Origin of the sequence: Halopseudomonas sp. (genome assembly GCF_036960865.1) — a bacterium.
Classification (GTDB): Bacteria; Pseudomonadota; Gammaproteobacteria; order Pseudomonadales; family Pseudomonadaceae; genus Halopseudomonas.
Window position 1 is genome coordinate 171,947 of sequence record NZ_JBALWE010000003.1, and the last position, 115,343, is coordinate 287,289.

Consider the following 115,343-nt stretch of genomic DNA (forward strand, 5'->3'; position numbering starts at 1 on the left):
CAAGGAAGGTAGCGACGAGCCGGAAGACCCGCAGCTCGCAGCCGACAACCAGCCCGACCAACCGCCTGTTCCGACCACAGCCCAGGCAATCACCACGACCGACTACGCTACTCGCTGCATGCAACTGATCCAGGCGGCCTGGCAGGTACTGGCCGCCGAAAAAAACGAGCACATCACGCTGATTACCCGCGCGGAAGCCGGTTACTGGGCGCTGCGTGCCGCCAGCCCGCCCGCGAGCCAGCAACCGCCCCACGCCATTGTCCTGTTCAAACCTCGGGATGCGGCCATCGAAGGGCAGCCCAGTCTTAACCTGTTACTGGAGAAGTGGGACAAACCGCTGCTTGAACTGCTGGCCGCCAGCAGCCCGCAGGGCGCCATTCAGGCTCGTGAACACCAGCGTATTGCGCGCCGCATGGGGCATAGCCTGTATCAACAGTGGGATATTGATTACCTGCCGGATTCGGTGCTGGCAGACGACATGCTGCAAAAACGCCTGCAAGGATGGCTGGAGCGCCGCCTGCTGAACCAGGCCAGTGAAGTAGGCGCCTCAGCGGAACCCGCGGTGGCGCCGTAGGGTTTCGTAGGCGTCTTGAATACGACGAATCTGCTCGCCGGCACCTGACACGCCAGGCTCACCCACACCCCGCGCGATCATCTTGTCCGGGTGGTGCTTGCTCAGCAGGCGCCGATAGGCGCGTTTGATCTGTTCCGGCGACGCATCCAACTCTACCTTGAGCAGGGCCGCGGCCTGATGCAGGCGATCCTGACTGGCTACCGGGGAGCGCGCCGCAGTACGCTCGCTGCGCTGATGTTTCTGGTGCATGCGCTGCTGCTCGGCGCGCCCCACGCCCGCCTTGTTTGACCAGGCATCCAGCAAGCTACGTGCGTCAGCGCTCAACTGACCGGTCAACAACGCCATGCGCCAGCAGCAGTCCAGCAGTTCCGCGGCGCGTCCGGGGTCGCGGCGGCAGAAGCGCTGCACCAGCCGCGTCAGCTCCGTGCCCGAATTCTTGCCCGCATTGAAATCATGCATGGCCGCCAAACGCGCGGATTCATCCAGCCGGTATTGCTGCATCAGGTCGCGCGCCAGCTGCAAATGCCCTTGGGTGACCCGCCCATTGGCCCGCGCCAGACGGCCCATACACAGAAACAATACCCGCTCAAAGCGCGAGCTCTGCCCACGCAGCTCGACCAGTTTGTTCGCTAGATCGCGCCAGCGACGCAATCGCCAATGCCGATCCAGAGCGTGCCCCAGCACGGCGCCCACCAGGGCGCCAGGCATACCACCCCCCAAGCCACCCACCACTGCACCCAGCACGGTTACCGGCCACAGCATGGGTTAACGCTCCGCCAGCCGCTCGGCCTCGGCCAAGCGCTCGGGCGTGCCAACATCAATCCAGACACCAGCAAAGTACTCGCCACTGACCAGCCCCTGCTCTGCCGCCGCGCGCAGCAGCGGCGCCAGCTTGAAAGCGCCTGCTGGCTGCTCTGCCAGTAGCTGCGGATGCAGCACGGCAATGCCGCTGTAGGTCAAACCAGGGGCATCAGCTGCGGGATTGCCAACCAACCCGCCGTCCAAACTAAAATCACCCCGTGGGTTGTGTGGCGGGTTGTCAATCAGCACCAGATGCGCCAACTTGCCCACTGGCAAGGCCAAACCGGCGAAGTCAAATGTCGTCCAGATATCGCCGTTGACCAAAATGAAGGGCGCCTCGCCGAGCAGTGGCAGCGCCTGACGGATACCGCCGCCGGTTTCCAGCGGAGTACCCTCAGGCGACCATTGAATGCTTACACCAAATTCGCTGCCATCGGCAAAATAACGCTCCAGCTGCTCACCCAGCCAGGCATGATTAATCACCAGCTCACGCACACCGGCGTCAGCCAGGGCATCAATATGCCATTGGATAAGCGGCTTACCGGCGACCGGCAGCAATGGCTTGGGGGTGCGCAGCGTCAACGGCCGCATACGCTCACCCTTGCCCGCAGCCAGAATCATGGCTTTCATGCCATCATCCCTAAACTGTCGAGCAGTCTTTGCAGTGGCTGCAGGCGATCGTCCTGCTCACAGGCGTCACGCAGATAGCGGATAAACCGCGGCGCATCCTGCAGATAGTGCGGCTTGCCATCGCGGTGGCAGATGCGCGCGAAGATACCCAGCACCTTCAGGTGGCGCTGCACGCCCATCAACCGAGCCTGTGCCATAAAGATGTCGCAGTCGGCGGGCACCGGTACACCCGCCGCAAGCGCGCGCTGCCAGTATCGCTCCACCCAAGCGTTGCGCTGCGCAACGGGCCAGCTGAAGAAGGCGTCGGCAAACAGCGAGGTGACGTCGTAACTGACCGGACCGTAAAGCGCGTCCTGAAAGTCCAGCACGCCGGGTTCGCCCGCGGCGGTCATCAGATTGCGCGGCATGTAGTCTCGATGCACATAGACCAGCGCCTCGCCCAGATTGCTGTCGAGTAGCAGCGTCTGCAACGCTTGCCAGTCGGCTTGCTCCGCCTGATTAAATGCACGGCCGCGTTCGTGCGCGACGTACCAATCCGGGAACAAGGCGAGCTCACGGCGCAACACCGCTTCGTCGTAGGCCGGCAGTACGCCCGGCTGGCTGGACAGTTGCCAGCGAATCAGGCTTTCGATTGCCGCGCTGAACATCTGGTCCAACTGAACGGCAGATACCTCCCCCGCCTGGATGCTTTGCAGGTAGGTCTGGCTGCCCATGTCTTCGAGCAGCAGAAAGCCTTGTTCCAGATCGGTGGCCAGAATGCGCGGCACCCGCACCCCAGCGCGCTGCATGAGCTCGGCGATGCGTACAAAAGGCTCACTGTTTTCATGTGCTGGCGGCGCATCCATAATAATTAGGCTGCGCGGCCCAGCCTGCCAGCGGAAATAGCGGCGAAAGCTGGCATCGGCACTGGCCGGCGCCAATTTGCCCTCTACCACTGGGCCCCAGCCCATTTGCGCGAACCCTTGCTGCAAGGCAGCGGGTAGCCAGTTATGCAATTGCGTCGTTCTAGAATCCATTTAGGCTCTTTCTCATTGTCGCCGGTCAGCCACTCGGCGCTCGGGTCACTTAATCGGTCACTGTTTTCCTATCGAGTCCCCATGGCCGCCTGCCGTTCCACAGGCCGGGGACTTTTTCCGCGCATTCCTAGCTCTGGCAGCGCCCTATGCTTTATTATCCGGTATCTTGCTGGTTAGACACAGCATGCAGATTGCTATCTCCTCGCACAAGGCGTCGCGAGCACGCACCGACTGGAAGCCCGGATAATTACATAATGGCCTACCGAACTCCTCCGTTTCGTTCTTCGTTCCCCATGTTGCTGGCCAGCTCTTTGCTGCTGGCACAGCCGATCAGCGCGTTCGCTGCCAACCAGGTGCAGTGTCGCGCCAGCGGCTCCAGCTGGAGCTGCGAACCCGTGCAGGCCCGTGGCGAGTTACCGCCCAGGCCGCCACAACCCAGGCCGCTACCGGCTCCTGTCAACAGCGCTCCGGCCAACGTCGCAGCGCCCGCAGCGACAGTCGGCGCAGCCACAGCCGCTGCCCAGGCGATACCGCGCAACGATTTCAGTAAACTCGACTGGGTGCCGCGCGAACAGTTGAGCGCCGAGCAGCAGGCGGCTATCGCGCCCTACTGCGGCGGCACTTACGTAGAACCCGAGCGCAGCGGCCGCGACGATGAAACCCCGTTTGACGAGTTGCCGGTATACGCCTCCGCCGACTCCAGCCGCTTTGAGCAAGGCAGCCAAACCGGCGTACTCGAAGGCGACGTACTGCTGCGGCAGGGCCGGTTGCAGGCCCGCGCCGACCAGGCCAGCTTCGACCAGGCCAACAGCAGCGCACGCTTGGAAGGCAACGTGCAACTGCGTGACCAAGGCGTTCTGGTATTGGGCGACGCGGCAAGCATGCGTATCGACAACGGCGAAACGCGCATCGACAACGTCGAGTATGTCGTGCACGGCGCCCACGCCCGCGGTACCGCAGACAAGTTGATGCGCCGCGATGACGCCGTCATCGTCATGACCGACGGTAGCTATACCACCTGCGAGCCCGGCGAGAACACCTGGTCTCTGCACAGCAAAGACATCGAGCTGGACCGTGAAAAAGGCTGGGGTGAGGCCAAGCACGTGACCCTTAAGGTCAAGGACGTGCCGGTCTTCTACTCGCCCTACCTGTACTTTCCGCTGGATGACCGCCGCCAGACCGGTCTGCTGGCTCCCTCGTTCAGCCATTCGAGCGACAATGGCACCGAGATCGAGACGCCCTACTACATCAATATCGCGCCTGATTACGACGCCACACTGTATCCACGCTACCTGTCCGAGCGCGGCATGCAACTTGAAGGCGAATTCCGCTACCTCAAGCCTGACAACGAAGGCAGCCTCGCGGCCGCCTACCTGAACGACACCAAGTACGACGAGAATCGCTGGCTCTATGGCTGGAAACACAAGGGAGGCCTGAGCAGCCGCTGGAGCACTGAGGTTGATTACACCGATATCAGTGACCCTTTCTACTTCCAAGACTTGAACTCCGCCCTTGATGTGCGCAGCGATACCTATGTGGATCAACGCGCCGCAGTGACCTATCGCGGTGATGGCTGGCGCTTCCAGGCTGCCGTGCACGACTACGAACTTGCCACCATTACGTCCCTGACGCCGTACGAACGCTTGCCGCAACTGCGCCTCGACGGTGCTGACTGGCTGGGCGATAGCGGCCTGCGCCTTGGTTACAAGGCTGAGTACACCTATTTCGACCGCGACCTGAGCCGCGGCTTCATTACTGGCCAAGACGGCATCCAGTTTGACGATCTGGGCACCCCGATCCTGACACCGGACGAAAATCTGGTCGGCCTGCAGCGCGCCACCGGGCACCGCGTCAGCGTTAGCCCAAGCCTGAGTTACCCATGGCGCAACAACTGGGCATTTGTTACCCCAAGCGTACGCACTCAGACGACCTACTACGATCTGGACTTCGATGCCCGCGCCGACGGTTTTGACTACGGCGACGCCAATACCACACCGTCCAGCACCATCCCGGTGGCCAGCCTCGATAGCGGCCTGTACTTCGACCGCCAGACCAGTTGGTTCGGCAACAGCCTGCGTCAGACTCTGGAGCCACGGGCGTTCTATCTGTATGCGCCCTACGAAAACCAGGATGACCAGCCGCTGTTCGACACCAACGAGAACACCTTCAGCTACAACTCGCTGTTCCGGGACGACCGGTTCAGCGGCAATGACCGTGTGGGCGATGCCAACCAGCTATCATTGGGCGTGACCAGTCGCGCACTGGAGAACGATGGCACCGAGCGCGCTCGCGGCAGCTTCGGTCAGGTGTTCTACTTCCGCGACCGTGAGGTACAGCTGCTCGAAGCTGACGGCAGCGCACCCGAAGCCGACACATCCTCATCGTCGGCCTATGCCGCCGAGGTCATGTATCAGGTCAGTGATGCCTGGCGTCTGAACGCCGACGTGCTCTGGGATCCGGATGACAGCGGTAGCGACGCTGGCAGCGTTATGGCCAACTACCAGCCCGAGCCGCGCAAGATACTCAACATGGGCTACCGCTATCGCAACAACATCAATACCTTCAATGCCCTGACCGGCACCTTTGACCGCGATGCTGATCAGCGCATCGACCAGTCAGACCTGTCATTCATGTGGCCGCTCAACCCGCAGTGGAGCCTGATCGGTCGCTGGCAGCACGACTTCGCCGAGGATCGAACCCTCGAAGCTTTCGGTGGTCTTGAGTACGACAGCTGCTGCTGGAAGTTGCGCGTCGTCAACCGCTATTGGGTTGACTACAACGAGTTTGAATCGGTCGCCCAGGACGAGACCAATCGCGGGATTTTCCTGCAGATTGTGCTCAAGGGCCTTGGCAGCGTGACCGGCAATGACGTCGAAAGCCTCCTCGACGATGGAATCCCAGGTTATAGAGAGCGTGAAGATAATGCATTGTAAGTTTATACCGGCCATTTTCAGCCTGTGCGCAGCCATGCTGCTGGGTTCCGTCGCACAGGCCGCCGTTGTGCCTCTGGACCGGGTAGCGGCCATCGTCGACAACGACGTGGTCATGGTCAGCCAGGTGAACGAGCGCATGCAGGCCGTGCGTCAACAGTTGCGCCAGAACGGCACCGAGCTGCCGCCGGAAGACCAGCTGCAATCCCAGGTACTTGATCGCCTGGTGCTGGAGAGCATCCAGCTGCAGATGGGTGAGCGGGCGGGCATTCGCATCGACGACGCCGCACTGAACCAGGCCATGCAACAAATCGCCGCTCGCAACAACGTGACCCTGGAGCAGTTTCGCGCCGCACTGGAACGCGACGGCATCAGCTACAACCAGGCACGCGAGCAGATTCGCCGCGAAATGATCATCAACCGGGTGCGTCAGCGCCGCGTGCGCGACACCATTCAGGTTACTGATCAGGAAGTGCGCAACTTCCTCAACTCCGAGGTAGGCAAGTATCAGACCTCCGCGGATTTCCGCCTGGCCATGATAGTGCTGCCGCTGGCTGAAAATGCGCCTCAAGCTGAGGTCGAAAAGGTCGCCAAAGCCGCCGGTGATATTTATCAGCAGCTGCAAAAGGGCGCTGACTTCAACGCCCTCGCCGCCAGCCGTTCCGCCGGCGATACCGCACTGGAAGGTGGCGAACTGGGCTGGCGCAAGGCCGCTCAGCTGCCCGGCCCCTTTGCCAATGCAGTGGCTCAACTGGAGATCGGCGGCGTGACCCAGCCCATGCGGTCACCGGCTGGCTTTCACATCCTCAAGCTGCTTGAAAAGCGCGGCGGCGAAGGCCAATTGGTAACCGAATACCAGGTGCGCCACATCCTCATCAAGCCCAGCGAAATTCGCTCCGAGGGCGAGGCAGCACAACTCAGCCAGCGCCTGTATGACCGCATTACCAAGGGCGAATCCTTTGCCGAATTGGCCAAGGCCTACTCGGAAGATCCGGGCAGCGCACTCAATGGTGGCAGCCTCAACTGGGTAACCGCAGACAGCCTCGCACCCGAGTTTGGCGAGGTAATGACCAGCATTCCGGAAAATCAGGTCTCTGTGCCGTTCCAGAGCCAATATGGCTGGCACATTCTGCAGGTAACCGGCGAGCGTGAGGTCGACATGACCGACGAAATGCGCGAACAGCAGGCCATCAACCTGATCCAGAGCCGCAAGTACGAAGACGAGCTGCAAAGCTGGCTGCTTAAGATTCGCGACGAAGCTTACGTCGAGACCAAGATCTAGTGAGCGTATCCTGCCTTGCGATAACCGCCGGTGAGCCGGCGGGTATCGGTCCTGATCTGTGCATCCAGATTGCTCAACAACCCAGCGCCGCGCAACGTGTGGTGATTGCCGACCCCGAGCTGATGCGCAGCCGGGCGCAGCAACTGGGCCTGCCATTGGAATTGCTGCCCTACGACCCTGACGCCCTTGCTGCGCCCCAGGCCGCGGGGCAGTTGAGCATCTTGCCCGTGCCGCTCGCCGCGCCTTGCGAAGCTGGCCGCCTGGATGCGCGCAACGCCCTCTATGTGCTGGAAACTCTGCGTTTGGCCGGCGAAGGCTGCCTGAACGGCCGTTTCGCCGCCGTAGTTACTGCGCCTGTCCACAAAGGCATCATCAACGAGGCCGGCGTTCCGTTCTCGGGTCATACCGAGTTTTTTGCCGAGCAGACCGCCACCGAGCAGGTGGTCATGATGCTTGCCTGCCCTGGGCTGCGAGTTGCTCTGGCCACTACGCACCTGCCGCTGCGTGCCGTCGCCGACAGCATCACCGGCCCTCTGCTGGAACGGGTAATCCGCATCCTGCAGGCAGACCTGATCAACAAGTTCGGCATCGCCCGGCCGCGCATCCTGGTTTGCGGCTTGAACCCGCATGCCGGCGAGGATGGGCACCTTGGCCGTGAAGAGCTGGATATCGTCATTCCCGCACTGAACGCGCTGCGCGCCGAGGGTATTGAGCTGATCGGCCCCCTGCCGGCAGACACACTGTTCACCGCCAAGCACCTCGATAAAGCTGATGCGGTACTCGCCATGTACCACGATCAGGGCTTGCCCGTGCTCAAGCACAAGGGTTTCGGCCAGGCCGTGAATATCACCCTGGGCATGCCGATCATTCGTACCTCGGTAGATCATGGCACCGCGCTCGACCTGGCGGGTACCGGCCTGGCCGATGCCGGCAGCCTGAGGGTGGCAATAGATACCGCAGAGCAGATGATAGCGGCTCGGAGTAACGCATGAACCAGTTTCCGCAACACAAGGCACGCAAGCGCTTCGGCCAGAACTTTCTGCACGACGCCGGAGTAATCGACCGCATCATTCGCGCCGTTGCACCGCGTGAAGGCGATCATATGGTTGAGATTGGACCGGGCCAGGGTGCGATTACCTCGGGCCTGTTGGCCAGCGGCGCACAGCTCGACGTGGTCGAACTCGACCACGACCTGCATCCGATTCTGATGGGTCAGTTCGGTTTCAATGAACGCTTCCGCCTGCACAAGGGCGATGCTCTCAAGTTCGACTTTAGCCAACTGGCCGAAGACGGCCGCAAGTTGCGCGTCGTCGGCAACCTGCCCTACAACATCTCCACGCCGCTGATGTTTCACTTGCTGGCGCAATCGCATTGCATTGCCGACATGCACTTCATGCTGCAGAAAGAGGTGGTTCAGCGCCTGGCTGCCACCGCCGGCATGAACCACTACGGCCGCCTGGGCATCATGGTGCAGTATCACTGCGCCGTGGAGCATCTATTTGACGTTGGTTCCGGCGCTTTCAAACCGGCACCTAAGGTTGACTCGGCCATTGTCCGCCTGACCCCGCACAGCACCCTGCCGCACCCGGCCGATGATGTAAAAATCCTCGAAAATATCGTGCGCGAAGCGTTCAATCAGCGGCGCAAAACCCTGCGCAATACGCTCAAGCCGCTACTCACCGCCGAGCAGATCGAAGCTGAAGGCCTGGATCCGAGTATTCGCCCCGAACAGGTGGACCTGGCCGGCTTCGTACGGCTGGCCAATCATCTCGCGCGACAGGAGCCGGCCGCCCCATGAGTAGCGCAGAAACCTATGCCATTGAGGTCAGCGTGCAGACCCGCTACCTGCGCGAGCAGTCCGATCCGGGCGCCCAGCGCTTCGCTTTCGCCTATACCATTACCATCGCCAACCAGGGCAGCCTACCCGCACAGTTGCTGAGCCGGCACTGGCTGATCACCGATGGCAACAACAAGGTTCAGGAGGTTCAGGGGCCGGGGGTAGTAGGCGAGCAACCGGTAATAGCCCCTGGCACCAGCCATACCTATACCAGTGGCTGCCTGCTGGAAACCCCGGTTGGCACCATGCAAGGCAGCTACGCGATGCGTGCCAGTAACGGTCACGCCTTCAGCGCCGATATCGCGCGTTTTCGCCTGGCCAAACCCAACGCCCTGAACTGAATAGATACCGGTATGACGACCTACGCTGTTGGCGACATTCAAGGCTGTCTCAAGCCACTCAAATGCCTGCTAGCGGAGGTCGACTTCAATCCCTCGCGGGATGTGCTCTGGTCAGTCGGTGACATGGTCAACCGCGGGCCGGATTCACTCGACACCCTGCGTTATCTGAATAGCCTCGACAACGCCTGCATCGCCGTACTCGGCAACCACGATCTGCACCTGCTCGCCTCTGCCCATGACAGCCGGCGACTGCGCAAGTCTGACACGATCAAAAGCCTGCTCAAGGCCAATGACCGTAAACAGTTGCTGCAAAGCCTGCGCCAGCGTCCGCTGGCGCACCATGATGAGAAACTCGGCTATGTCATGAGCCATGCTGGCATACCGCCGATCTGGAGCGTCAAGCAGACGCTCGCACTGGCCGGCGAAGTCGAGGCGGTACTGCGCTCGGACAAACGTCTGCCGGGCTTTCTTGACGAGATGTATGGCAACGAACCGGCCCGCTGGAAAGATAGCCTCAAGGGCATGGCGCGATTGCGGGCCATTACCAACTATCTGACGCGCATGCGCTTTTGCAAGCCCGATGGTACTCTCGACCTCAAGTCCAAGGAGGGCCTGGAAACCACACCCAAGGGCTATGCTCCCTGGTTTCGCTACCCCCGCCAGGATGCCAAGATTCAAGTAGTGTTCGGGCATTGGGCGGCACTTGAGGGCCGCACCGGCACCCAGGGGGTACACGCGCTGGACACCGGATGCGTCTGGGGTGGCCGCATGACATTGATGAACCTCGACAGCCAGGAACTGCATTACTGCGACTGTTCCCATTAAGCCATCCGCGGAGCCCACAGGCATGAGCGACTTTCAACGCATTGATCCCATTCAGGCCAGCGAACTACTACAGGACGGCGCCCAACTGGCCGATATCCGTGACCCGCAGAGCTACCAGCAGGGCCATATTCCCGGCGCCGTGCGACTGGATAACGACAACCTGGCGCAGTTTGTTGCCGCCGCAGACAAGCAGACACCGCTGCTGGTGTGCTGCTATCACGGCAACTCCAGCCAACCCGCAGCGGCTTACCTCGCCAGCCTTGGCTTTAACGCCGTATACAGTCTGGATGGCGGCTTCGAGCTGTGGCGCCAGCAGTTTCCCGATCAGATCAGCCACGACTAAATCCGCAACAAAAAAAACTCCGTTTTATCTTTCCCTGCCCGGCGGTATGCATCTATCCTGAAATCAGGAGTTTCACAAAGAGCAAGTCGGTCTGCCGGCTTCCGATAACGACGGGAGCCTGCCGGATCCGTCGTCCGGCCAGCCAAACTGGTCGCCCGGTGCCTCCGACAGACTCCCCGACCATGCCCGTCTTTGCGTTTTGGGGGAATCACGCATCAGGATATGCCGTCGCCCGGTAAAGCGCGTCAGGCGGGCTGTTGCCCGGAAGTCCCAGACCTCATCCCTGGTAACAGCGAGGTCGCGTCATGAGCATATTCAGTCATTTCCAGAACCGCTTCGAAGCCACCCGACAAGAAGAATACAGCCTTCAGGAATACCTGGAGCTCTGCAAGACAGACCCCACTGCCTACGCCTCTGCCGCCGAACGCCTGTTGATGGCCATCGGCAAGCCCGAGCTGATCGACACCTCACTTGACCCGCGCTACTCGCGCATCTTTTCCAACAAGATCATCAAGCGTTACCCGGCCTTTGCCGATTTCCACGGTATGGAAGACGCCATTGAGCACATCGTCTCCTTCTTCCGCCACGCCGCGCAGGGCCTGGAAGAACGCAAGCAGATTCTCTATCTGCTCGGCCCGGTGGGCGGCGGCAAGTCCTCGCTGGCGGAGAAACTCAAGTCGCTGATGCAGCAAGTGCCCTTCTACGCGATCAAGGGCTCGCCGGTATTCGAGTCTCCACTGGGGCTGTTCAACGCCGAGGAAGACGGCGACATTCTGGAGGAAGACTTCGGGATTCCCCGGCGCTATATCAACAGCATCATTTCCCCCTGGGCGGTCAAACGGCTGCACGAGTTCAATGGCGACATTTCCCAGTTTCGGGTGGTCAAGCTCTATCCCTCGATACTGCAGCAAGTGGCCGTGGCCAAGACCGAACCGGGCGATGAGAACAACCAGGACATCTCATCACTGGTCGGCAAGGTGGATATTCGCAAGCTGGAAGAATTCCCGCAAAACGACCCCGACGCCTACAGCTACTCGGGCGGACTGTGCCGTGCCAACCAGGGTCTGCTTGAGTTCGTCGAGATGTTCAAGGCGCCAATCAAGGTCCTGCACCCGCTGCTGACCGCTACCCAGGAGGGCAACTACAACAGCACTGAGGGCATGGGCGCCATCCCCTTCAACGGCGTGATTCTGGCTCACTCCAACGAGTCTGAATGGCACAGTTTCCGCAACAACAAGAACAACGAAGCCTTCATCGACCGCATCTACATCGTCAAGGTGCCCTACTGCCTGCGTGTCAGCGACGAGATTCAGATCTATCAAAAGCTGCTCAGCAACAGCTCGCTGGCTGCAGCGCACTGCGCGCCGGACACCCTGAAGATGCTGGCCCAGTTCACCACACTGTCGCGCCTCAAGGAGCCGGAAAACTCCAACCTCTACTCCAAGATGCGCATCTACGATGGCGAGAACCTCAAAGATACCGACCCCAAGGCCAAGTCGATTCAGGAGTACCGCGACTCGGCCGGCGTGGACGAGGGTATGAACGGCCTGTCTACCCGCTTCGCCTTCAAGATTCTCTCCAAAGTGTTCAACTTTGATACCACCGAGGTCGCCGCCAACCCCGTACACCTGCTGTATGTGTTGGAGCAACAGATCGAGCAGGAACAGTTCCCCAGCGAGGTAAGCGATCGTTATCTGCGGTTTCTCAAGGAGTATCTGGCCCCGCGCTACGTGGAGTTCATCGGCAAGGAAATCCAGACCGCCTATCTGGAGTCCTACAGCGAGTATGGGCAGAACATCTTCGATCGCTACGTGCTCTACGCCGACTTCTGGATTCAGGACCAGGAATACCGCGACCCGGAAACCGGCGAAATTCTCAACCGGGCCTCGCTCAACGAGGAGCTGGAAAAAATCGAGAAGCCGGCCGGCATCAGCAATCCCAAGGATTTCCGCAACGAGATCGTCAACTTCGTGCTGCGCGCCCGCGCGCAGAACAACGGCAAGAACCCGAGCTGGCTGTCCTACGAGAAGCTGCGCGTGGTGATCGAGAAGAAGATGTTCTCCAACACCGAAGACCTTTTACCGGTCATCAGCTTCAACGCCAAGGCATCCAACGAAGACCAGAAGAAACATAACGATTTCGTCACCCGCATGGTCGAGCGCGGCTACACCGAGAAGCAGGTGCGCCTGCTCTCGGAGTGGTGCCTGCGCGTACGCAAGGCGCAGTAACGGCCACGCCATCACGCTACCGGCCCGCAATAAGCGAGGCCGGCAGCAGGGTAAAAGCGGCATGACCAGCCCACACTTGCGGCTGGTCCCGGAGGGGCCCGAATGAGCTATGTGATTGACCGACGTTTGAATGGCAAGAACAAGAGCACCGTAAACCGGCAGCGGTTTCTGCGGCGCTACAAATCACACATCAAAAAGGCCGTTGAAGAAGCCGTGGGCCGGCGCTCGATCACCGACATCGAGCATGGCGAAAATATCAGCATTCCCGGCCGCGACATCGACGAGCCCATTTTTCATCACGGCCAAGGTGGCCGCCAGACGCAGGTGCATCCCGGCAACCGGGAGTTCTCCACTGGCGACCGCTTTGCCCGCCCGCAGGGTGGAGGTGGTGGTGCTGGCGGCAGTCAGGCCGGCGATAGTGGCGAGGGCATGGACGAGTTCGTGTTCCAGATTACCCAGGACGAGTTCCTCGACTTCATGTTCGAAGATCTCGCCCTGCCCAACCTAATCAAACGCCAACTCACCGGCACGGATACCTTCAAGCCCGTGCGCGCCGGGGTCAGCCAGCAGGGTAACCCCTCACGTATCAACATAGTCCGCTCGATGCGCGCCGCCCACGCGCGGCGCATCGCCCTGAGCGGCAGCAGTCGCAAGCGGCTGCGCGCTGCGCGTGAAGAACTGGAAGTGCTGCGCCGCGATCAGCCCGATGACCTGATCGCCATCCAGCGTCTGCAGGAAGAAATCTCGGTACTACGCGCCAAGGTGGAGCGCATCCCTTTTCTCGACACCTTTGATCTGCGCTACAACCTGATCGTCAAACAGCCCAACCCCTCCTCCAAGGCGGTGATGTTCTGCCTGATGGACGTTTCTGGCTCCATGACCCAGGCCACCAAGGATCTGGCCAAACGCTTTTACATCCTGCTTTACCTGTTCCTGCGCCGGAACTACGAGCGCATCGAGGTGGTATTTATCCGCCATCACACCAGCGCCAAGGAGGTCGAGGAGGAGGAGTTCTTCTACTCGCGCGAAACCGGCGGCACCATAGTCTCCAGTGCACTGCGTCTGATGCAGCAGATCATCGAAGACCGCTACCCGGTCAACGAGTGGAATCTGTACTGCGCCCAAGCCTCCGACGGCGACAACTGGAACGACGATTCGCCGATCTGTCGCGACCTGCTGGTCAACAAGATCATGCCGGCCATGCAGTACTACTGCTACGTAGAGATCACCCCGCGCGAGCACCAGACCCTGTGGCAGGAGTATGAAGCGGTCGCAGAGCGGTTTGCCGAGAGCTTCGCCCAGCAACAGATCGTCGATGCCGGCGACATCTACCCGGTATTTCGCCAGCTGTTCCAGAAGAGGATGGCCACATGACCCGGAAGCCTATTTCTACCGGTTCGGAATGGACCTTCGAGCTGATTCGCGAGTATGACCAGGAGATCGGCCGTATCGCCCACGAGGTGTATGGGCTGGATACCTATCCCAACCAGATCGAGGTCATTACCGCTGAGCAAATGATGGATGCCTACGCCTCGGTCGGTATGCCTCTGGGCTACCACCACTGGTCTTACGGCAAGCACTTTCTGGCCACAGAGAAAGGCTACAGGCGCGGGCAGATGGGGCTGGCCTACGAGATCGTGATCAATTCTGACCCGTGCATCGCCTACCTGATGGAGGAAAACACCATGACCATGCAGGCGCTGGTAATCGCGCATGCCTGCTATGGTCATAACTCCTTCTTCAAGGGCAATTACCTGTTCCGCAGCTGGACCGACGCCGGCGCCATCATCGATTACCTGGTGTTCGCCAAGCAGTACATCAACGAATGCGAAGAGCGCTATGGCATCGACGCGGTGGAAGACCTGCTCGACTCCTGTCACGCGCTGATGAATTACGGCGTAGACCGCTACAAGCGCCCCTACCCGATCTCTGCCGCCGAAGAGCGCCAGCGGCAGCAGGAGCGCGAAGAGCATCTACAGCGCCAGGTGAACGAGCTGTGGAAGACCATCCCGGTCAACCACGACCATCACGACACCGACGAACCAAGCCACCGCTACCCAAGTGAGCCGCAGGAGAATCTGCTCTACTTTATCGAGAAGAACGCGCCCCTGCTGGAGCCCTGGCAGCGTGAAGTGGTGCGCATCGTGCGTAAGATTGCGCAATACTTCTATCCGCAGCGCCAGACTCAAGTGATGAACGAGGGCTGGGCCACCTTCTGGCACTACACCCTGCTCAATCATCTGTACGACGAAGGCCGGGTAACCGATGGCTTCATCATGGAGTTTCTGCAGTCGCACACCAGCGTGGTCTATCAGCCGCCGTTCGACAGCAACTGGTACAGCGGCATCAACCCCTACGCACTGGGCTTTGCCATGATGCAGGACATCCGCCGCATCTGTGAGCACCCAACCGAGGAAGATCGCCGCTGGTTCCCCGACATTGCCGGCAGCGACTGGCTGGAAACCATCAAGTTCGCCATGCGCACCTTCAAGGACGAAAGCTTTATCCTGCAATATCTGTCGCCGAAGGTGATCCGCGACTTCAAACTCTTTGCCATCGTCGATGACGAAACCGACGACCATCTAGAGGTCTCCGCCATTCACGACGACAGTGGCTACCGCGCGGTACGCGAGCTGCTGGCCGCACAATACAACCTGGGCAACCGCGAGCCGAATATCCAGGTCTGGTCGGTTGATCGCCGCGGCGACCGCTCCATCACCCTCAGGCACCAGCGCCACCAGGGTAAACCGCTGGGCAATTCGACCGATGAAATGCTCAAGCACCTGCACCGGTTGTGGGGTTTCGATGTACATCTGGAAAGCCGCGACGGCGAACGCCTGATCAGCGAAGCGCACATACCACCCCGGCCGCAACCAGAAGAGGAACGTTTACCACGCTTTGACCTCAACATACCGCCTATCTAGCCGCTGACAGACGGCCTGCTAACGGCTGAAGGCGCTGGTCTTTTGCTTGAAGCTTGCGGCTAACAGCGGCAAGCTTGCAGCACACAAAATCACAGCCGGATAGCCGAGGTTTCATGCCCCCAACATACTCCACCTACCTGGTCGGCGGCGCAGTACGCGATCAGTTGCTCGGCCGAAAGGTAATAGAGCGCGACTGGGTGGTGGTAGGCGCTACCCCGGAGATCCTGCTGCAGGAAGGCTTTCAACCTGTGGGGCAGGACTTCCCCGTCTTCATCAAGAATGGCGAGGAGTATGCTCTTGCTCGCACCGAACGCAAGAGCGGTCAGGGCTATGGCGGTTTCACTTTTCATGCCAGCCCGGAGGTGACGCTGGAAGAGGACCTGATTCGCCGCGACCTGACGATCAACGCCATGGCGCTCGACTCAGACGGCAGTGTGATTGACCCCTACGGCGGCCAGCAGGATCTGCAGCAACGACTGTTGCGCCATGTATCGCCGGCCTTTGCCGAAGACCCTCTGCGTGTGCTGCGCGTTGCCCGCTTTGCCGCCCGTTACGCCGAGCTGGGGTTTCAGGTGGCGCCGGAAACGCTCGCGCTGATGCGTCAACTCTCCAGCTCCGGCGAGTTGCAAGCCCTGACGCCCGAGCGCAGCTGGAAGGAAATCAGCCGTGCCTTGATGGAGCCCAACCCCGAGGTATTCATTCAGGTCTTGCGTGACTGCGGGGCGCTGGCTGAACTGCTGCCAGAAGTAGACGCCCTGTTCGGCGTGCCGCAGCCGCCAGCGCACCATCCGGAAATCGACACCGGTGTGCACGTGCTGCAGGTGCTGCAGATAGCGGCACGTGAGCAGTTACCGCTGCCCGCACGCTGGGCCTGTCTGCTGCATGATTTGGGTAAGGGACTAACGCCTGAGCAGGACTGGCCGAAACACCACGGCCATGAACAAAAAGGGATCAAAGCGGTGAAGGCGGTCAATCAACGCTGCAAGGCCCCCAGGGACTGTCAGGACTTGGCGCTGCTGTGCTGTGAGTATCACACCCACTGCCACCGCGCATTGGAGCTGCGACCGCAGACCCTGATCAAGCTGTTCAAGGCGCTGGATATTTATCGTCGTGCCGAACGCTTCGAGCTCTTCCTCTCAGTCTGCCAGGCGGATGCACAAGGCCGTACCGGGCGCGAGCACAGTGATTACCCACAGGCAAATTACCTGCGCGGTGCCGCCCAAGCCGCACGGGAAGTAGCCATTCAGCCGCTCCTGGAACGCGGGCTCACCGGAGCAGAATTGGGCAAGGCGCTGGAACAACAGCGCCAGCAGGCGCTGGCTGATTACAAGGCGGCGCGCAACTGAGCGGCCAGCAGCAATGCTTGCGGGGTCAGAGCGCGATCATGCCAGACAAAAGCTACCGGCCAGAGTTGCTGCGTACCCTGCCAGGCAGCCCAGTGCTGCGCGTAGGTCAGCTCGGTCCCGGGCAGAATCACCTGCGGCGCCAGCAGGGCGAGCGGCCAGAGCACAAAGGCATTGCGTAGCACCTCCGGCCGCGGCAACTGCAATCCGGCGTGCACGCCGGTCAGCTCACCGTAGGTGAGTATGTCGATATCCAGCGTAATGCGTCCTGGCGCTTTCGCCTCCCGTCGCCCGCACGCCGCCTCAATGGCTTTTAAGGCGGCGTTGAGATCTGCCAGCGAGAGCCGGGTATCCAGCACGGCCACTAGATTGTAAAAGCGCTTGCCGAGCATGCCGACCGCATCACTCTCGAATACCGGAGAGACCTGCAAATCAGTGCCCAGCTCGCTCAGGGCATCCAGACCACGCTGCAGGTGATAGTCCCGCGCTGCGTTGCTGCCAAGGCCCAGATAGACGCGATTCACGACGGCAACACCCCGCGCTCGATAACCACACCAACGCCGCCGGTTGCCTGCTTGACCGCCGCCGGCTTGGTTACCCGCAGGCGCATCCAGGGAATATGAAATTCCTTGCGCAACTTCGCAACCAATTGCTCGGCCAGGGTTTCGACCAGCAAAAAGCTGCTAGCCTCGACAAAGTTGATGATGTACTCACTGATGGCGGCATAGTTCAGGGTCGCTGCAAGATCCTCGTCCGCAGCCGCAGGGCGTATATCCCAGGCCATGTCGAGATCAAAAATCAACGGCTGACGGATGGTGCGTTCCCAGTCGTAAACACCGATCACCGCATCCGTGGTTAACCCTTTGATAAAAACCTGATCCACTCCAAGCTCCAGTGTCGACTACAATCGTCATTTTCGTTTAGGTCAGCGCCATGTCCGCCAACCTGCTGCTCTGGTCCTGCATCGCCTATCTGCTGGGATCGGTATCCTTTGCCGTGCTGATCAGTCGCTTGCGGCACCTGCCCGACCCTCGCCAGCTGGGCTCGCGCAACCCTGGCGCCAGCAACATGTTACGCCTGGGCCACCGCTCCATGGCCCTTGCGACCCTGATGGGCGACATGGGCAAAGGCGCCCTGGCTGTCGCCCTGGCATGGCGCGCCGGTTTACCACTGGCAGAGCAAGGCTGGGTCGGTCTAGCTGCCGTCTGCGGCCATGTGCTGCCTATCTTTCATCGTCTGCAGGGCGGCAAGGGTGTCGCCGCCGCCGCCGGTGTCATGCTGGTACTGGTCTGGCCTGCTGCCCTGCTGGCTGCCGCCGTCTGGCTGACCGCCTTTTACTGGCAGCGCATGGCCTCACTGGCATCGCTGCTGGCGAGCCTGTCATTGCTGCCGTGGTTGGCCTGGCAAGCACCCACGTTGTTATTACCGGTGAGTCTGATGGTGGGCCTGATACTGCTGCGTCATCGCGTCAATATCGGCCGCCTGCTCAATGGTCAGGAAACCCGCTTCAAGCCTTGAGCGACAGCGGCGGCAACTGATCCATCGGCCAGCGCGCACGCGCCTCGATACCCGCCAAATCCTGCTGGCCAGCTGCGAGCCGTTGACAGCCAGCGTAGGCAATCATGGCGCCATTGTCCGTACAGAACGCGGGCCGCGCGTAAAACACCTCGCCTTTCAGACCAGCGGTCATCTTCTCCAGATTCAATCGTAAACGCTGATTGGCGCTCACACCGCCAGCAATCACCAAGCGCTTGAGGCCGGTCTGTTTGAGCGCCCGCCGGCACTTGATTGTCAGCGTCTCGACCACCGCCGTTTCAAAGCCCAGCGCCAGATCGGCCTGTACCTGCTCGCTGACCTCACCCGCGCCGCTGCACTTCTGCCAGGCATTGAGCACCGAGGTTTTCAACCCACTGAAACTGAAATCCAAGCCAGGCCGATCCGTCATAGGCCGTGGAAACACGAAGGCGCCAGGCGTGCCGCGCTCCGCCAGCCGGGCAATCTCCGGACCACCAGGATATGGCAGCCCCATGAGTTTGGCCGTCTTGTCGAAGGCCTCACCCGCCGCGTCATCCAGCGACTCGCCCAGCAGTTGATACTCGCCAATGCCATCGACGCGAACCAGTTGGGTATGACCACCGGAAACCAGCAAGGCAACAAAGGGGAATTCCGGCGGCGCTTCTTCCAGCATCGGTGCAAGCAGATGTCCTTCCATATGATGCACGCCCAGCGCCGGCACGCCCCAGGCGAAGGCCAGCGCCCGCGCACAGGCGCCACCAACCAGCAGCGCACCCACCAGCCCAGGCCCTGCGGTGTAGGCCACGCCATCCACCGCGCCCGGCTGCAGACCAGCGCGCTCAAACACTTCACGCATCAGTGGCACCAGGCGCTTGACGTGGTCGCGCGAGGCCAGTTCCGGCACCACGCCACCGTAGACTCGATGCAGATCAATCTGGCTGAACAGCGCGTCCGCCAACAATCCCCGCTCGCTGTCGTACAACGCGACGCCGGTTTCATCACAGGAGGTCTCAATACCCAGAACGCGCATGCTTTACCTTGAGTCGTCGGTGCCTAAAGAAAGTCGCATTACTGCAACAAGTCGCGCATCATAATCAGCCGCGCGCCCACAGGCCAGTTTTTTACCTTTATGGGTTTCATAGGCTTTGCTTTTTGCCGAGGGAGGCGGTAACATCCGCGTCCCTTGAAATGCAATCGCCGCAGGCAATATCGCCTCCGGCTACGACTACAACGTTTGAGAAAGGTACGAAATGCCTAACGTCAAAGTTAAAGAGAACGAACCCTTCGACGTGGCCCTGCGTCGTTTCAAACGCTCCTGCGAAAAAGCAGGCGTTCTGGCTGAAGTGCGCCGTCGTGAGTTTTATGAAAAGCCCACCACCGAGCGCAAGCGCAAGGCTGCTGCCGCTGTTAAGCGTCACGCCAAGAAAATCCAACGCGAACAGCGTCGTCGCGAACGTCTGTACTGAGTTCCGACCCTCAGCTCTGTAGGGCCTGATCACAGGCCCAACCAGCATCGCCTTTTCTGGCGTCCTGTGGGGCTGAAGAACATAAGAAGCACGCACTTTTCCGGCCTTCCACTTACGGAACGGGCTGGATTTTTGCGTCTCCGCTTCTTTCGGATACTATAGCGCGCTCAACCGACTTGCGTTCGGCCACATGGCCAGCGCAACGGCTTCCTTTCGCTGGTGCAAGGCAGAGACATGGCCGGTCTGATTCCTCAGGGCTTCATAGACGACCTACTGGGACGAACCGATATCGTCGAGGTCGTTGGTGCGCGCCTGAAATTGAAGAAGACGGGCAAGAATTATTCTGCTCTCTGCCCCTTTCACAATGAAAAGTCGCCCTCCTTCAGCGTCAGCCCGGACAAACAGTTTTACTACTGCTTCGGTTGCGGTGCCGGCGGCAATGCGCTCAGCTTCGTCATGGACTTCGAACGCCTCGACTTTCCCGAAGCAGTCGAGGATCTGGCCAAGCAGGCCGGCGTTGCCGTCCCCCGCGAGGAGCGTAGCGACCGACGCCAGAGCAGCGCCCCGCGCAAGGATAGCCCACTCTACGCCCTGCTTGAGCAGGCCGCTGCCTATTATCGTCAGCAACTGCGCCAGCACCCGAAGAAGCAGCGCGCCGTCAGCTACCTGAAACAACGCGGCCTGACGGGCCACATTGCCAAGACCTACGATCTAGGCCTGGCGCCGCCAGGCTGGGACAACCTCATGGCGCATCTGGCCCGCGACAGCACCGAGGTAAAGGCACTGATCGACGCCGGCCTGGTGGTGGAAAACGAAGACAGTGGCAAACGCTACGACCGCTTTCGCGACCGCATCATGTTCCCCATTCGCGACAGCCGCGGCCGAGTCATCGGCTTTGGTGGACGCGTGCTCGGCGACGACAAGCCAAAATACCTGAACTCGCCGGAAACACCGGTTTTCCACAAAGGCCAGGAGCTGTACGGCCTCTACGAAGCCAAACAGCAGAACCGGCAACTTCAGGACATCCTGGTAGTCGAAGGCTATATGGACGTCATCGCACTGGCCCAGCATGGGGTTACCAATGCAGTAGCCACGCTGGGCACCGCCACCAGCGAAGACCACCTAAAACGACTGTTTCGCCTGGTGCACAGCGTGACTTTTTGCTTCGACGGCGACAAAGCCGGCAGGCAAGCCGCCTGGCGCGCCCTGAACTCGGCACTGCCAGCTCTGGAAGACGGGCGCCATGTGCGCTTTCTGTTCCTGCCGGACGGGCAAGACCCTGACAGCATGGTGCGCGAAGAGGGCCAGCAAGCCTTCGAGCAGCGCATTAACGCGCAAGCTCAACCGCTTACCGAGTATCTGTTTCGGCACTTGAGCGAAGAAGCCAGACCTGACAGTTTGGAGGGCAAAGCACACTTGGCAGCACTGGCGCTGCCGCTGATTGAGCGAGTACCCGGCAGCCTGTTGCGCCGCCTGCTCCGCCAATCATTGGCGCAGATCACCGGTATGGACCTCAACCAGGTCGCCAGTGATGCAACCGCAGCCCCGGCGACACCACAACAAGTGCCGGCAGCACAACCTGCGTCAGGGCAACCACCCTCGGAGCTTGGCGCACCCTGGGACGACGACTGGCAGCCGCCGATGGACGACTACCAGCCAGTCTACGAGTTTGCCGAACCGGTCGATACCGCAGGCACTCCCCGCCAGAGTCGCAATGGCAATGCCCGCCACAGCCGCAATGCCGCACGAAAGGGGGTCGACAGTCCCTTGCTGCAGGCAGCACGAACCCTGCTACACCATCCGCACTTGGCGGGACTGGCTCTGCAGGCCAATGAATTGGCCGACGAGGACGAAGACGAGGCGCGACTATTGGTCGCACTACTGGATGCAGCCCAAAAAAATCCCGGGCTGAACACCATAGAAATGCTGGCCAGATGGCATGGAACAGCACTTGGTGAGCAACTCAGCGCCCTCGCAGAACAGGAATGGCTACTGAATAATCCCAGCGCCAACCTTGAACAACAGTTTTTCGACACTATAAATAGGTTATCCGCCGAACAAACCGAACGGCGCATCGACAAACTCCTCGCAAAATCGGCCAATCAGCCGCTCAGCGCCGAGGAAAAGCAACAACTGCGTGACCTGTACCAGCGCCAACGAGCGCCAAAAGCCGACAGGTAGCGCGGCCTCAACTGGCACGGAGCCCTGAAATAAGGGTATAATCCGCAGCTTACTTTTTTGCACACCAATGCATCCACAAGGGTTGTTATGTCCGGAAAAGCGCAACAGCAATCCCGTCTCAAAGAGCTCATTGCCCGCGGTCGCGAGCAAGGCTTTCTGACCTATGCGGAAGTCAACGACCACCTGCCCGAGGATATATCCGATCCGGAGCAGGTGGAAGACATCATCCGCATGATCAACGACATGGGTATCACCGTGTTCGAAGCTGCACCGGATGCTGACGCTCTGCTGCTGGCCGATAATGACGCTGATGAAGCCGCCGCAGAAGAGGCCGCCGCGGCCTTGGCTGCGGTGGAGACCGACATCGGTCGCACCACTGACCCGGTGCGCATGTACATGCGCGAAATGGGTACGGTCGAGCTGCTGACCCGCGAAGGTGAAATCGAAATTGCCAAACGCATCGAAGAAGGCATCCGCGAAGTCATGGCGGCCATCTCGATGTTCCCTGGTACCGTCGATGACATCCTCGCCGATTACGCACGGGTTACCGAAGAAGGTGGACGGCTGTCCGACATCTTCAGTGGGTATATCGATCCTGACGACGACGGCCTGTCCGGCACGGATAACGCCGAAATCCCCACCGCTGCCGCCAAGGGCGAGAAAAAGTCCGATGACGACAACGAGGATGACGACGACAGCGATGACGACGACAGCTCTGATGACGAAGGCGATGGCGGCCCTGATCCGGAAGTCGCACGCATGCGTTTCACCGCGATCGGCGACCAGCTGGAGAAGGTCAAGAAGGTCCTGAAGAAGAACCCGCGCAGCAGCAGCAAGGTCATTGCCGAGCTGGATGCACTGGCGCTGCTGTTCATGCCGATCAAGCTGGTACCCAAGCAATACGAAGCGCTGGTGGTCCGAGTGCGTAGCGCGCAGGATCAGATCCGCAAGCAGGAACGCGCCATCATGCAGCTGTGCGTGCGTGACGCCCGCATGCCTCGTGCAGACTTCCTGCGCGGCTTCCCCGGCAATGAAGTCAACGAAGGCTGGGTAGACAGTCTGCTGGCTGAAAAACCGCGTTATGCCGAAGCACTTGAAGCGGCCAAGCCCGATATCATTCGGGCGCAGAAGAAGTTGTCGGGCCTGGAGCAGGAAGCCCAACTGACAATCTCCGAGGTCAAGGATATCAACCGTCGCATGTCGATCGGTGAAGCCCGTGCCCGCCGCGCCAAAAAGGAAATGGTCGAAGCCAACCTGCGTCTGGTTATCTCCATTGCCAAGAAGTACACCAACCGCGGTCTGCAATTCCTTGATCTGATTCAGGAAGGCAACATCGGCCTGATGAAGGCGGTGGATAAATTCGAATACCGCCGCGGTTACAAGTTCTCGACCTACGCCACCTGGTGGATTCGTCAGGCCATCACGCGCTCGATTGCCGACCAGGCCCGCACCATCCGTATTCCGGTGCACATGATCGAAACGATCAACAAGCTGAATCGGATTTCGCGCCAGATGCTGCAGGAGATGGGTCGCGAACCCACGCCTGAAGAACTGGGCGAGCGCATGGAAATGCCAGAAGACAAGATTCGCAAGGTGCTGAAAATCGCCAAGGAGCCCATTTCGATGGAAACTCCGATTGGCGACGACGAAGACTCTCATCTGGGTGACTTCATCGAAGACGGCACTATGGAATCGCCGATCGACTCCGCCACTGTGGAGAACCTGAAAGAGGCGACCCGCGAAGTGTTGTCCGGCCTGACTGCACGCGAAGCCAAAGTGCTGCGCATGCGTTTTGGTATCGATATGAACACCGATCACACCTTGGAAGAAGTCGGCAAGCAGTTCGACGTCACCCGTGAGCGGATTCGTCAGATCGAAGCCAAGGCACTGCGCAAACTGCGTCACCCCACGCGCAGCGATCATCTGCGCAGCTTCCTCGACGAATAGTCCGCGCAGCGTCCCGCAAGACCAATGCCCAGCCACGCTGGGCATTTTTATGTCCGAAGCGCTACACTAGCAAAATAATATCGCGTAGCCATGGATGAAGGTTTTAGCTGAATGAATGCAGCCGTGAGAGCAGGTTTGCTCAGTGCCCTGACGTTGCTCGGCAGCGGTTGCGGCAGTGTTAGCAACACACGGATCGGTGACCTGCAATTTACCCAGGTAGGGGTACTCTTACTCTCCTGCGGGTTACTGCTGGCCGCTCATGGACTCAATCAACTGCGGCGGCGTGCCAATTCCGAACGTCAGCAGGCGCTTATCCTGTTGAACCAGCAGGAACACCGTTACCGAACTCTGGTTGAAAATCTGCATGTCGTGACGTGGGAAATGTCGCTCCCCTCCATGCGGTTTATCTACGTCTCTCCCCACGCGCGCGACCTGCTTGGCTTCAATGCCCCTGACTGGCTGGCACCCGACTTTCTGGAAAGCCGCCTGCACCCGGACGATCGCGAGCGTGTCACCGAGTTGCTGCATCAGCAGGCCAGCAGCCGTGGCAGTCAGAGCTTCGACTTTCGCCTGTTGAACCAAAACGGACGCGCCTGCTGGGTGCGCGCCATCATCAACAGTGTAAGCAATGAAGAGTATGAAGCCGTTGCGCTGAACGGTCTGCTGGTCGATATTCAGGAGCAGAAAACCAACGAGCAAGCACTGCGCACATCAGAACAAAAATTCTCCTCCGTTTTTCATAATTGTCCCGACAGCATTGTGCTAGCCAACGCTCAAAATGGCGTGCTGCTGTCGGTCAATCGCACCTTTGAAGAGCAGTTGGGCTTCAGCGCCGCAGAAGCCATCGGCAAAACCTCAACTCAACTCGGCACCTGGGCGCGGGAGGACGCAGGCCCTGGCTTGCTGGAGCAACTCAACCGCGAAACACAGAGCAACGTCGAGGTGCGCTTCAAGCGGCGCGATGGCAGCGAGTTTACCGGACTGATCTCATCACGCAGCGTGGCGCTGAACCAACAGCAGATACTCGTGGTGGTTATCCGCGATATTTCCGCGCTCAAGGTAACCCAGCAACAACTTGAACTATCAGAGCAGAAGTTTTCCAGCGCCTTTCATGCGTCACCAGACGGGCTGCTGATTACCCGCGGCAGCGACGGCAAGTTGCTGGACGTAAATGAGGGATTCACCCGTATCACCGGTTACAGCCGCCACGCCGCCCTTGGTAAGACAACACTCGATCTGGGCTTGTGGAGCGATCCCGCTGACCGCGAGCGCATGATGCACCTGCTGCGCGCCCAGGGCACGGTGCGCGACATGCTGTCCGCTATAACCGATATTGACGGCCATAGCCGGCAAGTGGAAATCAGTACCGAGGCAATCGTCGTCAACGGCGAGGACTGCATGCTCAGCATCGCCCGCGACGTCACCGAGCGCCTGAAGATGGAAAGCTCATTGCGTCAGGCCGCTACGGTCTTTGAGAACACCAACGAAGGCGTCATCATTACCGACAGCGAGGGCATGATACTGGCGATCAACAAGGCCTTCGCGCGGATCACCGGTCACCCCGAAAATCAGCTATCCGGCCAACCCTTAAGCATTCTCGGCAACTATACCGAAGACAAGCACCTGATCCGCGAGGTGGCTCGCAGCCTGCGCGATCAGGGCCAATGGCAGGGCGAAGCCTGGAACCGGCGTAAGAACGGGGAGCTGTACGCCGCCTGGATCAACATCAGCCAGGTATTGAATGTGGATGGCAGCCTCAACCATCTGGTTGCCGTTTTCAGCGACATCACGCCACTCAAACACACGCAGGCCCGTCTGGATCATCAGGCACACCATGACCCGCTGACCGACCTGCCCAACCGCACCCTGTTCGAGGCACGACTGCGTGAAGCGCTTAACGCGCAGCAACAGGGTAAATACCAGGGTATTGGTGCCCTGCTGTTTATCGACCTGGATCGCTTCAAGCAAATCAACGACAGCCTTGGCCACCCGGTTGGTGACATGTTATTGAAATCGGCCAGCCAGCGGTTGTGTGGCGTCCTGCGCGACATCGATACCGTTGCCCGCCACGGCGGAGATGAGTTCATCGTGCTACTGCCCAACCTGCACAGCGATGAGGATGCAGCCAGTGTGGCGGACAAACTGCTGGCGGTGTTCCGCAAGCCCTTCCTCGCTGCCGGTCATGAGTTTTTTGTCAGCGCCAGCATCGGTATCAGTTTGTTTCCCACCGATGCCAGCGACGTCAACAGCCTGATCAAACACGCCGATGCCGCCATGTACCGGGCCAAAAACCAGGGTCGCAACCGCTACGCCTTCTATACCCGAGAGCTCACCGCCAACGCCCATCAGCGCATGGAAATGGAGAACGACATGCGTCGCGGTCTGGAACGCGGCGAATTCGCCCTTTACTACCAACCCAAGTTCGACCTGCACGCGCAGCAACTCAATGGCATGGAAGCCCTGGTACGCTGGCAGCACCCTCAGCGCGGAATGGTCGAGCCGGATCAGTTCATCCCACTGGCCGAAGAAACCGGCCTGATCGTTGAACTGGGCAAACACATTCTCGATCAGGCCTGCCAGCAACTGGCCGAATGGCGAGCACGGCAACTGGACCCACCACGCATGGCGATCAATGTGTCGGGGATGCAGCTGATTGGCAACAAGTTGGTTAGTGATATTCGCCGCGCACTCGAGACATACGACATTCCCGCCTCGCTGCTCGAGCTGGAGATCACTGAAGACTTTGTGATGAACCAGAACCGTGAGGCCATCCATCTGCTGGACATCTTCAGCAAGATGGGTATTCATCTGTCGATCGATGACTTTGGCACCGGTTACTCATCGCTGGCTTATCTGAAGGAAATGCCGCTTGATACGCTGAAGATCGATCGCAGCTTTGTATCGGGATTGCCCGACAACCACCATGACGCAGCCATCAGCCAGACCATCATAGTACTGGCCCACAATCTGGGTATGACCGTGGTGGCCGAAGGTGTGGAAAACGCCGCACAGCAGGCGCTGCTGTCTGAGCAGGGCTGCGATACCATCCAGGGCTATCACATCAGCCCGCCGCTGCCCGCCGAGGTGTTTTCCAAACGCTTCCTGCAAAGAGCGCCTAGTCAGCGACCGTCACAGCCCGTATAATTCCGCCCTGCTATAAAAACGTGGGCCTATAGCTCAGTTGGTCAGAGCAGGCGACTCATAATCGCTTGGTCGTAGGTTCAAGTCCTACTGGGCCCACCATTTTTTCCGCACTATTTTCTTCCGCCAGACCTGGCAAATTCAGCGCCTAGCGCAGCAGCTCCGCTAACGCCACTATGCCCGCCTGCGCACTCTCGCTTGCACCTGCCCAGCTACAAGCCAGCATCAGGTTTTTTGGCAAGGCAAAGTCTTCTACTTGGTAGCCTTGCGCGCAATAGCCACGGTCATCGGTATCCAGTTGCTCGATGAGTGGTCGCTGGTCGCTGAAATAGGCCCACACCGGTTTGCCCAGCGCGGCGGCGTAGCCAATTTCAAATACGGTGCCTGAATCGGGCTCGCTGCCGCGAAAGCTGTTGAGGTTGGCCAGCACGGCATCGGCGTCACGGATCTTTTGCAGATTGCTCTGGCAGATCCAGCTGGCGAGGTCACTGACCTCGCCAGCTGGTGCGTCGTCAAGGGGATAAACTCCGCGCAAGCCCTGTTCGGCACAAAGGGCTTTCAAACGTTCGCCTTGGGCGACGGCGTCGCGACGGAACACATCAAATCCGGCCAGATAAACTGACTGCACATTGCTCTCCCGGTCTGCTCTGGTGGTTCGACGCTGTTAGTCTGCCGGCAGCGCGGCAAGCATCTTCGCGTCGTCGATATCCAGCAGTATACCGGGGTCTGTCACGGGCACTTCAAGTAGGCTTTTTGCATGTTGCCGCAGCAGTTCGCGCGCGCCCCGATCACCCTGCAATAGCAGCAGTTCCGGCCAGAACGCGCGACCAAACAGCACCGGGTGGCCACGCTGGCCGGCGTGGGTGGGCACCACAATGCGCCTTGCTGTCGCCTGCGCCTGCAGAGCAATCAGGGTCTGCGGACGAATGCGCGGCATGTCGCCCAGGAGCACTGCGACCGCCTCTGCGTCAATTGCCTGCAGCGCTGCAACACCTGCCACCAGGCTCTGGGCCATGCCCTCATGGCAGCGCTCGCTTCGAATTATCGGGCATTGCGCAGGCACGCCCAGCGCAGCGGCATCATCCTGTGGACGCAACACCACCCGCACATCCAAATAGGCGTTGCGGGCATTGTCCAGACTGGCGCTCAACAGCGAACGACCATCAGCCAAGCGTGCCAGGCGCTTGTCGCTACCGAAACGTCGCGCACTGCCCGCCGCCAGCATCAGCGCAACCAGCGGCACCGCGGGCGCCGTCACCGCTTAGGCCTGCGCATCCAGCAGCATGACCTCACGTTCGACAATCAAGCCTGCGAGCGCCTGCCCCATGGCCTTGTAATGCGGCGCGTCACGATGCGCTTCAATGGCAGCCATGTCGGCCCACTGCTCAACAAACACGAATCTGTGCGTATCACTGCGGTCATGATGTAGCACATAGCCGCGGCACCCGGCTTCTGCGCGGGAGGGCACCACAGCGCTTTGCAGAATTTCAGCCACCTGGGCAGCACTGCCCTCGGCAGCGCGCAATACAGCTACGACGGTAATTTCATTCGACATTCATTCATTCTCATAGGTGGGTAGAGGATCGGCCGAAACGGCAGAGCTGGCTTCGGCATGATGATAAACGGGAGAAGCATCGTGAATGGCTGCGGCGCGCGCCTTCAACATCCCGCCCCGGCGGCCGTTCAGCACCGCGGTCATTTCGGACAATATTGCCATGGCCACGGCCTCAGGTGTGTCGCCACCCAGATCCAGACCAATGGGGTAATGCAGGCGCTCCAGCCCCTGCGGTGGTAAATCAGTCATATCGTTTAGTAAGCGTTGGGTGCGCTCCCGCGGCCCCAGCTGGCCAACATAGAGCGCACCGGAACGCAAAGCGCAAGCTAACCAGTACGCGTCCTGCTGCAGGCTGTGCGTCATGATGGCGACCGCTGCATCCTGCATCAGCGGAAGCGGGTCGAAACTGCCATCCAGCGACCCCAGCAGCACGCTGTCTGCGTCTGGGAAACGGCTGGCACGAGCGAAATGCGCACGACTATCGATCACTGTGACCTGCCACCCCAACAGCCGCGCCATGCGCACCAGCGGCTGCGCATCATGCCCGCCACCGCACACCACCAACCGCCGCGCGGGGGGCAGGTACTCAACCAGCACTTGCAGCGCCTGCTCGCCCTGCTGCAGATAGTGCAAGCTGGTACAGCGCTGCGCTATGGCTTGCTGCAGCGCAGGAGCCAGTTTCCTCTGCAGCGGCGGCGGCAGCTCACCGGTTGCTTCTGCCGCGGCCGGCCAGAGTAACCGCTCTCCCAGCCAGGGTGAGGCGGTAATCACGGTGGCGACCGCACGCGCCTGACCATCGCGCTGCTGCGCTCTCAAGGCTTGCAGCAGCAAACGGGCCGATGGGTTACTCACCCGCTCGAACAGAATGTGTACCTTGCCGTTGCAACCCAGGCCGAAGCTCACGGCAACCTCGCCGTCCTCTGCCTCATCGCTGGTGCTGTAACTGCGCAGTGCCGGGCCCTGCTCGGTCAACCAGAACGCCGTACGGGCGACTTCGCTTTCCAGGCAACCGCCGCTCAGCGTGCCTTCAGTCTGCCCCAACGCGGTGATCAGCATGCGCGCGCCCGGGCGGCGGTAGGCCGAACCCTCGACCCGCACCACCGTTGCCAGTACCGCAGCGTCACCGGCCTGCACCGCGCTGTCCAGCGCGCCCAGCAGTTGTTCAACGCCGCTCATATCACCCCCGTGCGCGGCTTGCCGTCGTTCATACACACATTCAATGCCCGGTGTTGCCGCGCTTGGCGGCCACATCCTCGGCACTCACGCTGGCGCCGCTCTGGCCAAAGTGCTGCAGCACGAAACTGCTGACTGCGGCCAATTCAGGATCGCTATAGCCTTCGGCAAAGCGCGGCATGTGCTGATCGACAGGTTGCCCCGATTCACTGTGCCCAGTCAGCAGTATGCCCAGCAGGTTGGTCGCCTCGGGATCATTAACCGTTTTCAGGCCCATCAGCGTGGCGATCGGGGTCTGATTACCGGTACCGTCCCAGCTGTGACAGCTGGCACAAGCGTCGGCAAATACCTTGACGCCCAGGTTGCGTTCCGCGGGCATGCCGTCAGGCTGCTTGTCGGGTCGCGCAATGCCTTGGGCCTGTGGTTCAGTGCTGAGCAGATAGGTCGCGATAGCAGCGAGATCGCTCTGCTGCAGGTGCTGCAGGCTCATCTCTACCACCTCAGCCATTGGTCCGGCCGCAACGCCCTTGCCCGCGGCATGCCCCTGACTCATGTAGCTGATCAGTTCTGCCTCGCTCCAGGCGCCAATGCCGTAGGTTTCATCGGCACTGATGTTGTAAGCCTGCCAGCCCTGCACCAGATTGCCCGCCAGTGGCTGACCGCTGTCGAGCGCCTGGAACATATTGCGCGGCGTATGGCATTCGGCGCAGTGGCCCGGCCCCTTCACCAGGTAGGCACCACGGTTCCACTCCGCGCTCTGCTGCGGATCGGGCTCATAGCGCCCCTCATCCAGAAACAGCAGATTCCAGAAGAACATGCCCCAGCGCTGGTTGAACGGAAAACTCAGGGTATTCTCTGGCGGCGCCTGCTTCACTGGTTCCAGACTGGACAGATAGGCTTTGATCGCCAGCACCTCGTCTTCCGGCATCAGCGTGTAAGAGGTATAGGGGAAGGCCGGATAGTAATGCTTGCCATCCTTGCCGACGCCACTGTGCAGGGCGCTGACAAAGTCGTCATCGCTCCAGCTGCCAATGCCGGTCTCGTCATCCGGGGTGATATTGGGGGAAAACAGCGAGCCGAAAGGCAACTTGAACTCCACGCCCCCGGCAAACGGCTTGCCGCCGGGCGTGGTGTGGCACGCCACACAATCTGCGGCGGTGGCCAGATACTTGCCGCGCTCGATCAGCTCGGCATCTGCGGCCAGAACCGTGCTCGACAGCCCGGACAACCCCAGGCACAGCATGACTAAATGATTGAAACGCATGGTCAGTCTCCTTAAGCCGGGTAGTAGCCGGCACGGCTCAGTGGCAGACGACGCAAACGCGTCCCGGATGCAGCATGCAGCGCATTGACCAAGGCCGGGCCGATCAACGCCGTACCCGTCTCACCCACCCCGCCCGGCGCCTTCAGACTAGGCACTATGTGCACCTCCACGCCTGGCGCATCGCTGATGCGTAGCTGACGGTAATTGTGGAAATTGGTCTGTTGTACCACGCCCTGTTCGACCAGAATCTCGTTGAACAGCGAGGCCGAAAGGCCGAACAGTGTGCCCCCTTCGATCTGTGCCTGCACCGAGGTAGGGTTGGTTACCAGGCCACAATCAATAGCACTGACCAGTCGCTTGATGCGGATCGCCTTGTCACCCAGCATCTCCATTTCAACCACAGTCGCGACATAGCTGCCGAATACCGCGCTTACCGCGACCCCACGCCCCTGCCCATCCGGCAAGCTGTTACCCCAACCGGCCTTCTCTGCCGCCAGCCGTAACACCGCCTGCGCGCGCGGATGCTCTGCCATGAGGCCGAGCCGGTACTCCACCGGATCAGCGCCAGCATTCAGCGCCAGCTCGTCAATAAAGCACTCCAGCGCATAGGTGCTGCGCAGCGGCCCTACCCCACGCCACCAGGAAACCGGAATCACCTTGGGCTCCTCACGCACATAATTGACCAGCAGATTCGGCAATGCATAGATCGGATCGATAGCCACCTCGACCGCGTCGCCATCAACGCCGTTCTCCGGCAGGCTACCCATGTAACGGCCCAGTACCGAAGCACCAGCGATACGATGCTGCCAGCCGGTCGGCTTGCCGTCGGCATCCAGCGCCGCGGTCAGGCGATCGGCGTACTGCGGACGGTACATATCGTGGGTCATGTCTTCTTCACGGCTCCAGATCAGCTTGATCGGGTAACTGACATGCCGCGCAACATCCACCGCCTGAGTAATAAAGTCGTAATCCAGCCGTCGGCCGAAGGCGCCGCCGATCAACTGGTTGTGAATGATGATCTTGTCCGGCGGCAAACCACTGAGCTTGGCGGCGGTTTGCTGGGCAAACACCGGCACCTGGGTGCCGACCCACAGCTCGCAAGCATCCGGACGAACATGCGCCACACAGGTCATCGGCTCCAACGGCGAATGCGACAAGAAAGCCTGCTCGTACACGGCTTCGAAGCGGCTGGCGGCCCCCTCCAGCGCCTTGCCGAAATCGCCCGCATTGTGCGCCACTACGCCATCGCGTGAGCTGGCCTGCTGCAGCGCCTCATCCAGTTGCGCCGAGTTGATACTGGCGTTCTCGCCCAGGTCCCACTCGATTGTCAGCGCCTTGAGACCCTGCTGGCAGGCCCAGTAATTGCTGGCGGTTACCGCGACGGCGTTAGCGAGCTTGATCACATCGCGCACGCCCGGCACCACTTTGGCTGCCGAAGCATCCACGCTGCGCAATGTGCCGCCGTAGACCGGGCAGGTCAGGGTTGAGGCAATCAGCATATCCGGCACGCTCAGATCGATGGTGAACTGCGCCTTGCCGTTGACCTTGTTCGGCGTATCGATACGCTGTGCCGGAGTACCCAGCAAGGTGAACTGCTCCGGCGTTTTCAGCACCACCTCGGTTGGCAGCGGCAATTCGCTGGCGGCATCAACCAGCTCGCCATAACCCAGCTTCTGTTCAGCCGGGCCAAACACCTCGCCGTTTTTCGCATGGCATTGCGCGGCATCCACACCCCAGCGCGCCGCCGCAGCCTGAATCAGCAACAGACGCGCCGTGGCGCCAGCTTCGCGCAATGGCTGCCAGGAATGGCGCGTCGAGGTAGAGCCACCTGTGGCCTGAAACTGCATCAGCGAATCGGCATACAGCTCGCTGTCCGGTGGCGCGTCTTCGATGGTCACGGCAGACAGCGGTACTTCCAGCTCCTCTGCCACCATCATCGCAATACCGGTATGCGCGCCCTGGCCCATCTCGATTTTGGGCGAAATGACCGTGACCAGACCATCATGGCCGACCCGCACATAGGCGCCGTAGGCGCGTGGCGACTGATCGCCGAGACGACCAGCAGCCGTAGCTTCGGCCGCCACGCTGCGCGGCGCAAAACCCGGCAACCAGGTACTCAACACCAGGCCACCCAGCGCAGCACTGGAGCCTTTCAGAAAACCACGGCGCGACAGCGCCAGGCTAGACTTGTCCATTGCTGTTCCCCTCAGGCCTGACTGACGTCTTTGATTGCCGCGCGAATGCGCGTGTAGGTCCCACAGCGGCAGATGTTACCGGCCATGCCGCTATCAATGGCGGCGTCGTCAGGCGTCGGATTCTGCTGCAACAGCGCCGTGGCCGACATGATCTGCCCAGACTGGCAATAACCGCATTGCACCACTTCATGTTCAAGCCAGGCTTGCTGCACCTTGGCGCCCACAGCGCTCTGGCCCACCGCTTCGATCGTGGTAATCGCTTTGCCGGCCACCGCACCAACCGGCAGCACACAGGACCGCACCGCCTGTCCATCCAGATGCACAGTACAGGCACCGCATTGCGCGATGCCGCAGCCAAATTTGGTTCCCGTCAGCCCCAGCACATCACGCAGCACCCACAACAGCGGCATATCGTCCGGAACATCGAGTTGGTGTTGTTCACCATTAACAGACAGCAGGTTCATAGCGACCTCATCACGGCACGGATTTCGTTATTTTTTATACACTCTAGCAGTTGGTTTCACCGCGAGACGCAGGTGAGCCAACACAAGGCGAATCCCAATCACCTCAATGTCGAGACATTCAGCAGCTGGAAGACAGCAGCAATTATTCGAATAAAGGCGAAGGATAGAAGATGAGAGTAGCGCTATTGGCGTGCGGGGCGATAGAACAATACCCCTGAATACAGCTGTATGTAGTTTGAAACATCACCACAGGGCGTAGCAGATTCGACGATCCACTACGCCCTTTTTTGGCTTAGCGAGCAATCAGCGCGTAGGCTCCGTCCCGGTCCAGACGGGCCCAGGCATAATCGCTGCCCACAGTGACCACCCCTGCTGCCGTGGCGCACTCGCCCGGCACATCGGCCGGCAAGCTGACCAGGTAGCTACTGTCGTAGCCAGCAGAGCTGATGCACTCATCGGCGACCACCCGCTGCCAGCCCTGCGCCTCAACATCCCAGCGTGCCAGAGCCAGCTCTTCAGCATTGGCATCATCCGGCAGACTTAACTGCAGAACATAATCGTCACCACGCTCGTCGTCATCCAGTACCCAGTTACTGTTAACACGACCAGCTGGCAAAGCGACTGGCTGCTTGGCCTGTTCGCTGCCATCGCCGAAGCTACCGGGGAGGCCAACATCGGTCCGGATATTCTTCATGACGCCGCGGGCACTGCTAAAGGTGCCGTCTTGACCCTGAATGCCACTGACAATAAGCACATCCGACACAGCGCCATCGCGCGGCGCAGTCCAGCTCAGCGAGACCTGCTTTTTCAGATCGATGGTGGTTTCGCGGATTTCCACCTCCTCGTCAGCCGTACCCGCGTTGATCAGACGTACCCGCTGACTGTTGTTGAGATTGGGCGAATAGCTGGCGTGCGGAATATGCAGGTAACGGTAGTAGCGTGCTGCCAACTCGTTGTTGCTTTTTGCGCTAGAAACACCTGGCTCGAAGTTGGTAGTGCGAGTCCGGGTTTCGTAGCGGTTGAAAATGCGGTTTTCACCGTCAAGGATGCGCGCCGAGTAGCCGTTGCCCGACACGCAAGCACTGGTTCGATAGCTCTTGTCATGGGTCATGTTGAGCTGATTACCTGGCGGAATGCTGCCGGGATAGACCACCTTGTCACAACGATCGGTCGTACGCGTAAAACGGTCAACCAGCTTCCACTGGGGGGCAGCCAATTCGCGCATGCCATCGTCGTTACTCTTGATGGTGTGCGCCTCATAGTAAGAGCGGTAATCAACCAGCTTGTCATTGAACGTCAGTATCGAGGCGTTGACATCCAGCGTACCGGATGTGCCGTCATTGATCTTTACCATGACCATGTCCTGAATCAGCTCGCTCTCGCCGTAGCGCGAGTCATAGCCCTTATAGGACGCACTGCCGCTGACCAGCTCGGTATAGTGACCGCCGTAATACCCCTTGATTAAGCTACGCAGATACTGGTGCTCATGCCCGGCCACATAAATCACATCGTTGTCGGCAAATAGCTGACGATAATCGTCATGCACCAGTGAGAACTGCTGATCACCCTCGGAGGTATCATAGGCCTCCACCACCCGTTCACGGATGTTGCCGTAGCGCGAACCCACCATAGTGTTGTGAGTAGAGACAATGATGTGGTCAACCGCGTCGCGGTAGGTCTCGATCATCTCGCGAGTGAAGTCGTAGGTGAACGGCAGTTGGCCGTAGGACAGCGAAATGATCAGCACGTTGCCGCGCACCAGCGCGTAGTTCTTGTCGCGCTGACCGGCCATCTGGATTGCATCCTCCGGAATCAGATCGCTGACATTGTCGTACCAATCCTGATCGGTGCCCTTGATGTCATGGTTTCCCTGTACCGGCAACATGACAAAGTCATCGCGATAATCATCCACTACGCTGCGCCACTGCGCATACTCGGCAGGCGTCGCCTCTTCAGAGAGGTCGCCGACCACCAACAGAAGGTCAACCTCCTGCTCGCGGTAAAATTCCATCAGCGCACGCATTGGCATGATAGAGGTGTTCTGACCGCCGCCTTGGGTATCAGGGATGATGCCAACCTTCAGAGCAGCAGCGGTTGCTGGCGGTTGTGGCGGGGGGGTGTTTGATTCGTCGCCATCGCTATCACTGGAAGACAGACAACCGGTTAGCAGGGCACCGGCAACTAACGACACAACTCCAGTTCTGATAAACATCTCAATTCCTTTTCAGACAACATGAATGGAGTCCGAAAAGCTACCCATAGGGCGTGACACGCCCGAGACAGAGCAGTTAAATAAAAAAGACAGGGTTGATCGGGCAGAGAGGCCAGTACGGCGTAGCACCGCAACTGGCCTGCTCCTGATCAGTTGTCCGGGTAAACCGTTTTCCAGTCAGCCTTCATATCGACCACTGTCCAGTTGCGCTGCTCGGCCTCGACCAACCCTTGGTCCAGCTTGCCAATGTGAGAATCCTTGTCGTAGGCCCATTCGCGCTCGGCGTCGGTGTGATGCACGATCAGACCAAAACGTGGCGTGGTGTCCTCGGCATCGCGGGCGATGGTGGTGTACTGCAGCATCTGCAGGTCACCGTCGGAATTACCGGCAGCAAAGATCGGTTGACGACCAATGTGGCGGTAGATACCCACTGGCTTTCCGACCTTGTCGTCATTGAGCAACAGGTCGCCGGTTTTTACGATGGTCGGTACGCCGTCGCGCATCTCGAACTTGGCGTCCAGGGTAGAGCCAACCACCTGTTCTGGCGGAATGCCATAGGCCTGCTCGGCAAATACGCGCATGAAGTCAATACCGCCGCCAGAAACGATGAAGGTTTTGAAGCCATTGGCACGCAGGTAATCCAGCAGCTCCAGCATCGGCTGATAGACCAGTTCGTTGTATGGCTGTTTCTTGGTGGGATGCTGCGCCGTGCTCAGCCACTCGCTGACCGAAGCGGCAAACTCCTCGCTGGTCACGTTGGCGTGAGAGGCGCCAATGATTTTCATCAAACCGTCCATGCCCGAGGCCATGACTGCCTTGGTGTCGCCGGCCAATACGCTTTTATAGGGCTCCTCGGTTTTCCATTCAGGGTGGTTTGGCGCCTGTTCGCGTACCTGATCCAGAGCAAACAGCCCCTGGAAGTACAGCGGTTGCTCACTCCAGAGGGTGCCGTCGTTATCAAAGGTGGCGATGCGCTCTGGCGGGGCGACAAAGTCACTGCCTCCCTCTTTGGTGACTTTCTCAACAAAATTGATGATGGCGGTTTTACTGACGCCATCGTTCCAGGACGGCAGAGGGTCTGCAGTCTGTGCCATACCTGGACCGGCCAGGGCACTCAGAGACAGGGCGGCGATAAAGCCCAGCTGTTTGAAGCGCATGTGGATCTACCTCATTCCACGTGTTGTAGAAAGCGACAGTAGCCCACCGCCCAGCCGCGCAAGCAAACTGCCTGGCGACTGTACTGGCAATGGTATCTTGCACAGCAGCGCTGATATTCAATCCGCCGCATGCAGGAACAGCGCGCCGCCCTGTGCACGCTTCAGCTTAGTAGAGGATCGCCGCCGCGCAATTTCCGCGGCGGCGCAAGGGTCAAGATCAGCGGAACGGCGGCTCGTCAAAGCTGCGCAACTTGCGTGAATGCAGCGAGTCGAGCTGGCTGCGCAGCAACTCCAACGCATGAATGCCGATGTGCAAATGCTGGGTGACGGCACGCTCATAAAAGGCCCCAGCAGCGCCCGGCAGTTTGATTTCACTGTGCAGCGGCTTGTCGGAAACGCAGAGCAGCGTGCCGTAGGGTACCCGCAGGCGATAACCCTGAGCCGCGATGGTGCCGCTTTCCATGTCCACGGCAATGGCACGCGCCATATTGATCAATGGCCGCTCCTGCGCCCAGCGCAGCTCCCAGTTGCGGTCATCGTAGGTCAGCACCGTACCGGTACGCAGGCGGCGCTTGAGGGCATCGCCCTGCTCGCCCGTCACCTCGGCGGCAGCTTGTTGCAAGGCCTGCTGCACTTCAGCCAATGCCGGCAGCGGAATATTCGGCGGCAGCACACGATCAAGAATGCCATCGCGGCGCATGTAAGCGTGGGCCAGCACGTAGTCGCCGATGGTCTGTGATTGGCGCAGGCCGCCGCAATGGCCGATCATCAGCCAGCAGTGCGGGCGCAGCACCGCCAAGTGGTCGGTTATGTTCTTGGCATTGGAAGGCCCCACACCGATGTTCACCAGTGTGATGCCCTCAGCAGGATTTGCGGCCTGCAGGTGATACGCGGGCATCTGATAACGGTGCCAGACCACACTTTCGATGATCGCCTGCATCTCGCCCTCGGCCATGCCGCGCTCGATCACCACATTGCCCGGCAGCACCATGCGCTGAAAGCGTGTGTCGCCGAGCAGCATATCCAGCCCGTGGCGGATGAACTGATCCACATAGCGGTGGTAGTTGGTCAGCAGAATCCAAGGCTGTACATGGCGCCAGTCGCTGCCGGTGTAATGCACCAGCCGGCGCAGCGAGAAATCGGTGCGCGCGGCATCGAACAGCGCCAGGGGCAAGGGGTCGATGTTTTCCCAGTCGTACAGACCATCGGCCGTGCCATCGTTGGCCGCGGACAGGTCGGTACTGGGGAATACTCGCGCCAGCTCGGCAGCCGTCACGCCGGAGGCGCCGAGCTCATCCCCCTGTTCTACGACGTAGGGATAGGGAATATTCGCCTGACTGGAGCCAACCTCGACGGTAACCGTGAAGTCGCTCATCAACGGGCGCAACTGATCCAGCAGATAGCGCCGGAAGGCTGCCGGCTGGGTCACGGTCACGCTGTACGTGCCCGGGACCTGTACCTTGGCGTAGGCGCGCACTGTGCTGGGCACCTCGCCTTGGCAGTGATAAGTCAGGCGCAATTCAGGGTACCGGAAGGCGCAACGGCCGGCGGGTGGGCGCGTGCGGTCGGCCATATACTGCTTGAGCGCCTCGCGCAGGGCGCTGGTGGCCTCCTGGTGCAGCGCCGCCAGGCGATCTACCGCCTCTTCAGGGCTGGTCACTACAACAAAGTCATCTGGGCATGGGTTCATGGCGTACCTCGGGCTGTTCACATGCCCCTATCTTGCCTGCCGCCGGCCTCGCACGCCAAGCAACAAAGCAGTGGCGTCCCAGGCGCCCGCCCGAGCCGCTCCCTTTGCGTGCAGATGGGTTGGACAAATAGCCGCGGTGCGGACTACCGCGGGCGAACACAGTTTGATCAGCGAAAGGGGATAATCCACGCCATCGGCGGGTGCGCGAGCGACGGATGATCAGCAACCTAACCGCGCTCGGCGCAGATCATGGCTAGATAATCTCTGCCTAGCCTTGAGGTACAGCAGGACATAGCGCGCGGCAAGACCGCGCGCTGAGCCGACTCAGTCGGCGGTCTTGTCCTTGATCACGGTACTCACACCATTGTTCTTGACCGACTCGATGCCCGTCTCGCAATTGCGCGCCGCCGCGTACATCTGGCTGGTGCCGATTACCTGATGATTAGCCGCCTTGAGGTTGAAATAATGTTTTCCGTTCTTGGCCTCCTTGCGCTCAAAGCGCGTGTCGTCGGTGCAGTTCTTCTGCACCGACGCAATGCCGTTATCCGCGCTGGCGCGCGTCGTGTACAACTCGCTGGTGAGAATGGTTTCTGCGTTACCCGCCTTGAGAACAAAGCGGAACTGTCCGTCCGTACTTCTGCTCAACTCGTACCACCCAGCCATAACACCGCTCCTTTTTGACAACTGCCCAGCAAGGGCACCTCTTGGCAGTATAGTCAGGCAAATCAAGCCGTCTCAAAAAAGCGCTTCGCGGCTAGGTCAGCAGACCCGCAGCACCAGCGTTGGGCGCAAAACGCTGCTGCCGGCGCCAGTGCGCCGGCGACTCGCCTTTCCAGCGTTTGAACGCGCGCGAGAAACTGGCCGCCTCGGTGTAGCCCAATTGCTGGGCAATGGCATCAAGCCGCAGATCGGTATCACGCAGCAGCTGCTCGGCCAGATTGCAGCGCACGCGGGCGTCCAGCAGCCGAAAAGCATGCCCTTCCAATGCCAGGCGCCGGTGCAGGCTGCGCTCGGACAGCCCCAGCAGGCCTGCCACCTCGACCGCGCCCAGACTACCGCCGGTGTGACTCAATAGCGCCTGCATGACCTGACGCGCCAGCGGTGTATGAACTTGCTCGGCGCTGGCACACAGCTGCTGGCACAGGCTGGCGCAAGCGGCCTGGGTCATGCTGTTGGCCAACGGCAGCGGCGCGTGCAGATCCGCTGCGGCGATCAGCATGGCATTACGCCCGGCCTGCAAGTCAACGCTGCATCCAAAGTACTCGCAATACCGTGCCAAGCTAGCCGGCTGGTTCAGGTTCAACTCGACCTTTAAGGGCACGAAAGGGCGCTGCAGCAACTCACCGAACACTCGCAGCCAGGCGCCCAATCCGCGTTCGATGACGGTGGCCCACGCATCGTCCGGCAAGACACTCTGATCCAGCGTCAAATAGACCCCCTGCGGGTCTGGCTGCAGGCTGACCGGACAAATCGACAGCGACAGCGCACGAAAACGACTGCTGACCTCCAGCGCGTCGGCCAGTGAGCGGCTGGCCAGCATGGTGTAACCCAGCAAGCCGAGGCTGGTGAGGTGATAGTGCTCGCCCAAGAGCAGGCCCAACCCCGGCTGCGGGCAGGCCGTCACTAGATTGCGGACCACCGCCAGCTCCTGCCACAGCTCAATGCTATCGCCGGCCCGTAATCCCTCCAGGGTCAGAGCGCTGGACTGCAGACAGGTCTCGCTGGCCACGCCCAACTGGCCTGCGGTGGCCAACAAGTAGTGCACGTTGGTGCTGTCACGGCGCTCGCGCCAGTTCATTGTCTTCTCCTGGGGCTGAGTGGCAGAAATCATCATGTTTTGTCAGTTTTAATCATGGCCGTGTGCAGTCGCTTGCTGCAAGCTTTGTTCATCGCCCCAATAACAACCACAGAGGTGAGAGCCATGCCTGAATTTTTCTACACCCATGCCGGCAACAACCAGGCACGCCCCAGCGAGTATTTCAGCGTGCGCCCGGTCGCTGGCTCGCTCGGCGCCGATATTCATGACATTGACCTGAACAATCTCAGCGAGCCCGGCCAGGCCGCGCTGCGCCAGGCACTGATGGACCATGGCGTGCTGTTCATTCGCGACCAGCAGCTCAGCGTTGAGCAACTGGAAGCGGTAACCCAGCGCTTTGGCGAGTTTGGCGTCGAGCCCTACGTTAAACCCATGCCAGATCACCCGCATGTGGTGCACGTGGTGAAAGAAGCCAGCGAGCAGACGCCCATCGTGTTTGGCGGCGCCTGGCACTCCGACTGGTCGTTTCAGGAGCGCCCGCCCGCCTTCACCCTGCTCTACGGCAAGGATGTCCCGCCCAGCGGCGGCGATACCCTGTTCAACAATATGTATCTGGCCTGCGAGTGGCTGTCCGACACGCTACGCGATACCTTGCGCGGGCTGGATGGCGTGCACAGCCCCGAGTTCGGCTATGGCCCCAACGCCAAGCACAACGCCGGGCTGGAGAGCATGAAGATTGTTTATGGCGAAAGCGTGGAGAAGGACGTGCGCCGTCACCCGCTGATTACGCTTCACCCGGAAACCGGGCGTGAGGTACTGTTCGCCAACCCGGTGTACACCCTGGGTATCGCCGGCATGAAGGCGGAGGAATCGCGCCCGCTGCTGGATTACCTGTTCAGTGTCGCCACCGCGCCAGCCTTTACCTGCCGGATGCGCTGGACGCCCGGCACCCTGGCCATCTGGGACAACCGCTGCGTCTGGCATCAGCCGATATCTGATTATTTTGGCGCGCGCCGCGAGATGTTTCGCACTACAGTAGTCGGCGAAAAACCGACCCGAGGGAGCGCCAAATGACGACCGCCAGCCAACCTGATGAGGCAGCCCGACTGCTACTGCAAGCCCGTGCCGATAAAACCCCCTGCGCCTCTATCGTGGAGCGCTGCCAGATTGGCGATCTGGCGCAAGCCTACGCAGCACAAAGGCAGTGGCGGCAGCTCAGCCTTGCGCGGGGCGACCGCATCGCCGGTTACAAGCTGGGCGTCAGCAACCCAAAGGCGCAAGCTGCGCTTGGGCTCGACGGGCCGCTGCAGGGTGTGTTGCTGGCCAGCGCGCAGTATCAGGCCGGCACGACGCTGCCCTATGCCGACTTTCTCGCGCCGCGCGCAGAAATTGAAGTGGCGATGATCTTTGCCGAAGAGCTGAGCGACCCCGAGCTGAACCGCGGCCAACTGGTCGCCGCACTGCACGCCATAGTACCGGCGCTGGAAATCTGCGACTCCGCCATCGCTGGCTGGCCGAAAACGCTGTTCGACGCAGTGGCAGATAATTTGTCTTCCGGCGGTTACCTGCTGGGCGAGCCGCAACGGAATTCTACCGATATCGACGTCAGCACACTGACCGCGACCCTGGAAATCAATGGTGTGCAGGTGGCCGAGGGCAATACTGGCAGCGCCATGGGTGATCCGATCGAAGCCTGCTTATGGCTGGTGCGTGATCTGTTGCGCAACGGCGGCCGCATCAAGGCCGGCGATATCATCCTGACCGGCGCACTGACCGGGCTGCACCCAATTGCAGAGGGAGATCAGTTGACGTTGCGGGTGGGCGGGCTGGGTGAGGTGAGCTGTCGTTTTAAGGCTTGAGGCTTGAGGCTTGGATCGTAATGCAGATAAGAAAAAACCCCGCCGAGGCGGGGTTTTGCAGAATAGATCCTGATCATCCGTAATGGCATTGCCTCTCCGAGGCACTGTCCCTATTCCCTGTTGTTTGGATCGCTTCCTGCGGTGCTCCTAGCGAAGTTGATACTACGCAGGTTCTCAGGAAGTGCCCATAAGTCATTGTCATCACAGCGTGTAAGCATTTGCTTACATTTAAGCTGCCCGGCCCGGCCTGAGCCGGGCGCTTGCTCAAAACTGCGACGCGTCCAGTTCGAACAGCGGCTCACTGCCGGCACGTACCGACTCGCTCAGCGAGTGGATACGCGGCAACAGACGCTTGACGAAGAAACGCGCGGTGCCCAGCTTGGCACTGTAGAAACCGGTCTCATCCGCACCAATCTTGGCCAGGGCTACCTTAGCCATCTTCGCCCACATATAGGCATACGCGGTGTAGCCAAATACATGCAGGTACTCGACAGAGGCAGCGCCCACTTCGTTCGGATTGCTCTGGCTGCGCTCGATCACTTCCGCGGTCAGTGCCTCCAGGTTGCTCAGCGCCTTACCCAGCGGCTGCACAAACTCGGCCAGCTCGTCGGCGCCGTTGTCTGCCACAAACCCGCGCACCTCCTCGGCAAATACCTTGAAGAACGCGCCACCGTTAGCAACGGTTTTGCGGCCCATCAGGTCCAGCGCCTGAATGCCGTTGGTGCCTTCATAGATCTGCGCGATACGGGCGTCACGCACCAGTTGCTCCTGCCCCCACTCGCGGATGTAACCGTGGCCACCGAAGACCTGCTGGCCGTGAACACAGTTCTCGAAGCCAACATCGGTGAAGAACGCCTTGGCGACCGGCGTCAGCAGGGCAACCAGGTCTTCACCTTTCTTCTTGGCCTCAGGCTCGTCAGCGTACTTGCTGATATCCAGCTGCATGCCCACGTAAGTGGAGAAAGCACGGCTACCTTCGGTCATGGCCTTGATGGTCAGCAGCATGCGACGTACATCGGGGTGCACGATGATGGGGTCGGCGGCTTTCTCGGGCTGTACAGCACCGGTCGGCGCGCGGCTCTGAATACGCTCGCGAGCGTAGTCTACAGCGCTCTGGTAAGAGGCTTCCGAGCAACCAATGCCCTGAATACCGATGGAAAGACGCTCGTAGTTCATCATGGTGAACATGGCGTTGAGCCCCTTGTTCACCTCACCCACCAAATAGCCGCGGGCAGAATCAAAGTTCATCACACAGGTAGCCGAGCCTTTGATACCCATCTTGTGTTCAATCGAGCCACAGGTAACCGGGTTGCGCTCACCCAGCGAGCCGTCGTCGTTGACCATGAACTTGGGCACCAGGAACAGCGAAATACCCTTGGGGCCAGCCGGCGCGTCGGGCAGTTTGGCCAGCACCAGGTGAATAATGTTCTCGGTCAGGTCGTGCTCACCACCGGTAATGAAGATCTTGGTGCCGCTGACCAGGTAGCTGCCATCGGCCTCAGGTACGGCCTTGGTGCGGATGATGCCCAGATCGGTGCCGCAGTGCGGCTCGGTCAGACACATGGTGCCGGACCACACGCCCGCATACATATTGGGCAAGTAGGCCTGCTTCAGCTCTTCACTGCCGTGGGCGTCCAGCGCCAGACAGCAGCCAGCGGTCAGCGCCGGATACAGCGCGAAGCTGTTATTGGCGCCATAGACCATTTCTTCAACCTGCACGCCCAGCGTCTTGGGCATGCCCAGTCCGCCGTACTCGGGGTTGCCGCCCAGACCAACCCAGCCACCTTCGGCGTAGGTCTTGAAGGCTTCCTTGAAGCCCGCAGGCGTCGTGACCACAGTGTCGTTCCACTGCGCACCCTCTTCATCGCCACTGCGGTTCAGCGGTGCGATGGTATTGGAGGTGATCTTGCCGGCTTCTTCCAGCATGGCATCGGCGGTTTCCGCATCAATGGCGCCGTCCAGACCCGGCAGGCTCTGCCAAAGAGTATCGGCATCAAATACTTCATTGAGCACGAAGCGGATGTCACGCAGTGGGGCTTTGTAATCGGCCATGAAAATCTCCTCATCAACAAGTGCGCCCGGACCATACCGGAACAGGATCGGGATTGTAGCGCGACAACAAAAAAACCTATAGCGTCTTTTTATGACTTTTAACTATATATCAGTCACGCATATGATCGACGCCAACACCGAGTGATTCAGCATGGCAGGAATTACCCAACCTGCTCGGCCAGCCACAAAAAAGCCCCGAACCAGTCGGGGCTTTTCAATTGCAGCGTGCGGCAAATGCGTACCGCTGTGCTTAGAACTGCTCGGCAGTCATTTCCATCAGGCTGTCGGCACCGGCGTCCAGCGCCTCTACGTGAGCCTGTGCACGCGGCAGCAGGCGCTTGAAGTAGAAGTTCTGGGTGGCCAGTTTGGCCTTGTAGAAGTCTTCTTCCGAAGTGCCGGCATCCAGCTTCTGCTGAGCGACCATGGCCATCTTCAGCCACATAAAGGCATGGATGACGTAACCGGAGAACATCAGGAAGTCCATCGAGCTGGCGCCCACTTCTTCGCGGTTCTGCATGGCACGGCCAGCGATACGCTGTGTGATCTCGCCCCACTGCGCATTCAACTGGTTCAGCTTGGCCACTTCGGCGGAGAACTGGCTGTTGCCTTCGTTGGCCTGACAGAACTTGTGAACCTGTTTGGTGAAGGCGGTCAACAGTTTGCCCTGGCTACCCAGAACTTTACGGCCCAGCAGGTCAAGCGCCTGAATACCGTTGGTGCCTTCATAAATAGGGGCAATGCGGCAGTCACGCATCTGTTGTTCCTGGCCCCACTCGCGAATGTAACCGTGGCCGCCAAACACCTGCATGCCCAGGCTGGTGGCTTCAAGACCGGTTTCAGTCATGAAGGCCTTGCAAATGGGCGTTAGGAAGGCCAACTGAGCTTCAGCACTGGCCCGCTCGTCTGCATCCTTGGCGTAATGCGCCTTATCCAGCAACTGGGCGGTGTAGTAAGTCAGCGCGCGGTTGCCTTCGTTAAAGGCTTTCATGGTCAACAGCATGCGGCGTACATCCGGGTGCACGATGATCGGATCAGCAGCCTTTTCAGGCGCCGCCGGGCCACTCAACGCACGCATCTGCAGACGGTCCTTGGCGTAAGCCAGAGCCGACTGGTAAGAGGCTTCACCGTGACACAGACCCTGCATACCGGTACCCAGGCGCGCGTGGTTCATCATGGTGAACATGCAGTTCAGACCCTTGTTGGCCTCGCCGATCAGGTAACCGGTGGCATCGTCAAAGTTCATTACGCAGGTGGCCGAGGCCTTGATACCCATCTTGTGCTCCAGCGAGCCACAGATCAGGCTGTTGCGCTCGCCCTTTTCGCCGTTGGCGTCGAGCACGAACTTGGGCACGATGAACAGTGAGATACCCTTGGTGCCGGCAGGCGCGTCGGGCAGCTTGGCCAGCACCAGATGGACGATGTTCTCGGCCATGTCGTGCTCACCGCAGGAAATGAAGATCTTGGTGCCGGTAATCTTGTAACTGCCATCCGCTTCCGGCACGGCACGGGTCTTGATCAGGCCCAAGTCGGTACCGCAATGCGGCTCGGTCAGGCACATGGTGCCAGTCCATTCACCGGGGATCAGCTTGCTGAGGTACTGGTCTTTCTGCTCCTGAGTACCGTGGGCACTGATAGCCGCGGAGCAGCCGTGCGACAGGCCAGGATACATGCTGAAGGCATAGTTCGCAGAAGCAACCATTTCGCTGATAATCAAACCCAGCGAGAACGGCAAACCCTGACCGCCGTACTCTGCCGGCCCGGTCATGGAGCCCCAGCCGTTGTCCACATACTGGCGGTAGGCTTCCTTGAAACCCTGGGGCGTGGTCACCACACCGTTATCGATATGGCAGCCTTCTTCGTCGCCGGTGCGATTCAGGGGTGACAGCACATCGCGGGTGAACTTGGCGCCTTCTTCCAGAATGGCATTGACCAGATCCGGCGAGGCATCTTCCAGCCCATAAGCTTCATAGCCAGCGGCAAAGTCGAGCACTTCATCCATCACGAAGTGCATGTCACGCAAGGGGGCGTTGTATTCGGGCATGTTGGCTCTCCAAGGGGCAGCCGGACCATACCGGCGGCAGCTATTCATACAGGTGTTTGAACACTAGGGATCTGCTGGGGCAAGGTCAAGATGTCACAGGCACCATTACATCGCTTGATGCACGACCATAACACAGGGAACATGACCCAGCGGTCATGCGTTAGCATGGCACCCACACTTCAAGACCTGCGCCGCTGCGCAGAAGGATGTCCCTTGCCGCTGCTTTCAGACCTGCACTTCGACAATCGCTTTGCCCGTCTGGGCGACACCTTTTCGACGCGGGTCAGCCCCGAGCCCTTGAGCAACCCGCGGCTGGTGGTCAGTAGCGCCAGTGCCCTGGCCTTGCTTGACCTGGACGCGGACGAAGCACAGAGCGAACTCTTCACCGAGCTGTTTGCCGGCCACAAGATCTGGAGCACGGCCGAGCCGCGTGCCATGGTGTACTCGGGCCATCAGTTTGGCGCGTATAACCCCAAGCTGGGCGATGGCCGCGGCCTGCTGCTGGGCGAAGTGGTCAATCAGGCCGGCGAGCACTGGGACCTTCACCTGAAGGGTGCCGGCAGCACACCCTATTCGCGCATGGGCGATGGCCGAGCCGTATTGCGTTCCTCGATTCGCGAGTTTCTCGCCTCAGAAGCGCTGCACGCTCTGGGTATCCCGACCAGTCGAGCGCTCTGTGTCACCCTGGGAGACAACCCGGTCTATCGCGAGCGGGAAGAGCGCGCCGCCATGCTGCTGCGTCTGTCACCATCACACATCCGCTTCGGGCATTTCGAGTACTTCTATTACACCCGCCAGCACGACGCCCTGCGCCAGCTGCTGGATTTCACCCTGAGCAGCTGCTATCCCGAGTGCCTCGGCGACCCACAACCCGAACTGGCCATGTATCGGCAGGTCTTGCAGCGCACGGCCGAGATGATCGCCTGGTGGCAGGCCTACGGTTTCTGTCATGGCGTGATGAACACCGACAATATGTCGATCCTTGGCATCACCTTCGACTTTGGACCCTATGCCTTCATGGATGCCTTTGACATCCACCACGTCTGCAACCATTCCGATCACGAAGGTCGTTACGCCTTTCACCGCCAGCCCGCGATCGCACAGTGGAACCTGGCCTGCCTGGCCCAGGCGCTGACGCCCTTTATTGAGGTCGATACATTAAAGGCCGAGATCGCGACCTTCATGCCGGCGTTTGAGCAGCACTACCTGCATCTGATGCGCCGCCGTCTTGGCTGGCAGGGCGCGGAGGAAGGCGACAGCGCGTTGATTGAGCAGCTGCTGCAACTGATGCAGGACAGCGGCAGCGACTTCAACCTCAGCCTGCGTTTGCTGGCCGAAGGAGATACCGCTGCACGGGACCACTTCATTGACCGTGACGCATTCGATCGCTGGCAGCAGCAACACCAGCAGCGCCAGGGTAGCAGCGAAACCCGACAGGCCGCCCTGCAGGCAAACCCTGTCTATGTGCTGCGCAACTACTTGGCACAGAACGCCATCGCCGCTGCCGAACAAGGCGACTTCAGCGAAGTACGCGCCTTGCACGAACTGCTGGCCACGCCGTTTTCCACCCAACCGAACTACGCCGACTATGCGGCCGCCCCGCCGGATTGGGGGCGTCGCCTGGAGATCAGTTGTTCATCCTGAGCCAGCCCATGCTTGGCTTATTTTTTATTCTTTTTAGGTATATAAAAATCAGTTTTTGTACTTGGACAAAGCTAAAGATCCCTCTTAATGTGGCGCCCAACCGGGTTCCGCCAAATGGACCCCCCTCACCCCATACGAGATTCGGGAATCCATGAACTGGGAATCGTTGCCACTGATCGGTGTTGCCCTGCTGTTGTGCTGGGTGTTTTACGCCTTTGCACGGGAGAAATTCAGCCCCGATGTGGTAGTCGGTATTGCCGTGGCCATACTGCTGGTGAGCCAGTTGCTGACGCCCGCCGAGGTGATGGGCGTGCTGTCCAACAGCGCCCCGATCACCATCGCCTGCATGTTCATTCTGTCAGCCGCACTGGAGCGCACCGGCTGCGTCGAAAAGCTCGGCAACTGGCTCTCGCGCATGGGCGGCGGCAGCCCCTGGCGGACCCTGTTCAGCCTGATGATGACAGCGCTGCTGCTGTCGACCTTCATCAACAATACCCCGGTGGTTGCCATTCTCACGCCAGTGGCAATCGCGTTGGCTACCCAGGTAGGCAGCAAGCCTTCGAAGATGCTGATTCCGCTGTCGTACGCCACCATTCTGGGCGGCACCATGACGATGATCGGCACCTCGACCAATATTCTGGTCGATGGCGTTGCCCGGCAAATGGGCATGGAGCCTTTCGGCATGTTCGATATCACCCTGCCCGGCGCCATTCTGGCGCTGATCGGCATGGCTTTTATTCTGCTGATTGGTCATCGCTTGCTGCCCGAACGCGAGAGCCTGTCACGCCAACTGCGCCCGGATCAGGCGCGCACCTTCATGACCGAGCTGCTGGTGCCGCATGACTCGCCGGTGATCAATCAGACCATCAGCCAGGCCAACCTCAACGGCAACAGCGGCCTCAGCGTACTGAAAATTTTTCGCGGCGACGACGAGCTGTCCACCCCTCTGAACGATACGCTGCTGCGCGCCGGTGATCGTCTGGTGCTGCACACCACCATGCGCGACTTCGTAGAACTCCGGCAGAACGGACTACTGGCGTTCAATCGCGAAGACAGCGCCAGTTTCGAGACCATCTCGACCCGCGACGTGATGCTGGCCGAGGCCATCGTGGGGCGCAACTCGCGTTACAGCCACCGCCCCATGCGCGACCTCAACCTGACCGCGCGCTACGGTATTCACGTTCTGGCCATTCATCGCCAGAACGAGAATATTCAGGACAATCTGGACGAATTTCAGCTGCAGTTTGGCGATGTCATGCTGGTGGAAGGCACCCCGGCACAAATCAAGAAGTTTGCCGACAACGGCGAGCTGATCAGCCTCAACTCGGTGCAGGAGCGCGCCTACCGCCGCAACAAGGCGCCGATTGCCATCGCCGCCGTGGTTGCGGTCATGGTGCTGGCTGCGCTCAAGATTATGCCCATCGAAGGCTTGGCGATGATTGCCGCTGCACTGGTGGTCGCCACCGGCTGTCTCGATACGGAAGATGCCTACAAGTCCATCGACTGGCGCATCCTGACGCTGATCTTCGGCATGCTGGCGATCAGCATCGCGATGAACAAGGTGGGGCTGGTGGATACAGTAGTAAGCCACGTGATGACCCTGTCGCCGCTACTGGGGCCGCTGTTCATGCTGTCGTTCATCTACCTGATGACCTCAGTACTGACCGAGGTCATCAGCAACAACGCAGTCGCGGTACTGGTTACTCCTATCGCCATCGGCGTGGCGCAGCAGCTCGGCGCCGACCCACGCCCCTTTGTGGTCGCGGTAATGTTTGCTGCCAGCGCCAGCTTCGCTACCCCGATCGGCTATCAAACCAACACCTTCGTTTACAGCGCTGGCGGATACCGTTTCAGCGACTTCATGCGCATTGGTGTACCGCTCAACCTGATCATGTGGGCCGCCGGCACGCTGATCATCCCACTGATCTGGCCGCTGTTCCCCTGAAAAAAAGGGCACCCCATGGGTGCCCTTTGTTATTGCTGCATGCCTCAGCGCGCCGCGGCTAGTGCCTGCTCCAGGTCAGCCAGAATGTCATCAATATGCTCAATACCAATGGACAGCCTGACCATGTCACGGGGCACACCCGCTTTGGCGAGCTCCTCATCATCGAGCTGTCGATGGGTAGTCGAAGCCGGGTGGCATGCCAGCGACTTGGCATCGCCGATGTTGACCAAGCGCACAACCAGCTGCAGAGCATCAATAAAGCGCCCCCCGGCTGCCTGTCCGCCCTTGATACCAAACGACAGCACAGAAGCCGGCTTACCGCCCATATAGCGTTGCGCCAGGGCATGCTCGGGATGCTCCTCCAGACCGGCGTATTGCACCCAGGCCACTTGATCGTGTTGCTGCAGATAACGCGCCACCGCCAGGGCGTTGTCGCAATGCCGCTCCATGCGCAGTGCCAACGTTTCCATCCCCTGCAGGATCATGAAGGCGTTAAACGGAGACAACGCGGCTCCCATGTTGCGCAGTGGCACCACTCGGCAACGCCCAATGAAAGCCGCCGGACCAAAGGCCTCGGTATAAACCACACCGTGGTAGGAAGGGTCTGGCGTATTCAGCAGCGGGAAGCGTTCAGTGTGCTCTGCCCAGGGAAAACGGCCGCCATCCACCACTATCCCGCCCAGCGTCGTGCCATGACCTCCCATATATTTGGTCAGGGAGTGCACAACGATGTCGGCACCAAACTCGAACGGGCGACACAGTGCTGGCGTCGCTACAGTGTTATCAACAATCAACGGCACACCGTGGCGGTGGGCTGCATCGGCCAGCGCCTGAATATCCAGAATGTTGCCTGACGGGTTACCAATCGACTCGCAAAACACCGCTTTGGTGCGGCTATCGATCAGTTGCTCCAGCGCGGCCACATCGTCATGCGCGGCAAAGCGCACTTCAATCCCTTGGCGCGGCAAGGTGTGGGCAAAGAGGTTATAGGTGCCGCCATAGAGCTTGGCGACCGATACGATGTTGTCACCCGCCTCTGCCAGAGTTTGAATCGCGGCGGTGATCGCCGCCATGCCGGAGGCTAGCGCCAATGCGCCAACGCCACCTTCCAGCGCCGCGACGCGTTGCTCGAGCACGTCATTGGTGGGGTTCATGATGCGCGAATAGATGTTGCCCGGCACCTTTAGGTCAAACAGGTCGGCGCCGTGTTGCGTATCGTCAAAGGCGTAGGATGTAGTCTGGTAAATCGGCACGGCCACGGCGTGCGTTGTGGGGTCGGGGGTGTAACCGGCGTGTATGGCGAGCGTTTCCAGTTTCATGGCGCTGTCCTTGTTATGAGGTCCAGCGCCGAGCATGCAGAAGGGGAGCCCGCCGGTCAATCAAACCACAGTCGCGTTATAGCGCGACAACAGCGGCGCTTACTTTTGCTCAAGATGATCGTGCAGGGCCATGAACTGCTGCGTCAGCTTGTGCCGGCCATCAAGGAAGATCAGTGGCGTAGAGGCCTGGTGCGACTCGCGCATGCGCACTGAACTGTTCAGATACACCGGTAGCACTGGCAGGCCCTCGGCAATAAGCTCATCGAGAATCTGCTGCGGCAGCGCAGCGCGCGGCTGGAATTGATTGACGACAATCCCTTCCACCTCCAGGTCCTCGTTGTGTTCCTCACGTACATCTTCGAGCTCAGCCAGCAGACCGTAGAGCGCCTGGCGCGAGAAAGCATCGCAATCGAAAGGTATCAATACCCGATCGGCGGCGATCAGCGCGGACATAGTGTAGAAATTGAAAGCAGGCGCAGTATCAATGTAGATACGCTCGTAACTGTCTTTCAGGTCCTTGAGCAGTTTGCGCAGCTTCTGAATCTTGTAGCGTGACTCCAGCTTATGCTGAAGGTCAGCCAGCTCAGGACTACCTGGCATCAGCCAGAGATTCTCAAAAGGGGTTTCTACCACGAACTGCTCGGCTTTCTTGCCGAACAGGCTGCTGGACAGCGTCTGTGAAAAAAACTCGGCGATGGTCGTGTCAATATCGGCCATGCCTTGGCCCAGCAGATAGTGACTGGAGTTGGCCTGCGGATCCAGGTCGATTACCAGGGTCTTATAGCCTGCAGCCGCACTGACCGCTGCCAGGTTACAGGCAATACTGGATTTGCCGACACCGCCCTTCTGGTTGAAAACCACCCTGCGCATACGCCTCTCCTTGTACCCATAGCTGTTGGTAAGCAACCGTTTCAGTATCGGGCCCGGCGCGAGGCCGGGCAAGCCCTGTCAGCCGACGATAGCAGTTGAATCGTGATAAATAGCTGACATCTCGTGTACTGCTTCGATGAAAGCACCGGCGTGTGCGGGGTCGACTTCCGGGGTGATGCCGTGCCCCAGATTGAAGACGTGGCCACTGCCCTTCCCATAGCTGGCCAGAATACGCGCCACTTCGGCGCGAATGGCTGCCGGCTTGGCATACAGCACCGTGGGGTCCATGTTGCCCTGCAGTGCGACCTTGGCGCCCACGCGCGAACGCGCCACGCCGATATCCATGGTCCAGTCGAGGCCAAGGGCGTCGGCACCGGCCTCGGCGATGCTTTCCAGCCAAAGACCACCGTTCTTGGTGAACAGGATGACCGGCACCTTGCGGCCATCGTGCTCGCGGATCAGCCCGGCAACGATCTTGCGCATGTAGGCCAGCGAAAATTTCTGATAGGCATCGGCCGACAGGTTGCCGCCCCAGGTATCAAAGATCTGAACCGCCTGAGCGCCGGCCATAATTTGTCCGTTCAGGTAGCTGATGACCGAGTCAGCCAGCTTGTCGAGCAGCAGATGCATGGCCTCTGGCTGATCGTAAAGCATCGCCTTGGTCTTGCGAAAATCCTTGGAGGAGCCGCCCTCGACCATGTAGGTGGCCAGCGTCCAGGGGCTACCGGAGAAGCCGATCAAGGGGACCCGCCCGTTCAATTCGCGACGGATAGTGCGCACAGCGCCCATCACATAGCCCAGATCCTGCTCCGGGTCGGGTACGCTTAGCGCTTCGATATCCGCAGCGGTGTTGATCACCTTGCGAAAACGCGGCCCTTCGCCCGCCTCGAAATACAGGCCCTGGCCCATGGCGTCAGGAATCGTGAGGATGTCGGAGAACAGAATGGCGGCATCCAATGGGTAACGCTCCAACGGCTGCAAGGTTACCTCACAGGCCATCTCGGGATTGGTGCACAGCCCCATGAAGTCACCCGCTCGCGCCCGCGATGCACGATACTCAGGCAGGTAGCGACCGGCCTGTCGCATCATCCAAACCGGTGTAACGTCGACCGGCTGGCGCTGCAGAGCACGGAGAAAGCGATCATTCTTGAGTTCAGTCATGGGGAGGGTATCCAGTTACCGGGTCAGCGGGCATTGTACCGGGATTGCCGGCAAAGATCAGGCACCCGAAAACAACAAGGGCGCCCGCAGGCGCCCTTGTTGTTGTACCAGGTACTGATTACAGCTCGAGGTACTCGAGAATACCCTCAGCCGCCTGGCGCCCTTCCCAGATGGCGGTAACCACCAGATCGGAACCACGCACCATGTCGCCGCCGGCAAAGATCTTCGGGTTGCTGGTCTGGAACTTGTACTGACCAGCTTCTGGAGCCACCACGCGGCCCTGGCTGTCGGTATCAACCTGCTTGTCGGCAAACCAGTCCGCCGGACTGGGTCGAAAACCGAAGGCGATGATCACCGCATCGGCCGGCAATACTTCCTCGGAGCCTGGAATCGGCTCGGGGCTGCGGCGACCGCGCGCATCTGGCTCGCCCAGGCGCGTCTCGACCACTTTCACACCCTCAACCCGATCTTCACCCACAATCGCAATCGGCTGACGGTTAAACAGGAACTTCACACCTTCATCCTTGGCGTTTTTCACTTCCTTGCGCGAACCCGGCATGTTGGCTTCATCGCGGCGATAAGCACAGGCTACCGAGGTAGCCCCCTGACGGATCGAAGTACGGTTACAGTCCATGGCGGTATCGCCACCACCGAGCACCACCACCTTTTTGCCTTTCATGTCGACAAAGTCCTGAGGTGATTTCTCGAAGCCCAGGTTGCGGTTGACGTTGGCAATCAGGAAGTCCAGCGCATCGTACACGCCAGGCAGGTCTTCACCTGGGAAGCCGCCCTTCATGTAGGTGTAAGTACCCATACCCATGAAGACCGCGTCGTACTCGGCGAGCAGATCGTCGATGGCGACATCCTTGCCGATCTCGGTGTTCAGACGAAACTCGATACCCATACCTTCAAAGATTTCGCGACGACGTGACAGCACCGACTTTTCCAGCTTGAACTCGGGGATGCCAAAGGTCAGCAGGCCGCCGATCTCGGGATAACGATCGAACACTACCGGGCTCACGCCCGCGCGAGCCAGCACGTCGGCACAGCCAAGGCCGGCCGGCCCTGCACCAATGATGGCGACCCGCTTGCCGGTGGGAACCACGTTCGACAGGTCGGGGCGCCAGCCCATGGCGAAGGCGGTATCGGTGATGTACTTTTCGACATTACCGATGGTCACCGCGCCAAAACCGTCATTCAGCGTACAGGCGCCTTCGCACAGGCGATCCTGTGGGCATACACGGCCACAGACCTCCGGCAGGGTGTTGGTCTGGTGCGATAGCTCCGCAGCTTCCAGAATGTTACCTTCGGAGACCAGCTTCAGCCAGTTGGGAATGAAGTTGTGCACGGGGCACTTCCATTCGCAATAAGGGTTGCCGCACTCCAGGCAGCGATGCGATTGCTCGGACGCTTCCTCTGGCTTGAACTGCTCATGGATTTCCACGAACTGAGTCTTGCGCACGCGCAGCGGACGCTTCTTCGGGTCTTCACGACCTACGTCAATGAACTGGAAGTCGTTGCTCAAACGGTCTGCCATATCTAAACCTCATCAGTGCAGGACCACCCACAGGTGTTCGCTGCCGAATCTCTATCGCTGACCGCGCGGCAAAAGCCGCCCGGTCGCTGCTGTCCCGTCTTGTTATTGCGGGTTGGCTCGGGTACTTGTCAGAAGTGCGCGCAAGCTTGCCGCCTTGGGCTTAACCAGCCAGAAACGACGAATATAGTCGTCCAGGTTCTCAAGCACTTCAGCGCCCCAGGCACTGTCGGTTTCCGCAACGTACTCGGTCAGCACCTGGGTAAGGTGGCTGCGGTAGACTTCCATCGCTTCACTGCTAATGCGATGCAGCTCGACCAGTTCATGGTTCAGCTTGTCAAAGAAGCTGTTGTCACGGTCCAGTACGTAGGCAAAACCACCGGTCATACCGGCACCAAAGTTGTGCCCGGTGCTGCCTAGCACGCACACCATACCGCCAGTCATATACTCACAGCAGTGGTCACCGGCGCCTTCAATCACCGCGTGGCAACCGGAGTTGCGCACAGCAAAGCGTTCCCCCGCGATACCTGCTGCAAACAGCTTGCCACCGGTCGATCCGTACAGGCAGGTGTTACCAATGATGGACGTTTGCTCGGAGCGGAACGGGCTGCCCTTCGGCGGCACTATCACCAGCTTGCCGCCGGTCATACCCTTGCCGACGTAATCGTTGGCATCGCCTTCCAGATACATGTGCAGGCCACCGGCGTTCCACACACCAAAGCTCTGACCCGCAGTACCCTTGAAGCGGTAGGTGATGGGCGCACCCACCATGCCCTGATTACCGTGCACCTTGGCAATCTCGCCCGAAACCCGCGCACCGATGGAACGGTCGCAGTTGGTCAGACGCATCTCGAACTCGGCACCCGTGCGACCATCGATAGCGGCACGCGCCATCTCGACCATCTTCTCGGCGGTTTCGCCCTTGTCGAATGGCGGGTTGCGTGGCTGCTCACAGAACTGCGGCTTGTCAGCCGAAACGTCCTTGCTGAAAAGCAGCGGCTCGAGGTCCAGATTCTGCTGCTTGCTGGTGCTGCCTGGAAGGATTTCCAGCAGATCGGTACGCCCGATCAGCTCCTGCAGAGTGCTGACACCCAGCTTGGCCAACCACTCACGCGTTTCGGTCGCGACATAGGTGAAGTAATTCATCACCATCTCGACGGTACCGATGTAATGATTATCACGCAGGTGCTCGTTCTGAGTCGCGACGCCGGTTGCGCAGTTGTTCAGATGGCAAATACGCAGGTATTTACAACCCAGCGCGATCATCGGGCCGGTGCCAAAACCAAAACTCTCGGCGCCCAGAATCGCGGCTTTGATTACATCCAGACCAGTCTTCAGACCACCGTCGGTCTGCACCCGTACCTTGCCGCGCAGATCATTGCCGCGCAGGGTCTGGTGCGCTTCGGACAAACCGAGCTCCCAGGGTGAGCCGGCGTAGCGGATCGAGGTAAGCGGCGATGCGCCGGTACCGCCGTCGTAGCCAGAAATGGTGATCAGGTCGGCATAGGCCTTGGCTACGCCAGCGGCGATGGTGCCGACGCCCGGCTCGGAAACCAGCTTGACCGAGACCAGCGCGGCCGGGTTGACCTGTTTGAGGTCAAAGATCAGCTGCGACAAGTCTTCAATAGAATAGATATCGTGGTGCGGCGGCGGTGAAATCAGCGTCACCCCCGGCACGGCATAGCGCAGGCGAGCAATCAGCTCGTTAACCTTGCCACCCGGCAGCTGACCACCCTCACCCGGCTTGGCGCCCTGGGCAACCTTGATCTGCAGCACGTCGGCATTGACCAGATATTCAGGGGTCACGCCAAAGCGACCGGAAGCGATCTGCTTGATGCGCGAAGTACGCTCGGTGCCATAACGCGCGGGATCTTCGCCGCCCTCACCAGAGTTGGAGCGTGCGCCAAGACGGTTCATCGCCTCAGCGATAGCTTCGTGCGCCTCTGGCGAGAGGGCACCCAGCGAGATACCAGCAGAGTCAAAGCGCTTGAAAATCTGCTCCAGCGGCTCAACCTGATCCAGCTCGATAGATGCCTGGTCGTCACGCACCTTGAGCAGGTCACGCAGGGACGCAACCGGACGGTTATTCACCAGCGCAGCGTACTCCAGATACTTGTCGTAGCTGTCGCCCTGAACCGCGTCCTGCAAGGCACGCACAACGTCAGGGTTATAGGCGTGATACTCGCCGCCGAATACAAACTTCAGCAAGCCTCCCTGCTGAATGGACTTGCGCGGGTTCCAGGCTTCCTTGGCCAGCAGCAACTGCTCAGCCTGCAGATCTTGGTAGCGCGCGCCCTGAATACGACTCGCCACACCCTTGAAGCAGACGTCCACGATTTCATCGGCCAAGCCCACAGCTTCAAACAGCTGCGCGCCGCGATAAGAGGCGATGGTGGAAATCCCCATCTTCGACAGAATCTTCAGCAGGCCTTTGGAAATGCCCTTGCGGTAGCTCTTGAACACCTCATAAAGATCGCCGATGACTTCACCGGTGCGCAGCAGGTCCCCCAGCACTTCGTAGGCCAGATACGGATAAACCGCGGTGGCGCCAAAGCCGACGAGCACAGCGTAATGGTGCGGATCGCGGGTAGTCGCGGTTTCGACCAGGATATTACACTCGGAGCGAATACCTACGGTGGTCAGGTGGTGATGAACGGCACCAACAGCCAGCGCAGCGTGTACCGGCAGTTTGCCGGACTCGATCGCACGGTCGCTCAGCACAATCAGGGATTTACCTTCACGCACCGCAGCTTCGGCCTGCAGGGCAATATCGCGCACTGCTTCGCCCAAGGGCAGCGTTTCATCCGCATTCAGATCGATGGTGTGCACGGCAAAGCCGGGGCGCTCCAAATGCATAATGGTCCGCCACTTGGCGGGCGAAATCACCGGCGAGCTGAGAATCGCACGGTTGGCGTGATCAGCCGTTTCTTCGAAGACATTGCGTTCAGCGCCGAGGCAGGTTTCCAACGACATCACGATGGCTTCGCGCAGCGGATCGATCGGCGGGTTGGTGACCTGTGCGAACTGCTGACGGAAGTAATCATAAACCGAGCGTACACGACCGGACAGCACCGCCATGGGCGTATCATCGCCCATCGAGCCGACCGCTTCCTGACCGTTTTCGGCCAGCGGACGCAGCACTTGGTCACGCTCCTCGAACGTGACCTGGAACATCTTCATGTACTGCTTCAGGCGCTCAGCAGACAAGAAGTCAGAGCCGTGATCGCGGTCATCCAGCTTGGCCTGAATACGCAGAGCGTTTTCCTTCAGCCACTTGCGATAAGGATGGCGCGACTTGAGGCGGTCAGCCACGTCGTCGGTATGCAGTACTTCACCGGTTTCCGTATCCACCGCCAGGATCTGCCCAGGACCTACACGGCCCTTGCTGATCACGTCTTCCGGCTGGTAGTTCCAAACACCGATTTCAGAAGCGAGCGTGATGTAACCGTTCTTGGTCACAACATAGCGCGCCGGGCGCAGACCGTTACGGTCGAGCAGGCAGACTGCGTAACGACCTTCGGTCAATACGATGCCGGCGGGGCCGTCCCAAGCCTCCATATGCATGGAGTTGTACTCATAGAATGCACGCAAGTCGGCATCCATGGTCTCAACGTTTTGCCAGGCTGGCGGAACAACCATACGAATGGCGCGGAACAAATCCATACCGCCGGTGATCAACAGCTCCAGCATGTTATCCATACTGGAGGAGTCAGACCCGGTGGTATTAACCAGTGGAGCCAGGCTCTCAAGGTCAGGCATCAGATCATTGGTGAACTTGTTGCGACGCGCGTGCGCCCAGTTGCGGTTAGCAGTGATGGTGTTGATTTCACCGTTGTGCGCGACCAGACGGAAAGGCTGTGCCAGCGGCCACTTGGGCAGCGTGTTGGTAGAGAAGCGCTGATGGAAAACGCTGATCGCGGTTTCCATGCGGTCATCCCCAAGATCCGGATAGAACTTATCCAGATCGGCGGGCATCATCAGGCCTTTATATGAGACGACCTTGTGCGAAAGGCTGCAAACATAGAAGTTGCTATCGGCCTGCATGGCAATCTCGGCCTTGCGGCGCACATAGAACAGCTTGACGCCGAACTGCTGCTCATCAAGGCCTTCGCCAGACACAAACAACTGTTCGATACGCGGCATGCTGCTCAGAGCCAAGGGCCCAAGCACAGTCTCATCGACTGGTACCTCACGCCAACCGAGGCTGGTCAGCCCCTGATCAGCCAACGCATCGGCAAAAGCTTGCCGAGCAGCGCTTGAAGCCGCTTCATCGGCCCCCATAAAGACCATGCCGACAGCATACTGGGCAGGCAAGTCGACAGACAACTGCTCTTGGGCAACTGCGCGCAGGAAGCGATCCGGTTTCTGGATCAGCAGACCACAACCGTCACCGGTCTTGCCGTCGGCGTTGATACCGCCGCGATGGGTCATGCATGTCAGGGCTTCAATAGCCGTCTGGAGCAAGTGATGACTGGGCTGACCTTCCATGTGGGCAATCAAGCCAAAGCCACAGTTATCCTTGAACTGATCAGGCTGGTATAAACCTGCTTTCATAGGCACACTCTCAAAAAACTATTGAATTCAAGCGCTTACGAGAATCAAACAAGAATTGATCTGGCTCGGCGCCGGACAAAAGGGGAGTAATTGTACACAGCAGTCCACAGGGCCACAATTTTTTTTGGGGCCACAATGCCGCATGGACGTATTCAAATGTCGTAAATAGGAAACTTTGCGCTTCACTATAGCCCTAATCGAGGGCCGCATCCACGCCTTTTATAGCGTTAAACTGCCGGCGGGCGGGTGCCCGCCGGCAAGCCCCACTTAGCGTAGAGACCTCTGGATATCACCGAAGCTTCGTGGCCAAGGCTTACTGTTGCGCAGACTTTCAGGCAATGCTGCTACGCCGGACTGCGCAGCCTGACGACCACCATAGCTACCCTGGGTGACCACAAACCAGGGCGCTCCCTGATGTATCGTCTCAAAGTAGCCTATGTCCTTGACCTCTCCGTGCTTAGCGACAAAGGCAATTGCCGCTTGCTCGGAACGAGTTCCCAGTAACTGGACGGTATAACGGTCAGCTGACTGCCGCCGATACCAGTCAGCCTGATGCGCTGCTGCCGTTGCCCCGACCTTGGCGGTATTCGGCTCCGGCAATGGATTCGCTAAAGGCTTCTCGGCTGGCGCAGGCGGCTCCTCAGCCTTCACCGGCTCAGCCACTGCTGCCGGAGGAGCCTCCGGCTGTTCTGCCGTCGCCACAGCGGTCTTCGTCGGCACAGGCTGATCCCCCGCATCACCCTGGGTTGCTGCAATCTCCGGCGCCAACTCTTGCTCCTCAATCCCTGCTCCAGTATCAGCATCAGGCGTCCTGCCGGTGCTAACAGGTCCGGCAGGCAAAGGCGCTTCAGGAGCAGGGGTAGGCTCAACCACTTGGTCGCCACTGAGGCGCACTTCAGGGATCGGCTCAGGTAGCGCCAACACCGTGGTTTCCGGCTCTTGCGGCTTGTCGCCCATATACCATGCAGCGCCAACACCAACCGCGATCAACGCCAATGCAGCCACCGTTCGCAGCGGAAACCCTCCACGGCTCGCACGCTCGGCAGCAGCCACGGGCGCATACTCCATCGCGTCGAGCATGACTTGCCTGGCAATGTTATTTATCTTCCCGGGCCACCCCTGCGAACGCTGATGTATGAGGTCAATTTGCTCATCAGCCAGCAACTCGATTCCCTGCCCAGCGCCCTCAAGGCGCTGGCCGAGATACTCGCGCGTTTCAGCCAAATCCAATGGCTGCAATGCAACAGAATGCAGGACCGCCCCTTCGCCGGCAGACTGAAGTGGAGCCAGCAGAGGCTGCAATTGAAGGTCATCACCAAACAAAAAGACTCGCGGGGCATGCGTCCCCGCCTCTGCGATTTCTGCGAGCATAGTCAGTGCAGACAATTCCAGCGCCTGAGCATCATCCACGACCAGATAAAGCTGAATACCGACCGCTTCACTTGCTTGCGCTTTCTGCAACAAACTACCCACTTCGCGCCCTTCTGCGTTCACTGCTTGGCAGATATAGCTCAGTAGCGCGTCCTCTGCGGAAAACTCTCGCGCAGAGAGCACCACACACTGCACCGCGTCCTTGTTGCTGCTCGCAACCAAGGCTTGGCGCAATAGTGTCTTACCACTTCCCTCAGGGCCCGTGACCACCAAAAGCTGATTGCTATAGCGAGCCAAGTGGTGCAACTCAGCCAGAACCGGCTTGCGCTTGGGCGTGAAAAACTTGAAACCAGGTGTTCTTGCCGCGAACGGATCGTGACTAAACTGGTAGTAATCAAGCAGCCGATCAGTATTGCTCATAGAGTTAAAAGCCTCTTCCCTGTGTGACGTCATGACTGCGTCTCAGCCAGACAGGCGGATAACGCTTCAGTATCAAAGTCAGCCGTTACGGTAGCCTCGCCCCACGCCCTTAAAAGCACCAGCCGTAACTGTCCATCAAGCACCTTTTTATCCACTGCCATCAAGCGTCGAAAATCGTCCTCGGTCATGCCTTCAGGCGGTGCCACGGGCAAACCAGCAGCAGCGATAATCCTACGGCCACGCGCCAACTGCTCGGGGTCAATCCAGCCCATGCGCGCAGACAGATCCAGCGCCATTACCATGCCAGCCCCAACCGCCTCGCCATGCAGCCAGCATCCATAGCCTTCGTGCGTTTCGATGGCATGACCAAAGGTGTGACCCAGATTAAGAATCGCCCTTACACCACCTTCACGCTCATCCGCTGCCACCACTTCGGCCTTGATGGCACATGAACGCATGATCGCCTCGGTAACCAGCGCTGAGTCCAGCGCTCGCAGCCCCACCATGTTACGTTCAAGCCAATCCAAAAAATCTGCATCGCGGATCAACCCGTACTTGATGATCTCCGCCAAGCCCGCGCTGATCTCACGCTCGGGAAGGGTTCTCAAACTAGTGGTATCAATCAACACGGCTTGCGGCTGATAGAACGCACCAATCATATTTTTACCCGCAGGGTGATTGATGCCCGTTTTTCCTCCGACTGAAGAGTCAACCTGCGACAGCAGGGTAGTAGGGATCTGAATGAAACTGACCCCGCGCTGATAGCAGGCAGCAGCAAAGCCCGTCATGTCGCCAATCACACCGCCACCCAAGGCAATGAGCGTCGTTCTGCGGTCGTGCCTGTCGCGTAACAGCGCATCGAAAATCTGCTGCAGCGTGGCCCAGTTCTTGAAAGCCTCACCGGTGGGTAGCACAACACGCGTTATCTGGTAGGCCGCCAGCGCTGCCTCCAACATAGGGAGATACAAGGGGGCAACCGTGTCATCTGTAACGATGCAGACGCGCTTTCCAGCGATGTGAGGGGTAAGCAAATCAGGCCCTTCAAGCAAACCGGCACCAATATAGATAGGGTAACCACGATCACCAAGATCGACATTCAGACACTGCATCCAGCTTCTCCCTGTAATATCCGCAAAGCATACAACATCCCGCCGGAATGCGGATATGGAGACCATTCAAAAGCGCCACACGCGTTGCGGGCTGGCAGACGTAAAGGGAGGGTAACAAGAAGGGAGTATTGAAGCGGCTACAGCTTCGCAAAAAGCTCAGGCTTCCTGCAACTTAGCGATTATGGTGTTAACCACCGTCTTGGGGCCACGTTGGTCCGTTTCGATTACCAGATCAGCGATTTCCAAATACAAAGGATCACGCTTGGCCATCAGGTCCCGCAAAACTCGCTCAGGGTCACTGGTTTGTAGCAAGGGCCGCTGACGGTCTTTGGCAGTGCGTTGCAGCTGTTGATCCACGCTAGTGCGCAAATAAACTACTAGCCCGTTACCCGCCAGAGCCGTGCGATTTGAAGCCCGCATGACCACGCCGCCACCGGTCGCCAGAACGATTCCCCGCTCCTGAACCAGCTCAGCTATCATCGCCTCTTCGCGCTGACGAAACCCCTCTTCGCCTTCAACGTCGAATATCCAAGGAATATCCGCGCCGGTCCGCACCTCGATCTCTCGATCGGAGTCCTTGAAAGGGTATTTGAGCTCTTTCGCAAGAAGACGCCCGATGGTGCTCTTGCCAGCACCCATCGGGCCCACCAGGAAAACGTTATTCAAGCGAATTACCGAGCAAGGGTAATCGCACCGTTATTGATGATGCGGGGAGTCAGGAAGATTAGTAGTTCGTTTTTACTTTCGTTGGTGACATCACGGCGGAAAGCTCGCCCTAGCACTGGGAGGTCGCCCAAAAATGGGACCTTCTCCTGAGAACTCTGTGTCTCACTGGAAAAGACACCCCCGATAACAATGGTTTCACCGTCACCAACCAAAATTTTAGCATTCACCTCGTTCTTTCTTATGGTCGGCACGCCGTTCACTTGCTGGGTAAAGTCGGCCTCATCCTTAGTGACGACGACTTCCATAATGACCTGGCTATCAGGAGTAATTTGAGGAGTGACTTCCAACGAAAGAACTGCTTCAGCAAAGGCAGTTGTTGTAGCGCCGCTTGAGCTGGCCTCTTGGTAAGGAATTTCAGAGCCTTTCAAGATTTTCGCCGTTTCTTTGTCGGAAGTGACAACCTTCGGCTGGGATATGATTTCACCGTTACCCGTATTCTCCATCGCCGAGAGCTGCAAATCGAGGATAGTATTATCGGTGATGAAACCAATTCCAATCCCAGAGGTGGCGCCAAGCACACCCATATCTACAAACGGAGAGTTAGCTTCTCGCTCTGCAATACCGTAATACCCGCCAGTACTAGTGCCGTCCGGCAAGAAATCTGGCGCTTCCCCAATAGAAGTCTCTGTATCCTTACCGAATGCGGTAAACCTGCTTCCCAAATCCACGCTTCCGCCCCAGCGAACTCCGAGAGCCTTATCAAAACCTACGTTCGCCTCAACAATCCTTGCCTCAATCATCACTTGGCGTACTGGAATGTCAAGCTGGGTTACGATACGACGAAGCTCATCCAGCTTATCTTGGGTCTCCAACGCAATGATACTATTCGTACGCGCATCTACAGTTAACGAGCCCCTCTCCGCCTCGCCCGTTGCAGCAGTGACCGAGCGGAATAATTCCGCAATATCAGCGGCGTTTGCATAATTAACCTGAATCAATTCACGACGAAGCGGCGCAAGTTCGGATATCTGCTTTTGAGACTCCAACTCCTGTCGTTCACGGGCGGCGATCTCGTCCGCAGGAGCCACTAGAAGTACGTTGCCCACTTGGCGTTTGTCTAGACCCTTGGTTTTAAGTACCAAATCCAATGCCTGATCCCAAGGTACATTCTGCAAACGGAGGGTGATGCTTCCCTGAACAGTGTCACTCGCAACCAGGTTCAAATCCGTGAAGTCAGCAATCAGCTGCAGTACCGAGCGCACTTCAATATCCTGAAAGTTTAGAGATAGCTTCTCACCAGAATAAGTGAAGGAGTCCGCTCTGCGTTGTTCAGCTTCTGCGCGGGTAAGCGGCTTAAAGCTCACAGTCAAGCGATTATCTGTCTGGTAAACCAGATGCTCATACTGACCAGTGGGCTCAATGACGATGGTAGCGTTATTACTATCACCGGACGCGTTGATGAAATTGACCGGGGTTGCAAAATCCTTAACATCCAACTGAACCCGCAACTCGTCTGGCAAACGAGTATTAGGAAAATTGAGCCTAATGCGCCCACCCTGCTCTTCAACATCTACGCGGATAGACGGGTCCGTCAAATCGACAATAACATTTCCCTCACCTTGCGTACCGCGCTGAAAGTCTAGGCTACTGATGGCTCGCCCTGAGACAGCAGCTGCAGACACAGCAGGCTCGGACTCGGCTCGCCAGCTACTGCTTGTAGTCACGGTAGCTGGCTCCGCGACGGAGCTCGAGACGCTCGTAGGGGTATCGCCGACCAATACAAAAAGGCTATTGCCGTCAGCCCGCGTCGTATAAGGCGCGATATTGGTGAGATTGATAATCAATCGAGTCCGATCATTTGCTTCTACTACAGTGACGCTACGCGCGTTGCCCAAGCCTAGCTCTCGGTTGCGCTCACCTAGCTTGTTCTCCACACCGGGCAAATCCAAGGCGATGCGCGCAGGTTCATCAATGGTATATCCTTTCGGGGAGCCACTAACAGGCTCGTCAAAAGTCAACTTTAACTCGACCCGATCGCCTGGCAAGGTTGCCACATCCATTTTTTGCAAATCTGTGGCTATAGATATTGGACTGGCTAGCAGCATCAGGGCAGCTAGCGACATTTTTCTGGTTAGAGGCATTTGATTGCGTTCCACGCGTGACTGTTTGCAGTTCATGTTATCTCTCCCTGGTTGACCTATCCGCGCTCAGGTAAGCTAAGAGTTCGCGGTCGCTCCAACCAACCCCCTTCACCATCCGGCACGATCTCAACTACATCCACACGGTTTTCCTGTATACCAGTGATACGTCCGTAGTTACGCCCCAGATAGTCACCAATTCTCACCCTGTGAACGCTACCTGCGCCTTGAATCAGGGCCTGCATACCATTGTTGTTGCTAAGTGTTCCTACCATTTCGAAGCTTTCAATGTTAAAGCCTTCAAGAAACTGCTTAACGCGGTTTTCATCAGGTTTGATATCCTGAGAACCACGCTTACGCTGGTCAAGGTCAACCCGAATTGGTGGTTGGAATGGGCTTCTTAGCGATGCAGCGCTATAAGTAAAGGCTTCGTAAGGTTCAAAACGCGGTAACGGTTCTATTTTTCCCGATGGCTTCGCCCGAGTTTCATCCATAAAGCGCTGGAGATCAGCAAATTCATTCCCACCACACCCTACTAGCCCGAAAACAGTCAAAACAGCCAGGGCAGACAAATGCTTATTCATCACTGCTACCCTCCCCGACATCGTTATAACGATAGGTCTTCGCGACAATATTCATCACCAACAAGTCCGGATTGCTCTCGCCTGCAGGTCGGATAGTGAAGTCATTTAGTGTCACAATCCTGGGCAGGCCAGCCACACTGCTTACGAAGGTAGCCAGGTCGTGGTAACTGCCTCGCACCACGATATCTATAGGCAGTTCTACATAGAACTGCTTGGCCACTTCAGGGCTCAGCGTAATGGACTCGAATTCCAAACCGCTATTCAAGCCCATCTGGGTTATATCTTCTAGCAGGCCGGGAACTTCACTATCTTTTGGCAGCTGTTTGAGCAGACCGCTGAATCGTTCCTCAATTTCCGCTAACTGTGCGCGGTAGTCCTCAAGATTCGCGGCGCGAAATGATTTATCCTCAAATTCTTTGCGCAAAGCAACTTCTTGAGCTTCCACCCGCTCCAAGCTGATTTGAAGATCTTTTAAGTGAAATTGGTACCCCAGCCCCAAAAGCACACCCAACACGAGTGCGCAGACGATTACTTTTAGTGCCCCGGGCCAAGACCCTATATTATTGAAGTCCAGATCGTTGAGGTCGACCTTCTTCAGACTTTCCATTGATTGCGAAAAACTCATGGCTGCGGCTCTCCCTCTGCAGCTTTAGCGCGCGGATCCGTTTGCTTAACTGTCAGCTCGAAAACATTGGCTTGATCCAGCGCACCGGAGGTAACAGCTTTAACTGCCGTCAGATTAGGTGCCATTAACCAGTTTGAAGCATCCATTTGACGCATCAGCTTAGAGACCCTGCTATTGGACTCCGCCCCACCAGCAATACTGAGACTACCGTTTTTCATCGACACCGAAGTGAAATAAACGCCATCCGGCAACGTCCTGGTCAGCTCATCAAACACCCTGACGATGATTGGGCGATTGCCCTGTAGGTCCTGGATGATCTTCATACGATCCAGCAACTGCGTGCGCCGCGCCTGCAACTGCTCAATCTCTCTGATACGCGCCTCCAGCAATGTGATTTCTTTTTGCAGGAAGGCATTACGGGCGTTCTGATGATCAATTTTTCCATTCAGATGGCGATCGCCGAGAAATACCAGCGCGCCGGCAAACACAACAACCAGTGCCAGAATGGTCAAGAATTCCTTTTTTCTTTCTTCCCTTAGCTGCTCGCGCCAAGGCAACAGGTTAATGCGAGCCATTAGTCAAAACTCCTCATTGCCAGACCACACGCAATCATCAATGCCGGTGCGTCATTACTGAGCGCTACCGCATCAACCTTGTTCGACAGGGTCATGTTTGCGAAAGGGTTGGCAACCAAGGTAGTCGTGCCGATCTTCTGCTGCACCAGTTGGTCTAGGCCAGGGATAGATGCGGTACCACCTGCAAGCAGAATATAGTCAACATCGTTGTATTGACCGCCCGCGAAGAAGAATTGCAGCGAACGCGATACTTGCTGAACTACCGCGTCCTTGAAGGGCCCCAGCACTTCGCTTTCAAAGTCGTCGGGCAAACCGCCCTGCTTCTTGGCCAAACCAGCTTCTTCCTGCGACAAACCGTAGCGACGCTGTATCTCGTCGGTCAGTTGCTTACCACCAAAGAGCTGTTCGCGGGTATAAATGATGCGGCCTTGGCTGAGCACGTTGAGGGTCATCATCGTGGCGCCGATATCAATGACCGCGATGGTCAGCGCATCATTGCCGTCGTCAAGCTGATGCACGACCAGATCACATGCCCGCTCCATTGCATAGGCCTCAACCTCGACTACTTTCGCGGTAAGCCCGGCGAGCGCTAGAGCTGCTTCGCGGATATCGACATTCTCACGTCGACACGCAGCCAGCAGAACCTCTTCGCGCTCGGCATTGCGGGGGGAGACACCTTGGACTTCGAAGTCGATGGCGACTTCATCAAGCGGATAAGGAATGTACTGATCGGCTTCGAGCTTGATTTGCTCTTCCATCTCATCCGGGTCAAGCCCGGCATCCATTTCGATGGTTTTGGTAATGACAGCCGATCCGGCTACCGCGACAGCAGCCTGTTTCAGAGGCGTTCGTGAGCGCGCCAGGACTTTCTCCAAAGCCTGGCCGACACCCTCGAGCTCGACGATGTTTTTCTCGACCACCGCACCGGGTGGCAAAGGTTCAACCGCATAGGCTTCGACCTTATAGCGGTTACCGGAGCGACTGAGCTCTAACAGCTTCACAGTGGTGGAGCTGATATCGATACCCAGCAGCGTATTCGCTTTTTTCTTGAGGAGCCCTAGCACAGCCAATTTCCTATCAGCATCCGACACTTACGGACGGTTTATGTTTTCCTACATTAAATAACAGTCCTTGTACAAGCGCAAATAGCTAAATCAAAAAAAATACGCTTATAATGCAGACTGCTACACCCTTCAAGAGCAGCAATACTGCTAACTTTCTAATTATTCAGGGAATTCCGCATCCCTTATGCGTTTATTAAAATTTCTCTTCTGGTCCCTTTTAGCGCTGGCTTGCACCCCTGTATTGGTGCTGAGTGGGGTCGCACTCTATCTTAGCCCCGCTTTACCAGATGTTGAAACCCTGCGCGATGTCGAATTGCAAACCCCACTGCGGATATATAGCACAGATAATAAACTGATTGCAGAGTTTGGTGAGATGCGGCGTTTCCCTATAACGTATGACGAGGTGCCTACCACCTTCGTCCACGCACTGCTCGCGGCCGAGGATGACAACTTTCTAAGCCATCACGGCGTCGACCCTACGAGCCTGGTGCGTGCCGCAGCTGAGCTGGTGCAAACCGGACACATTCAAACCGGCGGCAGCACCATTACCATGCAGGTTGCCAAGAACTACTTCCTCTCCAGCAAACGCGTATTTTCCCGCAAGCTGAACGAAATACTGCTCGCCTTGCAGATAGAGCGCAACCTGAGCAAGCAGGAGATCTTTGAGCTGTACGTCAACAAGATCTATCTCGGCAACCGTGCGTATGGGATTGAAGCTGCCGCGCAGGTTTATTACGGCAAATCCATCAGCGAACTGCCGCTGGCCGATCTAGCTATGATCGCAGGCCTACCCAAAGCGCCCTCACGCTACAACCCTATTGCCAACCCTGAACGCACCAAGCTGCGCCGTGACTGGATTCTGCAGCGCATGGTGAACCTGGGCTATATCGACCAAGCCAGTTACGAGGAGGCCGTTGCCACCCCGATTACCGCTCGCAATCACGGCGCAAACCCGGAGATGGAGGCACCTTACATAGCCGAGATGGCGCGCCTTGAGATGGTCGAGCGCTACGGCGAAAAGGCTTATACCCAAGGCTTCAACGTGTATACCACCGTGAGCAGCGACATGCAGAAACTGGCCAATCAGGCGCTGCGCAGCGGCTTGCAGGACTATGATCAACGCCATGGCTATCGCGGCCCCGAAGCGCGCAACCCGGATATTACTCTGGAACAGGGCGCCAGCCTGCTGAAAAAGTACCAGAGTCTCGGTGGCCTGGAACCTGCGCTGGTAACGGCTGTTCACTCAGATAGCGTAGAACTGCTGTTTCGCCGCGACCCGCCAGGCACCATTGGCTGGGATGACATGAAGTGGGCACGTCCCTATCTTAGCGCCAACAGCATGGGGCCGCGCCCGAGCAAACCGGCAGACGTGCTGAAGCCCGGCGATGTCATTCGGGTCAGCCCGGCCGAGGGCGACAACCAGTACCGCCTCTCACAACTACCCAAAGCGCAAAGCGCGCTGGTCGTTCTTGGCCCACAGGACGGCAGCATCAAAGCACTGATTGGCGGCTTTTCATTTGTTGAAAGCAATTACAACCGCGCAACTCAAGCTCGGCGACAGCCGGGCTCAAGCTTCAAACCCTTCCTTTACTGCGCCGCGCTGGACAATGGCTACACTCCCGCCAGCCTGGTCAATGATGCGCCGCTGGTGTTTGTCGATGACTACCTCGACTCGATCTGGCGACCGCAAAATTCGGGCGGCGACTTCCTCGGCCCCATACGCCTGCGCGAAGCCCTTTACCGCTCACGCAACCTGGTCTCCATCCGCCTACTGCAGGATATCGGCGTCGATCATGCGATGACCTACATCGAACGCTTCGGCTTTGCCCGCTCCGAACTGCCACGACACCTGTCTGCGGCGCTGGGCACGTCGGAACTGACGCCAATGCAGATTGCGCAGGGCTACACCACCTTTGCCAACGGCGGCTACGCAGTCAAACCTTATCTGATTGACCGTATCGAGAACCGCTACGCGCAGCTGGTGGACTACTCCCGCCCAGCGGTGACGCCGGCGCAGATGGAGCAGGAACAAGCAAGGCTGGATGCCTATTACCTGCGTCAGCCGGACGGCCCTCTACCGCAGGTGCAGAAAGCCGAGCGGGTAGTAGATCCCCGCACTATTTATCAGCTCAACAGCATGCTACGGGATGTAATTCGTCGCGGCACCGCCGTGCGCGCACGGGCGCTGCAGCGTAAAGACCTGGCTGGTAAGACCGGCACTACCAACGATCAGAAAGACGCCTGGTTTTCCGGCTTCAATCCGGGGCTGGTCGCCACCGCCTGGGTTGGCTTCGACCAACCAAGCACATTGGGTCGCCGAGAGTTCGGAGGCACAGCCGCGTTGCCCGTCTGGATGAACTTCATGGGGCCCGCGCTGGAGGGCGTGCCTGACGAAGAACAGCGCATGCCCGAAGGCTTGCTGACCGCGCGAATTGACCCGGAAACCGGGCGCAGCGCCCCGCCCGGCAGCAGCAACGCTTTCATGGAGATCTTCAAGCAGGAAGACGCACCGCCCCCGTACAGCGAGCTGGAACTGGGTGGTTACGACAGTGAGGGCGCGGTTACGCCACTGGAGCTGTTCTGAGCCAGCGTGCACAGCTGCTGTCGCAACCAGCGGTTGACCGGATCATGCTCGGCGGACTCATGCCAATACAGGTTGAGTCCGATCGAGGGTAACGGCACCGGCAGCTCCAGTAGCCGGTTACCCAACGCCGCATTGACCAGCTCGGCGTGTCGCCGCGACATGGTCAGCAGCAGATCACTCTGCGCCACCACCAGGCTGGCAGCCTGGTAATTCTGGCACTGCTGCACCACTCTGCGCATCAGCCCCATATGCCCTAGCGCCAGATCCTCGTAACACAAGCCGCGCCGCCATGAAGCCACTGCGATGTGCTGCGCCTGCAGATAACGCTCGGTGGTCAATTCGCCTGTAAAGCTCGGCCCCGCCACCACGCACAATGGCTCTGAGAGCAGCTGCATCTGCCGCAAGCTGCCCTCCACCGGGCGCGCGATCTGTACCGCAACATCGATACGCCCAGCGGCCATTTCCAGCTTCAGCTCCGACCAACGCAAACCTGCCGTACGCACCTTGCACCGAGGAGCATAGTGACGCAGATGGGCGATCAAGGGCGGCAGCAGCACTAGCTCGAGCTGCTCGGGCAGGCTCAGAGTGAAGGTGCGCTCATCTCGCTGCGGATCAAAATCATGTAACCCTTCCAGGCTGCGTTGCAGGCGCGCCAAGCTGTCGCTGATGATCGGCGCCAGCCTTTGCGCCAGAACCGTCGGCGTCACCCCACGCCCTTCGCGTACAAACAGTGGGTCAGCAAAATGCTCTCGCAGACGCGCCAGGGAGTGGCTTACCGCAGACTGACTGACATGCAGTATCGCCGCAGCGCGGGTCAAGTTGCGCTCCTTGAACACCACCTCGAATACCCGAAAGAGGTTCAAGTCCATGCGGGAAGCCGATGGCAAACCATTCATTTCATTCATACAAAAAAGCCTTATGGCGGCGCCAAAGCACAACATACCCGCCTTAAATCCGCCTTCACAGACAACCATGAGCAAGAATCATGATTATAGATGAATAACCTTCGCTTCATGCCCGCGCCATAGCAGCCTAAGCTGCGCTCTACAACATCAACAATGAATGAGCACAAAAGAGGACTAGGGCATGCAGGAATCCGAGTACCTGGCAACGCTGCACGCATTGCAACAGGCCGCGTGGCCGAACGGCGCGCCGAGGGTGCCAGTCTACCCGCTGGGCGAGCAACCACTGACGCGCTATCTGCAGCACTGGGCCAAGGTTCAGCCAGAAAAAGTCGCCATTCATTTCTATGGCCACCAGCTCAGCTACGCCGAACTCGACGACCTGAGTAATCGCTTTGCGGCGCTGCTCTATCAGCAAGGCATCAAGCCCGGCGACCGCATCGCGGTGTTCATGCCCAACTGCCCTCAGCTGCATATCGCCTTCTATGGCATTCTCAAAGCGGGTGCCATACACGCCCCGGTCAGCCCGATGGCCAAGGGCATGGAGCTGAGCTATCAGCTCAACGACTGTGGCGCCAACGCCATTGTCTGTTTCGACCAGTTGCTGCCGGTAGTACGCGAAGTCAAAGCCGAGACTGGCCTGCAGATCGTGATTAGCACCAGCCTGTCCGAACTCTGCCCTGCTGCACCGCCGATACCCGTCCCCGACCTGCTGCAAGCCCCCAAGCTGCCGATTACCGACAGTCTCGATCTGCTGCCGGCGCTGCAGTATCTGGCGCCTGCTGAAAACCTGCCGGAGCTGCAGCTCGATGATGTCGCCGCCCTCAACTACACCGGCGGCACCACCGGTCTGCCCAAGGGCTGCATTCATACCCACGGCGACATGCTCTATACCTGCGCCAGCTTCCTGCCCGTGGCACTGGGGTTGGACCCGGAGCGTATCAGCCTCAACTTCATGCCCGAGTTCTGGATCGCCGGCGAGAACGCCGGCCTGCTCTACCCCGTGTTTGCCGGCACTACTCTGGTGTTGCTCGCGCGCTGGGATGCCCTGACCTTTATGAGTGCAGTGCAGCATTACCGCGTCAAGCAAACCGGCCTGCTGGTCGACAGCGCCTCCGAGGTACTCGACCATCCAGAGGTCAGCCATTTCGATTTCAGCTCGCTGCAGACCACCAGCTGCGTCTCCTTCATCAAGAAACTGACGCCCGAGTACCGACAACGCTGGCGCGCACTGACCGGCTGCACGCTGTTTGAAACCAGCTTCGGCATGACCGAAACCCACACCTGCGATACCTTTACCGCCGGGCTGCAGAACGATGATTTCGACCTCAAATCCGCGCCTACCTTCGTCGGCCTGCCGGTGCCCGGCACCGAATTCAAGGTATGCGATTTCGTCAGTGGCGAGCTACTCCCCCTGGGCAGCGAGGGCGAGCTCTGCGTACGCACGCCCTCCCTGCTCAAGGGCTATTGGAACAAGCCGGAGGCCAGCGCCGAGGCGTTGCGTGACGGCTGGCTGCACACCGGCGACAGCGGGGTGATCACCGAACAGGGGTTCATCCGCTATCTGGGCCGGCGCAAGGAAATGCTCAAGGTCAATGGCATGAGTGTGTTCCCTAGCGAGCTGGAAGCTATGCTCGGCCAACACCCGGACATTCTCGCCTCGGCGGTCATCGGCCGGCCGGATGCGCAGCGCGGACAGCTGCCGCTGGCCTTTATCATCTGCAAGCCAGGCAGCCAAGCCACCGCCGACAGCCTGCGCGACTGGTGCAAATCTGCCATGGCGACTTTCAAGGTGCCGGAAATCCGGCTGGTCAACACGCTGCCGATGACCGCCACCGGCAAGGTCAAAAAACAGGAACTACAGGATTGGATCAACTAAGCATGCCATTCAACAGCGTACTGATCGCCAACCGCGGCGAAATCGCCATTCGTCTCGCCCGCGCCCTGGCGGAGATGAACATTGCCAGCGTCGCGGTCTATGCCGAAGACGATGCCGAGTCACTGCACGTGCGCCGCGCCGACCAGGCCATGGCGCTACAGGGCCAGGGTGCCGCCGCCTATCTGGATATGGATCAGTTGATTGCCATTGCCCAGAGTCAGGGCTGCGATGCCATTCATCCCGGCTACGGATTCCTCAGTGAAAACGCTGAATTCGCCCGGCGTTGCCAGACCGCGGGCATCACCTTCATCGGCCCAGCGCCAGAGGTGCTCGAGACCTTTGGCGACAAGGCCAGCGCGCGGCGGCTAGCCCTGCAGCAGGGCGTGCCCCTGGTGCAGGGCACTAACGAGCCTACTACGCTGGCGCAGGCTCGCAGCTTCATGCAGTCACTCGGCGACGGCGGCGCCGTCATGCTCAAGGCGTTAGCCGGTGGTGGCGGACGGGGCATGCGTGCGGTACGGAACCTCGATGAGCTGGACGACGCCTTTGCCCGCTGCAGTTCGGAAGCGAAAAGTGCGTTTGGCAACGACGCCCTGTATATCGAGCGCCTGATCACCCGCGCTAGGCACATCGAAGTACAGATCATCGGCGATGGCAACGAGATCAGCCACCTGTGGGAGCGCGACTGCACCCTGCAGCGGCGCAACCAGAAGCTGCTGGAAATCGCCCCCGCCCCCTCACTCGACGCTAGTGTCCGCGAGCAGCTGCTGCGCGCTGCCAAGACGCTGACTCAGGCGGTTGGCTATCGCGGCCTGTGCACCGTCGAGTTTCTGCTGGACGAAGACGCCGGCGACTTCGTCTTCATGGAGGCCAACCCGCGTATTCAGGTAGAGCACACAGTCACCGAAACCGTCACCGGCATCGATCTGGCACAAACCCAGATTCGCCTGGCCGCTGGTGCCAGCCTCGAGGAACTGGGGCTGCAGCAGGCGCAGATCCCGACCGCCAAAGGCTTTGCCGTACAACTGCGCATCAACCTTGAGAGCATGACCAATGATGGCAGCGCACGCCCCGCTGGCGGCACCCTGAGCGCCTACGAGCCGCCCAGCGGCCCGGGCGTGCGCGTCGATGGTTACGGCTACAGCGGTTACACCACCAGCCCGCGCTTTGACTCGCTGATCGCCAAACTCATTGTGCAGGCCGAGGACGACTACGCCGGCGTGCTGCGCCGAGCCTATCGCGCGCTCTGCGAGTTTCGCCTGGAAGGCGTCAGCAACAATCTGCTATTCCTGCAAAACCTGCTGCAACATGCCGCGGTGCAGAGCAACGACGTCAGCACCGGCTTCATTGAGGCGCGGGCAGCTGAGCTCACCGCCGGCCACACCAACGCGCATCCTCATCGCTACTTCAGTGCCGGCAAAACCTCGGCCGCCGCGCAGCAAGACGGTATAGCCGCACCAGCGGGCACCGAGCCAGTCAACTCACCCGTGCAGGGCGTGCTAGTCAGCCTGGATGTGACGATCGGCGATGCCGTGGCCGCCGGCCAGCAAATCGCGGTGCTTGAAGCGATGAAGATGGAGTTTGTGGTCAAGGCCGAGCAGAGTGGCATCGTGCGCGCCCTCGCAGTCGCGCCAGGCGCGGCCCTGTTTGAAGGCAGCGCCCTGCTTTATATAGAGCCTGCCGAAGTCACAGCCGACGAGCAGTTGAGCGAAGAAGCCATTGATCTGGATTACATCCGCGCCGACCTGCGCGAAGTGCTGGAGCGCCAGGCCGACCTTACCGACGAACGCCGCCCTACGGCGGTGGCCAAACGGCGCAAGACTGGCCAGCGCACCGCGCGGGAAAACCTGGCAGACCTCTTGGACGACGGCAGCTTCATGGAGTACGGCGGCTTTGCCCTGGCGGCCCAGCGCACCCGCCGTACCCATGCTGAACTGCTGGCAATGAGTCCGGCCGACGGCCTGATTACCGGCATTGGCACCATCAACGCCGCGCAGTTTGGCGCCGAAGCCGCACGCTGCATGGCGCTGTCCTACGACTACACGGTGTTCGCTGGAACCCAGGGTGTGACCAATCACAAGAAAACTGACCGCATGCTGGAGCTGGCCGAGCAATGGCAGCTGCCGCTAGTGTTCTTCACCGAGGGCGGTGGCGGCCGGCCCGGCGATATCGACAAGGTCGGCGTGGCTGGCCTGGATTGCACCACCTTCATGCGCATGGCGCGCCTGTCGGGCATGGTGCCAACCGTGGGTGTGGTCTCCGGGCGCTGCTTTGCCGGCAACGCCGCACTGCTCGGGTGCTGTGACGTGATCATCGCCACCGAGAATGCCACCATCGGCATGGCCGGCCCGGCGATGATTGAGGGTGGCGGCCTGGGCCGCTTTACCCCCGAGCAGGTCGGCCCGGTCAGCATGCAGGGACCCAACGGCGTCATCGATGTGGTGGTAGCGGACGAGGCGGCTGCCACGCAGGTGGCCAAGCAGTATCTGTCGTATTTTCAGGGCGACCTGCCCAGTTGGGAGTGCGCAGATCAGCGCGAACTGCGCCACCTGATCCCGGAAAACCGCTTGCGCGTATACGATATTCGCCAAGTGATCGAGAAACTGGCCGATGCCGGCTCGGTACTGGAGCTTCGTCGACAGTTCGCGCCGGGGCTGATTACCGCCCTGATCCGTATCGAAGGCAAGGCCTTCGGCCTGATCGCCAACAACCCCATGCATCTGGGCGGCGCCATTGATGCGGTGGCCGGCGATAAGGCTGCGCGCTTTATGCAGCTGTGCCAGGCGCACGGACTGCCGATGGTCTCGCTGTGCGACACCCCCGGCTTCATGGTCGGGCCGGACGCCGAGCAGCAGGCCACAGTACGGCATGTCTCGCGCATGTTCGTCACCGCCGCCAGCCTGAGCATTCCTTTCTTCACTGTAGTTTTGCGCAAGGGCTACGGTCTGGGCGCACAGGCGATGGCCGCCGGCAGCTTCCATGCGCCGCTGTTTACCATCGGCTGGCCGAGCAGCGAGTTTGGCGCCATGGGCTTGGAGGGTGCGGTGCGCCTGGGTTACGCCAAGGAGCTGGCAGCGCTGGAAGACCCGGCTGAGCAGCAGGCGTTTTTCGACAAGATGGTGGCCGAGCTGTACGCCCGCGGCAAGGGCATCAGCATGGCCAGCTTCCTGGAAATAGACGCCGTGATTGATCCGCTGGAGACGCGTGACTGGCTGTTGCGCGGCCTCAACGCCGCACCTGCCGAATCACGCCGCAAGGGCACTCGACCGTTCGTGGATACCTGGTAGGGCGGCTTAGTTCATTGTCAGCTGCAGCCGCTGAGCCTGTTCCAGCTCCAGCGGTTGATGGCTGACAATCACCAGCATACCGCTCGCCTGGCGCCGCAACAGCGCGGCCAGTACCTGCTCGCGGGTAGCGGCATCCAGGCCGGCAAAGGGCTCATCCAGCAACAACAACGGACGCTGCGCGAGCAGCAGTCGGGCTAGCGCAATGCGCCGCGCCTGCCCGCCGGAGACCTGCGCGCCATACTCACCCAGCGTGGTATTCAGTTGCGCTGGCCGAGCACGCGCCCACTCCACCAGTGCAACATCTTCCAGTACTGCCCAGAGCTGCTGCTCCGTGGCCGCTGGCTGCCCCAAGCGCAGGTTTTCCGCCAGCGTCATATCGAATATGTCCAGCTGCTGCGGCAAATAGCCAATCACTGAGCGCCATTGCCAGTGCTCGTATGCCTTGCCGTTCAACAAGCGCTCGCCACTATAGGCCAGCGGTTCGCCGGCCAGCACATCCAGCAGGGTAGATTTGCCGCAACCGGAGGGGCCGCTGAGCAAGAGTAAGTCGCCCGTCTTCAGCTGCAGATCAACCTGCTGCGGACCGCTCAGCGCTCCCTCGCGTCGTGCGCTCAAACCACTCAGGCTCAAGCTGCGCAATTCAGTCAGCGCCGCCGCGCCCTGCTCTGTCTGCCTGGCAGGCTCGATGGTCAACTGGTTCAGCCGGTCGCGCGCGGCCTGGCTCAACCCCAATGCAATAAAACTCTGCGCCAGCGGCAACAGCACCTCCGTCAAGCCCAACAGCCCCAGCACCGCCGCCAACAACAACGGCAAACCAAGCTCGCCAGCCTGCACCAGCAAGCCGCCTTGCCAGAGCAAACCCAGCAGGCTCAAGGACAAGCCAAGCTGTTGCCCCGCAGCAATCAGGCTGCCCCATTGCTGCTGTCGCAGGCGCTGCGCGCTGAAGCGTTGATCTTCACCCGCAAACATAGCCTGACGTGCCGACCAACGCTGCCAGAGCAGCAGCGGGGTCAGCATCTGCAGATTATCCAGCAACAGAATGCGCCTTTGCTCGGCGAGACCGACGTCGGCGCGTGCCAGTCGCGCAGCGTGCCGCCCCGCCAGCAAGGGCAACAGCAACCAGGCCAAGAGCAGACCCGGCAGCGCTGCCAACGCCAGCAAGGGCGACAATAGATAACAGCCACCCAGCAACACCGCGGTCAACAGCGACGCCCAGAACCAGGGCGCGACCACCCGCAGGGGAAAGAAGTCAAGCAGATCAATATCCGCTACCAGACGATGCATAGCGCTGCTGGAGCGGGTCACTGCGCTGTGACCGCGCCCCGCGACACGGGCGAACAGGCTGATGCGCAAATCCTTTAGCAAGCCGAGTGCTGCGTGGTGCGATGCCAGCCGCTCGGCGTAGCGTCCACCTGTGCGCACAATGGCGCACAGGCGAATCAGTGCCGCCGGCCGAAAATAGTCAAAGCCGTAAGCCGCTGTGGTGGTCAAACCCGCCAGTGCTGCCGCGCTGATAAACCAGCCGGATATTGCCAGCAACGAGATGGCAGCAAACAGGGTGCAGGCCCCCAGAAACAGCGCCAGATTCCACTCACCCATACGACTACGCAACAAGCCGCGCAGCCGAATCGAGTGCAGTTTCCGATTCATGCTGTCACCTGCGTTACGCTGGGCGCATCCAGGCTAACGACCCGGTCAGCCCACGCCAGGCCACACAGGTCATGACTGACCAACAGCACAGTGCGCCCCTGACTGAGGCGCTCAAGCAACGCGTTGATATGCGCAGCTGTTTGCGGATCAAGGTGCGCCGTAGGTTCGTCCAGCAGCCAGACCGGTGTGTCACGCAGCAACAGCTGCGCCAGTGCCAATCGGCTCAGCTGACCACCCGACAAACCCAGCCCACGCTCACCCAAGGGCGTTTGTAGCTGCAAGGGTAGCTGGCGGATCAGCGGCCAAAGGGCGACCTGATCCAGCACCGCGACCAATTGCGCATCGCTCGCGTCCGGGGCCGCCAGACGCAGATTGTCTGCCAGATTGCCATGCAGAAGTTGTGGCTGCTGTGACAGGTAGCCGAGCTGTTGATGCCAATCTGCGCGCCGCAGTGTCAGCAGCGACTGCTGATTGATGCGAATCTCACCATCGTAGGGTAGAAAACCGAGCAAGGCCTGCAGCAGGCTGGACTTGCCGCTGCCGCTGGCGCCCTGCAGTATTACTCGCTCACCCGCCGCCAGCTGCAAGTCGAAAGGTGCCAGGCGCTGAGGTATTTCAAGCCGATAAAACGCGATTGCCGGCGCCGCGCTCAACCGCAAAGGCTGCTGCCCCGGATGCTGCCAAACCTGCAACTCAAGCAGTGGCATTAGCTCGGTCAGTGCGGCCTCGGCTTCTGCCTTGGCGTGATAGTCCGAGCCCAACTGACGCAACGGGTTATAAAACTCGGGCGCCAGCAACAGAATGAACAAAGCGCCCTGGTAGGGCACCGGAATACTGCCCTTTGCCCAGGGCAATATACCCAGTAGCCCGAGCCCCAAATAAAGCGCCACCAGCGCAATCGCCAGCGCCGAAAAGAACTCCAGCACCGCGCCAGACAAAAAAGCCATACGCAACACACTCATGGTGCCGGCTCGGTAATGCTCTGCTGCCTGGGCCACCTCAGCCTCGGCTTGCGGTACCGCCTGCAGATGCTGAAGCGTCTTCAAGCCACGCAACAAATCCATAAAGCGGCCACTCATACGCGCCAGGGCAACAAATTGCTTCTGGCTGGCAGCGGCGGCCGCCTTACCCAACAAAACCATAAAAAGCGGCACCAGCGGTGCCGTCACCAGCATCAGGCTACCCGCCAGTGGGCTGTAATAGAAAATGCAGAGCAGCAGCGTAAGCGGCACCAACACCACCAGATAGCGCTGCACGTGATAGCGGCTGATATAACCATCCAGCGCATCAACCTGCTCCAGCAGGCGGCTACCCAGCACGGCATCGGCGCCCAGCGCCTGCCTTCCTGGCCCCAGCGCCGCCAACTGTGCCAACAACTGTTCACGCAGTCCGCTACGCGCTCGCAGGCTGGCCTGCTGACAGAGCCGTTCGCGGCCATACTGCAACAGCGGGCGTAGCAGCAGACACAGCAGCAACCAGGGCAGCAGATCGTGCAACAGACTAAGGTTCAGCGCGGCGGCGCCTAGCTGCTGCCACGCCACTAGCCAATCGGAGAACAATAGCGCCAGCAACCAGCTTTGCCACACCAGCAGTAAGGCCGAGAGATAGCCCAGCACCAGCGCAGCGTTCAGCAGTGGCTTGTGCGGCGCCAGCACCTGACGAAGCCAGTGCTGTGCGCCGCCGCGAGAGGCCTCAGTCGGTCTGATCTTCTTCACCCACGTAGCCGTTGAGTTCCAACCACATGGCGTTGACGATAGCGAAAGAAGACGCCAGCAACACACCCAGAATCCAAGCGAAATACCACATTGCGTTCTCCTTAATACATGCTGTGAGTGTTGTCGCGAATCTGCTGTTCATTCAGGCGGCCGCGCATCACAAAGTAACCCCAGGCGGTGTAAGCCAGAATCAGTGGCACAAACACACAAGCCACCACAAACATGATCGACAACGTGGTTTCACTGGCGGTGGCGTCCCACATGGTCAAACTGTGGTTAGGCACCAAGGATGAAGGCATGACGAACGGGAACATGCTGATGCCAGTAGTAACCAGCACCATCGCCATTGCCAGCGCGGAGCTGATAAAGGCCGACACGTGCCATGCCAGCCGACTGAACAGCGAGCAGAGTACGAAGCCGATAACACCCAGCGCCGGCACCAGCCACAGCAGCGGTTGCTTGCCATAATTGTGGAACCAGGCGCCCGATACCACCTCCACTACCTTGTCGGTTGTATGGTTGGCACCGTTGGTATCAATCACACTCACCACCTGATAGCCGTCGACTCCCAGCCACAACCAGATGCCGCCGAGAACAAAGAGTACGGCACAAGTCAGCGACAGCAGGCTGGCGATGCGCTCGCTGCGCGCCTTGATTTGCCCTTCGCTTTTGAGCTGCAGATAGGCTGCACCGTGATTGACGAACATCAGCAGGCTGAGCACGCCAGCCAACAGTGCGAAGGGGTTGAGCAAGCCCAGCAGATTACCGGTGTAATCCAGCCGCAACAGATTATCGAACTGAAAGGGCACGCCCTGTAACAGGTTGCCGAAAGCGACACCGAAGATCAGTGCCGGCACAGCAGAACCCAGCGTCAGCAGCCAGTCCCAGCGGCTACGCCACTGTTCATTGTCGATCTTGGAGCGATACTCCAACGCGAGCGGGCGCAGGAATAACGCAAACAGCGTCAGCATCATGGCCAGATAGAAGCCGCTGAATGACGCAGCGTAGACCGGCGGCCACGCGGCGAATAGCGCGCCGCCGGCCGTCACCAGCCAGACCTGATTACCATCCCAATGCGGGGCAATGGTATTGATCATGACGCGGCGCTCATCGTTGTTGTTGCCCACAACCTTGAGCAGTGACGCTACGCCCATATCGAACCCGTCGGTGACTGAAAAGCCAATCAGCAACACGCCAATCAGCAACCACCAGATAAACCGCAGCGCTTCGTAATCCATGATCAAGCCTCCTGTGCATGGGTGGTTTCAAGGTCATAACGACCGGTATGCAGGCTGGACGGCCCCTTGCGTGCATATTTGGTCATCAGCCACACCTCGATAATCACGAAGATGGTGTACAGCACGGCGATGGAAATCAGCGTGAACCACACCTCGCTAACCGACAGACTCGACACCGCCAAATGGGTTGGCAGAATTTCACCAATGGCCCAGGGCTGGCGGCCGTATTCGGCAACAAACCAGCCGGTTTCACAGGCAATCCAGGGCAGCGGCAGGCTGAACAGGGCGAACTTGAGCAGCCACTTGGGTTTATCCGGCGTGCGCCGCGCGCTGTGCCAGAAGGCGCAGGCAAACAGCAGCAGCATCAGCACCCCGCAACCCACCATTACACGGAAACTCCAGAACAGCGGCCAGACCTTCGGCACAGTCGCCTCTACTGCTGCCGCGATTTCTTCCGGGCTGGCGTTCAGCACATCGTCGGTATAACCACTGAGCAGCAGACCGAACCCCAGATCATCGCGCACCGCGTTGAAGGCCTCCCGTGTGGCCGCGGATTTATCGCCGGCCCGAATACGCTGCATCAAATCGTAGGCTTGCTGCCCCCGCACGATTCGCTTCAGGTTGTTCTCTTTTATCTCACGCAGGCCGGGCACCTGCTCGTCCAGCGAGCGAGTAGCAATCAAGCCCAGTACCGCAGGAATCTTGACCGCATAATCGGTGTGCTGCGACTCTTCGTTAGGCAAGCCAAACAGGGTAAAGGCAGCAGGCGCTTCCTGGGTTTCCCACTCCGCCTCGATTGCGGCCAGCTTTACTTGCTGTACCTCACCGACCTCATAGCCTGACTCGTCACCCAGGACGATGACCGACAGCACACCGGCCAAGCCAAACGCCGATGCAATGGCAAAACTGCGGCGCGCAAACGGTAGATCACGCCCCTTGAGCAGGTACCAGCTGGAAATGGCCAGCATGAACACAGCACCGGTGACGTAACCGGCAGAAACGGTATGCACGAACTTGACCTGGGCGACCGGGTTCAGCAGCACTTCAGTGAAGCTGGTCATTTCCATGCGCATGGTTTCAATATTGAATTCGGAGCCGATCGGGTACTGCATCCAGCCGTTAGCGATCAGTATCCATAGTGCCGACAGGTTGGTAGCGATCGCCATCAACCAGGTCACGGCCAGATGCTTGACCTTGCTCATACGCTCCCAGCCAAAGAAGAACAGACCAAAAAGCGTGGATTCAAGAAAGAACGCCATCAAGGCTTCGATCGCCAGTGGCGCGCCGAAGATGTCGCCGACATAGTGCGAGTAGTAGGCCCAGTTAGTGCCAAACTGGAACTCCATCGCCAAGCCTGTAGTCACCCCGAGCGCAAAGTTGATGCCAAACAACTTGCCCCAGAACTGGGTCATGTCGCGATATATCTGCTTACCGGTCATCACATAAACCGACTCCATTATCGCCAGCAGAAACGCCATCCCCAGCGTGAGCGGTACGAACAGAAAGTGAATCATGGCAGTCAGGGCAAACTGCATCCTGGAAAGATCAACAATGTCCATCTGCATGCTCCGTAGCAGCGGGAAAAATCAGCAAGGGCCGTCAGATCAGGCTGGCACTCAGGCAGGCCCTGGGCGCAAAGCCGCAGCAGGGCAACAAGAGGACCGTGTCTGTTTTTCAGCCGTGGCTCTGCGCGATCGCGCGAGCCTTTGCACATTAAGTACTGGCTCACATTAAGGCGCACCCGCAACAGGCAAATTGACATGCATCAACATAAACTGCTGAGCCAATGCGACCTCCCGTCGCATTGGCTCAGCAGAACGCATTAGCATTCAGAAAAGAAAGCGTGGCGAGACACTTACTCGCCGAGCAGAACCCGACGGTCGGACCGGGGCAAGAGGGCTGCATCGTGCCCCAGCAGCAGCGCCGTGCGCTCCGCCAGCCAAGGCTCCAGCCGCGCTTTTACCCGCTCTCTGGTCGCCGCATCCAGGCCACTGAAGGGTTCATCCAGAATCACCAGCGGAGCATCCTTCAGCAGCACGCGGGCCAGCGCCAGACGGCGACCTTCACCACCCGACAATTGCTTGCCCGACTCCCCCACCCAGGTATTCAGGCCGTCCGGCAAGGCGTCCACCAGATCCGCCAGATCGACCATCTCCAGTGCGGCCCACAGCTCGTCTTTGCTCGCGGCCGGGTTGCCCAGCAGGAGATTGGCGCGAATGCTGTCGTGCAGTAGCTCGGTTTGCTGAGTCAGATAACCCAGCTGGCTGCGCCACTGCTCAAGCGACAGCGCGCGCAGGGGGGTGCCACCTGGCTGCGTGCCACCGACCCAAAGCTGACCAGCGTCGGGATCAAGCAAACGCGCAGCCAGCGCGGCCAGCGTGGATTTACCGGAGCCGGAGGCGCCGATAATAGCGAGGCACTCACCAGGATGCAGGCTGAGATTCAGACGCTGCATACCCGCATGTTGCACAACAACCTCCTGCCAATGCAGGCTGACCTGGCGAGGCAAAGGTGCCGGTGCTTCCGGATCAATCAGGCGGCTGCTGAGGTGCGTCTGCCGGTTCAGCCGCGCTGCCGCCGCAACAGCCCCGCCACCCTGGGCGAATGCCGCCGGCAAGCCGGCAAAGCCTTCACTCAAGGCCATCAGTGCCAGCGGAATCATCACTACAATTGGCCCCGACAGCAGACCTGCCGCATAGGCCTGCATGGCACCGAACAGCCCGATCAGCACCGCCGCCATGACCCCAAGGGTGGCCACTGCCTGCCCGAGGGTAATACGGCCCTGCAACTTCAGCTGCTCATCCAGCATCTGCTGACTGCGCGCCAGCAGCCGTTGCCGATGCAGCGCCAGTGTGCCGGCAGCGCTCAACTCCGCCAGCCCCTGCAGTTGCTCGATGGCCTGCGACCGCAAGTTATCCAGCAATTCAACTCGCCTGGCACTGTAATGCCGCCCCAGCAGCGCCATGCCCAAGGTCAGCAGCAGTAACAGCGCCAGCAACAACAAGCCCAGCAGCAGTGCCAGCGAGAGGTGAAACAGCGCAATCAGGGCGCACACCAGCACGATGCCCAGCAAGGCAACGGCAGGCGGCGCCAGCAGGCGCAGATACAGCGTATCCAGGGTGTCGATATCGGCGGTCAGGCGATTCAGCCACTGCGCGGCGCGTAGCCGACCCAGGGTGGCGCCATCCAGCAGCGCCAACGCGGCAAAATGGCGACCGCGCAGATCAGCCAGCAGGCTCAGCACCGTATTGTGGTTGAACACGCGCTCGGTATAGCGCGCCACCGTACGCGTGAGGGCAAAAAAGCGAATGCCGCCACCGGGCATATAGACATCAAACATCACTTTTTGACCCGCAGCCCAAAGCAGCGCAGTCACCCCGGTGGCGGTAATGAACCAACCAGACAGCGCCAGCAGGCCAATGGCGCTGAACAGCGTCAGCGCCAGCAACAGGGCGCCAACCAGCAGCCGTGCACGCCGCTGCAGGATGAGCGCCAGCCAGGGCTTGAGCTCATGCATCAGCAAGCTTCCCCTGCTTCAGTGCGTAGGCCTGATCGGCTAACGCCATCAGGGCCGGATGATGCGTGGCAATCACCAGCGTCTTGCCGCTGTGGGCCAGCGCACGCAATGCGTCGATCACCTCGGCCTCACTGCGCTGATCCAGACTGGCGGTCGGCTCATCCAGCAGCACCAGTTCAGCGGAGGATAACCAGACCCGGGCCAAGGCCAGTCGCTGCGCCTGGCCCCCGGAGAGGCCGCGCCCGCCTTCGCCCAGCAGCGTGTCGAGCCCCTCAGGCTGCACCGCGAGCAGCGGCGCCAGGCCAACGGCTTCGAGCGCCCGCAGCATCTCGTTCGAACTGGCCTGCGGTGCGGTAAGCCGCAGGTTGTCCGCCCAACTGCCCTGTATCAGAAACGGCCGCTGCCCCAGCCAGGCCAGGGGCAGCTCGCCCGGCGAGCGGCCAAACAGGCTGAGACTACCGGCCTGCGGGGTCACAAACCCGGCCAGGCAATGCAGCAAACTGGATTTACCCGCGCCAGACGGCCCGGTCAACGCCACTACCTGCCCCCGCGCGATCTGCAGGCAGACGTGACTCAGCACTTGGCCTCGCCCCGGGTAGGCCAACCCCACCCCGCGAATGCGGATACCGACGGTGTCTTCTGTCTGCGGTGCCAGCGCATTCGGCTGCCCCACAGCAGCGGCCTCCATCTGCAACGCCGCCATGCCGTCAGCGGCCGCCAAGGCGGCAGCGCGATCATGATATGACTGCGCCAGGCTTCGCAGCGGCTGAAAAAACTCCGGCGCCAACAGCAGAATCAGCAAACCGGAAAACAGCGTCAGTTGCTCTGCCGGCCCGTACGTTATATAGCCCAGCAAACCAAAACCGATGTACATCGCCACCACGGCAATCGCCACAGAGGCAAAGAACTCCAGCACAGCGGAAGACAAGAAGGCGATGCACAACGTGCGCATGGTGACCGCGCGATAGTGTTCTGCGGCGTCCTGAACCGAGCGCGTCGCCGCGCCGACCTGACCAAACAGCTGCAGACTGGTCAAACTGCGCACCCGATCCAGAAAGTGGCCGGCCAGGCGCCCGGCTTCCAGTACATGCTGCTGACTGACCTTTTCAGCGCTCATGCCGATCAGCGCCATAAACAACGGAATCAGCGGCGCAGCCAGCAGCAGAAACAGCGCCGCCAGCCAGTCGAGCCAGAACACCAGCAGCAGGATCAATAACGGAGAGAGCAGCGCCAGCCATTGTTGCGGCAAGTAACGCGCGTAATAGCCATCCAGCGCTTCAACTTGCTCGACCCACTGGTTACTCAGCGCGGCGCTGGAGCGGTCGGCCAAGCGGATAGGCCCCAAGGCAGCCCAGTCGGACGCCAGTTGCTCCCGCGCGCGCTGGCGTACGCGCGCGCTGGCGTGCTGCCCGCAGCGCTCCTGTGCGGCTTGTGCCAGCGCGCGCACCAGCACCGCCAGAACGAGTCCGGTAGCCGGCCAGGCCAACGAGGCAAGCGGGATTTGTTCAATCAGCAGGCTGTGCACCAGCCAAGCCATCAGGCCCATCTGGGCCATGATCGCCAGTGTCTGCAGCAGGCCTGCCGTTGCCGCTGCGTAGAGCCAGGGCCGAACCAGCAGGCCCTGCTGCCGCAGCCACTGACGGCTGCGGCGAGCAGACTCAGTGATAGCCTTCACCCACGCGGACCTTGCCGCGGAAGATCCAGTAGGTCCAGGCGGTATACGCCAGAATGATCGGAATCACGAACAGCATGCCGAGCAGCAGAAACAGCTGTGACCCGGGAGCCGACGCGGCATCCCACAGGGTGAAGTTCGGCGGAATCACGTAGGGCCAGCGCGTCCACAACAGCGCGAAATAGGTCGCGAAGAACATTGCCATGGTCGCAATGAACGGCAATACCTCCTTGCGCTTACGCAATCCACTCCAGATCTGGTAGGCGAAAAACAGCGCCAGCAACGGGAATATCCAGATCCAGCGAACAGTCGCGAACCACCGCTCATAGGCACTCGGATCAACCGATGGCGTCCAGATGCTGATGATGCCGAAGACGCCCAATACCGCGGCCAGCAACCAGGGTGCAATACGATAGGCCCATTGCTGAATGTAACCCTCGGACTTCATGATCAGCCAAGTGCTGCCGAGCAGCGCATAACCGGCCATCAGGCCCACCCCGGTCATCACGGTGAAGGGCGTCAGCCAGTCGAACGCGCCGCCCGCATAGGCCAACCCTTCGGTCTTGTAGCCCTGAATGTAAGAACCTACCACCACGCCTTGAGCGAAGGCCGCGAGATAGGAGCCACCAGCAAAGGCCCAGTTCCAGAGATAGCGCGAGGTATTTGCCTTGAAGCGAAACTCGAAGGCCACACCACGGAAGATCAGCCCGGCCAGCATCAGAAACACGCCTATGTAAAGCGCCGGCAGCAGGATCGAGTAGACCAGGGGGAAGGCCCCCAGCAGTCCAGCACCACCCAACACCAACCAGGTTTCATTACCGTCCCACACCGGCGCGACCGAGTTCATCATCACGTCGCGGGCATCCTCATCCGGCGCGAAGGGAAAGAGCATGCCCACGCCCAGATCGAAGCCATCCATCAGCACATACATGATCACCGCGAAGGCAATGATCATGGCCCAGATCATCGACAGGTCAAAGATTTCCGTTTCCATGCTCAGGCCCCCTTATGCTCTAGTGATACATCTGTGCCCGAGAACGGACGGGCGGGACGATGCACCTCGTCGTCCTCCTCGCCATGCAGGGCGTCAATTTCAAGACCGTCTTGCAATACTCGCATCAGGTAGTACAGGCCAGCGCTGAAAATCATCGCGTAGACCGTGATGTAGCCCAACAGGGTAAACAGCGCCATGCCGCCGGTAAGCGATGGCGTAAGCCCCTCGGCGTGGGTCATCATGCCGTACACCAGCCAGGGCGCTCGGCCGGTCTCGGTAACCACCCAACCCGCCAATACTGCAATAAAAGGCGTTACGCTCATCAACCGCAGGCCTTGCAAAAACCAGGACGTCTGCCAATAGCGCTGCTTGTAGCGCAGCAGCAAGCCCATAAAGCCAGTGGCAATCATCAACAGCCCGAGGCCGACCATCACGCGAAAACCCCAGAACACCCAGATCACCTCGGGCTGCTCGGCTGCAGGAACTTCCTTGAGGCCAGGCACCACGCCGTTGATGTCGTGGGTGAGAATCAGGCTTGCCAGCTTGGGAATACCGATTTCGATCAGGTTGCTCTGGCTGTCTTTATCTGGCCAGGCAAACAGCAACAGGGGCACGCCAGAGGCAGTTTCCCAGTTGGCTTCCATCGCGGCGACCTTGGTCGGCTGATGCTCCAGGGTATTGAGACCATGGAAGTCACCCACCACCGCCTGAGTGGGCGCCAGAATCAGAATCAGCCACAGGCACATCGACAGCGCCTTGCGGTTCACCTCGACCTCGCGACCACGCAACAGGTACCAGGCGCTGACCCCTGAAACCACGAACGAGCCTGTAAGGAAGGACGCCAGCACCATGTGTGCCAGACGATAGGGGAACGACGGATTGAAGATGGCCTCGCTCCAAGAGGTCACGAAGAACACGCCGTCACGCAGCTCGACGCCCGCTGGCGTGTGCATCCAGCTGTTGGCGGAGAGAATCCAGAACGTGGAAATCAAAGTACCCAACGCGACCATGCAGGCCGCAAACAGATGCAGCCCTTGCGGCACCCGGTTGCGGCCGAACAGCAGCACGCCAAGAAAGGCCGCTTCCAAGAAGAACGCGGTAATTACCTCGTAACTGAGCATCGGCCCGAGAAAGTTCGCCGCTGCGTAGGAGTAATTGCTCCAGTTGGTGCCGAACTGGAAGGACATCACAATGCCCGACACCACACCCATGCCGAAGACCACGGCGAACACCTGCACCCAGAACTTGGACAGACGCTCCCACACCGGGTTACCGGTTTTGAAGGACAGCGCTTCCAGAAAGGCAATGAACGACGCCAAGCCAATACTGAACACCGGAAAGATCGCGTGAAATGACACCACGAAAGCAAACTGCAGGCGTGACAACAGGAGAGGATCCAATTCCATGCGTACTGCTCCTTCTGGGAAATATGACGCCGATTATCCGTTTAACAGAGTGTGGTCAGCGACAGGGACTCTGGCTGTGACTCCGCAACAGACTGGAATGTTCCAGATTGCAGTTTGCTTGACATAGATCAATAAAGGAACGGACCAATTGCCGCAGGCAAGCGTCTGATGTGTATCAGACGCAGTCAGGACCGGGAGCGGTCAAATACCCAGCAGAGCCAGCCAAAACGCACCCGACTCAGAGCATAGCCCATAAAGAGACAGCGAGCGGTAATAAAAGCGCGGTCGCCATCCCCATGAGGCTCATCGACAAAGCCGCAAAGGCGCCAGCCTCCTCACCTTCCTCCAAAGCCCGCGAGGTACCTACCGCGTGAGCAGTCATCCCCATCGCCATACCCCAGGCGGCAGGATGATCAACGCCACAAATACGCAGCAACCAAGGGCCAAAGATCGCGCCCAGCACCCCGGTGAACATAACAAACACCGCCGCCAGCGCCGCCACGCCGCCAATCTGCTCGGCCACCAGCATGGCGATGGGCGAGGTGACTGACTTCGGTGCCAGGGTCATCATGATCATCGGCTCCGCGCCCAATAGCCATGCAAGCAGCACAGCCAACAGCGTAGCAAAGCTACCGCCCACCAGCAGACAAATCAGTACCGGCCAGAAGAAGCTGCGAATTCGGCGCAGGTTCAAGTACAGCGGAATAGCGAGCGCCACCGTCGCCGGCCCCAGCAGTACCAGTAGAGGCGTAACAGCGTCACGATAATGCGCATAATCCTCACCTGCCAGCCAGATCAGGCCGGCCAGCAAAGGGGTGGAAACCAGCACCGGGTGGAACACCGCCATGCGCGTCTTTTCATACAGCGCCAGGCCGAATTGGTACGCCGCCAGGGTCATGCCGACCCAGAACAGCGGATGATTGAGCACCGCGAACCAGGCCTGCTGAAGGCTGCCCATCAGGACTCCTCCCGATGTTGTTGACGGGTTATCAAGCGCTGCATCAGCCAGCCGCAGAAGGGCAGGCTGAGCGCCAGGGAAATCGCCAGAGTAAGCAAAATGGCGGAGGCATCCGCGGCGATCTCCGCGCCGTAGGCCATGATGCCGACGGCCGGCGGCACCAGAATCAGCGGCAGGTACTTGAGCAGGCCACCCGCTGCCAGACTGATCGACTCGCTGACCTCGCCGCGCAGGCACAGGTAGACCACCATCAGCACCATGCCAATGATCGGCCCCGGCAGGATCGGCAACAGCAGGACGTTCAAGCCCGTTCCCAACAGTTGGAAAAAGATCAGCCAGGTCATTCCGCGTAACAGCATGGTCGTACCCTTCTAGCAAACAGTGCTAGCAAGGTTAAACAGTCAAGCGCAGAGTGCCTAGCCCTGCCTTCGTAGTAATTGGTAAACAGCAGGACGCCCGAGCCAGAAGGCAGGCCAAATATCACGCAACTGGTCTTACCAATACAAGAAAACCCCGCATCGACTGCTCGATGCGGGGTTCGCCAGCGCGCCCCAGGCCGTCACGGCTAGCACATGGGGCGACTCTTAAAGCTACTCAATAACCGCGCAACAGCGCAAAGCGGTTGGCGTGATAACGATAGTCACCAAACAGCGCCTGCACACAGCGCGCGCGCTTCATGAACAGACCGATATCAAACTCATCGGTCATACCCATGCCACCGTGCATCTGTACCGCCTCATTGGTCGTCAGTTCAGCCACTTCGGACGCCTTGGCCTTGGCCAGACTGACCAGCATGGCCGCATCGTCAGCGCCGGCATCCAGCGCCATCAGGGCTTTCAGCACCACGGATTTGACCAGCTCCAGTTCGCTGAACAGGTGCGCGCAGCGATGCTGCAGCGCCTGAAAGGAGCCAATGGTGACACCGAACTGCTTGCGCTCCTGCAGGTACGCGACGGTACGCCCGAAGGCCTCTAGTGACAGCCCCAGCAACTCGGCCGCCAGTTGACCGTTCACCACATCCAGCGTCAGCTGCAGCGCAGCAAAGCTCTGGCCTGCCTCGCCCAACAGCGCGTCTGCGCCAACTTGCACTTGATCAAAGGTGACCACGGCCGCATTGCGGCTGTCGGCCATGCTGACGCGCTCAACGCTCACACCAGCGGCAGCGCGATCAACCAGCACCAGGCTGATGCCCTCGCGCTCGCTATCAGCGCCATTGCTGCGGGCCGAGACAATCAGCTTGTCGGCCACATGACCATCGACCACAAACTGCTTGCGTCCGGTGAGGACATAACCGTCGCCCTTGGCCTCCAGACGAGTGGTTACCTGCGCCGGGTTGTGCCGCGGGCTTTCATCCACGGCCAGCGCCAGCAGCAGTTCGCCGGCGGCAACCTGGGGCAGCAGAGCTTCCTGCTGCGCAGCAGAGCCGGCCAGCATCAGCGCCGCCACGCCGCCCACCGCAGTGGACAGCAGCGGCGAGGCGCTGAGATTGCGACCTGCCTGCTCCGACACCTGCCCCATGCCCACGTAGCCAAACTGCGAGCCACCGAGTGCCTCAGGAATCAGAGTGCCGACAAATCCCATCTCGACCATGCTCTGCCACAACTCACGGGAAAAACCGGTTGCATCGTTGCTGTCGCGCAATGCTCGCAACTGGCTCACCGGCGCGCTTTCGGCCATGAAGCGGGTGGCCGCATCCTTGAGCATTTGCTGTTCTTCGTTCAATACCAATGCTGACATGACGTGGTCCTCTAACCGTTACTGGAGCCCGAGAATGTTGCGGGAGATGACGTTGAGCTGAACTTCGGTGGTGCCCCCCTCGATGGAGTTGCCCTTCGAACGCAGCCAGTTACGCGGGATAGCGCCACCGCGGTGCGTCTCCCCTTCCCACACCAGACCGTCACTGCCATGCAGTGCGACCAGCAGCTCTTGCCGGCGCTTGTTCAGCTCGGTGCCGTAGTACTTGAGCATGGCCGAGGCCGCACCCACGCCCTGCCCGGCCTTGGCCTCGTCCAGCACGCGCTCTGCAGTCAGCGCAAAGGCTGCCGAATCCAGATCCCAGCGCGCGAGTTCACCGCGCAGCAGGTCGTCAGCCAGCTTGCCACCGTCTAGTCCGATGCACTCGACGGCGACCTGCGACAGGGTTTTCTGACCGGCGGCGGTGCGGCCCATGCCACCGATCATCTCGCGTTCGTGGGTAAGCAGGTACTTGGCGATGGTCCAGCCGGCATTGATCTCGCCGACTACCTGATTTTTCGCGACACGCACGTTATCCAGAAAGGTTTCACAGAACGGCGAGCTGCCGGAAATCAGCTTGATCGGTCGCGTGCTCACACCGGGGGTGGTCATATCGAACAGCACCAGACTGATGCCCAGCTGCTTCTTGGCCTCCGGGTTGGTGCGCACCAGACAGAACATCCAGTCGGCCTTGTCGGCGTAGGAGGTCCAGATCTTCTGGCCATTGACGATAAAGTGATCGCCCTCATCGACCGCACGGGTCTGCAGCCCGGCCAGGTCGGAACCCGCACCCGGCTCGCTGTAGCCCTGACACCAGCGAATCTCGCCACGTACGATGGGTGGCAGATGCTGACGCTTGAGCTCTTCGGAACCGAACTTGAGAATCGCCGGGCCGATCATCCACACCCCAAAGCTGGACAGGGCCGGGCGCGCACTGATGCGTGCCAGCTCCTCGCGTAGCACCTTGTGCTCCTCCTGCGACAGGCCACCGCCACCGTATTCGGCGGGCCAGTCAGGGGCGGTCCAGCCTTTGGCAGCCATGCGCTCAAGCCACAGCTTCTGGTCTTCGCTGGCGAAGTTGAAGTCGCGCCCGCCCCAGCATTGATCGGCTTCGCTGGTCATGGGTTTGCGCATGCTCTGCGGGCAGTTTTCTTCCAGCCACGTGCGGGTCTGCTGGCGGAAGGCTTCAAGATCAGCCATGGGTATTCTCCTTGTTCTTGGATAGATAACGGAACACAGCTGCCCCCAAAGATACTCCCGCCAGGCCCTGGCTGGCTCGGCCTTTGGTCGGCGGAATAAGCCCCTATCAGTGGGGCTGATGGCAGCGAGTCGTCGGCCTAGGATGGCAGACGCAGGCGGCGATACTGACGTGGGGCCATGCCCTTCCAGCGCTTGAAAGCGTGAATGAAGTTGGATAACTCACCGTAGCCCAGGCGCTGCGCCACCGCTTCAAGGGGCAAGCCTTCCTCAGCCAGCAGCTCGTCAGCCAGCGCCTGCCGGCTCTCGTCCAGCAACTGACGAAAGCTGACCTGTTCAGCGGCCAGCTTGCGGCGCAAGGTGCGCTCACTCATGTGCAGACGCGCCGCCAACTGCGGCATGTCCGGCAGTTGCCCGGGCTGGCCGAGCAACAACTCGCGTACCTGGGCCGCCAATCCGCCCCGTTGGCGGTGGCGCTGCAGTACTTCACGGCACTGCGCTTCGCATAGCTGCACGGCGGCGGGGTTGGCGCCACTGAGCGGGCGGGCCAGCAGCTCGGGGTTCAGGGCAATACGATTTTGCGGTTGCTCAAAGCAAGGCAGGCAACCGAGCGCCCGGGGGAACCAGGCCAGCGCTTCCGCCCCAGGGCGCGGCATGCGCAGAGCTACCGCCAGAAAGGGCGCGGGCTCACCGGTCAGCTCTTGCTGAATCAACGCGATGGCCGCGCAATCACGCAGCAGCACAAACTCGCGCAGGCCGTCAGGTACGGCCTGGGTCTGTAGCTGCAGATACTCATGCTTCGCCTCGCTGATCAGCTCGATACGGTTGAAGGCAAAAGTCAGGTCCAGATAGCGTAGCCCCAGCTCCAGCGCTTCGCGCAGGCTGCCGCTGCTGAGTAGCGCATAGCCCCAGATGCCGTAGTGCGCCAGTTGATAGCGCATTCCCGCTTGCAGCCCCAGCGCGGGTTCTGCGGGCAGCAAAGCCAGCAGATTGGCGATAACCTGCAGCTCCTGTGCGGCCTGCACCTCCTGCTGTGGGTTGGCCAGCGCCAGCACACTCAACCCCGAACCCTGCAAACACTGATCCAGCGACAACCCCTTGTCGGTGCCCAACTGCGCCAGCAGCTGCACACTGGTAATTCGCCGCACCTCAGGCCATGGCATGTTGTACATGGAAGTCTGTCCGAAAATCACAATTTATTGACCGACTATGCCATAAAACTGCTCCCAGGCAAGCGCTAAGATGCAACTACAAAAAGGAGCAAAACAATGTCCAAGAATAACTCCAACCGCCCTGTTCTGGGGGCCATCATCGTCGGCAGCGGCTTTGGCGGCATTGGTATGGCGATCCAGCTTGATCGCGCCGGCATCAGTGACTTCCTGATCCTCGAGAAGGCCGGCGACGTGGGCGGCACCTGGCGCGACAACCAGTATCCCGGCGCCGGTTGCGATGTCCCGTCGCACCTGTACTCATACTCCTTCGAGCCCCGCACCACCTGGCCACACAAATACGCTCGCCAACCTGAGATCCATGACTACATCCAGCACTGCACCAACAAATACCAGCTGCGCTCGAGGCTGCGGCTGAATTGCGACGTAAGCAGCGCCGAATTTGATGAAGCCGAGGGCCATTGGAACGTGACCACGGGCGCTGGCGACACTTTACGCTGCCGTACGCTGATTACCGCTTGTGGGCAGCTCAACCGACCACTGATGCCTAACCTGGACGGTATCGAGAACTTCGCCGGAACAGCCTTCCACTCGGCCCGCTGGCGGTCCGACGTCGACCTCGGCGGCAAGCGCGTAGCGGTTATCGGCACTGGCGCCTCGGCCATCCAGTTTGTGCCGCAAATAGTGCCGCAGGTGGCCAGCCTGGACCTGTTTCAACGCAGCGCGCCCTGGGTGATTGCCAAGGACGACCGCGAATACGACGCAAAGAAACGCGCACGCCTGCAGCGCTTTGGCTGGCTGCACCAGCTCGACCGCGCCTGGCAATACTGCAGCCACGAGGTGCGTGCATTGGGGTTCGTCTACTTTCCCTCGCTGGTAAAGCAGTCCGAAAAGTCGGCGCTGAAACACCTGCACCAGCAGGTCGACGATCCGCAGAAGCGAGCCGCCCTCACGCCAGACTACCCGATGGGCTGCAAGCGAATCCTGATCAGCAACAACTATTACCCAGCTCTGGCACAGGACAAGGTCAGCCTGGTCACCGAGGGGATTGAATGCGTGGTCCCAGAGGGGATAAAAACCCGCGATGGCCAGGTGCACCCCGCTGATGTGATCATCTATGGCACCGGGTTCGCCGCCACCGAGTTTCTCGCTCCTATCCGCATAACCGGCCTGCAAAACCGCGACCTCAACAGCGCGTGGCAACACGGTGCTGAAGCCTATAAAGGCATTTCGGTGAGCGGCTTCCCAAACCTGTTCATGCTCTACGGGCCCAACACCAACCTGGGGCACAACTCCATCATTTACATGCTGGAAAGCCAGTTTCGCTACATAGTCCAGAGCATACAGACCCTGCGCCGCCGCCGGCTGCGTTACCTTGATGTACGCTCCGACGCGCAATCAAGCTACAACCAGCGCCTGCAGGACAGCGCCAAACGTACCGTCTGGGCACAGGGCTGCAACAGCTGGTACCTGACCGCAGAAGGAAAACAGACCGTCAACTGGCCGGGCTTTACCTTCGCCTACCGCCACCAGACCCGTAAACCCAGACTGAGCGACCATGACTGTGTACGTTGACCACTATTACGAAAGCAGCGCGCAACCCCGTCTGCGCAGGTGCTTGCGCACCGCACTGCGCTGGTTTTTCCGCGGCCTGGTACGGCCACCAGTGCCTATCGCACTGCAGCGCCTGGTGCTCTCGGCACTGACCTTCAGCATGCCGCTGGCGCGCGGCGTCACCCGCAGCCGCGAGGTCATTGCCGAGCGCCCCTGCGAGTGGCATCGCCCGGCCGAAGGAGGCGATGGCCGCGTGCTGCTGTATATCCACGGCGGCGCCTTTCTGATCGGATCACCGGCCACCCATCGCAGCCTGTGCTCGGCACTCGCCAAGGGCGGGCAATGGGATCTCTGTGCTATCGACTACCGCCTGGCTCCCACCTATACCACGCCCGCTGCACGCGATGACTGCGTCGCCGCCTACCAGGCATTACTCACCCGCGGCTACCAACCCGAGCAGATCACCCTGGCGGGTGACTCGGCTGGCGGCAATCTGGTCCTGGTCACCGCACAGCGGCTGCAGGCCTTGGGATTACCGCTGCCGGGCTCCCTGGTGTGCTTCTCGCCGGTCACCGACTTTACCGGCGAGCATCTGCATAGCCCACCGGCCGGCGACCCGCTAATTCACCCGACTTGGATGGACCTGGCCCGCGACGCCTACTGCCGGCCCGGTCAGGACCGCACCGACCCCGAGGTATCCCCACTGTTTGGTAACCTGCAAGGGCTGCCGCCGTTACTGCTGCAAGTGGGTGAAGATGAGCTGCTACTCAACGACAGCCTGCGCCTGACCCAAGCCGCCCGCGCCAAGGGCGTGCAGGTGAGACTGGAACGCTACAAGGGGTTGTGGCACGTATTTCAGGCGCACACCGGTTTATTGCAGGTGTCCGACGAAGCGCTGCAGCGGGTGGTGGAGTTTGTCCGAGCGCCGCGTTGACACCCTTCGCACCGTTATGGACAGCGCTACCACTACCGGGAAACAGCCAGCTCAACGCATTTAGCTGGCTGCGGACAATGCGATTTGCTCCGCTGGCACACACCAACAGCTCCGGCATTACTAATAGCAACGCCAGAGCACGGCAAAAACAGGCAATCATTAAACTGACAATTACCAGCTCTCAAAGGGGATGCTGTGAGTATCGAGGTAGTGCTGCGCATGTTCGCTGGGCGGGCGATAATATTCGCCTCCTGACTTGCCGCCATAGGGGCCTTTGGGCTCCACGACGCCTTCGAATCGGCCAATCTCTATTGGCTCGAGGCAAGCACCGGTCAGCCACGCTTTCGCGATACCGCCCGGAGCCAAGCCCAGAGTAATAGCATAGCGGTAACCCGTTATGTTTTTACCATCGAAGCGGCAGTATGCCGGGTGTCCAGTGACCATCTCCTTGCGAACCCATTCGGGAATATCAATACGCACGTTATACGTTTGCGGCTCCACCAGTGACTGCCAGCGCACAAAAATATAATAAGGCAGGTCGATGCCTCTCATCGGTCGAGTTGCCCCAACTCCGGGACGAGCAGGCCAACCAACAGGATTACCTTTATTTTCCGGCGGGTTCTGTATTGATGAGGTGCCACCATGAACTCGTTCATAGGCATAGCCGCGTTGATCCAGTACATCAACACTCTCTACCCAAACCTCCATGTAGTTAGGCGCCAAGAGCCCAATCTCCCAGGTTCGGTAAGGTAGTTCAGGCGCGTTCGGATGCTGCGACTTCCCCGCTCCCGCACACGCAGCCAGCATCATCGAGAGTGTTAGTGCGATGAGTTTTTTACCCACTGTGGACAGCCTTGCCATTACTGATCCTTATACACTGCGCGTTTGTTATCAGTACGCGGTTTATTCGGGAAAAAGCCCCACTGGGCATTCCAGTTGGCTGAAGCATGTATATAACGGCCATGTAAATAGCGCTTCTCCCCATCGCTCAAAACTGCGTTTTCGCCCTCCATGGCTGCCGCTATGACTTTGTCAGCAATGGGCTGCAAATCAGAAGGAATGGAGAATCGGCTATCCTGCCCGTTGAGAGAGTCGAGCGGCACGTTGCTTTCAAGGGCTTTCGCATGCATTACGCGCAGCGACACCCTCGACAACTCTCCCCGCACTAACCGATCCATACTAAGCATCAGCAATATATCCCCTTCGGCCCCTTGCCCTGTCTGCTTATGATGATCCCGCAGGAGCTTGAGCTCCTGCTTGATGAAACGGCCATTACCGGGCAGCCCTTTTGCTCGAAATGCAGCTTCCGCCGCCTCTCGTCGCTGCCAGGCCGGTGAAGCCTGCAGCCGCGCCCTGTCAATTCCGGCCAGCGAGTAGTAATTGCCGCGCACCAGTTGCGGCCGCCCAAGCAATAGTCTTTCCCGAGTAACACTTGGGTAGCCGCCGCCTAAATTGGAGTGCACACCAGGCAAAACAATCTCTTCGTGATACTCCGGGTTAACGCGGTTCAAACTGAAGTTATGTCTATGCTCATCCGCTGCTGTGAGGTGCACTACCTTGTTGGCGCGACCCCGTGCAAGGTGCAGATTAACGCCGGGGTTCTTAGCGTCACCAACGCTCAAATGGCCCCGCGCAGGGTCGGCTATGGCAGCGACGGTATCGAATATGCCGATAAAATTGATGCTTGTGTGGGCAGCCCAATAGAAACCGGGAGCAAGCGCCGGCAAAGCACTGTCGATATGCCCTGACATCACTCCACCATCCGGCTGCAACAGTTCGTTGGCAAAGTGCCTAGCCGCCGCCGCACCACGACTAAAACCAAATATATCGAAGTTTACTTTCTCAATTAGAACATCGGGATTGCTATCCAACAACTCGCGCAATTTCTTAATAAGAAGATCAGGACACTGTTTTACTCTCTCCGCAACGCCCGTCTCACCCTGACCGAATGCATAGCCTGTAAGCGAATCTTTTTCACCACTCGATGTGCCAATGCCATCAATGTAAACCTTGATACTTGCCTCGCGAGCATCCGGGTTTATTTGCATATCCACCTGATCACGGTACAAGTCGTACAGCAAAGCCACATTGCTAGCTTCGTTGCCAAAGCTGTTATCCGGCATTGCGTTATAACGCCCATCCTCGCTGAAGTCTGAATAACCTTCGGCCTCACAGAAGTCGCGAATGGCCTCCAAGGTCGTCTGGTCGAACTGATTCAGATCCTCCTGCCTGCACTGCGCGGTAAAAGCAGCGTTGTTCATATTGTTCAGCGTGCCATCGAAAAACATCCCCACTCGCAACGTAATGCGCTGTTGCAGTGGCAGCTCCTGCTCGTCTTCTTCCTCCTCTTCTTCGATGGAAAAGGGGAGCGCATCATTACCTGTACCCTGGCGCAACTGGCCAGGGGGTGCACCGCCACCGGGTGCGCGCAGACTGCTGGCACCACCGCCCGCGCTAGACGAAGCGACCGCCCCACCAATGATCACAGTGCCCGAGCCGCCGATCACCACATCACCGTGACTGCCGGTACTGCCGAGCACCGCTGCCGGGCGGCCGTTGATCAACACATTGGGGACAACGGCACCGACCAAGGCACTGCCACAAGCGGTAGTGTCACCCAGTCGCGCAGCCGGCAGGCCATCGAACAGGACATCTGCTGAACCGGTGACAATGGTGTTAGTACCGTGGCCCTTCTTCGGACATCGGGTTGGATCGCCCTGACGGGCTGCGGGCTTGCCTGACATGCCATGCTCCTTTGGCGACTATCACTCCTGTGAAGCCTGCAGGCTAGGCAAGGCGAACATGTCCGGCAACGGGTTTGCCGGTGGGATGTGAACTGGTGCATGCGCGGCGAGCCACTTGGCGTGCCAGCCAAACGCAAGGAGAGCATCAGAAACGCAAAAGGCCCATCCGAAGATGAGCCTTTGCGTTAATTCTATGGTGCCGGCACCAAGAGTCGAACTCGGGACCTACTGATTACAAGTCAGAGGGTCCACCAATAGACGGACATAGCGAATTATCCTTTAACCTATACAAATCAGGCATTAAGCCTTAGCATCGCCTATCTTAAATTCTATCTCAATTGACCAAAATTGATAGCCAGTGCTAGCCCCGCGCTAGCCCATTGGATAGGTAAAAAAATGAAGAAAAAGGAAATACTAAAATTTTCTAAAAAAGCTCTGCTCGCCCTCACGCTACCACCCAAAGGGAAACGCATAACGTTTTACGACTCTGAAACCCCAAAGCTAGCAATCCGTATTACTTCCTCAGGCTCACGAACTTTCACCGTCGTCAAGCGCGTGGGGGAAAAAACAGCTTGGATAAAGCTTGGTCGCTTCCCCGAAATGACCGTAGAACAAGCTCAAATCGAAGCGCTAAAAGTCCTGGGAGAATTTTCTCAGGGCGCAAACCCAGCAACCGCCCGTCGAGCGCTGAAAAAAGAAAAAACCTTCACCGACGTTCTTGAAGATATGCTCGAAAATAAAATAAAGAAGGACGGCTCAAAAATCCAAGAGCGTACGAAAAAAGACTACCGCGACACGGTTCGCCTTCACGTGAAAGGGGTAGCAAATCTTAAGCTTTCAAGTATTTCGTCCAGTGACGTGAAAAGCATACACCGCATTACAAGCGCAAAAAGTCACCGTCAGGCCGATAAAGCTGTAGCGATAATTTCATCCGTTTTCAGTTACGCCGATGATGAGGGATATTTCAAAGGCGAGAATCCTGCCAGCAAAGTTCAGAAAAATCATGCTCCGACTAGAGAACGTTTTGTCCAATCAAAAGAGCTTCCCTATCTGTTCCCTGCACTAGCGGTATCAAGCATGTCAGACTATTTCCTGATTCTGCTACTCACTGGAGCCCGCCGCTCAAATGTTCAGTCAATGGCCTGGCGAGATATTGATTATGAAATGGCCATTTGGCGAATTCGGAAAACTAAAAATGGAACCCCTCAAAATGTCACTCTCGCACCTGAAGCCCTGGCTATTCTGAAAGCCAGGGAGCACACAAACCCACCCTCGGAATTCGTCTTCCCCAGCAGCAGCGCGACAGGCCACATCGTAGAGCCAAAAAAAGCCTGGCTGAATGTATTAAGGTTAGCCAGCCTTCATTGCCTTCTAGACTATTTAAAACTAAAAGGACACATGACCGAAAAGGACTACGCAGATGCCCAGGCTCTCATCATCACAGCTCCAAAAGAGGCTTACAAAAAATACCTAGCCGTGGCTGACGCACTAGACATCGATCCAAGCCACTACGACATGACCGATCTGCGGATGCACGATCTGCGACGAACCCTGGGAAGCTGGCAGGCTCGCGCCGGAGCATCGCTCACCATTATTGGCAAATCCCTAAACCATAAATCAATTCAATCGACGGCTATATATGCGCGTTTGGACCTTGACCCGGTGCGTGAATCCGTCAATGGTGCGGTAAGGGCCATGATTGGCGCTTCAGGTTTACCAGACGCCTCAACTAGCGACTAAGGAAGGAGAACATGAAACAGGATAAAACGTCGACCCTCAGCGAAACAGAGCTATATGATGCATTGTTAAATACACTCAATAGCCTTAGAGAAAAACCAAAAGAGCCACATTTGCTAGCGACCGGGATATGCCAACGCGTGGGCTGGAGAGAAACTTACAAAAAATGCTACGGCATAAGTGAAGCACCCGCGATTCAACTCGAAAAAATAGATACATATATCTCGACTTTAAAAGCCGCTAGAAAAGCTTGGTCTGCTTTACCGAAAGAAACCCGCGAGTTACTCGGTGAATTTATAGCGTCCTCAGATTCAACGTTACTTCCTAATCAAACTATCGCAAAGCTCTCATCCGTTTTCTATTCTGATAAATCGAAACTCAACGAGTGGCGTACCAACGGGCTCGCTCATGTCGACAGCTGGGGAAGCGAATTGGAAATGCTGGACCTTCTCCTAGAGTCAGCAACCCAAATTAGAGGCACAATTATAGTTAAACTAGTTAGAGCCGACAGCACACATATTGGGCTTGTCGCAAATATTGCAAGTGTGTGCGAAGATCACGGGATAAAGATATCAAGCAAACCGCGCAGCGTATTCACAAAAATAATCCTAACCGTTTTCCCCGACATGCTGGACCCAAGCAACCTAATCAAGAATGCTATCTCGATAAGAAAACTTGCAACAGACCAATACAAATCAGCTCCCGTGTAGTTCCAATCTAACTTAATGGGGGGATGCCTTTAAGTTATTAATGTAGTTTCTCATCCCTCCCTGAGAACCCCAAGCCTCGTCAGTATATCTCCATCGAAACCAAACGATGGAGATCACATGAAAACCGCAGCTGAAATTAGCTCAATTAAGAATGAAATCTTAGCTGGCTTATCTATTCACCAGCGAGAGCCCATCCATGTAAGCGATAAGGATGCGGCTACTGTATTAGGCGTAAAACCCCAAACCCTTGCAGCATGGCGTTCGACTGGTAGATACGATTTACCCTATTTCAAAATCGGGCGGAAAGTTCGATATCGTATCACTGACCTGGCAGAGTTCTTAGCCCGCTCCATCTTAAAGCACACTGCTTGAAGGCACCCATGATGACAAAAGATCATTATAAGGGTCGTCTTTTTGTTGCGCCCGATTTGAAGAATCTACCACCAGCCGGCACTCTATCCCTCCAGTATGTTGGGCTGGTAGCGAGCCAAATCGCTTATCATTTTAAAACAAACCAAATTACGGTTACAAAGGTTAGCAATAACATGTTCACCGCAAGCGCTGGGTTTTATGGACTAACAATTGAAGGCACAACCGAAGACTCGGCAAAAAGAAAGTCCGTATGCTTTAAATATTGGAAATCAAAGCTGGAGAAAGCCGCAAATATGGACAGGCTAAACTGGGAAGCAGAGCGCAAAATTGTTGGAGGCCCCGGAAAAGACAATCACCAAATTTATTGTTCCGATGTAACTCTCAAGCGATATAGAGAGAAAGCCGAAAAAACCTTGGAATCCTTAAAAAGGATCAGCATAGTTAAAACTACAACCGGTGAAGTATTTTCAATGGCCGAACTTGCGAAAAACTCCGCCTCACGAAGACTAAGCGAACTTTATTTTGTCGCGAAAAATCTTGAGTCGATGGCTAAAGAAAAGGGACTTTCCTGGATTTTCGTAACGTTCACCGCCCCGCCGGAATTTCATCCGAATCCATCTCATTCAGCCAGCCGGTGCAGCTACAACAAAGAGCTTGGCCTTAAATCCAGCCACAAGTATATCAGTACCGCATGGGTCCGCATTAGATCGTATTTAAGCAAAAACGGCTTAAAGTTCGGCACTGACTCTTGTTATGGTTTTCGAACCGCCGAAACTCATAAAGATGGAAGCGTCCACTGGCATCTGCAAGTTTTTCTAAAATCAAGTTCTTTGAAACTATTTAGAAGGTCTTGTAAACGTGAATTTCCGAGACGTGCGCAAGTTAAAATCGTTGTAGGCGATGACAGTAAAGGCAGCGCTTCGGGTTATATTTTTAAATATCTAATGAAGGATATTGACGTCGCAGAGCTACCAATCGGCCCAGAGCACACACCTTCCGAAAAAGAGCAAGCCGACGATGGGCAACGCGAGCAGCAGGACTTGGCGTCAATCCGAAATAGCTCGCGGGTAAAGGCAGTCCTGCGCGCCATGAATATTCGCCAGTACCAGCTTTTTGGAATCGGCGGCGCCATGACCCTGATACGCGAGATTAACAAAATCGATTTCAATATTTTAATGGGTCCCCATGAGAGGTTAGTAGAAGCTGTGAAAAGGGAGGTTTGGCGAGCCCCAGAGGGCTTAAAGAACCTCTTTTTTCTGCGTAATGACCTGGGCCGTTATCACGACTCCCTCGGCCCCAGGAAGGTTGATTCCCAAATAGAATTGATCAAAGAGGCTACGGAATCTCGTTACGGCGAAAAGAGAAAAAAGGTTGTCGGGGTGGTCATCGGCCAGCACTCGTTTGGGTCAAGTGGCACATACGTGGTACTAGCAAAATAGCCCAAACACCACCGACAGCTAGTTACAGTTACTCATAATTATCCTAGGGCACACTCGCGTGTGCCTACCCCCAAAAGAGGAATCACCCATGCATGAATCTCAATTTGAAAAAACCCTCTCTGACATTTGTCGTTTTTTCGACACAGAGTGCAACACCGCAGAATGGTTTGCGCAAGCCTATGTGTCCTGGTACCGGGGGAAAAGCGAGGTAAATCTTGAAGGGGTGGAATCGCTCGACAGGTCAAACTTGAGCCTATTTTTTAAAATGCTTCAGCTTCGGAAAATGCCTGGCTGGCGCGACTCACGTCTTTATGAGACAGAACGCTACGCCATTGATCTTTTCGATCTTTAATAGCTAACTGGTCAATAGTTAATGCGGGAAGCTGCCAAAAATCTTCTCCCCTTTCTCTAGCGAGGCCTTGGCGCCAAATTCAAGGCCCTTATTCTTGAGTATTTAAGTTCTTCATCCGCATTTTTTTGATGAAGGGCAAGAAGCCGCTCTGCTGACTCTACTTTTGCGGCAGCGAGTTCAAAGTCGTATTTGCGGTGGGATAATTCCCTACGCATATCCTGTAGCGTCTGCTCCCCTTTCTCTAGAGCCTGCCTTCTGCGTTCCAGGTCGGCTGTCGCCAATCTCATTTTATTATTTCCATCTTGGCTCGCCTTTTCTCTTGAGATTATGGCCTTTCTATTCAGCGAGGCTATTTCAACGCGCTTTTCGTTGAATGCATGTACCTCCATAGCTTCTTTCCAGCAAGTAGTTTCGTAACCAGCAGCCTTGGCTGCATAATCGGCTGCTCTCAGTTTGGGAGCGGCACCTTCTTTAACTAGCTGTGAATAGAATTGCGATACCTCACTATGCTTAGCTTTTGATCCCTGTATACCACGCAACAGCCCTCTGGATTTTCCACAGGCCTCATAAAAGCTGTCTTGCATGTCTCTCATCTTCTGGGGACCGCCCAAGAAATCTCTAGCAGAAAGACGCCCATCACTAGTAATGGGGGTTATATATGCAACTAAATGGGGCGTAGTTTCATCAAGGTGAACCGCAGCCGAAATAATGTTATCTGATCCATGCCTGTCAGACAGCCAGGAGAGCGCATCCTTAAAATACCCAGACCCATGGTCATCCAGCTGCCCACCATGGCGCCTAAAGGCCTCAGGGGAAGCCGTGATCAGATATTCGATGCATACTACTGAATCCTTCCGACGCTTAGCAGGAAGTCTGTCATGTATCAGGCCCATTATTTCTTTGCTGCTTTTTCCCTTTAACAGTATATTTTTTGGGGTCAGGTCTGGGGCGGCATTAGGTGTAGGTAACTCTCTAAAAGTATGCGCTGCTGACCGTGAAACAGAGCCTAACGTTTTATGCTTATGTGCGCGAATGATTGCAAACATATTTCACCTCGGCTCACATGAAAAGTCTTCGTCTATCTCTGATCGATGACGTCTCTTCTTAGTTGGCGTCGGTTCTCGCGCTATCTCAAGGTCCTGACTCTCTTCCTCCGCCGCGCCAGAGGAAGTATCAACCAACATTTTAAACGCAGCAATAATTGGCTCTAAATGCTCAGCACTTGCCAACAAAGCTTGATCTGAGGTTGTCAGGTCATGCTGGGTTATGGCCCCGCCCCATACTTCTAGTTCGCAAACAGCATTCCAACAATGTAAAGGGATTTCGCGCCTATAGACCTTGCATAAAACACCAAGCATATTTAGTGGAGGCGACCATTTAATAGCTTCGTTCACGACTTCTAATAATTGGTCGTACGAAAAGGCCTGACCAACCGCATGCAGGGTTTTTCTTTCAGTCTTTGTGATAAATCTGGTTTTGTTGTTCATAGCGTTTCTCCGCCGCTTATCTGTATATGTACAGTATATTTGGGGAGTGTCTTTGAGTGCAATTGGTTTGCCCAATCATCAATGTGTAACCCACTACACATCGCAGGCGATGGTGGGCAGCTTAGCGCTGGCAAAACATAAGTGAGGTTAATCAGGCTAAGCAGAATGAATGCGGTCGCGCCCAACGACCACAATCAACCCATTGTAACTAATACGTAGCAGGGGCTTCGAGCCAATTATCGGTAATTTTCTTGTAGGCTTCTTGAAGGTCGTGTCTTCCGCACAGCTTATTATCGACCAAATGCTCGTACGCCCGGTTGAACGCCTCTGCGAGTTCTTCTCGACGAAGTTCCGCACAGAACACACAAAAGAAGTCATGTATATCGACAACAGCCAAGTCAAATTCAAGACTACCAATAAAATTCATTAAGCTAGTTGCGGGGTGAAGATGGGCGTCCTGCCTTACATTCGCAGCGATAATGACGTACTTGGAGAGACCTCCTTTCCTCGCTTTTTTCCCAAAATCAGCGAGACGGTTTTTCCAGTCATTACGCACCGTAACCTCATATGCCGCTACCAAACCTCCTTCCCTGAATTCTTCGATATCCCCAACGGTTCCGTCGTAAGTGTCAGAGGCATGAGGGTGATGCGTCGATACTGTATGCCCATATCTTTTCCGATGAACTTCCAAAAAAGCCGCGACCAGGAATTGTTGTATGTGCCCTTCAGAGGGGACTGCAATTATCCTCTCACACAGGTCTAGACATCTTGAATAGGAAAGATAGCTGGACGGCAATGGCGGGAGTGCTTGTGGGACCACTCTAGATTGCGCCATTTTCCAAATCGCGTGGTTCAATAACACCTCGCGTTGCTGTGCCGTAAGGTCGACCAGGTCAGCGAGGTACGAGGAAAACCGAGGATCGTCAGATAAAATAACCGACCCAACACTTCCTTTCCAACCTAAATTTTCGCCAAATGCGGTGATGTTTTTATGTAGTGACACATACCGATCAGTCAAAGCTCCGGCTAAGCGCTTATCCCCGTGTTTACCTCGAATACCCACCGGGACCTTACGATAATCCCAATTCGATTCTATCAAGGAGTAGGCTGCAAAAAAAATAGAGGCGAGGCGGACGCTACCTCCATTTTTTTCCATCTGCTCATTGTAGATACCTTGTATTTGAGTAGATGCAGGCGCACCTAAGGCCCCTCCAGCAATGATCACATCCAATCGCTCTATAATCATTTCTACCGCTTTTTCAACGCTTACATTCCTTGGCATAAAAATAATTCGCCTTGTGTATAGATACATTCATTTTTGGGCGCTAGATATTCTTGGCCCAAACGGCATTGAAGCTGATCGTATACAGCGTTGGCGATAGCGAATGCCAAGGTCGGAGGCACTGCATCACCAACCTGTTTATATTGCGCAGAGCGCTTACCCGAAAATTGCAGGTCAGCCGGGAATGTTTGTATCAACGCGCATTCTTGGACGCTCAGCCTACGAGCTCCTGGGAAGAAACCTGAACGGGGCGCGCCGCCTGCCCTCAGATGCGAGTGATATTCAGGCACCATACCAAGGGTGTCGATCCAATGAGTTTTATGACCACCTGATGACGCTAGAATGGTGTGACAGGGACCGTTGGGATCGATTGGACGCCCCCCTCCGTTGAATACGTGACCAGCGTAAGGGCTAAGGCGCAAATCTGGAGACTTTGCGTACACCACGGGGCAGTCTGGCGCCTCTCCAAGTGGCTTGGCTCCAAGCGCCTCAAAAGCACTGACGTGAGGCTTCCCCGCAAGCGGTCCATGGCTGGGAGTAGGAAACATGAGCGGCTTATCTTTACAACCGAGGATGAAAAGCCTTTTCCGTTTTTGGGGCACTCCGTAATCGGCCGCGCTAACGATTGCCCAGTTGATGTAATACCCACAGCTAGCCAACTCCGTTAGAACTTTATCGAAGTATGGCCGGGTACTTTTGGTGATCAAGCCAGGCACATTTTCCATGATGAATGCCCCCGGCTGAACCTCCCTGAGACAGCGAATGAACTCGGGAATCATGTCCCTTGAGTCACTGGCAGCCTTCCGAAGCCCCCCAGTGGAGAACGGCTGACATGGCGGTCCACCAGCAACCAAGTCCACTCTCCCCTTATAACGGTCGAAGGAAACCGTCCGGATGTCTTGATTGAAATGCTCTGACTCAACGTCATGGGAGATGTAGGTCAACATTGCATCTTTGTTGAATTCGACATTAGCGATGACGTTGAAACCCGCCAGCTTCAACCCAAGAGAGAGGCCGCCAGGTCCAGAAAAAAGGTCAATAACGTTCATACTAAGGCAACCTTTAGAAAAATACCGATCTCAGCAATACACAGCGGGTATCTTTAAGACCGCATCATAGGCAGAGCTTACCACCCGTAGTGCGAGCGCCATAACCGCTTCGGTTCGATGTACCGTTCATAAAGGGACGTGGCAAGCCATTCTGGCCTCTTCGTGAGTCCGCTACCTGATAGGCGTCTAATTCCTGATCGTGAGAAGGAATTCTGCACAAGCAAGAGGAGGCAGGGTAAGCAAGAGGTAGCCAGCGCTAGCCCAGCGCTAGCCCGCTTTGAAAACAAAAAAGGCCTGCATCTCTGCAAGCCTTAATCTATATGGTGCCGGCACCAAGAGTCGAACTCGGGACCTACTGATTACAAGTCAGTTGCTCTACCAACTGAGCTATACCGGCGCGGGGTGCATTATATATCGCTAAATTTGTGTGTAAAGCCATGGGGCCGAAGAGTTTGCATTTATATGGCATTTTCCTGCCTGAGAAGACCACATGTCACTTGTGCATGACTTTTCGCTAAACACTTGACTTAGCGCCCGCAAGCTGTTGTTTTCGCGCACTTATCAACCTTGATCAAATTTCATACGCAGACCGCTACGGCACGCCGTTTCTCGCCTGTAGCGGGTTACCACCGTGTCATCAACACAGTTATGCACAGTAGCCGTGGATAACCACAACGGCGCACAATCTGTGGATAACTCTGTGCACTACCCGTTCACAGTCTGGTGATGACCTATGGGTTCTGTTTTTCCGCCAGCAGCAGCAAATTACGCGGAGTCAGGCTGCTGGGGCAGAACTCGCCCAGTTGTACCTGATATCCAGATTCCTGCAGGTACAAGGCACGATCCAGTAACAACCAGACTTCCAGTGGACGACGGAACAGCCCGCGCAACAGTTCAAGATTGCGCACTTGCGCCAGGCGCTGCCAACCGCGCTGCTCCAATTGCGTCCAGCTGTTCGGTTCCGCCAGTTGCAGCTGATGGTACGCCGCCAGGCTGCGGCAGAAGCCGGCAACACCTTGCGCGGTGCCTCCCGGAGGTTTGGAGGGGGTAGGCAGGTAGCTGTCGACTCCCCTTGCCTCCCGCTGCCATAGATCGAACGCCAAGCGCCAAGCCATGGAGCGATCGCGCTGCTGCCGCTCACGCTGACCAGCAGTGACCGTTTCCTGCAGGGGCAACGACAGGTCGTCCCTACTCACTTGCAGTTGCGCGACCTTGGCTGCGCTGGAAAGCGGTTGGTAATGCGCGGATGCGATGCGGTTATAGCAGCAAGGTGACAGCGCCAGCTGCCGACACTGGTTGGCAACCACTTGCTGCAACAAGGTCATGTGCAACTGGCCACAGGCATGCAAGGCAACGAGGGAATCGCCGCAGGTCAGATGCTCGACACAGCTCGGCGCCAGCACGTCTACTTGCCGATGCTGCGCAGCCACCGCCAGCGTCTGGCTCAATGCGGCACCGGCCTGGCTCAAGGTGTCATCACGCTCCAGACAGATCAGCGGTTGCCCACCCTGCCATGCCAAAAGGCGCCCAAGGTGGCCCTTGCCGGCACACCAGTCTACCCAACGTGTTGCAGGCATCTGCAAACCTGCACTGGCGACACCGGCAAAGTGGGTTATCTGCTGCCACTTACGGCCGGGAATGTGACGGTACAAGGGTTCTGGCAGATGCTCTGCCGACGCAGCCTGCCAGCGGGGCAGTTGGCTAAGCCGGGCCGACTCGACGGCGAGTGAAGCAAAGGGCTCTGGCGCCGGCAATTGTTGTGGCCGGTGGTGCGCGGCTTCGGCGTCGGCGAGACTACGCTGGCGCAGCCAGTGCGCCAGCTCGGGCCAGTCCGCCTCCCAGGCCAAGCTCAGCTGGGTAAAGGGTTTGGCGCGCCACAGCGCCTGATGCTGGTGCAGCCACTGATCCAGCTCGGCAAAGCGCGCCGCTAAGCTCACCGCTGCGCTACTCAGCGCGCCTGCCGGCTGGCGTCCACCTTGAGCCAGCGCTCAACCAGGCGAAACAGCTGGGTAAACACCAGGGTGATGATCAGGTACATGACACCCGCGACCATGAAGAACAGCTCGTACTCGTAAGTGCGCGAGTTGATGGTACGAATCACACCCATGATGTCCATCATGGTCACCGTGTAGACCACAGCACTGGCCTTGAGCATCAGGATCACTTCGTTGCCATAGGCTGGTAGACCGATGCGAATCGCCCGCGGCAAGATGATGTGCTGCAGTGCCTGACGCCGTGACATACCCAGTGCACGCGCCGCTTCGACTTCACCTGGCGGTACCGCTTGAATGGCGCCGCGCAGGATCTCGGCGATATAGGCAGCGGTATGCATGGTCATCGTAATCAGCGCACACCAGAAGGGCTCACGCAGGTAGGGCCACAAAAAGCTGTCGCGCACCGCCTGAAATTGCGAAATCCCGTAATAAACCAAAAACAGCTGCAGCAGCAGCGGAGTGCCACGGAAGAAGAAGATATAGCTGTAAGGCAAGGCACGGATATACCAATGTCGAGAAGCTCGGGCCAGACCCAGCGGGATGGCCAGAAACAGGCCGATGATCACGGCCAGGCCAACCAGTTGCAGGGTGACCAGGGTCCCTTCCCACAGCTGCGGCAGGAAGCGCTCGATCAGCGCCCAGGTTTCCGCCAGGTTCATAGCTCCGTCCTCACAAATCCACGGTTTGCACGTCGTTCAAACCAGTGCAGCGCGCCCATGATGAAGACCGTGAGAAACAGGTAGATACCCGCCGCCAGCAGATAAAAGGTAAAAGGCTCCTTGGTGGCATTGGCCGCCGCCTGCGCCTTGCGCATGATTTCATCCAGCGTAATCAGCGACACCAGCGCGGTATCCTTGAGCAGAATCAGATAGAGATTGCCCAGCCCCGGCAAGGCAACACGCCATAGCTGCGGCAGGGTAATACGGTAAAAAATCCGCCAGTTCGACAGCCCCAACGCCAGTCCGGCTTCCTTCTGCCCTGCCGGAATCGCCAGCAGCGCACCACGAAACACCTCGGTAGCATAGGCACCAAAACACAACGCCAATGCCAGAGTGCCGGCCACGAAGGGGCTGAGTGAGAGCCGCGGATTGCCGAAATGGGCACCGAGCGCATTGAATGCCGAAACCGTACCGAAGTACATCATCAGCACCCAGACGGTTTCCGGAATACCGCGCACCACGGAGGTATAAAAGCCGCCAAGTGAGCGCGCAAAAACATTGTTCGAAATCTTGGCAGAAGCGCCAAGGAGACCGAACACCAGGCCGACGGCGACCGCCGCCAGGGACAAACGAATGGTCATCCAGGTCCCTTCGAGCAGGGCTGGACCGAAACCTTGTAAATCAAGCATGGGCATTTTCCAGGCCGAGCCCCGCAGGGCCCGGCTGGTGATCAGTAGATGCTGAAGGGGAAGTACTTGGCGTTGATGGTCTCGTAGGTACCATTATCGATGATGGCCTGCAGCGCGGTGTTCAGGCGCTCACGCAGCGGATCATCCTTGCGCACGGCAATCCCGATCTGGTCATTATCGAATACCGGCTCGCCCTTGAACTCGAAGTTGGCGCCCGCTTCGCTCTGCAGCCACTCGTACTGCACGAAGTTATCAGCCAGCACGCCGTCGATACGGCCGGAGTTCATGTCCAGATAAGCGTTTTCCTGGGTGTCGTACAGACGCACATCCACCACGTCAGCCATGTTGTCCTCCAGCCACTGACCGGCGATGGTCGCGCGCTGGGCACCGATGGTCTTGCCTTTCAGGCTGGCTTCATCAACTTTGAAATCGGCCGACTTGGGCGCCACGAACTGCAGCTTGTTGGTGTAGTAGGGGTTGGTGAAGTCAACCGCCTGCTTGCGCTCGTCAGTGATCGACATGGAGGCCACCAGGAAGTCGAACTTGTTGTTGTTCAACGCGGGAATGATGCCGTCCCAGTCAGAGGTCACCACGGTGCAGTCAACCTTCATCTCGGCGCACAGGGCGTTGGCGATGTCGATGTCGAAGCCGACGACTTCACCGCTGCTGTCAACCAGGTTGAAGGGAGGATAGGCACCTTCTGTGCCAATGCGCAGTGTCTCGGCAAAGGCCGGAGCACTCATAAACAACGCTGTGGCAGTTGCCAGCAAAACCTTTTTGTATTGTTTCATGGATCTACTCCTATTTATTTATGGCTTGACATGAACTGTCGGCAGCGCTCGGAACCGGGGTTGTCGAACACTTTTTCCGGGGTGCCGATTTCTTCGACCAGCCCCTGATGCAAAAACACCACCTGGCTGGATACCTGCCGGGCAAAGCCCATTTCATGGGTTACCAACAGCATAGTACGACCTTCATCCGCCAGGGCTCGAATCACCGTAAGAACCTCGTGGACCATTTCCGGGTCCAGTGCCGAGGTGGGCTCATCGAACAGGATCACACGCGGCTGCATGGCCAGCGTGCGAGCGATGGCAGCACGCTGCTGCTGGCCACCGGAAAGTTGTGCAGGGAAAGAATGGCGTTTGTCGGCAATGCCGACCTTTTCCAGAAAGGCCTCGGCCGCCTCAACCGCCTCGGCCTTGGACTGGCCAAGCACGCGCCGCGGCGCTTCGATTATATTGTCGAGGATGCTCATGTGCGGCCACAGGTTGAAGCTTTGAAAGACAAAGCCGACCCGAGCCCGCAGACGGTTGATTTGCTTGTTGTCGGCGGCGACCAGCTCGCCCTGACGGCCAGGCTTGAGCTTAAGCTCTTCGCCGGCGACCAGAATCTGGCCAGCGTGCGGATTTTCCAGCAGATTGATGCAGCGCAGCAGCGTGCTCTTGCCGGATCCGGAGGAACCGAGGATGGAAATAACGTCGCCATCGTTGGCGACCAGATCAACGCCCTTGAGTACTTCAAGGTCGCCGTATCGTTTGTGCAGGTTGCGCACTTCTAGAGCGGGCGAAGTCACGTATCGTTATCCACTAGGCGTTTAGCCGTCAGGTGTATTACCGCCGCATTTGTGATGCAGCAGCCGGGACACAGATCCTTCTGCAGACGTCCGGGCGTCATATTCTGGCAAAACTAGCACAGCTGATCTGCATGACCAAGAACCCTGTTTCGGTCACCGACCGGCAAGTACAGGCAAAAGTCTTGCCAATACGCGAGCTAGACAGCTCTGCCCTGCCAGAAACAAAAAAGCCCGCTGGGGTTGCCAGCGGGCTTTTGCAATATAAGTGGTGCCCAGAGACGGAATCGAACCGCCGACACGAGGATTTTCAATCCTCTGCTCTACCGACTGAGCTATCTGGGCATCAAGGGCCGCTATTAAACGGTTTAAGCCTTTTTGTGTCAAGCGCCTGTTGAAAAATATTTTCTACTTTTCAGCCGCTTACCAAAACATCATGCGCTCGGAGGTACGTAACCTTCGGCCTGAGCATAATCTTCGCCAGCAAGAAACTTGTCCATTTCCGCCTGCAGAAAGCGCCGATCCTCGGGATCCATCATATTCAGCCGGCGCTCGTTGATCAGCATCGTCTGGTGCGCCTGCCACTCATCCCAGGCACGCTTGGAAACGTCCTGGTAGATCGCCTCGCCCTTGGGGCCGGGATAGGGCGGCCGCTCCAGACCGGGCAACTCTTCTTTGTACTTGCGACACATCACCATGCGCGTCATTGATGAACTCCTTCAGGCAGGGGATGGAAGATGCGCTTCAATCTGCTTCAGCAATTTTTTCACTGGTGCGGCAAGACCGAGGCGACTGGGTTCGCGCAGGTTATACCAGACCTCGCCGGGTTCAGCCACGCCGTCGACAGCATGCACCCGCACCAGCACCGGCTGAATATCCAGATGGAAGTGGCTGAAGGTATGCCGCAAGCCAGGCAGCGGCTCGCTGTGTTCAATCGCCAGCGGCCGGCTCTGCAACCAGGCCGACAACGCCTCTTGATCATCCAGTTGTACCGGACTCCAGAGTCCGCCCCAGAGGCCTGTCGCCGGGCGGCGTTGCAACCAGACCTCGCCCTGCGGGTTCAACAACAGCGGCATCACGCACTGGCGCACCGGCAACACCTTGCGCGGTTTGGAACCGGGGAAGCGGGTAGGCTCGCCCAGCAATCGCGCTTCACACCCTTCCTTCAGCGGACACAGCAGGCAGGAGGGTTTGCTGCGCGTACAAAGCGTGGCCCCCATATCCATCATCGCCTGGGTATAGTCCTGCACCCTGTTTTGGGGCGTGTAGCGCTCCGCCATGCGCCACAAACGATCATGCACCGACTTTTCACCGGGCCAGCCTTCAACCGCACCAAAACGCGCCAGCACCCGTTTGACGTTGCCGTCGAGAATCGGCGCCCATAGCCCCATGCTGAGCGAGGCAATGGCGCCAGCGGTAGAGCGCCCGATACCTGGCAGCGCTATCAAACCCTCAATGCTGCGCGGAAACTCACCACCATGCTCGGCAACCACCTGCTTGGCTGCTTTGTGCAGGTTGCGCGCCCGGGTGTAGTAACCCAGCCCCGTCCATAAATGCAGCACCTCATCGTCGCTGGCGTTTGCCAGTGCCTGCACGTCGGGCAGAGCGTCCATGAAGCGCGCAAAGTAGGGGATCACTGTCGCGACCTGGGTCTGCTGCAGCATGATCTCCGAGACCCAGACACGATAGGGCGTTTTGTCCTGCTGCCAGGGCAGGTCCTTGCGACCGTGCGCGTCGTACCAATCCAGCACGCGCTGGGCAAACTCATCGGGCTTCAATTGGAAAACAGCCCCTTGATCGCGTCGCGCAGCTCAGGCGCTTTATCGCCCAGCTTGTCCTCAAGGCGCTCTTCCAGCTTGCGCTTGGCTTCATTACCCAGCAATTGGCCGGCAATTTTGGTTACCCCTTCGGTATCAACGCCGCAGCTGCTGGCTGCGTTGTGCAGGTAACCCTGGCAACGTACCGGCCACTCAACGCCGACGTAGCGCTCGTTGACCTGGCAGGCCTCGTCCGGCATATCGCTCTTGTCGCCTTCCAGCAACAAACCGATACGATAATCCAGGCGCTGATCCGGCAGATTCACCTCGCCCTTGCCCTTGGCAGCGATGCCCGGCAGCTTGGCCACCAGATCGCGGTTGCTGATCTGCCCGTCGCGAATACTGAAGCTGCCGTTCAGTTGCTCGAACGGCGTATTCTCGCTGCCGTGTTCGCCGCTCAGCGATTTGCGGTTGGCCAGCGCGATGGCGCGGCATAGTTGCTGTTCCAGATTGACGCCCAAGAGGGCACCGTCATCTACCTGGAAGCGCGCGTTGCCGCCGAGCGTATTCATCCAGCGGCGCAGGCTGTTGCCGCGCATATTAAGGTCCAGGTCCAGATCCAACGCGCCACGCACCTGCGCCGGCACCTCGTAGGCTTGCTGTGCAACCAGCGAATCCACGCCCTTGAGCTGACCGCTAAGCGCCAGGCTAACCGGAGTCTTGCGGGTATCAATTTCGCCTTTACTGACAAAGGTGCCGGAGAAAATGCCGCCGTCTAGCTGTTTAAGCTG

At 58.6% G+C, this 115,343-nt stretch carries 93 protein-coding genes and 3 tRNA genes (2 of these 96 running past the window's edge); 32 read left to right on the plus strand and 64 right to left on the minus strand.

Translation table 11 applies throughout. From position 1 onward, the window contains the following. Positions 1 to 574, plus strand: the 3' portion of a protein-coding gene (locus V7747_RS05405) for a DUF3530 family protein (RefSeq protein WP_335615038.1). Its footprint begins 437 nt before the window's first position; the window shows 574 of its 1,011 coding nt (coding positions 438-1,011); the start codon falls outside the window, past its left edge; it ends in the stop codon at positions 572 to 574. Here V7747_RS05405 and djlA read toward each other — a convergent pair. From djlA to V7747_RS05420, 3 genes are read right to left on the minus strand one after another with little or no spacing between them, the layout of a single operon-like run. After that, entirely contained in the window at positions 548 to 1,336 is a 789-nt protein-coding gene (gene djlA / locus V7747_RS05410; protein ID WP_335615039.1) for a co-chaperone DjlA, read from the minus strand. The two genes, V7747_RS05405 and djlA, sit on opposite strands and share 27 nt — an antisense overlap. A 3-nt stretch (positions 1,337 to 1,339) precedes the next feature. Continuing rightward, positions 1,340 to 2,005: an N-acetylmuramate alpha-1-phosphate uridylyltransferase MurU gene (murU, locus tag V7747_RS05415; protein ID WP_335615040.1), complete on the minus strand. Its 666-nt coding sequence runs from the start codon at positions 2,003 to 2,005 to the stop codon at positions 1,340 to 1,342. Then, positions 2,002 to 3,021, minus strand: coding sequence for an aminoglycoside phosphotransferase family protein (locus V7747_RS05420; RefSeq protein ID WP_335615041.1), 1,020 nt, complete (start codon positions 3,019 to 3,021; stop codon positions 2,002 to 2,004). Before V7747_RS05420 ends, murU begins: the two co-directional genes overlap by 4 nt. Before the next feature lie 254 nt (positions 3,022 to 3,275). On the opposite strand from V7747_RS05420, the gene V7747_RS05425 reads away from it, so the two are divergent. From V7747_RS05425 to V7747_RS05475, 11 genes are all read left to right on the plus strand, one after another. After that, entirely contained in the window at positions 3,276 to 5,954 is a 2,679-nt protein-coding gene (locus V7747_RS05425) for an LPS-assembly protein LptD (RefSeq protein ID WP_335615042.1), read from the plus strand. Continuing rightward, a complete protein-coding gene (locus V7747_RS05430) occupies positions 5,944 to 7,233 on the plus strand; it encodes a peptidylprolyl isomerase (protein ID WP_335615043.1) in 1,290 nt (429 codons plus the stop codon). The genes V7747_RS05425 and V7747_RS05430 overlap by 11 nt, the downstream gene beginning before the upstream one ends. Beyond that, positions 7,233 to 8,225, plus strand: a complete 993-nt coding sequence (pdxA, locus tag V7747_RS05435) for a 4-hydroxythreonine-4-phosphate dehydrogenase PdxA (RefSeq protein WP_335615044.1) — start codon at positions 7,233 to 7,235, stop codon at positions 8,223 to 8,225. Before V7747_RS05430 ends, pdxA begins: the two co-directional genes overlap by 1 nt. Further along, entirely contained in the window at positions 8,222 to 9,031 is an 810-nt protein-coding gene (gene rsmA, locus V7747_RS05440; RefSeq protein WP_335615045.1) for a 16S rRNA (adenine(1518)-N(6)/adenine(1519)-N(6))-dimethyltransferase RsmA, read from the plus strand. The genes pdxA and rsmA overlap by 4 nt, the downstream gene beginning before the upstream one ends. Beyond that, a complete protein-coding gene (gene apaG, locus V7747_RS05445) occupies positions 9,028 to 9,411 on the plus strand; it encodes a Co2+/Mg2+ efflux protein ApaG (RefSeq protein WP_335615046.1) in 384 nt (127 codons plus the stop codon). The genes rsmA and apaG overlap by 4 nt, the downstream gene beginning before the upstream one ends. A gap of 12 nt (positions 9,412 to 9,423) precedes the next feature. Next, positions 9,424 to 10,236 carry a symmetrical bis(5'-nucleosyl)-tetraphosphatase gene (locus V7747_RS05450; RefSeq protein ID WP_335615047.1) on the plus strand — a complete coding sequence of 271 codons (813 nt, stop codon included), beginning with the start codon at positions 9,424 to 9,426 and terminating at the stop codon, positions 10,234 to 10,236. A 22-nt stretch (positions 10,237 to 10,258) separates the two neighbouring features. Beyond that, positions 10,259 to 10,579, plus strand: coding sequence for a thiosulfate sulfurtransferase GlpE (gene glpE, locus V7747_RS05455; RefSeq protein ID WP_335615048.1), 321 nt, complete (start codon positions 10,259 to 10,261; stop codon positions 10,577 to 10,579). A 305-nt stretch (positions 10,580 to 10,884) separates the two neighbouring features. Continuing rightward, a complete protein-coding gene (locus V7747_RS05460; protein WP_335615049.1) occupies positions 10,885 to 12,807 on the plus strand; it encodes a PrkA family serine protein kinase in 1,923 nt (640 codons plus the stop codon). Between the two features lie 102 nt (positions 12,808 to 12,909). After that, positions 12,910 to 14,181: a YeaH/YhbH family protein gene (locus tag V7747_RS05465; protein ID WP_335615050.1), complete on the plus strand. Its 1,272-nt coding sequence runs from the start codon at positions 12,910 to 12,912 to the stop codon at positions 14,179 to 14,181. After that, positions 14,178 to 15,731 carry a SpoVR family protein gene (locus V7747_RS05470; RefSeq protein ID WP_335615051.1) on the plus strand — a complete coding sequence of 518 codons (1,554 nt, stop codon included), beginning with the start codon at positions 14,178 to 14,180 and terminating at the stop codon, positions 15,729 to 15,731. Before V7747_RS05465 ends, V7747_RS05470 begins: the two co-directional genes overlap by 4 nt. A 113-nt stretch (positions 15,732 to 15,844) precedes the next feature. Continuing rightward, on the plus strand, positions 15,845 to 17,077 hold the full coding sequence (locus tag V7747_RS05475) for a multifunctional CCA addition/repair protein (RefSeq protein ID WP_335615052.1): 1,233 nt from the start codon (positions 15,845 to 15,847) through the stop codon (positions 17,075 to 17,077). Here V7747_RS05475 and folK read toward each other — a convergent pair. Together folK and folB are read right to left on the minus strand one after the other, a co-directional pair. Continuing rightward, complete coding sequence (gene folK, locus V7747_RS05480) at positions 17,056 to 17,598, minus strand: 2-amino-4-hydroxy-6-hydroxymethyldihydropteridine diphosphokinase (protein WP_335615053.1); 543 nt, start codon at positions 17,596 to 17,598, stop codon at positions 17,056 to 17,058. The genes V7747_RS05475 and folK overlap by 22 nt on opposite strands. After that, on the minus strand, positions 17,595 to 17,957 hold the full coding sequence (gene folB, locus V7747_RS05485) for a dihydroneopterin aldolase (RefSeq protein ID WP_335615054.1): 363 nt from the start codon (positions 17,955 to 17,957) through the stop codon (positions 17,595 to 17,597). Before folB ends, folK begins: the two co-directional genes overlap by 4 nt. A 50-nt stretch (positions 17,958 to 18,007) precedes the next feature. On the opposite strand from folB, the gene plsY reads away from it, so the two are divergent. Then, entirely contained in the window at positions 18,008 to 18,592 is a 585-nt protein-coding gene (plsY, locus tag V7747_RS05490; RefSeq protein ID WP_335615055.1) for a glycerol-3-phosphate 1-O-acyltransferase PlsY, read from the plus strand. Here plsY and tsaD read toward each other — a convergent pair. Next, positions 18,582 to 19,619: a tRNA (adenosine(37)-N6)-threonylcarbamoyltransferase complex transferase subunit TsaD gene (tsaD, locus tag V7747_RS05495; protein ID WP_335615056.1), complete on the minus strand. Its 1,038-nt coding sequence runs from the start codon at positions 19,617 to 19,619 to the stop codon at positions 18,582 to 18,584. The genes plsY and tsaD overlap by 11 nt on opposite strands. Before the next feature lie 220 nt (positions 19,620 to 19,839). On the opposite strand from tsaD, the gene rpsU reads away from it, so the two are divergent. The 5 genes from rpsU to V7747_RS05520 all read left to right on the plus strand — a co-directional run bounded on the left by rpsU (position 19,840) and on the right by V7747_RS05520 (position 27,426). After that, a complete protein-coding gene (rpsU, locus tag V7747_RS05500; RefSeq protein WP_092286121.1) occupies positions 19,840 to 20,055 on the plus strand; it encodes a 30S ribosomal protein S21 in 216 nt (71 codons plus the stop codon). Between the two features lie 234 nt (positions 20,056 to 20,289). Beyond that, positions 20,290 to 22,236 carry a DNA primase gene (gene dnaG, locus V7747_RS05505; RefSeq protein ID WP_335615057.1) on the plus strand — a complete coding sequence of 649 codons (1,947 nt, stop codon included), beginning with the start codon at positions 20,290 to 20,292 and terminating at the stop codon, positions 22,234 to 22,236. A gap of 87 nt (positions 22,237 to 22,323) precedes the next feature. Then, positions 22,324 to 24,183, plus strand: a complete 1,860-nt coding sequence (gene rpoD / locus V7747_RS05510) for an RNA polymerase sigma factor RpoD (protein WP_335615058.1) — start codon at positions 22,324 to 22,326, stop codon at positions 24,181 to 24,183. Positions 24,184 to 24,294: 111 nt separating this feature from the next. Then, positions 24,295 to 27,327 (plus strand): EAL domain-containing protein, encoded by a 3,033-nt coding sequence (locus V7747_RS05515; RefSeq protein ID WP_335615059.1) that lies wholly within the window; start codon positions 24,295 to 24,297, stop codon positions 27,325 to 27,327. A 22-nt stretch (positions 27,328 to 27,349) separates the two neighbouring features. Beyond that, a tRNA-Ile gene (locus tag V7747_RS05520) sits at positions 27,350 to 27,426 on the plus strand. A 46-nt stretch (positions 27,427 to 27,472) separates the two neighbouring features. Here the strand turns inward: V7747_RS05520 and V7747_RS05525 are convergent. From V7747_RS05525 to V7747_RS05580, 12 genes are all read right to left on the minus strand, one after another. Then, the gene (locus V7747_RS05525) at positions 27,473 to 27,952 is read right to left on the minus strand and encodes a nucleoside 2-deoxyribosyltransferase (RefSeq protein ID WP_335615060.1); all 480 of its coding nucleotides are present in this window, start codon (positions 27,950 to 27,952) and stop codon (positions 27,473 to 27,475) included. A 36-nt stretch (positions 27,953 to 27,988) separates the two neighbouring features. Then, a complete protein-coding gene (locus V7747_RS05530; protein WP_335615061.1) occupies positions 27,989 to 28,582 on the minus strand; it encodes a nucleotidyltransferase family protein in 594 nt (197 codons plus the stop codon). 3 nt (positions 28,583 to 28,585) lie between these two features. After that, positions 28,586 to 28,879: a putative quinol monooxygenase gene (locus tag V7747_RS05535; protein ID WP_335615062.1), complete on the minus strand. Its 294-nt coding sequence runs from the start codon at positions 28,877 to 28,879 to the stop codon at positions 28,586 to 28,588. Further along, entirely contained in the window at positions 28,880 to 30,055 is a 1,176-nt protein-coding gene (locus V7747_RS05540) for an XdhC family protein (RefSeq protein ID WP_335615063.1), read from the minus strand. A 40-nt stretch (positions 30,056 to 30,095) separates the two neighbouring features. Then, positions 30,096 to 31,316, minus strand: coding sequence for a cytochrome c (locus V7747_RS05545; protein WP_335615064.1), 1,221 nt, complete (start codon positions 31,314 to 31,316; stop codon positions 30,096 to 30,098). Positions 31,317 to 31,327: 11 nt separating this feature from the next. Beyond that, a complete protein-coding gene (locus V7747_RS05550) occupies positions 31,328 to 33,511 on the minus strand; it encodes a xanthine dehydrogenase family protein molybdopterin-binding subunit (protein ID WP_335615065.1) in 2,184 nt (727 codons plus the stop codon). Positions 33,512 to 33,522: 11 nt separating this feature from the next. Continuing rightward, positions 33,523 to 33,975 carry a (2Fe-2S)-binding protein gene (locus V7747_RS05555; RefSeq protein WP_335615066.1) on the minus strand — a complete coding sequence of 151 codons (453 nt, stop codon included), beginning with the start codon at positions 33,973 to 33,975 and terminating at the stop codon, positions 33,523 to 33,525. Positions 33,976 to 34,267: 292 nt separating this feature from the next. Continuing rightward, positions 34,268 to 36,187 (minus strand): metallophosphoesterase family protein, encoded by a 1,920-nt coding sequence (locus V7747_RS05560; protein ID WP_335615067.1) that lies wholly within the window; start codon positions 36,185 to 36,187, stop codon positions 34,268 to 34,270. Between the two features lie 149 nt (positions 36,188 to 36,336). Then, positions 36,337 to 37,344 (minus strand): HAD family hydrolase, encoded by a 1,008-nt coding sequence (locus V7747_RS05565; protein ID WP_335615068.1) that lies wholly within the window; start codon positions 37,342 to 37,344, stop codon positions 36,337 to 36,339. 217 nt (positions 37,345 to 37,561) lie between these two features. Beyond that, entirely contained in the window at positions 37,562 to 39,034 is a 1,473-nt protein-coding gene (gene amn / locus V7747_RS05570) for an AMP nucleosidase (protein WP_335615069.1), read from the minus strand. A 324-nt stretch (positions 39,035 to 39,358) separates the two neighbouring features. Beyond that, the gene (locus V7747_RS05575) at positions 39,359 to 39,697 is read right to left on the minus strand and encodes a YegP family protein (protein WP_335615070.1); all 339 of its coding nucleotides are present in this window, start codon (positions 39,695 to 39,697) and stop codon (positions 39,359 to 39,361) included. 91 nt (positions 39,698 to 39,788) lie between these two features. Continuing rightward, positions 39,789 to 40,832, minus strand: a complete 1,044-nt coding sequence (locus tag V7747_RS05580; RefSeq protein WP_335615071.1) for an AraC family transcriptional regulator — start codon at positions 40,830 to 40,832, stop codon at positions 39,789 to 39,791. Positions 40,833 to 40,955: 123 nt separating this feature from the next. Here V7747_RS05580 and V7747_RS05585 point away from each other — a divergent pair, with 123 nt between their 5' ends. Together V7747_RS05585 and V7747_RS05590 are read left to right on the plus strand one after the other, a co-directional pair. Then, complete coding sequence (locus tag V7747_RS05585; protein WP_335615072.1) at positions 40,956 to 41,864, plus strand: TauD/TfdA dioxygenase family protein; 909 nt, start codon at positions 40,956 to 40,958, stop codon at positions 41,862 to 41,864. Then, entirely contained in the window at positions 41,861 to 42,649 is a 789-nt protein-coding gene (locus tag V7747_RS05590; RefSeq protein ID WP_335615073.1) for a 2-keto-4-pentenoate hydratase, read from the plus strand. Before V7747_RS05585 ends, V7747_RS05590 begins: the two co-directional genes overlap by 4 nt. Positions 42,650 to 42,913: 264 nt before the next feature. Here the strand turns inward: V7747_RS05590 and V7747_RS05595 are convergent, their stop codons facing one another. Beyond that, positions 42,914 to 44,701, minus strand: coding sequence for an acyl-CoA dehydrogenase C-terminal domain-containing protein (locus V7747_RS05595; protein WP_335615074.1), 1,788 nt, complete (start codon positions 44,699 to 44,701; stop codon positions 42,914 to 42,916). 250 nt (positions 44,702 to 44,951) lie between these two features. Further along, complete coding sequence (locus tag V7747_RS05600; RefSeq protein ID WP_092286163.1) at positions 44,952 to 46,742, minus strand: acyl-CoA dehydrogenase C-terminal domain-containing protein; 1,791 nt, start codon at positions 46,740 to 46,742, stop codon at positions 44,952 to 44,954. A gap of 213 nt (positions 46,743 to 46,955) precedes the next feature. Between V7747_RS05600 and selO the strand changes: the two genes are divergently transcribed. Beyond that, a complete protein-coding gene (gene selO, locus V7747_RS05605; protein ID WP_335615075.1) occupies positions 46,956 to 48,386 on the plus strand; it encodes a protein adenylyltransferase SelO in 1,431 nt (476 codons plus the stop codon). A 151-nt stretch (positions 48,387 to 48,537) separates the two neighbouring features. After that, positions 48,538 to 50,331 carry an SLC13 family permease gene (locus V7747_RS05610; protein ID WP_335615076.1) on the plus strand — a complete coding sequence of 598 codons (1,794 nt, stop codon included), beginning with the start codon at positions 48,538 to 48,540 and terminating at the stop codon, positions 50,329 to 50,331. A 44-nt stretch (positions 50,332 to 50,375) separates the two neighbouring features. Here the strand turns inward: V7747_RS05610 and V7747_RS05615 are convergent, their stop codons facing one another. The 13 genes from V7747_RS05615 to V7747_RS05675 form a co-directional block, all read right to left on the minus strand. Continuing rightward, complete coding sequence (locus V7747_RS05615; protein ID WP_335615077.1) at positions 50,376 to 51,650, minus strand: bifunctional O-acetylhomoserine aminocarboxypropyltransferase/cysteine synthase; 1,275 nt, start codon at positions 51,648 to 51,650, stop codon at positions 50,376 to 50,378. A gap of 99 nt (positions 51,651 to 51,749) precedes the next feature. Then, the gene (locus V7747_RS05620; protein ID WP_335615078.1) at positions 51,750 to 52,520 is read right to left on the minus strand and encodes a ParA family protein; all 771 of its coding nucleotides are present in this window, start codon (positions 52,518 to 52,520) and stop codon (positions 51,750 to 51,752) included. A gap of 78 nt (positions 52,521 to 52,598) precedes the next feature. Continuing rightward, complete coding sequence (hemE, locus tag V7747_RS05625) at positions 52,599 to 53,681, minus strand: uroporphyrinogen decarboxylase (RefSeq protein WP_335615079.1); 1,083 nt, start codon at positions 53,679 to 53,681, stop codon at positions 52,599 to 52,601. Positions 53,682 to 53,799: 118 nt separating this feature from the next. Continuing rightward, on the minus strand, positions 53,800 to 55,218 hold the full coding sequence (locus V7747_RS05630) for an FAD-dependent oxidoreductase (RefSeq protein WP_335615080.1): 1,419 nt from the start codon (positions 55,216 to 55,218) through the stop codon (positions 53,800 to 53,802). A gap of 102 nt (positions 55,219 to 55,320) precedes the next feature. Next, a complete protein-coding gene (gene gltB / locus V7747_RS05635; RefSeq protein WP_335615081.1) occupies positions 55,321 to 59,769 on the minus strand; it encodes a glutamate synthase large subunit in 4,449 nt (1,482 codons plus the stop codon). Between the two features lie 267 nt (positions 59,770 to 60,036). Further along, positions 60,037 to 61,593 carry an SPOR domain-containing protein gene (locus V7747_RS05640; protein ID WP_335615082.1) on the minus strand — a complete coding sequence of 519 codons (1,557 nt, stop codon included), beginning with the start codon at positions 61,591 to 61,593 and terminating at the stop codon, positions 60,037 to 60,039. Beyond that, positions 61,590 to 62,669, minus strand: coding sequence for a 3-dehydroquinate synthase (gene aroB, locus V7747_RS05645; protein ID WP_335615216.1), 1,080 nt, complete (start codon positions 62,667 to 62,669; stop codon positions 61,590 to 61,592). Before aroB ends, V7747_RS05640 begins: the two co-directional genes overlap by 4 nt. 156 nt (positions 62,670 to 62,825) lie before the next feature. Further along, entirely contained in the window at positions 62,826 to 63,335 is a 510-nt protein-coding gene (gene aroK, locus V7747_RS05650; RefSeq protein ID WP_335615083.1) for a shikimate kinase AroK, read from the minus strand. A 5-nt stretch (positions 63,336 to 63,340) separates the two neighbouring features. Beyond that, positions 63,341 to 65,476 carry a type IV pilus secretin PilQ gene (pilQ, locus tag V7747_RS05655; protein WP_442909186.1) on the minus strand — a complete coding sequence of 712 codons (2,136 nt, stop codon included), beginning with the start codon at positions 65,474 to 65,476 and terminating at the stop codon, positions 63,341 to 63,343. A 56-nt stretch (positions 65,477 to 65,532) separates the two neighbouring features. Continuing rightward, positions 65,533 to 66,057: a pilus assembly protein PilP gene (locus V7747_RS05660; RefSeq protein ID WP_335615217.1), complete on the minus strand. Its 525-nt coding sequence runs from the start codon at positions 66,055 to 66,057 to the stop codon at positions 65,533 to 65,535. Then, positions 66,050 to 66,682, minus strand: coding sequence for a type 4a pilus biogenesis protein PilO (locus V7747_RS05665; protein WP_335615085.1), 633 nt, complete (start codon positions 66,680 to 66,682; stop codon positions 66,050 to 66,052). Before V7747_RS05665 ends, V7747_RS05660 begins: the two co-directional genes overlap by 8 nt. Then, on the minus strand, positions 66,679 to 67,257 hold the full coding sequence (locus V7747_RS05670; protein ID WP_335615086.1) for a PilN domain-containing protein: 579 nt from the start codon (positions 67,255 to 67,257) through the stop codon (positions 66,679 to 66,681). The genes V7747_RS05665 and V7747_RS05670 overlap by 4 nt, the downstream gene beginning before the upstream one ends. Beyond that, entirely contained in the window at positions 67,257 to 68,321 is a 1,065-nt protein-coding gene (locus tag V7747_RS05675; protein WP_335615218.1) for a pilus assembly protein PilM, read from the minus strand. Before V7747_RS05675 ends, V7747_RS05670 begins: the two co-directional genes overlap by 1 nt. A gap of 184 nt (positions 68,322 to 68,505) precedes the next feature. On the opposite strand from V7747_RS05675, the gene V7747_RS05680 reads away from it, so the two are divergent. Next, complete coding sequence (locus V7747_RS05680; protein WP_335615087.1) at positions 68,506 to 70,905, plus strand: penicillin-binding protein 1A; 2,400 nt, start codon at positions 68,506 to 68,508, stop codon at positions 70,903 to 70,905. On the opposite strand, the gene V7747_RS05685 is transcribed toward V7747_RS05680, so the two are convergent. Next, positions 70,863 to 71,810, minus strand: a complete 948-nt coding sequence (locus V7747_RS05685; RefSeq protein ID WP_335615088.1) for a LysR family transcriptional regulator — start codon at positions 71,808 to 71,810, stop codon at positions 70,863 to 70,865. The genes V7747_RS05680 and V7747_RS05685 overlap by 43 nt on opposite strands. Positions 71,811 to 71,991: 181 nt before the next feature. On the opposite strand from V7747_RS05685, the gene V7747_RS05690 reads away from it, so the two are divergent. Both V7747_RS05690 and V7747_RS05695 read left to right on the plus strand, forming a co-directional pair. Further along, complete coding sequence (locus V7747_RS05690) at positions 71,992 to 73,686, plus strand: AMP-binding protein (protein WP_335615089.1); 1,695 nt, start codon at positions 71,992 to 71,994, stop codon at positions 73,684 to 73,686. Between the two features lie 2 nt (positions 73,687 to 73,688). Next, on the plus strand, positions 73,689 to 76,973 hold the full coding sequence (locus V7747_RS05695) for a carboxyl transferase domain-containing protein (protein ID WP_335615219.1): 3,285 nt from the start codon (positions 73,689 to 73,691) through the stop codon (positions 76,971 to 76,973). A gap of 6 nt (positions 76,974 to 76,979) precedes the next feature. Here V7747_RS05695 and V7747_RS05700 read toward each other — a convergent pair whose 3' ends face one another. The 14 genes from V7747_RS05700 to V7747_RS05765 form a co-directional block, all read right to left on the minus strand. Next, positions 76,980 to 78,623, minus strand: coding sequence for an amino acid ABC transporter ATP-binding/permease protein (locus tag V7747_RS05700; RefSeq protein WP_335615090.1), 1,644 nt, complete (start codon positions 78,621 to 78,623; stop codon positions 76,980 to 76,982). Beyond that, positions 78,620 to 80,338, minus strand: a complete 1,719-nt coding sequence (cydD, locus tag V7747_RS05705; protein WP_335615091.1) for a thiol reductant ABC exporter subunit CydD — start codon at positions 80,336 to 80,338, stop codon at positions 78,620 to 78,622. Before cydD (V7747_RS05705) ends, V7747_RS05700 begins: the two co-directional genes overlap by 4 nt. Beyond that, positions 80,316 to 80,429 carry a cytochrome bd-I oxidase subunit CydX gene (gene cydX, locus V7747_RS05710; protein ID WP_123890335.1) on the minus strand — a complete coding sequence of 38 codons (114 nt, stop codon included), beginning with the start codon at positions 80,427 to 80,429 and terminating at the stop codon, positions 80,316 to 80,318. Before cydX ends, cydD (V7747_RS05705) begins: the two co-directional genes overlap by 23 nt. A 10-nt stretch (positions 80,430 to 80,439) precedes the next feature. Next, on the minus strand, positions 80,440 to 81,579 hold the full coding sequence (gene cydB, locus V7747_RS05715; protein ID WP_335615220.1) for a cytochrome d ubiquinol oxidase subunit II: 1,140 nt from the start codon (positions 81,577 to 81,579) through the stop codon (positions 80,440 to 80,442). Then, a complete protein-coding gene (locus V7747_RS05720; RefSeq protein ID WP_335615092.1) occupies positions 81,579 to 83,135 on the minus strand; it encodes a cytochrome ubiquinol oxidase subunit I in 1,557 nt (518 codons plus the stop codon). Before V7747_RS05720 ends, cydB (V7747_RS05715) begins: the two co-directional genes overlap by 1 nt. A gap of 296 nt (positions 83,136 to 83,431) precedes the next feature. Further along, positions 83,432 to 85,093 carry a thiol reductant ABC exporter subunit CydC gene (gene cydC, locus V7747_RS05725; protein WP_335615093.1) on the minus strand — a complete coding sequence of 554 codons (1,662 nt, stop codon included), beginning with the start codon at positions 85,091 to 85,093 and terminating at the stop codon, positions 83,432 to 83,434. After that, positions 85,086 to 86,768, minus strand: a complete 1,683-nt coding sequence (gene cydD, locus V7747_RS05730) for a thiol reductant ABC exporter subunit CydD (protein WP_335615094.1) — start codon at positions 86,766 to 86,768, stop codon at positions 85,086 to 85,088. The genes cydC and cydD (V7747_RS05730) overlap by 8 nt, the downstream gene beginning before the upstream one ends. Then, positions 86,752 to 87,759: a cytochrome d ubiquinol oxidase subunit II gene (gene cydB / locus V7747_RS05735; RefSeq protein WP_335615095.1), complete on the minus strand. Its 1,008-nt coding sequence runs from the start codon at positions 87,757 to 87,759 to the stop codon at positions 86,752 to 86,754. Before cydB (V7747_RS05735) ends, cydD (V7747_RS05730) begins: the two co-directional genes overlap by 17 nt. A gap of 2 nt (positions 87,760 to 87,761) precedes the next feature. Next, a complete protein-coding gene (locus V7747_RS05740; protein WP_335615096.1) occupies positions 87,762 to 89,165 on the minus strand; it encodes a cytochrome ubiquinol oxidase subunit I in 1,404 nt (467 codons plus the stop codon). A 238-nt stretch (positions 89,166 to 89,403) separates the two neighbouring features. After that, on the minus strand, positions 89,404 to 90,123 hold the full coding sequence (locus tag V7747_RS05745; protein WP_335615097.1) for an LrgB family protein: 720 nt from the start codon (positions 90,121 to 90,123) through the stop codon (positions 89,404 to 89,406). After that, positions 90,123 to 90,482, minus strand: a complete 360-nt coding sequence (locus V7747_RS05750; RefSeq protein ID WP_335615098.1) for a CidA/LrgA family protein — start codon at positions 90,480 to 90,482, stop codon at positions 90,123 to 90,125. The genes V7747_RS05745 and V7747_RS05750 overlap by 1 nt, the downstream gene beginning before the upstream one ends. Positions 90,483 to 90,717: 235 nt before the next feature. Then, positions 90,718 to 91,860 carry an acyl-CoA dehydrogenase family protein gene (locus V7747_RS05755; RefSeq protein ID WP_335615099.1) on the minus strand — a complete coding sequence of 381 codons (1,143 nt, stop codon included), beginning with the start codon at positions 91,858 to 91,860 and terminating at the stop codon, positions 90,718 to 90,720. 18 nt (positions 91,861 to 91,878) lie between these two features. Then, on the minus strand, positions 91,879 to 93,057 hold the full coding sequence (locus V7747_RS05760; RefSeq protein WP_335615100.1) for an acyl-CoA dehydrogenase family protein: 1,179 nt from the start codon (positions 93,055 to 93,057) through the stop codon (positions 91,879 to 91,881). Positions 93,058 to 93,194: 137 nt separating this feature from the next. Beyond that, entirely contained in the window at positions 93,195 to 94,226 is a 1,032-nt protein-coding gene (locus V7747_RS05765; protein WP_335615101.1) for an AraC family transcriptional regulator, read from the minus strand. Between the two features lie 96 nt (positions 94,227 to 94,322). Between V7747_RS05765 and V7747_RS05770 the strand changes: the two genes are divergently transcribed. Further along, complete coding sequence (locus tag V7747_RS05770) at positions 94,323 to 95,798, plus strand: flavin-containing monooxygenase (RefSeq protein WP_335615102.1); 1,476 nt, start codon at positions 94,323 to 94,325, stop codon at positions 95,796 to 95,798. After that, positions 95,782 to 96,711 (plus strand): alpha/beta hydrolase, encoded by a 930-nt coding sequence (locus tag V7747_RS05775; protein WP_335615103.1) that lies wholly within the window; start codon positions 95,782 to 95,784, stop codon positions 96,709 to 96,711. Before V7747_RS05770 ends, V7747_RS05775 begins: the two co-directional genes overlap by 17 nt. Before the next feature lie 171 nt (positions 96,712 to 96,882). On the opposite strand, the gene V7747_RS05780 is transcribed toward V7747_RS05775, so the two are convergent. Further along, positions 96,883 to 97,572 (minus strand): DUF2931 family protein, encoded by a 690-nt coding sequence (locus tag V7747_RS05780; RefSeq protein WP_335615104.1) that lies wholly within the window; start codon positions 97,570 to 97,572, stop codon positions 96,883 to 96,885. Then, positions 97,572 to 99,455, minus strand: coding sequence for a PAAR domain-containing protein (locus V7747_RS05785; protein WP_335615105.1), 1,884 nt, complete (start codon positions 99,453 to 99,455; stop codon positions 97,572 to 97,574). The genes V7747_RS05780 and V7747_RS05785 overlap by 1 nt, the downstream gene beginning before the upstream one ends. Positions 99,456 to 99,851: 396 nt before the next feature. On the opposite strand from V7747_RS05785, the gene V7747_RS05790 reads away from it, so the two are divergent. From V7747_RS05790 to V7747_RS05810, 5 genes are all read left to right on the plus strand, one after another. After that, positions 99,852 to 101,195: a tyrosine-type recombinase/integrase gene (locus V7747_RS05790; protein ID WP_335615106.1), complete on the plus strand. Its 1,344-nt coding sequence runs from the start codon at positions 99,852 to 99,854 to the stop codon at positions 101,193 to 101,195. An 11-nt stretch (positions 101,196 to 101,206) separates the two neighbouring features. Next, positions 101,207 to 101,902 carry a hypothetical protein gene (locus V7747_RS05795; protein ID WP_335615107.1) on the plus strand — a complete coding sequence of 232 codons (696 nt, stop codon included), beginning with the start codon at positions 101,207 to 101,209 and terminating at the stop codon, positions 101,900 to 101,902. Positions 101,903 to 102,019: 117 nt separating this feature from the next. Then, a complete protein-coding gene (locus V7747_RS05800; RefSeq protein ID WP_335615108.1) occupies positions 102,020 to 102,274 on the plus strand; it encodes a helix-turn-helix domain-containing protein in 255 nt (84 codons plus the stop codon). 8 nt (positions 102,275 to 102,282) lie between these two features. After that, entirely contained in the window at positions 102,283 to 103,713 is a 1,431-nt protein-coding gene (locus tag V7747_RS05805; protein ID WP_335615109.1) for a replication endonuclease, read from the plus strand. A gap of 88 nt (positions 103,714 to 103,801) precedes the next feature. Next, complete coding sequence (locus V7747_RS05810; RefSeq protein WP_335615110.1) at positions 103,802 to 104,065, plus strand: hypothetical protein; 264 nt, start codon at positions 103,802 to 103,804, stop codon at positions 104,063 to 104,065. A 56-nt stretch (positions 104,066 to 104,121) separates the two neighbouring features. On the opposite strand, the gene mobV is transcribed toward V7747_RS05810, so the two are convergent. The 14 genes from mobV to V7747_RS05880 form a co-directional block, all read right to left on the minus strand. Further along, a complete protein-coding gene (gene mobV / locus V7747_RS05815; RefSeq protein ID WP_335615111.1) occupies positions 104,122 to 105,111 on the minus strand; it encodes a MobV family relaxase in 990 nt (329 codons plus the stop codon). A gap of 3 nt (positions 105,112 to 105,114) precedes the next feature. After that, a complete protein-coding gene (locus V7747_RS05820) occupies positions 105,115 to 105,552 on the minus strand; it encodes a hypothetical protein (protein ID WP_335615112.1) in 438 nt (145 codons plus the stop codon). A 208-nt stretch (positions 105,553 to 105,760) separates the two neighbouring features. After that, on the minus strand, positions 105,761 to 106,834 hold the full coding sequence (locus tag V7747_RS05825; RefSeq protein ID WP_335615113.1) for a hypothetical protein: 1,074 nt from the start codon (positions 106,832 to 106,834) through the stop codon (positions 105,761 to 105,763). Next, a complete protein-coding gene (locus V7747_RS05830) occupies positions 106,819 to 107,883 on the minus strand; it encodes a DNA cytosine methyltransferase (RefSeq protein ID WP_335615114.1) in 1,065 nt (354 codons plus the stop codon). The genes V7747_RS05825 and V7747_RS05830 overlap by 16 nt, the downstream gene beginning before the upstream one ends. 321 nt (positions 107,884 to 108,204) lie before the next feature. Then, a tRNA-Thr gene (locus V7747_RS05835) sits at positions 108,205 to 108,280 on the minus strand. 334 nt (positions 108,281 to 108,614) lie between these two features. After that, a complete protein-coding gene (locus tag V7747_RS05840; RefSeq protein ID WP_335615115.1) occupies positions 108,615 to 109,820 on the minus strand; it encodes a methyltransferase in 1,206 nt (401 codons plus the stop codon). Between the two features lie 11 nt (positions 109,821 to 109,831). Then, complete coding sequence (locus V7747_RS05845) at positions 109,832 to 110,536, minus strand: ABC transporter permease (protein ID WP_335615116.1); 705 nt, start codon at positions 110,534 to 110,536, stop codon at positions 109,832 to 109,834. Then, entirely contained in the window at positions 110,533 to 111,225 is a 693-nt protein-coding gene (locus V7747_RS05850) for an ABC transporter permease (RefSeq protein WP_335615117.1), read from the minus strand. Before V7747_RS05850 ends, V7747_RS05845 begins: the two co-directional genes overlap by 4 nt. A gap of 41 nt (positions 111,226 to 111,266) precedes the next feature. Next, entirely contained in the window at positions 111,267 to 112,016 is a 750-nt protein-coding gene (locus V7747_RS05855) for an ABC transporter substrate-binding protein (protein WP_092286234.1), read from the minus strand. Positions 112,017 to 112,030: 14 nt separating this feature from the next. After that, positions 112,031 to 112,798, minus strand: a complete 768-nt coding sequence (locus V7747_RS05860; RefSeq protein ID WP_335615118.1) for an ABC transporter ATP-binding protein — start codon at positions 112,796 to 112,798, stop codon at positions 112,031 to 112,033. Positions 112,799 to 113,064: 266 nt separating this feature from the next. Further along, positions 113,065 to 113,140, minus strand: a tRNA-Phe gene (locus tag V7747_RS05865). 89 nt (positions 113,141 to 113,229) lie between these two features. Next, the gene (locus V7747_RS05870) at positions 113,230 to 113,502 is read right to left on the minus strand and encodes an oxidative damage protection protein (protein ID WP_092286238.1); all 273 of its coding nucleotides are present in this window, start codon (positions 113,500 to 113,502) and stop codon (positions 113,230 to 113,232) included. A gap of 12 nt (positions 113,503 to 113,514) precedes the next feature. Continuing rightward, positions 113,515 to 114,573 carry an A/G-specific adenine glycosylase gene (gene mutY / locus V7747_RS05875; protein WP_335615119.1) on the minus strand — a complete coding sequence of 353 codons (1,059 nt, stop codon included), beginning with the start codon at positions 114,571 to 114,573 and terminating at the stop codon, positions 113,515 to 113,517. After that, on the minus strand, positions 114,570 to 115,343 hold the final stretch of the coding sequence (locus tag V7747_RS05880) for an AsmA family protein (protein ID WP_335615120.1). The gene runs 1,389 nt beyond the window's last position; the window shows 774 of its 2,163 coding nt (coding positions 1,390-2,163); its start codon lies beyond the right edge, outside the window; it ends in the stop codon at positions 114,570 to 114,572. Before V7747_RS05880 ends, mutY begins: the two co-directional genes overlap by 4 nt.

What these genes read in the sequence shown, in the direction of transcription:
- djlA (WP_335615039.1), bottom strand. Translation starts at nt 1,336, where the DNA reads ATGCTGTGGCCGGTAACCGTGCTGGGTGCAGTGGTGGGTGGCTTGGGG.
- murU (WP_335615040.1), bottom strand. Translation starts at nt 2,005, where the DNA reads ATGAAAGCCATGATTCTGGCTGCGGGCAAGGGTGAGCGTATGCGGCCG.
- V7747_RS05420 (WP_335615041.1), bottom strand. Translation starts at nt 3,021, where the DNA reads ATGGATTCTAGAACGACGCAATTGCATAACTGGCTACCCGCTGCCTTG.
- V7747_RS05425 (WP_335615042.1), top strand. Translation starts at nt 3,276, where the DNA reads ATGGCCTACCGAACTCCTCCGTTTCGTTCTTCGTTCCCCATGTTGCTG.
- V7747_RS05430 (WP_335615043.1), top strand. Translation starts at nt 5,944, where the DNA reads ATGCATTGTAAGTTTATACCGGCCATTTTCAGCCTGTGCGCAGCCATG.
- rsmA (WP_335615045.1), top strand. Translation starts at nt 8,222, where the DNA reads ATGAACCAGTTTCCGCAACACAAGGCACGCAAGCGCTTCGGCCAGAAC.
- apaG (WP_335615046.1), top strand. Translation starts at nt 9,028, where the DNA reads ATGAGTAGCGCAGAAACCTATGCCATTGAGGTCAGCGTGCAGACCCGC.
- V7747_RS05450 (WP_335615047.1), top strand. Translation starts at nt 9,424, where the DNA reads ATGACGACCTACGCTGTTGGCGACATTCAAGGCTGTCTCAAGCCACTC.
- glpE (WP_335615048.1), top strand. Translation starts at nt 10,259, where the DNA reads ATGAGCGACTTTCAACGCATTGATCCCATTCAGGCCAGCGAACTACTA.
- V7747_RS05460 (WP_335615049.1), top strand. Translation starts at nt 10,885, where the DNA reads ATGAGCATATTCAGTCATTTCCAGAACCGCTTCGAAGCCACCCGACAA.
- V7747_RS05465 (WP_335615050.1), top strand. Translation starts at nt 12,910, where the DNA reads ATGAGCTATGTGATTGACCGACGTTTGAATGGCAAGAACAAGAGCACC.
- V7747_RS05470 (WP_335615051.1), top strand. Translation starts at nt 14,178, where the DNA reads ATGACCCGGAAGCCTATTTCTACCGGTTCGGAATGGACCTTCGAGCTG.
- V7747_RS05475 (WP_335615052.1), top strand. Translation starts at nt 15,845, where the DNA reads ATGCCCCCAACATACTCCACCTACCTGGTCGGCGGCGCAGTACGCGAT.
- plsY (WP_335615055.1), top strand. Translation starts at nt 18,008, where the DNA reads ATGTCCGCCAACCTGCTGCTCTGGTCCTGCATCGCCTATCTGCTGGGA.
- tsaD (WP_335615056.1), bottom strand. Translation starts at nt 19,619, where the DNA reads ATGCGCGTTCTGGGTATTGAGACCTCCTGTGATGAAACCGGCGTCGCG.
- rpsU (WP_092286121.1), top strand. Translation starts at nt 19,840, where the DNA reads ATGCCTAACGTCAAAGTTAAAGAGAACGAACCCTTCGACGTGGCCCTG.
- dnaG (WP_335615057.1), top strand. Translation starts at nt 20,290, where the DNA reads ATGGCCGGTCTGATTCCTCAGGGCTTCATAGACGACCTACTGGGACGA.
- rpoD (WP_335615058.1), top strand. Translation starts at nt 22,324, where the DNA reads ATGTCCGGAAAAGCGCAACAGCAATCCCGTCTCAAAGAGCTCATTGCC.
- V7747_RS05515 (WP_335615059.1), top strand. Translation starts at nt 24,295, where the DNA reads ATGAATGCAGCCGTGAGAGCAGGTTTGCTCAGTGCCCTGACGTTGCTC.
- V7747_RS05535 (WP_335615062.1), bottom strand. Translation starts at nt 28,879, where the DNA reads ATGTCGAATGAAATTACCGTCGTAGCTGTATTGCGCGCTGCCGAGGGC.
- V7747_RS05540 (WP_335615063.1), bottom strand. Translation starts at nt 30,055, where the DNA reads ATGAGCGGCGTTGAACAACTGCTGGGCGCGCTGGACAGCGCGGTGCAG.
- V7747_RS05545 (WP_335615064.1), bottom strand. Translation starts at nt 31,316, where the DNA reads ATGCGTTTCAATCATTTAGTCATGCTGTGCCTGGGGTTGTCCGGGCTG.
- V7747_RS05550 (WP_335615065.1), bottom strand. Translation starts at nt 33,511, where the DNA reads ATGGACAAGTCTAGCCTGGCGCTGTCGCGCCGTGGTTTTCTGAAAGGC.
- V7747_RS05555 (WP_335615066.1), bottom strand. Translation starts at nt 33,975, where the DNA reads ATGAACCTGCTGTCTGTTAATGGTGAACAACACCAACTCGATGTTCCG.
- V7747_RS05560 (WP_335615067.1), bottom strand. Translation starts at nt 36,187, where the DNA reads ATGTTTATCAGAACTGGAGTTGTGTCGTTAGTTGCCGGTGCCCTGCTA.
- V7747_RS05565 (WP_335615068.1), bottom strand. Translation starts at nt 37,344, where the DNA reads ATGCGCTTCAAACAGCTGGGCTTTATCGCCGCCCTGTCTCTGAGTGCC.
- amn (WP_335615069.1), bottom strand. Translation starts at nt 39,034, where the DNA reads ATGAACCCATGCCCAGATGACTTTGTTGTAGTGACCAGCCCTGAAGAG.
- V7747_RS05575 (WP_335615070.1), bottom strand. Translation starts at nt 39,697, where the DNA reads ATGGCTGGGTGGTACGAGTTGAGCAGAAGTACGGACGGACAGTTCCGC.
- V7747_RS05580 (WP_335615071.1), bottom strand. Translation starts at nt 40,832, where the DNA reads ATGAACTGGCGCGAGCGCCGTGACAGCACCAACGTGCACTACTTGTTG.
- V7747_RS05585 (WP_335615072.1), top strand. Translation starts at nt 40,956, where the DNA reads ATGCCTGAATTTTTCTACACCCATGCCGGCAACAACCAGGCACGCCCC.
- V7747_RS05590 (WP_335615073.1), top strand. Translation starts at nt 41,861, where the DNA reads ATGACGACCGCCAGCCAACCTGATGAGGCAGCCCGACTGCTACTGCAA.
- V7747_RS05595 (WP_335615074.1), bottom strand. Translation starts at nt 44,701, where the DNA reads ATGGCCGATTACAAAGCCCCACTGCGTGACATCCGCTTCGTGCTCAAT.
- V7747_RS05600 (WP_092286163.1), bottom strand. Translation starts at nt 46,742, where the DNA reads ATGCCCGAATACAACGCCCCCTTGCGTGACATGCACTTCGTGATGGAT.
- V7747_RS05610 (WP_335615076.1), top strand. Translation starts at nt 48,538, where the DNA reads ATGAACTGGGAATCGTTGCCACTGATCGGTGTTGCCCTGCTGTTGTGC.
- V7747_RS05615 (WP_335615077.1), bottom strand. Translation starts at nt 51,650, where the DNA reads ATGAAACTGGAAACGCTCGCCATACACGCCGGTTACACCCCCGACCCC.
- V7747_RS05620 (WP_335615078.1), bottom strand. Translation starts at nt 52,520, where the DNA reads ATGCGCAGGGTGGTTTTCAACCAGAAGGGCGGTGTCGGCAAATCCAGT.
- hemE (WP_335615079.1), bottom strand. Translation starts at nt 53,681, where the DNA reads ATGACTGAACTCAAGAATGATCGCTTTCTCCGTGCTCTGCAGCGCCAG.
- V7747_RS05630 (WP_335615080.1), bottom strand. Translation starts at nt 55,218, where the DNA reads ATGGCAGACCGTTTGAGCAACGACTTCCAGTTCATTGACGTAGGTCGT.
- gltB (WP_335615081.1), bottom strand. Translation starts at nt 59,769, where the DNA reads ATGAAAGCAGGTTTATACCAGCCTGATCAGTTCAAGGATAACTGTGGC.
- V7747_RS05640 (WP_335615082.1), bottom strand. Translation starts at nt 61,593, where the DNA reads ATGACGTCACACAGGGAAGAGGCTTTTAACTCTATGAGCAATACTGAT.
- aroB (WP_335615216.1), bottom strand. Translation starts at nt 62,669, where the DNA reads ATGCAGTGTCTGAATGTCGATCTTGGTGATCGTGGTTACCCTATCTAT.
- pilQ (WP_442909186.1), bottom strand. Translation starts at nt 65,476, where the DNA reads ATGCCTCTAACCAGAAAAATGTCGCTAGCTGCCCTGATGCTGCTAGCC.
- V7747_RS05660 (WP_335615217.1), bottom strand. Translation starts at nt 66,057, where the DNA reads ATGAATAAGCATTTGTCTGCCCTGGCTGTTTTGACTGTTTTCGGGCTA.
- V7747_RS05665 (WP_335615085.1), bottom strand. Translation starts at nt 66,682, where the DNA reads ATGAGTTTTTCGCAATCAATGGAAAGTCTGAAGAAGGTCGACCTCAAC.
- V7747_RS05670 (WP_335615086.1), bottom strand. Translation starts at nt 67,257, where the DNA reads ATGGCTCGCATTAACCTGTTGCCTTGGCGCGAGCAGCTAAGGGAAGAA.
- V7747_RS05680 (WP_335615087.1), top strand. Translation starts at nt 68,506, where the DNA reads ATGCGTTTATTAAAATTTCTCTTCTGGTCCCTTTTAGCGCTGGCTTGC.
- V7747_RS05685 (WP_335615088.1), bottom strand. Translation starts at nt 71,810, where the DNA reads ATGAATGAAATGAATGGTTTGCCATCGGCTTCCCGCATGGACTTGAAC.
- V7747_RS05690 (WP_335615089.1), top strand. Translation starts at nt 71,992, where the DNA reads ATGCAGGAATCCGAGTACCTGGCAACGCTGCACGCATTGCAACAGGCC.
- V7747_RS05695 (WP_335615219.1), top strand. Translation starts at nt 73,689, where the DNA reads ATGCCATTCAACAGCGTACTGATCGCCAACCGCGGCGAAATCGCCATT.
- V7747_RS05700 (WP_335615090.1), bottom strand. Translation starts at nt 78,623, where the DNA reads ATGAATCGGAAACTGCACTCGATTCGGCTGCGCGGCTTGTTGCGTAGT.
- cydX (WP_123890335.1), bottom strand. Translation starts at nt 80,429, where the DNA reads ATGTGGTATTTCGCTTGGATTCTGGGTGTGTTGCTGGCGTCTTCTTTC.
- V7747_RS05720 (WP_335615092.1), bottom strand. Translation starts at nt 83,135, where the DNA reads ATGGACATTGTTGATCTTTCCAGGATGCAGTTTGCCCTGACTGCCATG.
- cydC (WP_335615093.1), bottom strand. Translation starts at nt 85,093, where the DNA reads ATGCATGAGCTCAAGCCCTGGCTGGCGCTCATCCTGCAGCGGCGTGCA.
- cydB (WP_335615095.1), bottom strand. Translation starts at nt 87,759, where the DNA reads ATGGAAACGGAAATCTTTGACCTGTCGATGATCTGGGCCATGATCATT.
- V7747_RS05740 (WP_335615096.1), bottom strand. Translation starts at nt 89,165, where the DNA reads ATGGAATTGGATCCTCTCCTGTTGTCACGCCTGCAGTTTGCTTTCGTG.
- V7747_RS05745 (WP_335615097.1), bottom strand. Translation starts at nt 90,123, where the DNA reads ATGGGCAGCCTTCAGCAGGCCTGGTTCGCGGTGCTCAATCATCCGCTG.
- V7747_RS05750 (WP_335615098.1), bottom strand. Translation starts at nt 90,482, where the DNA reads ATGCTGTTACGCGGAATGACCTGGCTGATCTTTTTCCAACTGTTGGGA.
- V7747_RS05755 (WP_335615099.1), bottom strand. Translation starts at nt 91,860, where the DNA reads ATGTCAGCATTGGTATTGAACGAAGAACAGCAAATGCTCAAGGATGCG.
- V7747_RS05760 (WP_335615100.1), bottom strand. Translation starts at nt 93,057, where the DNA reads ATGGCTGATCTTGAAGCCTTCCGCCAGCAGACCCGCACGTGGCTGGAA.
- V7747_RS05765 (WP_335615101.1), bottom strand. Translation starts at nt 94,226, where the DNA reads ATGTACAACATGCCATGGCCTGAGGTGCGGCGAATTACCAGTGTGCAG.
- V7747_RS05770 (WP_335615102.1), top strand. Translation starts at nt 94,323, where the DNA reads ATGTCCAAGAATAACTCCAACCGCCCTGTTCTGGGGGCCATCATCGTC.
- V7747_RS05775 (WP_335615103.1), top strand. Translation starts at nt 95,782, where the DNA reads ATGACTGTGTACGTTGACCACTATTACGAAAGCAGCGCGCAACCCCGT.
- V7747_RS05780 (WP_335615104.1), bottom strand. Translation starts at nt 97,572, where the DNA reads ATGGCAAGGCTGTCCACAGTGGGTAAAAAACTCATCGCACTAACACTC.
- V7747_RS05785 (WP_335615105.1), bottom strand. Translation starts at nt 99,455, where the DNA reads ATGTCAGGCAAGCCCGCAGCCCGTCAGGGCGATCCAACCCGATGTCCG.
- V7747_RS05790 (WP_335615106.1), top strand. Translation starts at nt 99,852, where the DNA reads ATGAAGAAAAAGGAAATACTAAAATTTTCTAAAAAAGCTCTGCTCGCC.
- V7747_RS05795 (WP_335615107.1), top strand. Translation starts at nt 101,207, where the DNA reads ATGAAACAGGATAAAACGTCGACCCTCAGCGAAACAGAGCTATATGAT.
- V7747_RS05800 (WP_335615108.1), top strand. Translation starts at nt 102,020, where the DNA reads ATGAAAACCGCAGCTGAAATTAGCTCAATTAAGAATGAAATCTTAGCT.
- V7747_RS05805 (WP_335615109.1), top strand. Translation starts at nt 102,283, where the DNA reads ATGATGACAAAAGATCATTATAAGGGTCGTCTTTTTGTTGCGCCCGAT.
- V7747_RS05810 (WP_335615110.1), top strand. Translation starts at nt 103,802, where the DNA reads ATGCATGAATCTCAATTTGAAAAAACCCTCTCTGACATTTGTCGTTTT.
- mobV (WP_335615111.1), bottom strand. Translation starts at nt 105,111, where the DNA reads ATGTTTGCAATCATTCGCGCACATAAGCATAAAACGTTAGGCTCTGTT.
- V7747_RS05820 (WP_335615112.1), bottom strand. Translation starts at nt 105,552, where the DNA reads ATGAACAACAAAACCAGATTTATCACAAAGACTGAAAGAAAAACCCTG.
- V7747_RS05825 (WP_335615113.1), bottom strand. Translation starts at nt 106,834, where the DNA reads ATGCCAAGGAATGTAAGCGTTGAAAAAGCGGTAGAAATGATTATAGAG.
- V7747_RS05830 (WP_335615114.1), bottom strand. Translation starts at nt 107,883, where the DNA reads ATGAACGTTATTGACCTTTTTTCTGGACCTGGCGGCCTCTCTCTTGGG.
- V7747_RS05845 (WP_335615116.1), bottom strand. Translation starts at nt 110,536, where the DNA reads ATGAACCTGGCGGAAACCTGGGCGCTGATCGAGCGCTTCCTGCCGCAG.
- V7747_RS05850 (WP_335615117.1), bottom strand. Translation starts at nt 111,225, where the DNA reads ATGCTTGATTTACAAGGTTTCGGTCCAGCCCTGCTCGAAGGGACCTGG.
- V7747_RS05855 (WP_092286234.1), bottom strand. Translation starts at nt 112,016, where the DNA reads ATGAAACAATACAAAAAGGTTTTGCTGGCAACTGCCACAGCGTTGTTT.
- V7747_RS05870 (WP_092286238.1), bottom strand. Translation starts at nt 113,502, where the DNA reads ATGACGCGCATGGTGATGTGTCGCAAGTACAAAGAAGAGTTGCCCGGT.